Origin of the sequence: Staphylococcus sp. GDY8P85P (assembly GCF_017892405.1) — a bacterium.
GTDB lineage: Bacteria > Bacillota > Bacilli > Staphylococcales > Staphylococcaceae > Staphylococcus > Staphylococcus borealis.
The window spans coordinates 1-81,104 of the sequence record NZ_JAESLA010000023.1 but is presented as its reverse complement, the minus strand read 5'-3'; the positions used below and the strand labels follow the sequence as shown (position 1 = coordinate 81,104).

Sequence of the window (81,104 nt, the reverse complement as noted above, 5' to 3'; positions counted from 1 at the left end):
AACTTCGCGACTATTTGCCTCAACAACAAAAAAAGAGATTAAACAACCTAAGGTTGCTTAATCTCAATATTAGGACTCATCAGTCCGATTTGACGTAGAGCCAATCCAACTACTAAAGAAGGTAAGTGGGCAAATCAAAAATTAAAGAAATACAAAGCAGAAAAGAAATATCGCAAAGCAACAGGACAAGCGCCAGTTAAGAATGAAGATATACAACCTACAAATTTAGATGAGTTGGGTTAGGTGATAGTATGTTAATGACAAAAAAACAAGCTGAAAAGTGGCTTGATAATTCGGAAGGAAAGCAATACAACCCAGATTTAAGTTATGGTTTCCAATGCTACGATTATGTAAATGCCTTTTTTATGGCTGTTACAGGCGAAAGGTTGTATGGCTTGTATGCTAAAAATATCCCATTCGATAATGCAAACACGATTAAAAAGTACGGTAAATCAATCAAAAACTACGACAGTTTCTTGCCACAAAAGTTAGATATTGTTGTATTCCCTGGTAAATATGGGAGTGGTGCCGGACACGTTGCAGTCGTTACAAGAGCAACTCTTACACAGTTTGAATGTTTAGAACAGAATTGGGATGGTCAGGGTTGGACTAATGGCGTAATAAGTCCAGGTTGGGGCCCAGAGAAAGTTACAAGACGTTGGCATTACTATGACGACCCTATGTATTTTATCCGTTTAGATTTTCCAACTAAAATTAGTGCAGGTACTAAAGCGAAACAAATTATTAAAAATACGAAAACGTCAACAAAAACAAAACCTAAAAAAATTATGATTGTTGCCGGTCATGGTTATAGCGACCCAGGTGCAGTAGGTAATGGAACAAATGAACGCGATTTCATTCGTAAAAACATCACACCACAAGTTGCTAAATACTTACGTCAATCAGGGCATGAAGTTGCATTATATGGTGGCAGTAAACAATCACAAGATATGTATCAAGACACGGCTTATGGTGTACGTGTAGGTAATAAAAAAGATTACGGCATGTATTGGGTTAATAAACAAAAATATGATTTAATTGCAGAGTTCCATTTAGATGCGGCAGGTGCTAGTGCAAGTGGTGGCCATGTAATCATATCTAGTGCTTTTAATGCAGATAGTATTGATAAAAGTATACAAGATGTGATTAAAAACAACTTAGGTCAAATTAGAGGTATTACTAAACGTAATGATCTACTCAATGCAAATGTGTCGGCAGAGATTAACATGAATTACCGATTAACGGAATTAGGCTTTATCACTAACACATCGGATATGAATTGGATTAAAAAGAACCATGATTTATATGCAAAATTAATCGCAGGTGCTATTCATGGTAAGCCAATAGGCGGTGTCGTCGCTAGTAAGCAAAAAGCTACTCACAAAAAAGATGATGTTGTAGCAGTACCTAAAGGCTATAAACTAAATGATAAAGGCGTTCCATACAAAAAAGAAAAAGGGCACTATACTGTTTCTACTATTAAAGGTAACAACGTTAGAACCGCCCACAATACAAAAGCTAAAATCACAGGTGTATTAAAAAATGGCGAAAGCATTATTTATGACGGGGCATTTGCAGTTAATGGTTATCGTTGGATAACCTACTTAAACAAAGATTTAAAACGTCGCTATATTGCGACAGGCGAAATTGATAAAAAGGGAAATAGAACAAGTAGTTACGGAAAGTTTACTAAGGTATAACTTTAACGAAAGCAATAACCTTGTAAAAGTTTATACATGTTAGTACAATATACTCATAAACCATTTCACTATTAGTTCGTAAGGGATAAGCATAACGGTGCTTGTCCCTCTTTTTTATGTTATAATGAATGTGATTAAAGCAAAGTATTGAGATGACAATTAGCTACTGTCTTAGGTCTAAAGTTGGAACGGCTACTCAATTGTTTGTGATTAATTGTTAACCGTATCTTAATAGGTACGGTTATTTTTTTATGCGTAAAATCACACGGAAGATATTTATTTAAATAAAAAACGTTATCTGAAAACACAGGTATGGGTTCAGATAACGCATAGAAAATTAAATAATTATAGAAAAGGTGATTTTCTTGTTCAACATAAATATAAGGATGAACTCCAAAAGTGAGTATATCAAAATATTTACGTAAATGAAACCGAAAAAATAAGAAATACAATAAAAACACTTCTGGAACATCACTATTGGCAGCACTGATAGTTCCGGAAGTGTTAAAACAACTTAGGAAATGGCATCTCGGTTACCAAGACCGAAAACCAAATAACAAAGGATGATTTTTTCGGAGCCTTAGGGGGGTCTCCGTGTTCTTGAAGTATATAACAAATTATGGAGGTTTTCAATTATGACAGGACAAATGTATTTATCGATTATAAAAATAGCGCTATCTGAAAACTTTACAGAGAGATCAGATAGCGCCGAGAAGTAATGTCGCAGAAAGGAGTTATATATCCATCAATAATTTTATCGATGAACTAGATATAACCATAACAGATAATACCCAGAAAAGAAATAGCAAAGCTTAATCATTTTCAATCTACCCCAGAGATACTAAAAAGTAAAAAACGAAACGTCTCTAACCCTAGAGCGACAAGCGATTGAAGAGATAAACCGACAACAAAACCGACAACATTGAGCAATATTCAGTAAGTTGTCGACTTCGTTGTCGGCTTAGATTTAAAACTATTTTAAACTATATAAAGAAAACCCCGTAATAACGGGGTTTTTAGTCTCTATTTTATACTATTTAAAGGTAACAAACGGAAACGGAGGGATTCGAACCCTCGCGCCGCTCTCGCGACCTACACCCTTAGCAGGGGCGCCTCTTCAGCCAACTTGAGTACGTTTCCATATGGCTCCGCAGGTAGGATTCGAACCTACGACCGATCGGTTAACAGCCGATAGCTCTACCACTGAGCTACTGCGGATTAATATGTATTTATATAATGTATCTCTATGAGCACAAATATTATTATATCAATAAACTTAAAATTTGCAAGGGATTATATTCAAAAAATATACGGAACATTTACACTATATTAATATAAAAGTTCCGTATGATTTAAAATTAAACGTGAAACTAGTTATCTTGCAATAGTGAATAATGTGAAAGTGCTTCGAAAATATTTAAAGTTGTTTTTTCATAATCAATTGGCATTTCTGGATTATTTGATTTCATACGTGATTGTTTATCAACCATGTAATAATAGAATATGCAGTTAGAGTATTGGTGCCAAATGCTGTGATAGGATACATTCAGTGTTAACGTTTGGTGATTTGCGAAGATGATTTTACATTTTCGATTTTTGAGAGGTTTGATTTCATGAACATAATGCATATTGATCCACATGTTTTCTTCTAAACGGTCTGAATGGGTTGGGAAAAAGTACGTAGGGAATAGAGGGGTCAATAAGATAGGCGGTTTGCTAGTAATACCAGCAATACGTTGCGTTTCGGATTTTTTACTAATATAACTGTTTCCATAAAACTTACATGACCGCTCGACAATCTTTTGTGTTTTAAATGGACTCGTTACAATTGAGGAATCATACTTTAATATTTCTGATCCTTTAGTTTGCTCATAGGCATCAATAACTGGTTTGATGACCATGTCGCCTTTCCGAATAATATATACGGTATTTTGGGTTTGAGAAATTTTTGTCATCTCTTAACCTCCTTAAAATAAAGTTATTATTAAGCGCTAAAAATACAACGATTAATAATATAAATTTATTATATAAAATTTTTATATGTTGTCAAGATATTCATTACATATAAAATTACACATATTTTTTTGTGAAAAGTCAGAATATTCGATTGATTTAAAAAATAAAAACTTGTATACTATCCTTATACAAAAAAGAAAGGCAGTGATTGCAATGAATTACAACACGAATGTCAAACATACGACGTTAGAAGACTTTGTTACTACAGTTAATGATTTAGGCGTAGAGCTGGTCATTGAAGAGGCCCTTCGCCAAGGAAGAAAAAAACAACTATTAAAGTTGATTGATGAAGCACTTATTAATAAGAATGAAGAAGCATTTATCAATTATACGAATGAATATAAAAATCTGGAGGCATTTCTCAATGAGTAAATTAGGATCCTGTCACTCATCATTATAAAAGGTCTATTCACTACTTAATTATAGTTAGCGAATAGACCTTTTTTATTTCTATTTTTGTCCACCGTTTGATTTACCCTCAATTTTATTACGAATCCACTTTACTAAGTAGCCTGTTATCACAATTCGAATGACACGTTTAATGATATTCATATTAACTTGCTCCTTTTTTAAATTGTTTAGTTGAGTTTACCCGTTCTACACATAATTAAAGATATTATCTATAATTATTTATTAAAAAGTTATGGATGTCGCTTATTTGGTATATAAATATAGCCATATTGATCTGCTTTAGTTGTGAAGATGACAATAATCCCATGAATAATAGAAATGATAGTAGGAATTGTAGTCCAGAAGAAAACTAAATGAAAGACGCCTTGCCATACTTTATCTGCATAAAATTTATGAATACCGACACCGCCTAAAAATAAAGAACATAATACATATAATGTTTTATTAACTCTCATAATAATGATGCCTCCTTAAATTTATATTTTAAGCATTTCAAAAATTAAATCAAATAATACTCAGATATTAGATAATGTATTTATAATCAAAATTTCAATGCTTCAATTTATTGCAATTAATTTATTATTATTTGTAAATTTTATATAATATAGTTAATACACTAATCGAAAGGGGAATTAACTTATGATACGAAAAGCACGTCCGAGCGATAGTAAGTCAATTGCAGAATTATGTTACATTATTTGGAAAGATATGGAACTTGATATTGTCCAAGAAATTTCCAGAGAAAGAGTTATTCAAGCTATTGAAGAGAGTATCGTTAATATTAATTATAGAACGAATTATAATAATATCTGGGTATATGAGCAAGACGACGAAGTGGCAGGTTGCATCATTGCCTATGAGGGCTCTAAAGAATTAGAGTTAGAAGCAGCATGGAATGAATTACCATTAGAGGATGACATAAAAGCACTTGGAACGCCATTGCCATTGAAAGAATCGAAGGATGATGAATGGTATATTGAAGCTGTTGCTACTTTTTCAAAGTTTAGAGGACAGGGTATTGCAACGAAACTGTTTAATTATTTAATAGCAACGTATCCAGATACAAAGTGGAGTTTAAGTTGCGACTATGATAATCCGAGAGCTAAGAAATTGTATGAACGATTGGGCTTTAAATGGACTGAAGATGTGGAATTATATGGTCATCAATATTTACACATGGTTTATTCAGCATAAAGTAAAAAAATAGAACGGAGGAGACAGAAATTAGAAATCATTTCAAAGTCTCGACCTCCGTCCTATTTTGCTTGTATCAACATTTAAAATGTCACAAGTGATATATTATATACCACCTAATAAAGCACTGATATATATGCCTAATGCGTATAATACACCGAAGATTGTATTTGTTTTTCCAGTTGCAGCCATCGCAGGCATCATACTTGCAGGTGTGTCATTCTTCTTGAAGCGACGGATCGCTTTGACTGGCATAGGAAATGATAGCAGTACAAGTAAATAAAATAGTGAACCGCCATCTACAAATAGCGCAGTATAAATAACGAACACATATGCAACGATATACATAATTGCCATAAATGTAATTGAAGCGTTCTTACCTAATAGGATTGGTAATGTTTTACGACCACTCGCTTGGTCTTTAACTCTATCGCGAATATTATTAGCCATGTTAATTAAGCCAATTGTAATAACAATCGGAATACTAATCCAAACTACAAAGCCATTAACATTGCCAGTTTGAATAAAGAACGCTAATAAAATAATAATCATGCCCATAAACAATCCAGAAAATAGTTCACCGAATGGTGTCCAAGAAATAGGCATTGGGCCACCAGTATATAAATAACCAATTGCCATACAAACGATGCCTACTGGAATAATCCAAAATGAACTATTAGCTGCTAAAATGATACCGAGAAATGCAGCGATGATATAAAAAGCAATTGCTAGATTCATGACAAGTTTTGGACTCATACCGTTTCTTACGATAGCACCACCGATACCAACGGAAGTGTGATCGTCTAAACCTTTTTTAAAGTCATAATACTCGTTAAACATGTTCGTTGCAGCTTGAATAAGTAAACAAGCAATTAACATTGCAAGAAATAACATGAATTTAATGTGATCTTGACTACCTAATAAAAAAAGTTTAGCAGTTGCTGTACCAACTAATACAGGTACAACAGCAGCAGTTAAAGTATGAGGTCGCATCAAATGCCAATATTTTCTAACAGTAGAATATTGTTGATATTGATTTGCCATAATTTAATCTACCTCTTATAGTATATAGTTTTAACATATGTATTTTAAAGGAATCATAAATAAAGGTCAATTGGCGTGAAATATTTCTCTAGAAGATTAAGCAATTATGCCACTATAAATAGTTAAAAATGATACAATATTGTAATGAGAAAAAATAGATAATGAAAGAAGTGAAATGAATGGCTGCGAATATAAAGGAAGATGACATTATTGAGTCAATATATGAAAGTAACAAAAGCTGGGTATCTGTTGAAGTGAAAATTGATAGAGCACTTGCGCCTGACGAGTTGTTCAATTTGACAGAAGCACAAGCAGGGGATCGCTTTTATTTTCGCTTAAATGATAATGCGTCTTCGTTTTTCGGCTATCATGCTGTTCAAAGGTTCAAAAATAACTTTGATAACAAGCAATCGATCTTTCGTGAGTGGGAAAAATTTAAAAAAGATGTTGAATTAGTTCACCCAGATATAGAAAAGCATCATTTAAAAGTCATTGGAGGATTTCAATTCTCTAGCCATAAGTCTGATGATGAGTGGCGAGAATTTGGCATCAATCATTTTGTAGTGCCTCAAGTACTTATTTCGAATATTAATCAGACTACTTACCTGACTTATACAGTGGAAAGAGCCAATTTTGATATTGAAGCATTCAAAGAGGTAGTCGCTTTCTTTGAAGAGGCGCACATTGGACAAGATGATCAAGATGAAACATTAGGAAATATCTTACGAATGGAAGATATTTACGTTGATGAGTGGAAAGAACTGGTTAGAGATGCGATTGCTCAGCTTGATGAAACTAAAAAAATTGTGCTTGCAAGACGTCGTATGATCAAATTTGATAAGCCAATTAGTATACCTTACGTGCTTAATCGCGCACTACAAAATGAAAAAAATAGCTATTTATTTATTTTAGAGTCCAACCAATCTGTATTCTTTTCACAAACACCAGAACAACTTCTTAAGGTAGAAGATGGTGTTTTATCTACGAAAGCAGTAGCTGGTACGATTAAACGATCTAACGACACTGAAGAAGATGAAAAAAATATACAAGCATTTTTAAAGGATAAAAAGAATTTAGGTGAACATGATTTTGTAGTTAGAAGTATTCTAGATGATATCACACCTTACGTTGATCATATTGAATATAATCATACACCGAATATTTTAAAAAATGACCATTTATATCATTTATATACGCAAATACAAGGTCAGTTAAAAAACAATTCATTTATTGGGTTAATAGACGACATGCATCCTACACCAGCGTTAGGTGGCTATCCTAAAGATGAAGCACTCAAATTTATTGAAGAAAATGAGTTTGGAACGCGTGGTTTATATGGTGCACCGGTTGGCTATATTGACATGAATGATGATTGTGAGTTTATTGTAGCCATACGCTCAATGTTAATGAAACAAAATCAAACGACGTTATTTGCAGGTTGCGGAATTGTAAAAGATTCTGATCCAGATAGCGAATTAGCTGAAACAGCGGTTAAATTTTCACCAATGATGAATGCTTTAGGAGTAGTGGATAAGAATGAATCATAACGAAGCATTAACTAAACAAGTATATACCTTTGCATCTGAGTTATATGTCTATGGTGTACGAGAAGTAGTCATTAGTCCCGGCTCAAGATCTACACCACTAGCAATTGCGTTTGAGGCACATCCCAACATTAAGACTTGGGTACACCCAGACGAACGTAGTGCGGCATTTTTTGCTTTAGGTTTAATAAAAGGGAGCGAACGACCTGTAGCGATTTTATGTACTTCAGGTACTGCAGCAGCGAATTATACGCCAGCAATTGCCGAGAGCCAAATCAGTCGTATACCTTTAATCGTGTTAACAAGTGATCGTCCTCATGAATTAAGAAGTGTAGGCGCACCTCAAGCGATTAATCAAGTGAATATGTTTGCAAATTATGTTAATTTTCAGTTTGATATGCCTGTCGCTGATGGTACTGAATACATGTTAGATGCCATTTATTACCAAATGCAGATTGCAAGCCAATATTTATATGGTCCTCATAGAGGTCCAATTCACTTTAACTTACCATTTAGAGAGCCATTAACGCCTAATCTTGAAAGACAAGAATGGTTGACGTCTTATACTAAAAAGTTACCGCATTATCAAAAAAATATTAATGTTCAAGATATCAGTCATATTTTAAAAGAGAAAAAAGGATTGATTATTGTCGGTGACATGCAACATCAAGCCGTCGATCAAATTCTTACATATGCAACGGTGCACGATTTACCTATACTTGCTGACCCATTGAGTCAGTTACGTAAGTATAATCATCCTAATGTGATAACGACGTATGACTTATATTTTCGTGCAGGGCTTGATTTAGATGTTGATTTTGTTATTAGAGTTGGGAAACCAGTTATCTCTAAAAAGTTAAATCAATGGCTTAAACATACGAATGCCTATCAAATACTTGTTCAAAATAATGACAAGATAGATGTTTTTCCAACACCACCTAGTGTGTCTTATGAAATATCTGCAAATGATTTCTTCAGAAACCTTATTGAAGAATCAGCAGTTGAACGTAACGATTGGATAGAAATGTGGCGAACACTTGAATCTCAAGCGAGACATCATATCGATAAACATATGTCACATGCGACTGATGAAGCGGCATTTGTAAAAACAGTCATTGATAAACTGACTAAAGAAGATGCTATTTTTGTAAGTAATAGTATGCCAGTTCGTGACGTAGATAATTTACTTTACAATAGTGAAGTTGAAGTATACGCAAATCGTGGCGCAAATGGTATTGATGGTGTTGTGTCTACAGCTGTTGGCATGGCTGTACATAAGAAAATAACGTTATTGATAGGTGACTTAGCGTTTTATCATGATATGAACGGTCTTTTAATGGCAAAAATTAACAACATTCATTTAAATATTGTATTGCTAAACAATGATGGTGGCGGTATATTCTCATATCTTCCACAGAAGGCGTCTGCAGAAGCTTATTTTGAAAGATTGTTTGGCACGCCAACTGGATTGAATTTTGAATATACAGCGCTACTTTATGATTTTTCATTCAAACGCTTTAATTCGGTAGCAGATTTCACTCATGAAAAGCTGTCACACATGCATTCACATATTTATGAGTTGGTAACGAATAGAGATGACAATATGTCGCAACATCAAATTCTATATAAGAAATTGAGTGGTATTCTGAATGTTACATTATAACTTTTATCAGTCAAAACAAGAGACAAATCAATTATTAGTACTTCTACATGGCTTTATAAGTGATAGTCGTACGTTTGATGCGCACGTGGATCCATTGTTACAAGAGGTTAATGTGTTAACTGTTGATTTACCAGGCCATGGCCAAGATCATTCCTCAATGGATGTAACATGGGATTTTCCATTTCTTGCGAAGCAATTGGATGAAATATTAGATATGTATGAATCTTATAAAGTCACGTTATTAGGCTATTCAATGGGTGGTAGGGTAGCACTATACTATGCACTGTATGGTAAACACGCAATTAACAAATTGATTCTTGAAAGTAGTTCACCAGGAATTAGAGAAGAAAATAATCGTTATGAGCGACAACAAATAGATGCTGCTAGAGCGAAAGTGTTAGAAATAGCAGGATTAGAAGTCTTTGTAAATGATTGGGAAAAATTACCGCTATTCTATACACAACAACATTTGGATAAAGCGCAAAAGACAGCTATGCGTGACATGCGTATGGCTCAAGACCCTTATAAATTGGCAAAGGCATTACGTGATTACGGTACAGGGCATATGCCTAACCTATGGGATCAAATCAGTCGAATTCAAATACCGTGCTTTATATTAACAGGTGAATTAGACCAAAAATTTGTGAAGACTGGACAAGCTATGAACAAAGATATGCGCTATAGCCAAGTCCATACCTTTTCCAATGTAGGTCATACAATTCATGTGGAAGATAAAGCGGAATTTGATACAATGGTATTAGGTTTTTTAAAGGAGGAGCAAAATGACTAGACAGTGGGAAACACTTAGAGAATATGATGAAATAAAATATGAATTTTATGAAGGTATTGCGAAAGTAACAATTAATCGTCCAGAAGTGAGAAATGCTTTTACACCAAAAACGGTTGCTGAGATGATTGATGCTTTCAGTCGTGCACGTGATGATCAAAATATTTCTGTAATCATCTTAACTGGCGAAGGTGACAAAGCCTTTTGTTCAGGCGGTGACCAAAAGAAACGTGGGCATGGTGGCTATGTAGGTGAAGACCAAATTCCTCGTTTAAATGTATTAGATTTACAACGTTTAATCCGTGTCATTCCTAAACCAGTAATCGCAATGGTTAGAGGTTATGCCATCGGTGGTGGTAACGTATTAAATGTAGTATGTGACTTAACAATCGCTGCTGACAATGCTATTTTCGGACAAACAGGTCCTAAAGTAGGTTCATTTGATGCTGGTTATGGTTCTGGCTACTTAGCAAGAATCGTTGGCCATAAAAAAGCGCGTGAAATTTGGTACTTATGTCGCCAATACAATGCACAAGAAGCTTTAGACATGGGCTTAGTTAATACAGTTGTACCATTAGACCAAGTTGAAGATGAAACGGTTAAATGGTGTAAAGATATTATGAAACATTCTCCAACAGCTTTACGTTTCTTAAAAGCTGCTATGAATGCTGATACGGATGGCTTAGCTGGCTTACAACAAATGGCTGGAGATGCTACATTACTTTACTATACTACGGATGAAGCGAAAGAAGGTCGTGACGCGTTTAAAGAAAAACGTGATCCAGACTTCGATCAATTCCCTAAATTCCCATAAACCGGTTAATGATAATACAACTATAAATATAATTAAAGGACACTTGTATAGTGATAAACTGATAAACAGTTTAATCGCTATTAACAAGTGTCCTTTTAAATTAAGGTATCAATTATAATATTTTTTTAAAAATAATTCTAATCGACGCATACCTTCTTTCAAGACATCCATATCGTAAGCATAAGAAATGCGGATATAACCTTTACCCATATCGGTAAATGAAGACCCAGGCACCATTGCTACGTGGGCTTCTTCAAGCACTTTTACGCAAAAGTCAAAATCATTAGACGTAAACTGTCGAATACTTGGGAATATATAGAACGCACCTTCTGGTTGAGCATCAAGTTCAAAACCTAATTCTGTTAGTTTACTGACCAGATAGTCACGACGCTCGATATAGGCTTGGTTCATATATTGAGGTGCATCTAATCCTTCATTGAGTGCGGCAATGCAAGCAATTTGTGAAGGGACATTTGCACAAATGCAATTATAGGCATGCATAAATGTTAGCTTTTCAATTAAATATTCAGGCCCTAGTAAGAAGCCGATACGAATACCTGTAGCAGAATGAGATTTACTCAAACCACCAATAAGTAAAAGCTGATCGCGTATCTCTTCAAATTCTGCAAAGGAAACATGTTTACCTTTAAATGTATTTTCCGCATAAATTTCATCACTAATAATAAAAATTTCTTTATCTTTTAAATAATTTACAATGCTTTTAACTTCATTACGATCTAATATGACGCCCGTAGGATTCGTAGGGTAGTTCAACAAAATTGCTTTTGTCTTATCAGAGTAGTGTTGAGCAATTAATTCAGGCGTGATTTTAAATTCTGACTTTGTTGTATCTATATATACAGGGTGCCCACCTAAAGTCTCTACTAATGGAATATAACCAGCGTAAATAGGCCCTGGAATTAATATTTCGTCACCAGGTTCGATAATACTACGTAATGAAGTATCAAGTGCTTCACTTGCACCATTCGTAACAATAATTTCTTCTTCACTATAATAGAAACCGTATTTATTGTTGAAATAGTTACGAATTGCCTGACGTGTTTCAGGTAATCCTTTATTATGTGAGTAACTCGTTTTATCTTCTTGTATTGCAGTGATATAGGCCGCTTTCACCACCTCTGGCATAGGAAAGTCGGGTTGACCAATCGTTAAATTGACGCAATCATCAATATCCTTCATACGATTAGAGAACTGACGAATACTTGGTGCCCTTAAAAATTTAGCATTTGAATTTAAAGTTAATTTCATTTTTACACCTCAAAAAACCAAATTATAGTAACCGTACTTGTTACTATAAATTTTTAGAATAATCTTATAATAACATATTTTAGCTACCATAATTTGGTAAGTATTGGTTTATATGATTTTGTCATTATCCTTTAAATGAAGAAGGTTTCTTCAAATTGATTAAAGGATTAGTCCATTTACAAACAAAATTCGTTGATAGTAAATAAACAATCACGATTGAGATTATAAATAAATAGCCATAAGTAAGAACGGACGTATGAGACTTAAATGGATATATTTCATAACCTCTAACGATACCTATAACTAGTCCATGGAGTAAATAGATATACATCGTACGATTGCCAATATAAGTATAGAAACGTTTAGTCGTACTCATTAAATTAAGAAATGAGAACATAGTTACAAATATGATGAAGTAAAGTAATAAACGTTTTAAGGGACTATATACATCTTCGTTATTATTTTCGAGAGAAGTGTAAGGACTGCTACCTAAGAGCCAATCTGAATTGATTGGATGGATGTAATAAACGATGAAAAATATGATAAGTACCATAATTGAAAATACGTTTATTTTTTTATTACGCAATAGTTTTGTATGTGAACGTGTTGTTAAATAGCCAACATAGAATATTGGGAAAAATACAATTGTTCTAGAAATACTCATATAACCATCGATATCGTCAGAAAAACCAGCAAGTATTGAAATGATTAATGCGATAGGTAACACATAGTATGCTTTGTATCGACGTACAATAACAAGTATGACGTGAAAACTAAATAATGTAAGTAAAAACCATAAAGCAAATACTGGATTAAATGGATCCATTTGTATCGCGTCACTTTTACCAGTTAAAAAATAATAAATTGAGAAAAAGGCATAAAATATCGCATATGGTGCAAGTAACTTTTTAGCTACATTCTCTAAATAATGTGGTTTATCCAAATGTTTGGCAAAGTATCCAGAGATAAATAAAAATGATGGCATATGGAAACTATAAATCAGTAAATATAATGCAGATAACGATTTACTTTCAGAAGTATAGGGTTGAATCATATGACCGAACACGACTAAAAAGATGAGGATGGCTCGAGCGTTATCGAAAAAGTAATCTCTTTTTGTATCAATGGACATACGATTGGCTCCTTTTTTATTAATAACTGTATCTAATTTAGTATATTTCGATACTTCAATGCAACAATTTAGAAAAAATGTTGATTATTAAATAAGCCTTAGATATATACATTTTATTTGATTTTAAGATAATTATTTCAAATATGAATATTATTTTTTGAATAGGGAAGAGGAAGTTAATAAGCCAAAGGAGAGGATTACCATTAATATATTAAAAAATACGTTTAAATTGTTACATCCAATGGTAGGTGGGAGTATCATTGGTCGAGTCATAGCGAAAGAATCAAAAGAGGATTATAACCAATTTAGAAAGCCACCATTTTCACCGCCTACAAAAGCTTTTCCAATTGTTTGGCCAATCTTATATGTACTCATGGGCGTTTCTTATTTACTCACTACGAAAAATAATGAACAGACGACTAAGATTAAAGTGACTCACTATAGTCAGTTAGCTTTAAATTATTTATGGTCAATACTTTACTTTAAAAAGAAAGTTAGAGGCATTGCCTTGATTGAAAGTATGATGTTATTTATCTCTGTCGTCGTTAATACAATTTCAATGTTTAAAATACATCGCATTGCAGGTTTATTACAAATTCCGTATGTCATGTGGTCTGCATTTGCAAGCTATTTAAATGCAGGTAATTATTTCCTTAATAAAGATAACCCGAATTATAAAAAACAATAGAAATGTCAGGCTCAAGCAATGTTTCGTTAAATTTCACGTTTGCCTCAACGGTGAGTTAAACTGAATGAAATTAAAATTGAATTATTGAGATATGTATTGTGACAAAATATTGAAAGTACATGACATATAAAAAAATCATAGTATAATAGTATTATCAATTACAAAAGTGGAGTAGAACAACAATGTATAATCAACTAGAAAAACTTATTACACTAACAAATAATGACCTGAATTTGGTTAACAGACGATTTGGACAACGCACGGACATTACAAATGATCAACTAGAATTATTGCGTATATTATATAGCTTTGATCGTTTATCACAATATGATTTGACGATGAAGATTAGCAGAGAACAATCTATTGTTTCTAGATGGATTAAGAAGTTAGTCCAGAAAGGCTATATCACAAGTCAACAATCACATGAAGATTTACGTTGCAAAGACTTATGTCTAACAGAAGAAGCGCGTAATTTAATTCAACAAATCAATACTGCAAGATGTGAATTAATAGAAGCACGTTGCCAATGTCTAAGTAAAGAGGAAATACAAAGTCTAAATCAGTTATTAGACAAACTGAATAGCCGTCATATATATATTTAAGAAAATAAGCCATAACATTTTAATGAATCTTGTTAGAAGATCATTTTAACGTTATGGCTTAATTTTATGAGCATAGCAGAAGAATGATTGTTTACATTATTAAGGCTGAGACAAAATCAAATGTCCCAGCCTCTACTTTTCTAGTTTTTTAACCATTCTATCTTCCAGTTATTTGACTGAAGAATGTCATTATTTAGTATAACTTGTGATATCGAAGTATTTACCAACTGCTTTAATCTCACTGTATAGTTGTTTTAAATATTGAGCGTTAATATTAGCCCAGTTAATATCAGTTGCATATTGATGCGTAGCAGGGTGATCTGGATTCCAACGCATTTTGTATAATGTATTTTGTCCAGCTTTAATATAGTCTTTGCCTATAAATTTAGCGCCACCAATAATAGCTTTAGATACTGAGTTCCAACCAGCTTGTTTAGCATACTTAATGCCACTGTATAGTGGATTAGCATACTTAATGCCACTGTATAGTGGATTAGCATCGTATGCAGCTATACCAAATACGTTGTGATATTTTGTAGCACTCTTAGTAGTAACATAATTATTAACAATATTAGCACCTTTAGCTAATTGAGATTGACCATTACCTGTTTCAATTAACGCGTGTGCAACTAAGTAAATTTCATTAATACCTGAAGTGGCAGCTGCTTGACTGAATGCTTGTCCTTGATTCTCAAGTACACCTTTACCTTTAAGTAATTGGTTTAAACTTGCTACAGAAATGTTTTGTGGACGATCTAAACGTAAGAATTGATACTTAAGTGTTTCATCTTTAGCTAATCGTTCAGGATTCATCGCATTTTTAATTTCACTATAAGTAGCATTAGACCAACCATAACCGTTTCTTTGAACTTGTGGTGGTGCACCATAAGCATTTTGTTGAAGTGACACAGCTTGATTTAAAGTTCTATATGATTTTGAATATTTAACTAATTCTTTCTTCAAATCAGTATCTTTAATCCATACATACTTACCATTGCTTAATTTACCATAATACCAAGTTTTACCATTGATGACTTTACGGTTCGTTACTTGGAAAATTTGTTCATTAAATGCTTTTAATGAAGTTGCTTTTGCAGAGGTAGGATCATCATAATAAAAACCATTATAGTTATTAATAATGAATTCATATTGATACTTTTCACCATTATTTAATGATGTATTAGATGATGTTAAGTCATCTTTAGCAATCCAACCTGTTTTACCATTAACAGTACCATATAAGTATGATGTATTGCCTACAACAACAGATTTAGATACTTTAAATGATTGATTAGCTAAGTCTTTATTGTCTAAACGTTGTTGATTTGTACCCCATGCGATTGAGTAAAGACCATTATTTTTATTATTAATTTTGTATGTGCCTGATGTTTTTTGGACAGAACTTGAATTTTGAATATTTAAGTCCTTAACATTGAACCAACCTAAAGGTGTATTTTGTGTAGTGTTTTGAAGTAACACATACGTATTACCATTAACTGTTTTTTCTTTAGAAACGTTGAAAGTACGATTTGCATATTTAGACGCATTTTTACCAGTTTTATCATAAACAGTTGCGTGTGCACCACTGTTATTTGCATTAACTTGAGCCACTTTAGACACTGTTTGTGTTGAAGATGTAGATGGTTTAGTAGCTGTTGTATTCACTGCAAACTTAGCGTTTACTTTAGGTGCTTGTTGTACATCAGTTGATTTAATCCAACCCCAAATATTATTGATTACACCATGTAGGTATGTTTCATTTCCAACTTTAAGGTTATCAATTGATTTTAATTGTTTGCCACTAGATGGAACTGTAGCTTTAACTTGTTTAGCTGTTCCCCAAGGTGTGTCATAAATATTGGCATTACCTTTAATATTGTAATAAGTGGCAGTTGTCTTGGTAGGTGTTGAAGACTTAACGGTAATTTCTGAAGCCGGAATCCAACCTCGTGAAGTATTACCATTATAATCAGAAATTAAGTAATAATCTTTATTGTTTAACGTAGCTTTCTTAGTGATGTTATACGTCTTACCACCAAGCGTAGCATTTGCTTTTGCGTTCTTATCATAAACAGTTGTATATGATCCTTTATTCTTAGTAGAAACTTGGCCTAAAGTATTTTTAAGGTTAGACACTTTTAATGTGTTGTCTACTGATGGTGTTTTACTGCCTGATGTTGGTTTAGTTATATCAGTTAGGAATGCTTTGCTAACCCATCCATTTTTACCATTTAATGAACCAAATAAATAAGTGGATTGGCCTACTTGTTGTGATTTTGTTGCTTTAAATGGTGCAGTATTTGATTTAGAAACCGTTCCAGCTACTTGATTATAATTACCCCAAGGTACTGTATATAGTGTAGTACCAGATTTAATATTATATGATTGGTTAACTTTTACAGGTGATTTTACAGTGTTATAAATCGTTTCACCCTGTTTAACCCAACCGTATACTTTACCGCTATTATAGTCAGATACTAAATAGTATTTATCTTTGCCAAGTGTAGCGGATTTAGTAACAGATAGAGTGTTATGCACTTGATTTGTAGCTTTACCTTTAGCATCATAAACGGTTGTGTATAGACCACTATTATTTGTTTTAATTTGAGCTAGTCCAGTATTAGCATTAACGGTTAATTTAGGTGATGTAGTAGTTGAACTACTATTACTTGAGCCACCTTTATTTGTATTAGATGAACCGTTATTACTTGAAGTTGTACCCCAAGGTGCGACTTGACCCGTTTTAATTAAATATTTTTCATTAATTAAATCATATAATTCGTTATAAGAATAGTTATGATTTTGTAAATAAGCGTGTGGGTCTGAATGATCCGTGCCACCTAAGAAACGACTGATAGCATAGTGTGTCCATACAGTACCTTGACCGTCATTCTCAGCACTGTTAGGTTTTAAACCGTAATATTGTAATTGTGTTGCAGCATAATCTGCATAGTTATTCATTGACTTAGCAAATGAAACATAGTCATGTGTATGCACAATTTCAACATTGATGAAACGATTATTTGCTTGCGGACCTGCACCCCATGATAAGTAGTCAGTAGGGGCAGTTTCAATGATACGGTTGCCATCAACAAATGCATGAACAAATGCTGAATTGTAATTATTTTTCATATAATTAATTTCGCCATCAATTGTTGAATTATCATTAGCAGTATCATGAACTACAATACCTTCAGGTCGACCTACACCATTACGATAGCCATATTTAGGGAAGTATGATGAATAATTTTCTTCAATCTTAGGTGCTTGTAAGTTATTTGAGCGAATATAATTGTTAATTGATGAACTAACTTGTGGTTTATATTTTGGTAAAGATGATGTCGTTGCTCTAGCAGCATAACGTTTAACTGTTTTTACGGGTGTTGCTGAACCACCTTTGCCACCAACTGATCTAAATCCAGAATAACCTGATTGCGCGTTGTTTGATGCTGACGTTTGAGTAGCATTCGTTGAAGCTTTTATTGAAGCTTTTGGCGTTGTTGTATTTTCAGAATTAGCTACGTTCGACGATTTAGCTTGCGCTACATTTGATTGCTTAGCATTTGTCGCGTTATCACTATAAGTACTAATGTTCTTAGTAGTCGTTTGTTTATGCTCTTTTTGTTGCTTTGATTGAGCTGCTTGATTAGATTGAGTTGGAGTAACAGTTGATTGATTTGTATTATTTTTATTTGATGAAGTTAAACGTGCTGTTTGTTGTGAACTTTCATCAATTGTATTGTTTTGGTTTTTAACATCTTGTGTAGCTTCTTGGTTTGTATTCGCAGACGTACGCTCATTTGGTTGTTGTTCAGATACTTCTGAAGCATTTACAGAAGCTTGTGATGTTTGATTATTCGTATTCACATTATTTTGCGTTTGATTCGTATTCTCTTTTTGGTCTACTTTGTTTAATGTTGATGCTTGTTGTTCATTGTTTTGAACTTTAGCTGACGTACTATTTGAATCTGCTGTATTTGTATTAGTTGTATTTGTATTAGCTGTATTTTGTTTTTGTGCACCTTGTTGATTTTGTGATGACGTATCAACTTTATTTAAGTTATCTAATTTAGCATCGTATGTTTTACTTGCTGTAGCAACAGATGCTTTTACATTTTCAGGATTTTGATATGTTTGTACACCTGAAACATTTTGTGCTGAATTCGTTACTTCTTTTTTAGCCTGTTCAGCATTTTTTATATTTTGTTGATCATCAATCACATTATTTGTATTGGTAGAATTTTGATTCGTTTCAGCTGCATGTGCTTGTTGTGTTGTAAATGCAGCACCAAATAAAGTGATTGCAATCATGGAAGGAAATTTTAAATTAAACTTATTGGTCATATTGTTACTCCTCGTTATTAGTATAGTTACAATTCCATTATAGTATTTTAAAATTTGCTATGATTTGATTTAACTTATTTGTAAACTAACTTTAATACTTTCTTACTTATATTAAACAAATTATGAATTTACTAAGGGGTTAGCGGGGTAGAATTAATAATTAAAAGCGCATTTATCAAATAGGTTAACGAAATTAACAAATTACATATAATATATGTAATTTGAATGTACCCTGTTTATATATTCTTATACATTTTGATATGATCGATATTTTCTTCAATAAAAATGGTGCCTGTTGACATATAACCTAGTTTCTCGTAAAAACCTTGTGCCTGTACTTGTGCATTTAATACTAATTGCTGATATCCTTGAACTTTCGCAAAACGTTCGATGGCGTGCATTAAAGTTTTACCATACCCATCTTTTCTATAATCTTTTAGAATAGCAACTCTTTCTACTTTAGCAGCGTCATTATACGGTCTAAATCTTGCACATGCAAATGGCATATGATTTGTATCATACCCTATAACATGTGTTGAACTTTCTTCAAATGAATCTAATTCATTTTCCAAAGGAACACCTTGTTCTTTTACAAATACTTCTTGTCTTATGTAAAAACAATCTGATAACATGTCTTTATTTTTTACGATTTCAAACATTTCAAAGCCCCCCTATAGATATAATTATTAAAAATTAAAAAAATTCAAATTAAAAAAATTATAAAGTTATTCTATCTGATTTATAAACAGAAAAAAACTCCTTTTTACAAACAATAAGTAAAAAGGAGTAGGAATATCGTTTTTATAGTGCTTCTTGGCGAACAATGGCACTATATTGCCAAAATATTCTCATTTGAGCAATATTCCAGTTATTCATGCCCATTGTGTAGCCTGAAGGTTTAAATATAGTAACATCAGTCACTTCTAATGCTGCCGCAATGAGATATTGAAGAGGTACGCTAATACTTTGCATTGTCTCGGTAATACCATTCTCATTGTAGACCCAGGAGAATGGTAAATCTGATTCAAAAACATCCACTTTATTGAAAATTTCAGGTAAGGCAAGAATATAACATGCGCCATTTACAATAGGGTTAATTGAATTCTCACCGTAGTAAACTAAAAGAGCTTCATAATTTTCGCGATGTTCGTGGTTTACGTAAAAGAACTCACTTCTGAATAAAGCCATGTCTTTGCTATGAATAATTTGTTGCTCTAAAACATTGAACATGCCGTTAATGTTAGCAGCTTTTTCATATGTTTTACGTGACATAGTATGTGATCCTCCCAATTAATATAATTGATTCGTTTGATTTTGGTTGTTATTAAATGAATCGGATTGATTTGTCTGATTATCATTGTTGGTTTGACTGTAATTATCGTTTTGCGTAGTACCCTGACTATTTTGGTCATAACCACCGTATGAATTAGAATTATCTGTTTCTGTTGACTGTGTTTCAGTTGTATTATCGTTACTTGCTGAATTATCAGTACTATCATCAGTAGAAGATGTATCTTTTTGATTATTTTTCAATAACGACTGATCAAGAGGTGTAAGTGGTACTAGTGTGCCGTAATGGTTAATTACACGTTGATCTAAGAAATCATCCTTATCTGTTATTTTAGATAGTCCTAAATCAGAACGCAATATATTTGAATATTTCATAATATTACTTACGCTCGGATTGTAATAGTAAATATTTTGTAGGTAATCATCTTCACCTTTAAGTTGAGATGTTTTAAATTCAATATCATCAGATAAATACATAGATGCGAGTGATTTAATTTCAGAAGCGGTTAAATTGTGTTTGGCATTTTTCCCTACAATTTTTACTAAGTCATCTAATTTATCGTATGAATCTAAACTTTTAGCTTTTTGGAAAAGCAGTTTAATTAAATCCATTTGTCTTTCGCCACGTTTTAAGTCAGAGTCATGGTGTCTTGTTCTTGCAACAGCTAACGCTTCGTCACCGTTCAGTTTTTGGTATCCTTTTTTTATTTTAATTCTACCGCTGTCGTCTGTATTTGGTTCATTTAAGTCATAAGGAACGTCGTAATAGATCCCACCAAGTTCATCTACTGCTTCAACAAACGCATCCATATTCACACGTACATAGTAATCAACTGGAACATTTAGAGTAGCTTCAACAGAATCCATTGCAGCTACAGGACCACCATAAGCATGTGCATGCGTTATTTTATCGTAATAACCAACTTTAGGAATGTAGCTAATCGTATCACGTGGGATACTCAGTAAGCGAATTTGACGTTTGTCAGGACTAAAGGTAGAAAGAATCATTGAATCTGTTCTAGAGTGTTCCGTAGTTTGGCCATTTTTTCGGCGACCTTCATTATCATCGATACCTAAGAATAAGATTGATACGGCGTCTTTAGAAGGATTTACTTTACCTTCTCGAATGCTTGACTGACGTTTTGAATCAGTCTTATCATAAGAGTTTTGCATTGCACTTTCAGAAGTTTTGTACAAATTGATGATAAAAATTACAGGAACAACGATTAATACTAATGTGAGTAGCATCATAAAATATTTTAAAAATCGGTTCATAGCATTTGCTCCTATACATATTATCTTTTAAAAGTGATTTTATAATTCGAAAAATAAACACAACTATGTGGTTATTTAAGCAAAATCATAAAAATCAAAGATAAAGTTTTTAGTTTTCGTAATTTGTTTATAGTCAAAGGTGTTAAAATGAATTGAATTTATGTGTTCTATACTCTCATAGCCTTAAATTGTATTACTTTTTGGAGAAAATTACAACTTTAATTTTAATACAAGATTTACATAATTAAAATAAAATTTAAAAAAGAGATTTCGTTGCAATAAACTATACTTTATCATACTAAAGTATGATGAATTTAAAAATGATGCGTGTATGATTAAAGAAAGATGAATTCAATGATGTTGTGTTATATAATATAAAATGTTGAATGAATAAAAAAATAATATAGATAGAATAGTTTTTGATTTAGACACGCTTCTATTTTAGATGTAAGAGGGACCTCATGAAAAATAACAAATTAAAAATTATAGCTTTTATTTTAGTATTAATCGTATTAGTGCTTCTCGTCATTTTATTTGTCGTTAAAGTAACTAATTACAGTGTTAAAGATAGTGCATATAATAATGTGAACGATAATAAGACTTATATTGAGCATAGAGATAAACACCACAAAAAGGCGCCTAAGTTAAAAACGGTTCAAGCGGATGATCTTAGTATTAAACAAATTAATACATATTTAAAGAATGTTCATTTTAATGGATCGATTACAGTTTTAAAAGATGGGAAATTAATGCTTGATAAAGGCTACGGTTACCAAAATTTGAGTAGTAAGAAAAAGAACAACACAAATACGATGTATTTAATTGGCTCAGCACAAAAATTTACTACTGGCTTAATACTCAAGCATTTAGAATTATCAAACAAAATAAATATGAATGATTCTGTTACGAAATATCTACCTTGGTTCAAGACAAATAAAACCATTACTCTGAAAGATTTAATGTTACATAGAAGTGGTTTATATAAATTTAGTGCTAATCCAGATACTAAAAGTTTAGATGGAGCAGTACATGATATCCAAAGAAGAGGGATCAACAATAAGTATTATCATAAACATTTATATAATGATGCCAATTATTTAGTATTAGCACAGGTTATAGAATCAGTCACACATCAATCTTATGTAGAAAATTACTATAAATACTTAGCTGAACCTTATCACTTAGAACACAGTGCTTTCTTTAATGAGAAGCCTTTTAAAGAGAATATGGCTACGGGGTATAAAGTTAAAAATAATAAATTAAAAAAGATGAAACCTAATATTTTAGAGCAATACTATGGTGCTGGGAATTTATTTATGTCTACGCATGATATGGCTAGATTAGTTAATGACTTACAGCAAAATAATATTTTTAATCAAGCGGTGACAACCTCATTGCTTCAAGAAATTGGAAGTACTAAATACCCAGAGTCATATAGATATGGGTTCTATGCGACACCACAAGTCAATCGAATTAATGGTGTATTCTTTGGTCAAATATTTACTGTGTACTTTAATAAAGACTACATTATTGTATTGGCGACTAATAAAGTTGATAATGCTAAGCTATCCAATGAGTCGACGATTTCACATATTTACTATCAATTACTAGGTCAAAATATTTATGAAACGAAGTAACTAAAGTCGTGCATTTGAGGCAACATTAATCTATAGGGCTATATAATATTGATATTAGCTGGCTAGAGTGAGAGGACCTTTAAATTAAGCTTTCTCAACTTTAGTTATCCTTATTGGAGAAGGGTCTAATAATAGGAAGGACATAAAAATATTCCAAAAATAAATTGGGAGTGGAGAAACGAAATCGTATTGAAGTCGTTCTTCACTCCCTTAGTTTTTATTTAAGTGTGTTTTTGAATACGGAACGGTAGTTATCATTTAAACTTGATGTAACTATTGTACAGTTAGGATATGGAGAATCAAAATCAACAACTGTAGCACCTCTAGTCAGTGTACCTTGTAGTTCAATTTGTACATCGGCCAGATGTGTTTCATAACTTTCTGTGTCGAGTAGATAGAGTACAGTAAAGACGTCATATAATTTTAACCCTTGAGCAAAGTCCTTTTCTCTATAATGTTGAAAGAGTTGATAAAGCATTGCACTTGTTCGACTCATATGTTCGAATGACGCTAGATAGTCATGCGTTAATAAAGATTGTCGCGCTAAATCAAGGCCAATCATTGTGATAGGGAGGCCACTATTAAACACAATATGAGCTGCTTCAGGATCGCTATAAATATTAAATTCAGCAAGCGGTGTTACATTACCTCGTCCAGCGCTACCACCCATTAAGACAATTTCCTTAATAAAATCTTTAACTTCTGGAAATGTACTTATTAATAAAGCAATGTTCGTAAGTGGTCCTAGAGCAACGATTGTGATAGGGGTGTCTGTTTGTAAAAGGATATCTCTCATTGCAGTTATTGAATTAGTTGATGCTAATTGATTTATTGATATAGAAGGGAAGTCATAACCATCCATACCACTTTCTCCATGAACATGACTAGCATCAATAACCTTACTTATTAATGGTTTTGTAGCACCTCTATGAACAGGTACGTCACTGTTGAAGAAAGCTTTTAATTTTAGCGCATTTGCGGTCGTTTTTTCGATACCAACATTTCCGTTAACAGTAGATATCATTTTAACATCAAAAGATGGATGTAATAGGGCGACACTTAATGCAGCTGCATCATCAATACCTGGGTCTGTATCTATAATTAATGGTAAACGCATGATTGAATTCATCTCCTATATAATGATTGGTTTAATATAAAGATAACTTATCTAAGATAGTAAATGAAAGTATAAAGAAAGAACCTGTTTGAAACGCTAAGGCGTTTCATAACAGGTTCTTTTAGTGAGATAAATATTAAATTATAAGTGGTGAGAATGTCCACCTTGCATAACCCAATACGTACCAACAACAGTCACTAATGTGATGATAATCGCAAAGATAACTTTGAACGATTGTACTTGACCATCTTTACCTTCAGTTAAGTGCATGAACATTAATAATTGAACTGCAGCTTGAATAAATGCAAAGCCAAAGATGATTGTTGTTTTAGCATGGAATGTCATGTTTGTGTATAGAGTTACGAAAACTGCTAATAACGTCAAGACGATTGAGGCTATAAAGCCAACTGTATGTTTTACGATTGTATTCATCCGCTATACACCATCCCTATCATATATACGGCAGTAAAGATGAAGATCCAAACAACATCTAAGAAGTGCCAGTATAAACTTACGATAAATAATTTTGGAGCATTGTATTTATTAAGACCACGTGTAGCTACTTGGATTAATAAACAAATGATCCAACCAATACCTAATGATACGTGGGCACCATGTGTACCTAATAGGATGAAGAAACTAGACCAATATGATCCAATTTGTGGTGTTACACCTTCAGAAACATAGTGAGCGAATTCGTAAATTTCGAATCCAACGAACACTAAACCTAAAAGTACTGTAAGAATCATCCAAAACATCATTAAGTTTTGTTTTTCTTTACGCATGTAATAAATTGCAATACCACATGTGTAAGAACTGATTAATAAGGCAAATGTCATAATTAATACAAGCGGTAACTCGAATAATTCAGTTGTCATTTTGCCTGCGTAATCGCCACCATGTTGCAACGTTATTAACGTTGCAAATAAGGTACCGAATAACGAGAATTCGGCTGTAAGGAAAATCCAGAAGCCAAGTTTATTTAATTGACCTTCGTGCGTACGTGAATCAACAGTATTTGTATCATGACTCATGACCTACAGCCTCCCTTTCTTTAATACGAGCTTCTCTTAAGCGAGCTTCATTTTCAGCAACTTCAGAAGCAGGGATATGATAACCATGATCTTGAACGAAACTTTGGTAAACTAATGAACCAAGAATACCTACTAAACAAATTATAGCAGGGACGATCGTTTCAAAGATTAAGAAGAAACCACCTAATAACATGAATATACCCATAAACACACCAGTATGTGTATTGTTTGGCATATGAATGTCTTTATAGTTATGGTTATCTAAATAATGACGACCATGTTCTTTCATATCAACAAATGTATCATAGTCATTCCAATCTGGAGTGATAGCAAAGTTGTATTTAGGTGGAATTGCAGAAGCAGTTGACCACTCTAAAGTACGTCCAAGACCATCCCAGTTATCTCCAGTAGCTTCACGTGGAGCTTTGATATGACTGTATACGATGCTTGCTACTAAGAATAGGAAACCAACAGCCATTAATAATGCACCAATAGTTGAGATTACGTTTAATAACCACCAACCATCAGAAGGCATGTAAGTGTATAAACGACGAGGCATTCCGTCTAATCCAAGAATGAATTGTGGTAAGAAACATACGTTAAATCCAATCATGAATAACCAGAAACACCATGCATTTAATTTTTCGTTTAATTTGTAACCCATCATCTTAGGATACCAGAAGATTAAACCAGCTAGGCAGGCAAATACTACACCAGTAACCAATGTATAGTGGAAGTGAGCTACTAAGAAATAAGTATTATGATATTGATAGTCAGCTGATGCCATCGCTAACATTACACCAGTAACCCCACCTAATAAGAAGTTAGGGATGAAGGCTAATGAGAATAGCATAGGTGACTCGAACGTAATACGTCCTTTATACAATGTTAATAACCAGTTGAAGAGTTTAACTCCGGTAGGTACACCGATTAACATTGTTGAAATTGAGAAGAATGAGTTGATTAATGCACCATTACCCATTGTGAAGAAATGGTGAACCCAAACTAAGAAACTTAAGAATGCGATACCAGCAGTTGCCCACACCATGCTTTGGTGACCGAATAAACGTTTACGAGCAAATGTTGGAATAATTTCAGAGTAAATACCAAATGCAGGCAAGATAACGATATAAACCTCAGGGTGCCCCCATACCCAGAAGAAGTTTGCCCATAACATTGGCATACCGCCATCAGCAACTGTAAAGAATGCAGTTCCAAAAATGCGGTCAGCTGTCATTAATGCAAGTACAATTGTGAATACTGGGAACGCAAGAATTACGATTAAAGTCGTAATAAATGTAGTTACAGTAAACATTGGCATTTGCATGAATTTCATTGTTGGTGTTTTACATCTAAGTATTGTTACAAAGAAGTTAATACCAGTCATTAATGTACCAATACCTGAAATCTGTATAGCGATTAGGTAATAGTTAACACCTGGGTCTGGACTAAATTCACCAGCTAATGGTGCATAGTTTGTCCAACCAGCTGCTGGTGATCCACCAATAATGAATGAAAGGTTGAATAAAATCATACCAACAAAGAATAACCAGAAACTAATGTTATTCATAACTGGGAACGCCACATCACGAGCCCCAATTTGTAGTGGAACAACTACGTTCCATAAACCAAAAATGAATGGCATAGCCATAAAGATAATCATGATAACGCCGTGCGTACTGAAGATTTCGTTATAGTGATTTGATTCCAAGAAAGTATTATCTGGAATTGTTAATTGTGTACGTAAAAGTAACGCATCAATACCACCACGGACGAACATAAGTACAGCACAAATTAAATACATTAAACCGATTTTTTTATGGTCTACGGATGTGAACCATTCTTTGTAAAGATATTTCCATAACTTAAAGTAAGTAATTACTGCAATTAAACCAATAACTAGGAATGGCGCACCGATTTGTGCCATTGTAATCATCCAGTTACCTTTAACGAGTAATTGATCCCATGGAAAATTCATTAATGTCCACCTCCATGATCATTGTCTGCTTTGCTACCAAATTTAGACGCATTTTCGTCTTTCGCGCTTTTACTGATTTTTTCCATTTCCTTAGCGTTATGATCCTCTTCTTTCTTGAATTCATTATCATAAGGATCATTGTTACCAAGAATCATAGGTTTCATACCATGACGCTTATAGTTAGCGTTAGTGATTTGAACCTTACGAGCTGGTTTCTGTGGTTTATCAGTAACATCTTTGTACAAGTCTTCTTCAGCTACAAAGTTAGGATCTTTTTGAACATAATTATAACGTTTGTAAGCGTAGAAAATGTACTCTGGATCAGCTGCAGGGTCAACGAATGCCATATGCGTACCATTGAATGTCAATTCTTTATTAGGTGTACTTGGTAAGAGTTGTTTATCAAACTCATCTTGGCTAAGTGTTTTCTTGCTCTTAGCATCTTTAACCCAAGAATCGAATTCACTTTGGTCTACAGAGTGAACTTTAAACGTTTGGCGAGAGAAACCTTCACCATTGAAGTTAGAGTTACGTCCTCTGAAAGTACCTGTTTCATCGGCTTGTAAAGTCCAATTCATTGTCATGCCAGTCATGGCATATTTTTGACCACCTAATTGAGGAATCCAGAAACTTGTCATCGTATCCATAGCTTGCAATTTGAAGACTACAGGACGATTTTTAGGAATAGTTAATGTATTCACTGTTTCTACTTTTTGTTCTGGATAAGCAAAGAACCATTTGTATCCAGCACTTACTGCATATACAACCATTGGATCTTCCTTACTTTCTGGTGGTTTCTCATAATCGTATAAAGTTTTAACTGTTGGAATAGCTAAAGCAATAACGATAATGATAGGTACCACAAACCAAATTGTTTCAATTAAAGAATTGTGGTGCATCTTACCAGTTTCGCTGTTTTTATTGTAGCTATACTTGAAAATAAAAATAGCGAACATGGTAAGTACAACAGCAACAATAACAAGCATGAAGACGATTGAATAAATAATCAGGAACTTCTGACTACTTGCTACTGGCCCTTTTGCATTAAATACTTCTACATTCGAACAACCACTAAGTAAAATTAGCGTGCCGAACATTAGAAGCAAAGACTTAAATTTTGACACTTTTTTGACCTCCTAATACTACAAATGTAGGGCTTATCATTAATTTTAGTTTATTACGCGATATTTACAAGTACTTATCCAAAAAAAATTATAATTATATATAGGAAACAACTAGCAACAATAGGAATGACGGGGAATGTAAGATTTGTTAAAATTATGTGTCTATTCTGTGAAAAATGACAAAATTAAGTGAAATACGCATATAGTTGAGAAACGTTATCATTTTCAGTGTTTTCAAGGGTTTTAGACATAAAAAAAGATGAGACATTTCATCTCATCTCAAAATTGTCATCATTACTTAACTTCTATGTATCGCGTAGAAGTTTCTTTAGCTCCATCTGAATCAATGACGTTATATTTGACTTTATATTTACCTACTTTAGAAGTATCAACATGACCATCAACAGTAATTTTATGCGTTAAATCGCCATCTTCTTTATCATAGGCGCTAATTCCATTAAGTAGATTATAGTTTTGGCCTTTTTCAATTACAATATCATTCACGCCTCTAAGTTCAGGAGAGTGGTTTGTAGTAGCTTCTGCACTTAAGTTGGGGGTAACTAGAGTTGCGGAGACGCCTAGCGCTGAAAGTGACTGGATTAGTTTATTCATTAAGTTAACCTCCGTTAAAATAAAGTCATTGAGTAATTTAATTAAACTATACAATATATTCTGACAATAAACATCATACTATAGTCTTAATATATCGTATTATTTTACGAATTTAAATAATAAGAAGAAAAATATATATTAAGATTATGTAAAATGAACATTTTGTGAATTTGATTACATTTGATTTAAAAAATTTAAATTTTGGAATAGAATGAATTAAGAAATGGTTTGAAATATTTAACTAAATGGGAGTGACTTTTCATGTTAAATGAAAAAGAAAAAGGCATTATTAAAGAAACAGTACCAGTATTACAAGACAAAGGCACTGAGATTACATCATATTTTTACAATAGAATGTTCAACCAACATCCAGAATTGAAAAATATGTTTAACCAAACGAACCAACAGAAGGGGTTCCAATCAACTGCATTAGCACAAAGTGTTTTAGCAGCAGCAGTGAATATTGATAATTTAGGTAATATCATGCCGGTTGTTAAAGAAATTGCGTATAAACATTGTGCTTTACAAGTTCCACCTGCAGGTTACGATATTGTCGGAGAAAATTTAATCGAGGCAATTAAAGCTGTTGTAGGTCTTGAAGATGATCATCCTATTATTCAAACTTGGAAAAAAGCTTACCAAGAGATTGCTGATGTGTTTATTCAAGTAGAAAAAGATATTTATGCTAAAATGCTTTGGGATGGATTTAAACCTTTTGAAATCGAAAAAATCGAACAATTGTCTTCAAATATTAAAGCATTCACAGTTAAATCTACTGATTATGATTTAAGTCAATTCACACCGGGTGAATATATCACTGTTGACGTAAGCAGTGAAAAATTACCTTATCGCGCAAAACGTCATTACTCAATCGTATCAGGAGAAAAAGAACGTTTAACATTTGCTGTTAAACGTGATGTAACTACTAATCATGAAGGTGAAGTTTCAACTATCTTACATGATGAATTAAAAGAAGGGGACACAATTAACTTGTCTGCTCCAGTTGGTCCATTTGCAGTTGCAAATCCAGAAAAACCACAACTATTTATTGGTGCAGGTATCGGTGTTACACCTCTAGTTTCTATGTTTGATGAAGTAGTAGCTAAAGACAGTAAAGCTCAATTTGTTCAAGTTACTGGAGACATTAACGATACACCGTTCACTTCACATTTAGAAGCTATTAGCCAAAAATCAGACAAAGCAAATTATGAACTTTATGATAGAGAAAAAAATGGCTATTTAACTAAAGACTATCTTGAAAACTATTTAAGCAATGATACTGAAGTATATGTATGTGGCGGTGCTAAGTTCATTCAATCTGTAATTGAAGTATTAAAAGCATTAGATGTTGATCAAAGTCACATCCATTATGAAACATTCGTACCAAAATTAAGCGTTACAGTTTAATAAGAATAATGGATGTTAAGATATGCTACATTACTGGATTAATGCAAGACGTATAATCATTTTATAGTGTAGTTTCTAATATATAAGGCACCTCTTTAATTTAGTGTTGAAATGTTTACTAAATTATATGAGTGTGCCTTAATTTTTTAAAAGAATTTCAATGTAAAATTACATATCAATACAAAGTATTTTGGCGAGACGCTTGCGTTAATTATTATTGAACATAAGTGCAACTGCACTTGCATAAATAATTCTAAGATAGATTACGAAACAGAGTTGCGTAGACTCCTAGGCAAGCATCACAACAGAATGAGTAAATGTTCATCTAAGCATTTCTTTAGAGGTCTACAGGCTGAAGCTATCCCATAAGAAAGCAAGCCAACAATACTCCGTATTGTAAATAAAGAAACCAGTAAATGCGTTTGTTAAAACGCATTTACTGGCTATTTTTCTAGGAATGATGTCCTAGCCATTTCAATTTAATTATTCTAATAACATAAGACTTAAATCAAAGTGAAGCCTTCTTATTCAATGCCACGACGCATTTTTTCAGCTAATAATGTGTTGTTAAGCACCATAGTGATTGTTAATGGGCCAACACCACCTGGAACTGGTGTGATTGCTCCAGCAATTTCTTTAACTTCTTCAAACTCTACGTCACCTTTTAATTTACCATTTTCATCAGGCGTATTACCAACATCAACAATAACTGCGCCTTCTTTAACATCATCTTTAGTAACTAAGCCTGGTTGACCTACAGCACTAACAATGACATCAGCGTCTTTTAAATGACTATGCATGTCTTTAGTACGTGAATGTAAGATAGTTACAGTAGCGTTAGCTTGTAATAATAATTTAGATACTGGTTGACCAACAATATGGCTACGGCCAATTACAACCGCATTTTTACCTTCTAAATCAATATCAGCATGTTTAAGAATTTCCATAATACCTAATGGTGTACATGGAACAAAAGTTTGCTCATCAATATATAATTTACCGATGTTTGAAGGGTGGAAGCCATCAACGTCTTTTTCAGGATTAATCGCTTCTAAGATTTTTTGTTCACTTACTTGTTTAGGAAGTGGTACTTGAACTAGAATACCGCTAACTGAATCATCATTGTTTAAACGATCTAATTCTTTTAATACATCCTCTTCAGAAGTATCTTCCTCTAAATGAACAATTTCAGAAATCATGCCGATTTTTTCAGCAGCTTTCTTTTTAGAGTTTACATAGCTTTGACTTGCACCATCATTACCAACTAAGATAACTGATAATTTTGGTGTATAACCTTTTTCTTTTAATGCTTCGACTTGATTTTGTAAACCTTGTCTATAGTCCTTAGAAATTTGTTTCCCATCTAAAATTTTTGCAACCACAAAAAATTCCTCCTTGTTTGTTTTAATCATAACTATACCTTAACTTTAAAACTGTATTCTCGTCAATTAATAGCCAAAAGACGTAAATTAAAGATAAAAATTAAGTTAAAGTTCGATTTTTAATTGAAAAAGCATCGCATGATTGTTATGCTATATCTGTAATATACAACTAATCGTATCTAAATTTCAAACTTTTGAAAGGGTGTACAACGTGAAAGTAGCGGTAATTATGGGTAGTTCTTCAGATTGGAAGATTATGCAAGAAAGTTGTGCGATGTTAGACGAATTCGAAATACCGTACGATAAGAAAGTGGTTTCGGCACATCGTACGCCAAAATTAATGTATGAATTTGCCAGTCAAGCACAGAAAAATGGCTATGATGTCATTATTGCTGGAGCAGGTGGCGCAGCGCATTTACCGGGAATGGTTGCATCAATGACAACATTACCTGTGATAGGTGTACCAATAGAATCGAAAAGTTTAAAAGGACTGGATTCATTATTATCAATTGTTCAAATGCCTGGTGGTATTCCAGTAGCTACAACTGCAATTGGAACGTCAGGTGCTAAAAATGCTGGCATATTGGCTGCAAGAATATTAAGTATTGGCAACGAAACAGTTCGTCATCATTTAGAACAATATGAGCAAAGTCTAGTAGATAAAGTTGGTGAAATGCAAAATGAACTTCAATAAATTAAAGTTCGGTGACACGATTGGCATTATTGGTGGTGGTCAATTAGGTAAGATGATGGCTCAATCAGCACAGAAAATGGGTTTCAAAGTTATTTGTTTAGATCCTAACCCTGACAGCCCATGTAAACCTGTCGCTCACGAATTTATCACTGCTGCTTACGATGATGAAAAAGCGTTACATGAACTTGGCGAAAAATCTGATGTCATTACTTATGAGTTTGAAAATATTTCTGCTGAGCAACTTAATCGCTTAACGCAACAATTCAATATTCCTCAAGGCTTTCAAGCAATTCAATTATTGCAAGACCGATTGACTGAAAAACAAACATTAGAACAAGCTGGTTCTAAAATCGTTCCATTTTTATCTATAAAAAGTGAAGAAGATTTAAATGATGCTATTCATACCTTAGGCTATCCATTTATAGTCAAAACGCGATTTGGTGGATATGACGGCAAAGGACAAGTCTTAGTTAAAGATGAAACAGCGCTCCAAGAAGCTAGAGCACTTATTACGAATCAAGAGTGTGTAGCAGAACAATATCTTGATATTTCACTTGAAGTTTCGTTAACAGTTACAATCGGCAATCACAAACAAATTACGTACTTCCCACTACAAGAGAACGAACATCGTAATCAGATTTTGTTTAAAACCATTGTGCCTGCACGAACTGACAAGGAACAAGAAGCTAGAAATGAAGTGAATAAGATTATTGATCAAGTTCATTTCGTAGGTACATTCACAGTTGAATTCTTTATTGATAAATCAAATCATTTGTATGTAAATGAGATCGCACCACGTCCACACAATTCAGGACATTATTCTATTGAAGCCTGTGATTATTCACAATTTGATACGCATATTCTTGCTGTTACAGGTCAAAAGCTACCAGAACAAATTGAAATCTTAAAACCAGCAGTCATGATGAATTTGTTAGGACGAGACTTAGATTTATTAGAAGAACAGTTTTCAAGTCATCCTGAATGGCATGTGCACATTTATGGCAAATCAGAACGCAAGCCTGACCGTAAAATGGGACATATGACCATTTTGACGAATGATTTAAATGAAACTGAGAAAGACATGCTCAAACAGTTTGAAGGGAGAGAATAGTTAATGACGCTATTATATGAAGGGAAAGCGAAAAGAATTTTCTCAACAGACAAAGAAGGTCAATTGAGAGTTGAGTATAAAGATGAAGTTACGGCTGGTAATGGTGCAAAAAAAGACAAAATGGAAGGTAAAGGCCGATTAAATAATCAAATTACCGCTATAATATTCGACTATTTAGCCCAACATGGAATTAAAAGTCACTTTATTAAACAACTATCAGAAACGGAACAATTAGTCGAAGCAGTGACTATTATCCCATTAGAAGTGGTGGTTCGTAACATTGCAACAGGCTCAATTACCAAACGCTTAGGTTTTAATAAAGGGCATGAATTTGAAGCGCCTTTAGTTGAATTTTTCTATAAAAATGATGACTTGAACGATCCTTTAATTACAGATGATCATGTGAAACTGCTAAATATTGCGAATGATAGTGAAATTGAAATATTGAAAACAATGGCGAAAGATATCAATAAAGTATTAATGGAGCTTATGAATGAAATGGATTTAAGATTGGTGGATTTCAAAATCGAATTTGGTAAGACATCTGACGGTAAAATCTTACTAGCTGATGAAATTTCTCCTGATACATGTCGTATTTGGGATAAACATTCTGACACTAACTTTGACAAAGATGTCTATCGAAATGATACAGGTTCACTTATTGACACATATACAACATTTTTAAATAAATTGGAGGAACTAAAATAATGAAAACGATTGAACTTCACATTACATTACAACCACAAGTATTAGATACGCAAGGGCAAGCATTAAATCGAGCTGTACATGATTTAGGTTATAAACAAGTAAATGATATTCGAGTAGGTAAAGTTTTATACATGACAGTTGATGAAGCAACTGATGAAGCGGTTGATAATATCGTTACTACTTTAAGTGAGAAGTTATTCGCAAACACTGTTATTGAAGAATATAGTTATAAAATCGTTGATGAAAAGGAGAATGCATAAGATGAAATTTGCAGTTCTCGTATTCCCAGGATCTAATTGTGATAGAGACATGTACAATGCAGCGATTAAGACAGGTGCTGAAGCAGAATATGTTGACTATCGTGAGACATCATTGGAAGGTTACGATGGCGTATTAATTCCAGGTGGTTTTTCTTTTGGTGACTATTTACGCTCAGGCGCTATGGCAAGTGTAGCACCTATCATTAGTGAAGTGAAACGTCTAGCAAGTGAAGGTAAACCGGTTCTTGGTGTGTGTAATGGATTCCAAATTCTTACAGAAATTGGTTTATTACCAGGTGCATTGCTTCATAATGATTCTCATTTATTTATTAGCAGAAACGAAAGTCTAAAAATTGCCAATAATCAAACACCTTTCACAAATTTATATGGTGAGAATGAAATTGTCGTTTATCCGGTTGCACATGGTGAAGGTCATTATTACTGTACAGATGATATATATGATGAATTAATTGAGCATAATCAAATTATCTTAACTTATGAAGATAATCCAAATGGCTCTCATGAAAATATTGCAGGTATTGTTAATAAAGCAGGTAATGTTTGTGGTATGATGCCACACCCAGAACGTGCGCTTGAAACAATTCTTGGAACTGATAGTGGTGTGAAATTATTTGAAGCAATGGTAAATAGTTGGAGGGAACAAAATGTCTAAGTTTATCGAACCTAGTATTGAAGAAATTAAGCTTGAAAAATTGTATCAAGATATGGGCTTAAGTGACGCGGAATATAACAAAGTGTGTGAAATATTAGGGAGAGAACCTAACTTTACAGAAGTAGGCATCTTCTCAGTGATGTGGAGTGAACATTGCTCTTATAAACACTCTAAACCATTCTTAAAACAATTTCCGACAACAGGTGAACATGTCTTAATGGGACCTGGTGAAGGTGCAGGTGTAGTAGATATAGGAGATAACCAAGCAGTTGTGTTCAAAGTTGAATCACATAACCATCCATCTGCTATTGAACCCTATCAAGGTGCTGCAACAGGTGTAGGTGGCATCATTAGAGATATCGTATCAATTGGAGCTAGACCTATTAATTTATTAAATAGCTTGCGTTTCGGTGAATTGTCAGTGAAACAAAACCAACGTTTACTTAAAGGTGTTGTTCGTGGTATTGGCGGTTACGGTAATTGTATCGGTATTCCAACAACAGCTGGAGAAATTGAATTTGATGATCGCTATGATGGCAATCCGTTAGTCAATGCTATGTGTGTCGGTGTGATTGATCATGACATGATTCAAAAAGGAACTGCTAAAGGTGAAGGTAACTCGGTTATATATGTAGGACTCAAAACAGGTCGTGATGGTATTCATGGGGCCACTTTTGCGTCTGAAGAGTTGACTGAAGAAAGTGAAAGTAAACGTCCGTCTGTTCAAATTGGCGATCCATTTGTAGGTAAAAAACTTATGGAAGCAACATTAGAAGCGATTACTTTCGACGAATTAGTTGGTATTCAAGATATGGGTGCCGCTGGTTTAACATCTTCATCATCAGAAATGGCAGCTAAAGGTGGCAGCGGTCTAGAATTACATTTAGATAAAGTGCCTACACGTGAACCAGGTATTTCACCTTATGAAATGATGCTTTCTGAAACACAAGAACGAATGTTACTAGTCGTTGAAAAAGGGACTGAACAAAAATTCTTAGATTTATTTGAAAAATATGAATTAGATAGTGCAGTAATTGGTAAAGTAACGAACACTGACCGCTTCGTACTTAAATATGAAGATGAGCTATTTGCAGATATCCCTGTGCAATCTCTTGCAGATGAAGCACCGGTTTATGTGCTAGAGGGTGAAGAAAAAGAATACAACACATCAAAAAATGACTATAGTTCAATCGATGTTCAAGATGTCTTTGAAAAACTTTTAAAACACCCAACAATTGCTTCAAAACATTATTTATATGAACAATATGATCAACAAGTTGGTGCAAATACGATTATTAAACCAGGACTTCAGTCATCAGTTGTTCGTGTAGAAAGTACGAATAAAGCTATTGCATCTACGATAGACGGTGAAGCACGTTACGTATTTAACCAACCGTATGAGGGTGGAAAAATGGTCGTTGCAGAAGCGTATCGTAATTTAATTGCTGTCGGTGCTACACCACTAGCTATGACAGATTGCTTAAACTATGGTTCACCAGAAAAGAAAGAAATCTATCAACAATTGATTGATTCAACGAAGGGCATGTCAGAAGCGTGTGAAGTATTAAAAACACCCGTTGTTTCAGGTAACGTTTCTCTTTATAACGAAACACGTGGCACATCCATTTTCCCAACGCCTGTCGTAGGAATGGTTGGATTAATTGAAGATATTGATTATCTTAATGACTTCCACCCTGAAGCTGGCCATAAATTGTATTTAGTTGGTGAAACAAGAGATGACTTTGGCGGTAGTCAAATTGAAAAATTATTGTACGGTAAAGTGAATCATGAATTTGAAGCGATTGATTTAAGTGATGAAGTTGCTAAAGGAGAAGCGGTTAAAAATGCGATTCGAAATGGCGTGGCTTCACACGTACAAACAGTAGGTAAAGGTGGTTTATTAATCACTTTAGCACGCTTAAGTGCACACTACAGTTTAGGGTTAGAAGCTTCAGTTGATCTTACAGATGCGCAATTGTTTAGTGAAACGCAAGGTCGATATATCATTGCTGTTAAAGAAGGTCAGGCTTTAAATATTGACGATGCTATAGAAATTGGTCGATTAACAGATGTTGATGAATTTAAAGTAACGAATGCTCAAAGTTCGATAGTTGAAAAAGTCTCAGATATTAAAGAAAGTTGGGAAGGAGCAATTGCACAATGTTTAACTACAGTGGATTAAACGAGGAATGTGGTGTATTCGGCATTTGGAATCATTCAGAAGCCGCTCAATTGACTTATATGGGACTTCACAGTTTGCAACATCGTGGTCAAGAAGGTGCAGGTATCGTTGTATCAGATGGAGAAGTTTTAAAAGGTGAACGTGGTCTTGGATTGTTAACAGAAGCTATTAAAGGCGACCAAATGGATCAACTTAAAGATGGTCACAACGCTATTGGCCATGTTCGCTATGCGACTTCAGGTAATAAAGGTATTGAAAATATACAACCATTCTTGTATCACTTTTACGATATGAGTGTTGCGATTTGTCATAATGGTAATTTAATTAATGCACAGACATTGCGTCAATATTTGGAAAAACACGGTGCGATATTCCATTCATCATCCGACACTGAAGTGATTATGCATTTAATACGTAGAAGTAAGGCACCCACTTTTGAAGAAGCATTAAAAGAAAGTTTACGCCAAATTAAAGGTGGCTTCTCCTTTGCAATTCTAACTAAAGATGCATTATATGGCGCTGTTGACCCTAATGCGATTCGTCCGTTAGTCGTTGGCAAAATGCAAAACGGTACATACATCTTAGCTAGTGAAACATGTGCCATTGATGTATTAGGTGCAGAATATGTGCAAGACATTCATGCTGGAGAATACGTTGTGATTAACGATGAAGGTATTGAGGTTAAATCATATACAAGTCATACGAATACAGCTATATCAGCGATGGAATATATTTATTTTGCGCGACCTGATTCAACCATCGCGGGTAAAAATGTCCACGCAGTACGTAAAGCATCTGGAAAGAAATTAGCACAAGAAAGCCCTGCAGATGCAGATATGGTCATCGGTGTACCCAACTCCTCATTATCAGCGGCAAGTGGCTATGCTGAAGAAAGTCATTTACCTTATGAAATGGGCTTAGTAAAAAATCAATATGTTGCTCGCACATTTATTCAACCGACACAAGAGTTAAGGGAACAAGGTGTTCGAGTTAAATTATCAGCAGTTAAAGATATCGTAGAAGGAAAGCGCATTGTCTTAGTTGACGATTCAATTGTACGTGGCACGACGAGCAAGCGTATTGTCAGAATGTTAAAAGATTCTGGAGCTAAAGAAGTGCATGTCAGAATTGCTTCACCAGAATTTATGTTTCCTAGCTTTTACGGAATTGATGTTTCAACGACTGCCGAACTTATTTCAGCAAGCAAGTCACCTGAAGAAATTTGTGATTATATCGGTGCAGACTCGCTATCTTATTTAAGTGTAGACGGTTTAATCGAATCAATTGGGTTGAATTATGATGCGCCATATAGCGGATTATGTGTAGAGAGCTTTACAGGTGACTATCCAGCAGGACTGTTTGATTATGAAGAGAAATATTATAAGAACTTAAGTCAACGTCAACAAGATTATATCAATAATCATAAACACTACTTTGATAGAGAGGGTAATATTCATGTCTAAAGCATACGAACAATCAGGTGTTGATATTCATGCAGGTTATGAAGCAGTTGAGAGAATGTCCAGTCATGTGAAACGTACGATGCGTAAAGAAGTATTAGGTGGTTTAGGTGGATTTGGTGCTACTTTTGATTTATCTCAATTAAATATGAAAGCACCCGTCTTAGTCTCTGGCACAGATGGTGTAGGGACTAAATTAAAATTGGCTATTGATCATGACAAACATGACACCATCGGTATAGATGCGGTTGCAATGTGCGTGAATGATATTTTAACTACGGGTGCGGAACCACTATACTTTTTAGATTATATTGCAACAAATAAAGTTGTCCCAGAAGTGATTGAACAAATCGTAAAAGGCGTCAGTGATGGTTGTGAAGAAACAAATACCGCACTTATTGGTGGTGAAACGGCAGAAATGGGTGAGATGTACCACGAAGGTGAGTACGATCTTGCTGGGTTTGCTGTGGGTGCAGTTGAGAAAGACGCATACATTGATGGCTCAGCGATTGAAGCTGGACAAGCCATTATTGGTTTAGCTTCAAATGGGATTCATTCTAATGGTTATAGTTTGGTGCGTAAATTAATTAAAGAATCAGGGATTGATTTAAATGATGACTTTGATGGTCGTTCGTACTTAGAAACGTTTCTAGCACCAACGCAGCTCTATGTAAAACCTATTCTTGCTCTAAAAAAAGCTGTTCAAATTAAAGGAATGAATCATATCACTGGTGGTGGTTTTTATGAAAATATTCCACGTGGGTTACCAGAAGGTTTAGCAGCTAACATTGATACACAAGCATTTCCAACACCAAACGTATTTAATTGGCTACAACAACAAGCCAATATAGATACTAAAGAAATGTACAATGTCTTTAATATGGGGATTGGTTTTACTGTCATAATCGATAAAAAAGATGTTGCGCAAACACTTGATATTTTAAAACAAGAGGGTATATCTGCTTTCGAAATAGGTGAAATTATTGAAGACAAAGACACGCCTATTCATCTTGAGGGGGTAGAGTAGTGGCTAAAGTAGCAATATTTGCATCTGGTTCAGGTAGTAATTTCGAAAATATTGTATTATGCGCAGATAAAGGGGAACTCAATAATATAGAAATTACATCTTTATATACTGATCATCACGATGCATACTGCATCAAACGTGCTGAACAATTAAAAGTAGCTGTCAATATTAATGAACCTAAAGATTTCGAATCAAAAGCAGCTTATGAACAACATGTAATTAAGTTGTTACAACGCGAAGAAGTAGAATGGATTATCCTTGCTGGCTATATGCGATTAATTGGGCCTGACTTATTAGAAGCATATGAAGGTAAAATTTTAAATATCCATCCATCATTGTTACCGAAATATAAGGGGAAAGATGCTATAGGGCAAGCATTTAATAGCGGTGATAAGATTACTGGTTCAACGGTTCATTATGTAGATAGTGGCATGGATACGGGAGAAATTATTGATCAACGACAATGTGATATTAAATCGGACGATACTAAAGAAGAATTGGAAGAACGTGTTAAACAATTAGAATACGAACTTTATCCAAGTGTTATAGCTAAAGTTATTAAATAAGGAGTTAAGCTAATCATGAAAAAAGCAATTTTAAGTGTCTCAAACAAAAGTGGAATAGTGGAATTTGCTAAATCGTTAATCAAATTAGATTATGAACTTTATTCAACTGGAGGAACTAAAGGTGCTTTAGAAGATGCTTCTGTACCAGTGAAATCTGTTTCAGAGTTAACACAATTTCCCGAAATTATGGATGGCCGTGTTAAAACATTACACCCAGCGGTACATGGTGGTATTTTAGCGGATAGAGATAAACCTGAACATTTAGAACAATTATCAGAACAACATATTGATTTAATCGATATGGTAGTAGTGAATTTATATCCTTTTCAAAAAACGGTTGAAAATCCTGATGTGACTGAAGCAGAAGCAATTGAAAACATTGATATTGGCGGACCTACGATGCTACGTGCTGCAGCTAAAAACTTTAAGCATGTAACGACAATTGTACACCCATCTGATTATAATGAAGTCATCGAACGTATAAAAGAAGATCGACTAGATGAAGCGTACCGTAAAGCATTAATGATAAAAGTATTTACACATACAAATGAATATGATCATGCTATTGTAAGCTTCTTTAAAGGAGATAGCGAACAATTAAGATATGGAGAGAATCCTCAACAATCAGCACGCTTCGTTCGTACTTCGAATAGTAAACATACTATTGCAGGCGCTAAACAATTACATGGTAAAGCGTTAAGCTTTAATAATATTAAAGATGCGGATTCAGCACTTTCACTTGTGAAGAAGTTTAGTGAACCAGCTGCTGTTGCTGTTAAACATATGAACCCTTGTGGTGTAGGTATTGGCGACAATATTGAAATTGCGTTTAAACATGCTTATGATGCAGATAACCAATCTATTTTTGGTGGCATTATCGCATTAAATAGAACAGTGACTGCTGAATTAGCAGAAACATTGCATGCGATATTCTTAGAGGTGGTCATCGCGCCACGATTTACAGATGAAGCTTTAGATATTCTAACGCAGAAGAAAAATATCCGTTTGCTTGAAATTGATATGACGATTGATAATCGTGAAGAAGAATTTGTTTCTGTATCAGGTGGCTATTTAGTTCAAGACAAAGATAACTTTGAAGTTGCTAAAGAAGATATGAAAGTTGTAACTGACAAGGCACCTACCGACGATCAGTGGGATGCGATGCTATTAGGTTGGAAAGTAATCCCTTCTGTAAAAAGTAATGCTGTCATCTTGAGTAATACGAAACAAACGGTAGGGATTGGTGCAGGTCAAATGAATCGTGTTGGCTCTGCAAAAATTGCGTTAGAGCGTGCAATAGAAATCAATGACAATGTTGCCCTAGTTTCAGATGGTTTTTTCCCAATGGATGATACCGTTGAATTGGCTGCACAGCATGGTATTAAAGCTATTATTCAACCGGGTGGTTCAATTAAAGACCAAGATTCAATTGATATGGCGAATAAATATGGCATTGCTATGGTGACAACTGGTATGCGTCACTTCAAGCATTAATTTGTCATTTAAATAATGGAAGGGGTAATAATGATGAATGTTTTAGTTATCGGAGCGGGTGGCCGCGAACACGCTTTAGCTAATAAATTGCGTCAATCACCATTAATTGATCAATTACACGCAATTCCAGGTAATGACGCTATGGTTAATGTTGCAGAAGTGCATACTGACATTGCAGAAAGTGATCATGAAGCCATCTTAAACTTTGTTCAAGAAAAGAATATTGAATGGGTAATTGTAGGACCGGAACAACCATTAATTGATGGGTTACCAGATCAATTACGACAAGCTAATGTAAAGGTATTTGGTCCAAATAAGGACGCGGCTCAAATAGAAGGGTCTAAACTATTTGCTAAACAATTAATGGAAAAATATAATATTCCAACTGCGGATTATAAAGAAGTGAATTCTAAAGCAGAAGCACTCGACTATATAAAACATTGTGATTTACCTATCGTAGCTAAGAAAGATGGCTTAGCAGCTGGTAAAGGTGTTATTATCGCTAATACACGTGAAGCGGCGAAAGAAGCGGTTGAAACACTATATCCTAAAGAGCAGGGTAAAGTGGTATTTGAGCAATTTTTAGAGGGTGAAGAATTCTCTTTAATGACCTTCATTAATGGTGAATATGCAGTTCCGTTTGATTGTATTGCTCAAGACCATAAACGTGCCTTTGATTATGATGAAGGACCTAACACTGGTGGCATGGGTGCATATTGTCCAGTGCCTCATATTACTGACGATGTCTTAACACGTACAAATAAAGAAATTGCACAACCCATTGCGAAAGCGATGAAAGCAGAAGGTTATGATTACTTTGGATTACTTTATATTGGTGCGATTTTAACATCTGAAGGACCCAAAGTGATTGAATTTAATGCACGCTTTGGAGACCCAGAGGCACAAGTATTGTTAAGTCGATTAGAGAGTGATTTAATGGCTCAAATCGTTGCCTTAGATCGCAAAGAACCAATTCGATTCCAATGGCAAGATGACTATGTCGTGGGAGTTATGTTAGCCTCTAAGGGTTATCCAGGAAGTTACGCTAAAGGTGCTAAAGTAACTGGATTTGAATTGAATGATACTTATTTCGTAAGTGGTTTACGTAAAGAAGATGATGCTTATGTTACTTCAGGAGGCAGAGTGATATTAGCTCTTGGAAAAGGTGCAACAATTGAAGATGCACAGAAAGTAGCGTATAACAATGTAGAAAAAATTAAGAGTGATAACCTATTTTATCGTCATGATATTGGAAATAAGGCATTGAATAAGTAAATGTAAAAAATAGGGCGTATCCTGATGAACAGTGATACGCCCTATTTTTTTATGAGGTATAACCTGATACACGCGCGTCAGTAATCCCAGTGATAGGGAAGTATTGTGAAAGATAAAATGCGATGATTAATATGGCCACAACGCAAATTACAAATAAAATATCTTTATAAGAAAACGGTGCTTTATAATAATATGTTCTTGGACCATCTTTGAAGCCTTTAGATTCCATCGCAACAGACAGTTGATGCGCACGACGGATATTTTGACTTAAGATAGGTATTAATAAATGTTTTAGACGTTTTAGCCCTCTATAATTTGAAGCATCAATCATTTGATAACGCATTTTAAGCGAACGTCTCAATTGAATAAGTGATGTGAAAATGAGAGGGACCATTCTGATTGCAGCCATAAACGCATATGCAATTTTAGGTTTTACTTTTAAATGTTGCATTAGGCTATAAAAAATCATGACAATTTCGGATGTGAGGGCCAATAAAATACCAAACATCGACACTGTAATTGTACGTAATGATAAATGCAAGCCACGTACAATACTTTCAGTACTAATTTGAATAATGCCCCATTTAAATAACATATGTGTCCCATCGCCATAAAGGATCATAAATAATGACGATAATAGCGCAAATAGCACAGTGGCTAAAATAAAGGCTCCGGTAATTTTAAACTGCGTACCATTAAATGCCATTAAAAATAAAAACATAATAATGGTAATGTAAATCATATAATCAAAATTATGGACAAATATAATGAAAATGAATAGCGCTACACCAAGTAAAAGTTTCGTAATGATATTAACGTCATCTACAAAGGAATAGTGTTTCTTCCAACGTTCAAACATGTGATTCACCTTCCTCTTCAATGAGTTGGTTATCTTCGACGATTAAACGACGTGTTGGATAGCGATGAATGATTTCCGGATCGTGTGTAACCATAATGATGGTTTGACCACTTGAGACACTTTCCTGGAAAAGTTCAATCAATTGGAATGTATTGTGACTATCCAGTCCGAATGTTGGTTCATCTAGCAAGATGATATCGGCTTTTGAACTTAGTGCAGTAGCTACGCTAAGACGTCGTTTCTGACCCATAGATAATTCAAATGGATGTTGGTTTTTAACAGCTTCTAAATGCAATAATTTTAAAAGTTTCATCGTTTCATTTTCAGCGATTGAAGGTTCTTGATGATTATAATGAATATATATTTCTTCATAAACTGAATTTGTTATAAATTGTAATTCAGGGTTTTGATAAACGAGATACATATGCTTGGCTGCATCTTTAATTTTCTTCAATATTGTATTCTTATAAGCCATCGTACCTTCATATTTTATAAGTTGCATCATTGATTCTAACAGCGTTGTTTTACCTGTACCATTTTTCCCAGTTATCGTAATCCATTCTCCAGAATGAACATTTAATTCGGATGTCTGGAATAATTGTTTTTTACCACGAATAACTTGACCATTCTTAAAAGTAAATAATGTTTCAGCTGCATTAGATGGAAATGTAATCGGCTTTGGCGCATGATCCCAAGCATGAGGATGCCAAACGCCAAATTCAGTGAGTAAATGCTCACAGTTTTTTAATATGTAATCTGGTGTGCCATCTGCTATGATTTGTCCTTCATAATTCAATAAGATGACTCTATCGACATGCTCCCAAATATGTTCAACTTTGTGTTCGACAATAAGCACAGTTTGATCAGACCATAACTGAATAAGTCGTTGCCACAAATCAGCTGTAGCATCTACATCTAACATGGCAGTAGGCTCATCTAAGAAAAGCGTATTAGCTTCTTGTAAAATAGTTTCAACAATAGCGAGCTTTTGTTTCATACCGCCACTAAGATGATTGACGAATGTATTGTCCGTAACATTTAAATCAACCGATGCTAAAGCATTCTCTATAAGTGCGTCCATTTCATTGCGTGGTACTTGTTTATTTTCTAGAACGAAAGCAAGTTCTTCATACACTTTAGGCATACAAAACTGCGTATCTGGATCTTGAAAGATGACACCAGAATGTGGATCGATTTCAAGTTCATCATATTTCATAGGTAACTCAATTAGATTTGGCACAATGCCACTTAAAACATTAAGCAATGTGCTTTTACCAGATCCTGAAGGACCTAGTAAAAGCACTTTTTCTTTATCTTTAATTTCAATATTCAAATTATCGAAGATTTTACGTTCGCCATTCGGATATTTCAGACGTAAATTTTTCGCTTTTAACACTTTAATTTCCCCTTATAGGTTGTCGTAGTCTTTTTGAGAAGCAGGGCGGAATAATTTCGTCACACCTGTTTGATCTAATGCTTTAACAATGAGATAAGATAATAAGCCGGCAATGACAATACCGCTAATAGAACGGAATATAATGAATAAAAGAAGATTCCATCCTGCGACTTCAGCTAAATAACCGTAATAATAATCAACTGGAAATGAAATTAATGCAGTTGCTAATCCAGCTAATACAGCAACCATTAATGATCTAGATTTGTATTTAAAAATAGCAAAAATAATTTCACAAGCTAAACCTTGAAGAATTGCATATACAATTGTAGGAATATCAAATTTACCCATAACAATTGTTTCACCAGCACCTGCAGCAAACTCTGCAATAAGTGCAATACCAGGTTTAGGAATAATTAAATATGCGACGATAGCTGCCATAAACCATACGCCATATGTTAATTGTTCAATATGAACACCGGCAACTTGCGCCACGTTATACGCAAACCACCATAAGTTATAAATTATCGCAAATACTACTGCAATCAGAACAGTTACAAGGATTTCTGAAAGCTTTAAACCTTTTGACATGATATTTCCTCCTAAAAAAACGCACAACCATCCGTAGAAAGTTGTGCGTGAATTTAAATAAAAAGTTTTATATGTATTTACTACAATTATTTATATTAGCAACACTTTCCTACGCTAGTTTTAACTAGTTCAGGTTCAAAGGGTTCGAGGTAAAACCTCATCTCAGTATACACACCCCTAGTGCGTTTTATATTTAATTTATTTTAAATGTATGACTTTTATGAATTAATGTCAAGGCGATTTTAATTAAATTAAATAAAATGAAAGAAAAATCGATGGGAGTGGGACAGAATTCTTTTAAATTCGTCGTATCCCCAACCTGCTTAGCTTGTAAAATCACTTTCGTGATTTTTTGTGTTGGGGCCCAGACTCCCAGCTTGCTTTGTTTGTAGAATTTCTTGATGAAATTCTCTTTGCTGGGGCCCCGACCCCAACTTGCTTTGCTTGTAGAATTTCTTTATGAAATTCTCTTTGTTGGGGCCCCGCCCGCAAGGGTGACTAGAACTGATAAAAGCTTGAATTAAGCGCCTTCTCAGTTCAGTCAGCTACTGCGAATTTGCAAAAATAGCTTCATTATATTATTTATGTCCCGGACTCGAAACATTATGAGTTGATGGCCTTAAATACTTTTAAAAATGAAAAGAACTGAGAAACGCATGAAATAGAGCGCCATCTCAGTTCGGTTAGCTACGCAAATGAATGAGTGAAGCTGTAGCCTTTATAAATAATTGCTTTAGTAATTAATCTAAAGTGTCTTGAACATCTTTTTTAGTTTGTTCGATGTCATCAGTTTTTTCTTCTTTTTGTTCTTTTAATTTTTCTTCTACTTCTTTTGCTTTTTTAGCATCTTCGTTTGTCATAATGAACACTCCTTGTTAGATTAATGTTTACAATTTAAGTTTACCCATATAAAACTAGGATAAACTTATATAGGTCTCAAGATGTATTTTATTGTTTAATAAAGACAAGATTAACATCTTACTATATAATGAATTTTGAGGTGAACAGTATGTCTTTTCTTAAGAAACACACCGAGATTATTTTTAGTTATATTGTCGGTATCGTTTCACTCTTCACGGGTCTCATAATACTTATAAATTTACCTTTAATTAATCAATTAAAGGATAAAGATAAAGTTGAATTAAAAATTCATAATTTATGGGATTTCCTTAATGCATTCTTCAGTGAAATTATTAGAGTGATGAGTAGGTTCATAGGCAACTTTCCTATTATTAGTGCAGTCATAATTATTCTGTTTGGTATTCTTGTAATGCTTATTGGTTATGCATTATATAGAACTACGAAATATGATTACGACATCTCAATTTTCTTTTTAATTATTGGGATTTTATACTTCCTCATTTCAATTACTTTAATGACTCAAGTATATAGTTTTTGGGCAATTATTTTTATTATTCCTTTTATTATTCACACAGGCTACATTGTATATAAAGATGAACTTAATGTTGCTAATAGAAAAAATCATTACTTATGGATTATCTTTTCTTATGGAATAAGTTATTTAATTACTCAAATTTCTTTATACGGCAAAATTGATGCCAATGAAATTGCACCAATAGATATTTTAAGTGTAAATACATTTTTCTTAGTAATGTGGTTATTAGCGCAAGCTTCAATTTGGAATTTCTTATTCTTAAGAAGATCCTTACCATTGACTAAAGAAGAATTGGGAGAAGAAAAACCAGAATTATCAAGAACAAGTAAAGGAAATGTTTCGAATCAGTCTAAAGTTCATTTTAAACAGCTTCAAGATAAAACATCAGAATATGCACGTAAGACGAGAAGAAGTGTCGATTTAGAAAAAATCAGATCAAAACGTGATAAATTTAAGAATAAATTCAAAAATGTATTTAATATTGAAGAAGATGATATTCCTAATTGGATGAGACGTCCGAAATGGATTAAACCAGCGTATGTAGAAATATTCTGTGGTTTCATTTTATTCCTATTTACATTTATTGAATTTAATAACAGAAATGCTTTATTTGTATCAGGTGAATGGGAACTATCTCAAACACAATATGTTGTTGAATGGGTAACTTTATTATTATTAATGCTAGTTATTATCACTTATATTGCAACGACATTTACACATTTCTTAAGAGGTAAATATTATTATTTACAACTCTTTATGGTTAGTATTCTATTCTTTAAATTGTTAACTGAATTTGTAAACATTATGATTCATGGATTATTATTATCAATCTTTATAACTCCAACGTTAATCTTAATGTTGATAGCGGTTATTATCGCATTTACGTTACAATTGAGAGAAAGACCTTAATGCGTTTAATTTTGATAAGGTGGTAACGTGAAATCTATGGTGACGAAATAGACTTCACGTTCCGCCTTTTTTGTTTAATGTTGTTTTGTGTAATGATAATTTTATATTTGTTAAACTAGTGTTGAATGATAACGAGAGTATTGTATAAAATTCAAACTTAAAACAATCTAAATAGGAGCGTTTGAAAATGAAAATAGCCACATTAAATAGAGGTAAAGAAACAAAGTGTTTGAATCACTATCCGCTAGTAGATGAAGCGGATATTTATAACAATGATCATTTAAAAGAAGGCGACTTATTTTACATTATGAATGGTCAAGAACAGTACATTGCAACCGCATATGTTGGACGCCAACATAAGGGGTTAGGTTGGATATTAAGCTACGATCAAAATGAAACAATTAATACATCTTTTTTCGAAAAAAGATTTGAAATTGCATTACAAGAACGTGACTATTATTATCATATCGAAGGTACTAATGCGTTTAGATTATTCAATGCAGAAGGCGATGGCGTTGGTGGTTTAACGATTGACAACTACGATGGCCATTTATTGATTCAATGGTACTCAAAAGGAATATATAAATTCCGCTATAATGTCATTGAAGCGATTCAGAAAGTATTTCCATTTAAGTCGATTTTTGAAAAAATGCGTTTTAAAGATTCTGAATATACAGGTGGACATGTATTAGGAGAAACGCCTGAATTTCCAATAGTTATAGAGGAAAATTTCACATTTTATAATGTAGATTTAGATGATGGCTTGATGACAGGCATTTTCCTAGATCAAAAAGAAGTAAGAAAGAAATTACGAGACCACTTTGCAAAAGATAAGCATATACTTAATTTATTTAGTTATACTGGTGCATTTTCGGTTGTAGCTGCTAAAAATGCGACTACAACAACAAGTGTGGATTTAGCCAATCGTTCACGTAGTTTAACGGAAGAAAACTTTGGTTTAAATGGTATTGATCCTAAGAGCCAGTATATTTATGTAATGGATACATTTGATTTTTACAATTATGCTGCGCGACACGGCAAAGTATACGATACGATTGTGATTGATCCACCAAGTTTTGCTCGTAATAAGAAGAAGACATTTTCAGTACAAAAGAATTACGATGATTTAATTAATGGTGCATTAAATATACTTGCTCCAAATGGGTCTCTATTATTATGTACAAATTCAAGTGCTTTTTCATTGAAAGCCTTTAAAAATGTTATTAAAACTACACTTAATGAAGCAGATGTAGCATATGATATTGAGGAAGTTATGGGCTTGCCTAAGGATTTTAAAACGCACCCGCACTATAAGCCGTCAAAATACTTAAAAGCTGTATTTATTAATATCAAGCATTAAATCATTAAAAATGGGTATACATGTTTAATGAATGATTTAAGAAAGGTGTGTCTTTAAATGGGCATTATGAATAAATTTACAAGTGGCGTTACAAATAAAGTTGGAAACAAAGTTTTAAATATTGAAGAAATTAAAGAAAAAAGTAACTTACCGACTACTAAAGAAGAATTAGCTGAACGCAGAGCAAAAGCGGAAACAATTGTGAAGAAAAAATCATTATTATCATCAAGCATGAGTATTGTGCCAATTCCTGGACTAGACTTTGGCGTAGATATTAAATTAATGCGAGACATTATTGAAGATGTTAATAAAATTTATGGTCTAGATCACAAACAAGTGAATACGCTTGGGGATGATGTGAAAGAACGAATTTTAGCAGCAGCTGCAATTCAAGGTAGTTCATTTATTGGTAAAAAAGTATCAAGTGCTGTGTTAAAAGTGGTTATTAGAGACATGGCAAAACGAGCTGCAGCGAAACAAACGAAATGGTTCCCTGTTGTTGGACAAGCTGTTTCAGCATCAATCAGTTACTACTTCATGAATAAACTTGGGCGCGAACATATCGAAAAATGTGAAAAAGTGCTTCATGATATTATTTAAAATGAAAATGTTGTAGTATAATTGGAGTAAGCTTAATGATAAAGGCTAAATAGTTATCATACGAATTTGTCATAAATTATAATTTAAACCAAAGTTGTGACAGTGATTTTAATTTGTGTTGTTATGCATATGATAAGTAAAAATATTGAAGGTTAAAATCGACTTTTTACAATTTGAAACACTTGTTTATTTCTATAAAAACCAATTATAATAGTTTTTCAATCCTATTAGAATTGAATTTAGTAATATATTTTGGTAGTGTTATGGTATAAAATTATGTTAGATTATGACAAATTTGAATATTCTAACTTTGCGAAGGAGAAATAGATTATGGAACAAAAATCTTATGTAATTATCGATGAAACAGGTATTCATGCACGCCCTGCAACTATGTTAGTTCAAACTGCATCAAAATTTGATTCAGATATTCAATTAGAATATAACGGTAAAAAAGTTAACTTAAAATCAATCATGGGTGTTATGAGTTTAGGTGTAGGTAAAGATGCTGAAATCACTATCTACGCTGATGGAAGCGATGAAGCAGACGCAATTCAAGCAATCAGTGATGTCTTATCTAAAGAAGGTTTAACTGAATAATTATGTCAAAATTAATTAATGGTATTGCGGCATCAGATGGTGTCGCAATTGCTAAAGCTTATTTATTAGTAGAACCTGATTTATCATTCACTAATGAAAAAGTTACAGATACTGATGCTGAAATTCGAAAATTCAGAAATGCGTTAGAAGCTTCTAAAATTGAATTAACTAAAATCAGAAATAATGCTGAAAAGCAATTAGGTCCTGATAAAGCTGCAATTTTTGATGCGCATTTATTAGTACTTGATGATCCTGAGTTAATTCAACCAATCGAAGATAAAATTGCGAATGAAAAAGTAAGTGCTCCAGAAGCCCTTGATGAAGTTACTTCACAATTTATTACAATCTTCGAATCTATGGATAATGAATACATGAGAGAGCGTGCTGCAGATATTAGAGACGTGTCAAAACGTGTGTTAGCACATCTTTTAGGTGTTGAATTACCAAACCCAAGTATGATTGATGAAAGTGTTGTTATCGTTGGAAATGACTTAACACCTTCAGATACAGCACAATTAAATAAAGAATTTGTTCAAGGTTTCGTTACAAATATTGGTGGTCGTACAAGCCATTCAGCAATTATGAGTCGCTCATTAGAAATTGCTGCAGTTGTAGGTACGAAATCAATTACTAAAGAAGTGAAGCAAGGCGATATGGTTATCGTTGATGGTATCACTGGTGACGTTATTGTTGACCCAACAGAAGATGAGTTAATTGCTTATCAAAACAAACGTGAACGTTTCTTTGAAGATAAAAAAGAATTACAAAAATTACGTGATGCTGAAACAGTAACCATCGACGGAGAACATGCAGAATTAGCTGCAAATATCGGTACACCTGATGACTTATATGGTGTAATGGAAAATGGTGCTGAAGGAATCGGATTATACAGAACTGAATTCCTTTATATGGGTAGAGATCAAATGCCAACAGAAGATGAGCAATTTGAAGCCTATAAAAAAGTGCTTGAAACAATGAAAGATAAACGTGTTGTAGTTCGTACGTTAGATATTGGTGGCGATAAAGAACTACCATATTTAAACTTACCTAAAGAAATGAATCCATTCTTAGGTTACAGAGCAATCCGTTTATGCTTAGATCAACAAGATATTTTTAGAACGCAATTACGTGCATTATTACGTGCTTCAGTATATGGTAAATTAAACATTATGTTCCCAATGGTCGCTACAATCAATGAATTCCGTGATGCGAAAGCGATTCTTTTAGAAGAAAAAGAAAATCTTAAAAATGATGGTCATGATATCTCTGATGACATTGAATTAGGCATCATGGTTGAGATTCCATCTACAGCTGCATTAGCTGATATCTTTGCTAAAGAAGTTGATTTCTTCAGTATTGGTACGAATGATTTAATTCAATATACTATGGCAGCTGACCGTATGTCAGAACGCGTTTCTTACTTATATCAACCATACAACCCAGCTATTTTACGCTTAGTTAAGCAAGTTATTGAAGCTTCTCATAAAGAAGGTAAATGGACTGGTATGTGTGGTGAAATGGCTGGAGATGAAACAGCGATTCCATTATTACTAGGTTTAGGATTAGATGAGTTCTCAATGAGTGCGACATCTATTTTAAAAGCTAGAAGACAAATCAATGGTTTAAGTAAAAATGAAATGTCTGAATTAGCTAACCGTGCAATTAATTGTGCTACTCAAGAAGAAGTAAAAGATTTAGTTAATCATATTTCTAAATAATGTTATATAGATTAAACACCTTAACTGACGTTAAGGTGTTTTTTTACAATAAAAACCGAACAACTAAATCATTTCATTTAGTGCTAGGCTTGTATCGTTAATATGATTATGTTATGAACCAATATGACATGCAGCATTAATCTTATCTAAATCCACTTGATACATTGGTTCGCCATCTAAGAGAATAAATGGTGTAGCGAATGCATCATAATCCATCATTTCAGCGCGATATTGTTGATTCGCAATGTTCTTTTCAATATAACCGACCTTGTGTTCAGTAAGATAATTTTTTACAAATGTACAAGGGGGACAATCATTTTGAGTAAAAATAACGATGTTTGGCAATCGAGCTCACTCCTATCGAGTTATTATCATGAAAATTACTATATATAATTTTCGAAAGAAATGCAAACTGTGAAAATTATGTGAATTTCATCAAAAAAATCTTCCTTAAATTTAAGCAAAAGGATTTAGTTAGAAAATAGAACATTATATAATTTATATTAATTGCTTTTTAAAAATAGATATAGAAAAGGTGATGAAATTATGGATTCCGTTGAAATTAGTCGTTTCCTAACTGGTATGACGTTAGCAGTACATATCATCTTTGCGACGATAGGTGTTGGTATGCCACTTATGTTCGCAATTGCAGAATTTTTAGGAATCAAAAACAAGGATCCTAAATATATAGCATTAGCCAAGCGTTGGTCGAAAGGTTATACCATTACTGTTGCTGTCGGTGTTGTAACAGGTACAATTATCGGTTTACAATTATCATTAATTTGGCCAACATTTATGAAAATGGGTGGGCATGTCATTGCTTTACCACTATTTATGGAGACATTTGCTTTCTTCTTTGAAGCGATATTCTTAAGTATTTATTTATATACATGGGATCGTTTCAAAAATAAATGGACACACTTCATTATTAGCATCCCAGTTATTATCGGAGGTTCATTCTCTGCGTTCTTTATTACATCAGTGAACTCATTCATGAATACACCAGCAGGATTTGAAATGAAGGACGGCAAAATGGTTAATGTACAACCACTTGAAGCAATGTTCAATCCTTCATTCCTAGTAAGAGCGTTCCATGTAGTAGCTACTGCAGGTATGACAATGGCGTTTGTTCTAGCATCTATTGCAGCATTTAAACTATTGAAAAATAAATATAATAAAGATGCAGAATATCATAAAAAAGCTTTAAAAATGACTATGATTGTTGGATTCTTATCAACATTATTGTCAATGTTAGCGGGAGACTTATCAGCTAAATTCTTACACCAAGCGCAACCTGAGAAATTAGCGGCTTACGAGTGGCACTTTGATACGCAATCGAAAGCGGATTTAGTATTCTTCGGTGTATTAAACGAGAAGACTCAAGAAGTTGAAGGTGCTATCAAAATACCAGGCATGCTGAGTTTCTTAGCGGATAATAATGTAAACACTAAAGTAGAAGGACTCAATGATTTTCCGAAAGATGAATTACCTCCATTAATTGTCCATTACTTCTTTGATTTAATGGTAACTATGGGTGTATTATGCTTTGTTATTTCAGGTGCTTTTATTTTAACTTTAATCATTAAGAAACTACGTAAATTCGTTACGCATAAAGGTATGTTATACGCGATTCTTCTTACTGGGCCAGCTTCTATGTTAGCTATCGAATTTGGATGGTTTTTAACTGAGGTTGGGCGTCAACCATGGATAGTTAGAGGATATATGCGTGTGAGTGAAGCTGCTACGCAAGCAGGAGGAATAACATTAGTTACTATACTATTTGGATTACTCTACTTAGTATTACTCTTTACATCAGCATATGTACTCATTCGTATGTTCAAAGATAAACCTGCCCAAGATGATGTAGATAAAGTCATCGAAAAAGGAGGTCATGCTTAATGGATTACACTACAATAGGTATTACCGTACTTTGGACGTTCTTATTTTTATATATCATTGTTGCTTCAATTGACTTTGGTGCGGGTTTCTTTACTTTACACACTAAATTAACTGGAGAAGAGAAAAAGATTAACCACTTAGTTGAACGATACTTAAATCCAGTATGGGAAGTTACAAATGTATTCTTCGTGTTCTTCTTTGTTGGATTTGTAGGATTTTTCCCTGATTCAGCATTATATTTTGGTACTGTGTTGCTAGTACCTGGTTCTATTGCGCTTATTCTGATTTCTATTCGAGGAAGTTTCTACGCATTTGAACATTATGGTCAAGACACTAAATTGCCATGGATAGTTATGTATGGTTTAACAGGTTTGTTAATTCCAGCATCATTAGCAACGGTATTAACAATATCTGAAGGTGGCTATATCAATGAACGTGGTTCACATTTTGATTTAGATTGGTTCCAATTACTACTTAGTCCATTTGCTTGGTCAGTCGTCTTTTTAGCAATCATTAGTGTATTGTATATATCTTCAGGATTTTTAACATACTATGCATCGAAAGCTAAAGATGAAGTGGCATATAAATATATGAGACAATGGTTTATTTTCTGGGGACCTCCTATGATTATTATTTCACTATTTGTTTTCTTATCGTTGAGAATTCAAAATGCAGATCATTTCAATAATGCAGTACAACATTACTGGTGGATGTTTGCACTAAGCTTCATTTGTTTCATTGTAGCGGGTATTTTGAACTTCATTAAGAAATATCATGGTCTAGCATTTATAATGGTGATACTCCAAATGGCATTTGCATTTTATGGATATGGCATAAGTAAATTACCTTATTTATTATATCCATTTATTAAGGTAAGTGATTCAGGTGTTAATGATTCAATGGGATTAGCACTTGTGATTGTATTTATTTTAGGTTTACTTTTATTAGTTCCATCGTTAATATTATTATTGAGATTATTTGTATTCGATAAAGAATATGTAGAAGGTAAAAAATAACTATAATAATAGAAGGGGGCTGAGATAATGAACATCAATGTATATTAACTTTATGAAGTATAATTTTCATGATGTCATTCATCTCAGCCTTTGCCTTATTTTTAAGAGATAGGGGTAGCCGTTCAATGGAGAAAGAATATGTTGTTATTGGGTTAGGTCGTTTTGGTGGAAGTATAGTAAGAGAGTTAAATGCGTTAGATATGGATGTTATGGCAATTGATAGAGACGAGGCGCGTGTTAATGAATATAGTGACATTGCAACGCACGCAGTCGTAGCAGATACGACAGATGAAGCTGTGATGAAAAGTTTAGGTATTCGTAACTTTGATCATGTTATCGTAGCAATTGGTGAAAATATACAATCTAGTACATTAACGACGCTTATACTTAAAGAATTAGGTGTTAAAAAAGTTACAGCAAAAGCTCAAAATGATTATCATGCTAAAATATTAAATAAAATTGGTGCAGATACAGTTGTCCATCCTGAGAGAGATATGGGACGTCGAATTGCGCATAATGTAGCAAGCGCTAGTGTTTTAGACTATCTTGAATTAGCAGATGAACACTCACTAGTTGAATTAAAAGCAAGTGAAAAAATGACAGGACAATCAATTATTGATTTAGATATTCGTGCGCAATTTGGGATCAATATTATTGCGATTAAACGTGGTAAAGAAATTGTTGTATCCCCAGACCCTTCGATGAACATCGAATTTGGAGATATATTGATTATGATAGGTCATGATAATGATTTAAATCGTTTTGAAAAGAAAATTGTAAGATAAAGTTTGCATCACAATTATTAAAGGACTTCGAATCATAGACATGAGATCGATTGACGATTTGGTAACTTTAATACTTGTGATGTTTTTATAATAACTAGAGGGAACGTAAGTAAAAAATATCTAGTTTTAATAATGGGATATGGAGTGATGATACAAGTAAATGAGATATGTATTAATAGCATTAGGTATATTTTTTACTGTAATAGCTTTTATAGGTGCAGTGTTACCATTATTACCGACAACACCTTTTTTAATTTTAGCGGTTATATGCTTTACGAATAGTTCCAAAAAGTTCAAAGTATGGCTTGAAAGGACTCAAATTTATAAAGATTACGTTGAGAATCTTAAAAAGTATAAAGGTTATACGATGAAAGAAAAAATAAGAATACTTATAAGTTTATATATAGTAGTTGGTTTTTCTATTTTTATGATTTCAAACTTATATATTCGAATTGGATTAGTCATTATGGTAATCATTCAAACGATTGTGTTATTTACATTTGTTAAGACATTACCAGCGAATTTTAATCAAGACAAAGGATCATCATAGTCATCGTAATCAGGAAGAGGTTGGGACATCATTCCTAGCAAAAATGCCAGTAAATGAGTTTTTTATAAATTCATTTACTGGCTTCTTTATTTACAATACTTCGTATTTTTGGCTCGCTTGCCCAACGTGCTTTGCTTGTAGATTTTCATGTTGAAAATCCCTTTGCTAGGGCCCCGCACACAGCGTTATTCGTCATTCATCTTTAGAATGTCTTACATAAGTGCGTTAGCACTTATGTTCATTAATAATCAACACAAGCGTCTTGCCACAATACTTTATATTTATATGTAATTTTATATTGAAATACTAAAAAATATAATATGACTCAAGTAACTCTACCAAAGGATAATAATAGTTATTCTAAAATAGACCATGATGTCACATTGATGAAAATGAAAGAAGATTGTATGAAAAATGGACAACTGTATGAACTTCAATTCAAAAACAAATAAAAAATGAATGAAGAATTATAATTGTGAATGTTTTAAAGCCCAAATTAATTGAATACTTTTAGAATCTAAAACGAAAACCACCTACAGTCAAAGGAAAATTGATGTGGCGCTTACTTTTAGATTTATGAAGGCGATTTTGAGTTTCACTCGAATGTCTGTACAAGAGATAAATAAATCCAAAAGAGAACAAGGAATTGTGCTAATGCACATAATATAAAGAAAGTAACAACTCAATGAGCTAAAAATAATCAAAAAAATTATAAAAAAAGACAATTTCTATATTATTTCAATAGAAATTGTCTTAATTTACTTATCCTGGAACTTTATGTCCCGGACGCTATTACGTCATACGGAAACCATTTATTAATCTTCGTTCACTTTCATAATTACAGGTAAAATCATTGGACGACGTGCTGTTTTATCATATAAATAAGGTTGTAGTGTCTCAATGATTGACGATTTAATTTGATGCCATTGAATATTTGGATTAGCATTTAGTTTTGAAATAACATCAGTTTTAATTTTACGTTGCGCATCGTAAATTAATTGTCCAGATTCTCGCATATATACGAAACCACGAGAAATGATGTCTGGACCAGAAAGCAATTTATTAGTACTGAAATCGATACTAACGACGACTATGACTAAGCCTTCTTCAGATAATAATTTACGATCGCGGATAACGACATTACCAATATCACCAATACCACTACCATCAACTAACACATTTCCAGAAGGTATACGACCCGCTTTACGTGCTGAGTCATGTGTTAATGCAAGCACGTCACCGATATCAAAGATAAAGACATTTTCTTCTTTAACACCACAGTCAACACCAGTCTGACCATGTGCTTTAAGCATGCGATATTCACCGTGAATAGGTAAGAAGTATTTCGGTTGAATTAAGCGAAGCATTAATTGCTGATCGCCTTGTGAACCGTGACCTGATGTATGGATATTAGATATTTTGCTATGAATTACATCAGCACCAGCTTTATATAAAGCATTAATAGTGCGGTTGATACTCTTAGTATTACCTGGAATAGGTGAAGAACTGAAGACTACAGTATCATCTGGAATAATTTTAATTTGTTTATGCGTTCCATTTGCGATACGAGATAAAGCAGCCATCGGTTCACCTTGAGAGCCTGTACATAGAATAAGTAATTCATGTTTAGGAATATTGTTAATTTTATTTGGCTCCACAAAAGTTTCTGGCGGTGCTTTAATGTAACCAAGCTCCATACCAATTTTGATATTATTTTCCATAGAACGACCAAATGTTACAATTTTACGATTGTATTTAATTGCAGCTTCAACCGCTTGTTGTACACGGTAAATATTAGATGCAAAGGTAGCAAATATAATACGTCCCTTACAATTACGGAAAATCTTATCAACGTTCTGTCCGACTTCTCGCTCACTTAGTGTGAAATCAGGAACTAAGGCATTAGTTGAGTCAGATAGAAGACATAGTACACCTTCTTTACCTAATTCTGCCATTTTAGCAATATTCGCTGGTTCACCTACAGGCGTGAAATCAAATTTAAAGTCACCAGTGTGAACAATTTTGCCTTCAGGTGTGTCGATAATTACACCGTAAGCTTCAGGAATACTATGTGTTGTTAGATAAAATGATATTTCAAAGTGTTTCGATTTAATAACACTATCTTCTGTAATCTCATTTAATGACGCATTACGTAACAAGTTGTGTTCATCTAGCTTATTACGTATTAGTCCTAAAGCTAATGGACCGCCATAAATAGGTACATTAATTTGCTTTAATAGGTAGGGCACACCACCTATATGGTCTTCATGTCCGTGCGTTATGAATAGACCGACAATTTTATCTTGATTTTGTTCGAGGTAAGTGTAATCAGGAATGACGTAGTCAATTCCTAGTAAATTATCATCAGGGAATTTAATTCCAGCATCTATGATGACGATTTCGTTTTTATATTCGATGGCGTAAGTGTTTTTACCGACTTCACCTAAGCCACCTAAAGCATATACACCTACTTCGTTAGAATGTAATTGCTTCATTATTGAGCATTCTCCACGTTGAAATGATCAGAATGTTCTTTTTCATATTCTAAATGTGCGCCCTCTAATTTAGTAATGAATTCGATATTATAATTGCGGTCTTTTAAATAACGTCTTACTTGTTCCTCTGTTTCACCTTCAACATAAATTGTATTTGTGTTTTCACGAACGATTACTTCGTCTTTGTTATGTTGGAAAAATACTTTAAATACTGTCATATTGGATAGTTCCTCCTAAATTTAAACATCTTAATTGATTTTATTAATCTGAAACCTCAACCAACTTGATACGTCCAGTCATATTGCGTAGGTTAATAGTAGTACTTTATCAATTTACAATTATTTGCAGATATTGATTTGTCTACGTGTTGATATTAGCGTCATGTTATAAATATCGACCTAATAGTTATGAGATTAAGCACAATATGATATGTTTCTGACTTTCAAGCGTGTATTAAGGCAAATATAAATGTCGTTCATTATTTGAAAATTAGCATTACACTATGATTTCAGTTACTGTTTATTTTACATTATGTATATAAATAAATAAAGCAGTTTATATCTGTTAAACACTTCAATTACTAGATATAAAGTCTAAATATTATTAAATAAGTAAGAATTAAATTATTGTTCACGCCGTCGATAAATAAAAAACTCAAACTACTTCCATATTTGAAAATAGCTTGAGTAAAATAAATTTGATTAAAGTTAAACCTCAACTGAGTCTGGTAATGGTGTTAATGGATTGTCTTGATCAATATAATCATAGAACATAATACCGTTTAAATGATCGATTTCATGTTGGAAAATAATTGCAGGATAACCTTTTAATCTCAATTTAACTTCATTACCGTCAATGTCTAATGCTTTAATAGTTACTCTATAATGTCTATGAACTAATCCGGGAATATTTTCATCCACACTCAAACAACCTTCACCAGTAGGTAGATAGGCGTGTTGAACACTGTGGCTCATGATTTTAGGATTAACCAGCATATAGTCATATGATTTACCGTTTCCATCATCAGGTAAGTAAACAGCAATCATTCTTTTAGAAACATTGATTTGAGGAGCAGCTAGACCAACGCCTGAACGTAAACCATATTTTTTAGCAATGTCATCATCTTGACTGTTAATTAAAAATTGACGCATTTCTTTTAATGTATTTCTATCTTCATCAGATAACGGTAAATTTACGTCTTCCGCTTTAGCACGTAACGTAGGATGACCATCTCTGATAATATCTTTCATAGTTAACATGTCATACACCTTCCTTATAATAAAATATAACAGAAAAACGAATCATAAGTACATTATCTTATTTCATTTGATTTATAAAGCATAATTCTATATGATAACAGTCGAATGACTACGAGGAGGTTTACACTCAATGAAACTACGTAAAACAGTTGCAGTAGTAGCAGCGTCGACAGTTTTATTAGCAGGCTGTACAACAGATAAAAAAGAAGTGAAAGCATACAATGAAAATGTTCAAAAAGCGTTTGATAAAGAACAACCGATTAATAGTATTAGCAAGAAATTAAATTCTCTTGAAGAAAAGAAACAAGATTTATATAAAAAAGCGAATAGTGATAACGAGGAAACACGTAAGAAAGCTGCTGATGATATTCTTGATAATATTAAACAAAGAGAAGATACATTTGATAAAGAAATAGCAGCATTAGATGATTCTAAGAAACAATTTAATAAAGGCGAGTCACACATCAAAGAAATTAAAAGTGATGACAAGAAAAAAGAACTTAAACAATTAGATGATGCAGTTAAAAACAAATATAAAGTCCATGACAAATATGCGGATGCCTATAAGAATGTTTTAGATAAAGAAAAAGATTTATTCGAACTTATCAAACAGGATGGTATAACGCAATCTCAAGTAGATGAAAAGAATGATGCATTAAATAAAGCACAGAAGAATTTCCAAGACAAATTTAAAGAATATTCAAAAGCTATGAACACAGTAAATAAAGAAAAACAAGATGTTGATAATCTGTAGTACTTTTCGTATTGATACAGATTGAATATCGATAATGATACAGTTGGAAAAACTGTATCTTTTTTAGTAATACAGAACTTTATTAAAATATTTAACAGTACAAATAAATTGTGGTACACTATGAGAGGATAAAATGAATTTCTATTATATGGGAAAGGTATGGTGAATTGAATGGCTCCTAAGTTACAAGCCCAATTCGATGCAGTAAAAGTATTAAATGATACTCAGTCGAAATTTGAAATGGTTCAAATTTTGGATGTTGATGGTAATGTCGTAAATGAAGACTTAGTACCTGATTTAACTGATGAACAACTAGTAGAATTAATGGAAAGAATGGTGTGGACACGTATTCTTGACCAACGTTCTATTTCATTAAATAGACAAGGTCGTTTAGGTTTCTATGCGCCAACAGCTGGACAAGAAGCTTCACAATTAGCTTCACAATACGCTTTAGAAAAAGAAGACTTCATCTTACCAGGTTACCGTGACGTGCCACAAATCATTTGGCATGGTTTACCATTAACTGAAGCTTTCTTATTCTCAAGAGGACACTTTAAAGGAAATCAATTCCCTGAAGGTGTTAATGCATTCAGTCCACAAATCATTATCGGTGCACAATACATTCAAACTGCTGGTGTAGCATTCGGTATTAAAAAACGTGGTAAAAAAGCAGTAGCGATCACTTACACTGGTGACGGTGGTTCATCACAAGGTGACTTCTATGAAGGTATCAACTTTGCTTCAGCTTACAAAGCACCAGCAATTTTTGTTATCCAAAATAACAACTACGCTATTTCTACTCCACGTAGTAAACAAACAGCAGCAACTTCATTAGCTCAAAAAGCTATTGCAGTAGGTATCCCTGGTATCCAAGTTGATGGTATGGATGCATTAGCTGTATACCAAGCTACTAAAGAAGCTCGTGATCGTGCTATTAATGGTGAAGGTCCAACATTAATTGAAACTATGACTTATCGTTATGGTCCTCATACAATGGCTGGAGATGACCCAACTCGTTACAGAACTTCAGATGAAGATGAAGATTGGAAGAAAAAAGACCCATTAGTTCGTTTCAGAAAATTCTTAGAAAACAAAGGATTATGGAACGAAGATAAAGAAAATGAAGTTATTGAACGTGCTAAAGACGACATCAAGAAAGCTATCAAAGAGGCTGACAATACTCCAAAACAAACAGTTATTGACTTAATGGATATCATGTACGAAGATATGCCTCAAAACTTAGCTGAACAATATGAAATTTACAAAGAGAAGGAGTCGAAATAAGCCATGGCACAAATGACAATGGTTCAAGCGATTAACAATGCGCTTAAAACTGAATTGCAAAATGACGAAAACGTAGTAGTTTTCGGTGAAGACGTTGGTGTTAACGGTGGTGTATTCCGTGTAACTGAAGGTTTACAAAAAGAATTCGGTGAAGATCGTGTATTCGATACGCCATTAGCTGAATCTGGTATCGGTGGTTTAGCTCTTGGTTTAACTGTAGAAGGTTTCCGTCCAGTAATGGAAATCCAATTCCTTGGTTTCGTATTTGAAGTATTTGACGAAGTTGCTGGTCAAATTGCTCGTACACGTTTCCGTTCAGGTGGTTCTAAAGTAGCACCTGTTACAATCCGTGCACCATTCGGTGGTGGTGTTCATACACCTGAATTACACGCTGATAACTTAGAAGGTATTTTAGCTCAATCACCAGGTATTAAAGTAGTTATTCCTTCAGGCCCATATGATGCTAAAGGTTTATTACTATCATCAATCAGATCAAATGATCCAGTTGTATATTTAGAGCACATGAAATTATACCGTTCATTCCGTGAAGAAGTTCCAGAAGAAGAATATACAATTGACATCGGTAAAGCTAATGTGAGAAAAGAAGGTAACGACATCACATTAATCGCTTACGGTGCAATGGTTCAAGAATCTGAAAAAGCTGCTGAAGAATTAGAAAAAGAAGGTTACTCAGTAGAAGTTATTGACTTACGTACTGTACAACCTATCGACATCGATACTTTAGTTGCTTCAGTTAAAAAAACTGGTCGTGCTGTAGTAGTTCAAGAAGCACAACGTCAAGCTGGTGTTGGTGCTACAGTAGCTGCTGAATTAGCTGAACGTGCTATCCTTTCATTAGAAGCACCAATCGCTCGTGTAGCTGCTGCTGATACAGTATATCCATTTACTCAAGCTGAAAATGTTTGGTTACCAAACAAAAACGACATCGTTGAACAAGCTAAAGCTACATTAGAATTCTAATACTTTTAGCTTAACAATTAGCTAGCAATCAGACTTATAGGAAGTAAGTAAGTAAGTGTAAACTAGAGACGTAGGGCAAAGTAATTTGATGTAGGTGTTCAAATTATTCTGTCCTTGCTCTATGTTATAAATTTATTAAATGATGAATAAGAAATCTAGGAGGACAAGAACGTGGCATTTGAATTTAGATTACCCGACATTGGTGAAGGTATCCACGAAGGTGAAATTGTAAAATGGTTTGTTAAAGTCGGAGATACAATTGAAGAAGATGATGTATTAGCAGAGGTTCAAAATGACAAATCTGTAGTTGAAATCCCATCTCCTGTTAGCGGTACTGTTGAAGAAGTTGTAGTTGACGAAGGTACTGTAGCAGTAGTAGGTGATGTTATTGTTAAAATCGACGCACCTGATGCAGAAGATATGCAATTTAAAGGTGGTCATGATGACGATGCTTCAACAGAAGAAGCACCAGCTCAAGAAGAAGCTAAAACAGAAGAAGCACCAGCAGCATCAGCTTCACAAGATGAAGAAGTAGATGAAAATAGACAAATCAAAGCTATGCCATCTGTTCGTAAATATGCTCGTGAAAAAGGCGTTAACATCAAAGCAGTAGTTGGTTCAGGTAAAAATGGTCGTATTACTAAAGAAGATATCGACAACCACTTAAATGGTGGCGGTGCGCAAGCAGTAACAGCTTCAAACGAAAGTGCAGCTGCTTCAACATCAGAAGATACTTCTGCAGTTCAAACACAATCTGTACCTGAAGGTGACTTCCCTGAAACTACAGAAAAAATCCCAGCAATGCGTAGAGCAATTGCGAAAGCAATGGTTAACTCTAAACACACTGCTCCTCACGTAACATTAATGGATGAAATTGATGTTCAAGATTTATGGGATCACCGTAAAAAATTCAAAGAAGTTGCAGCTGAACAAGGTATTAAATTAACTTTCTTACCATATGTTGTTAAAGCATTAGTTTCTGCACTTAAAAAATACCCAGCACTTAACACTTCATTCAACGAAGAAGCTGGCGAAATCGTACACAAACACTATTGGAACATTGGTATTGCTGCTGACACTGAAAGAGGTTTATTAGTACCTGTAGTTAAAAATGCAGACCGTAAATCAATCTTCCAAATTTCAGATGAAATCAACGAATTAGCTGTTAAAGCGCGTGATGGTAAATTAACATCTGACGAAATGAAAGGTGCTACATGCACAATCAGTAATATCGGTTCAGCTGGTGGACAATGGTTCACTCCAGTTATCAACCACCCAGAAGTAGCTATCTTAGGTATTGGCCGTATTGCTCAAAAACCTATCGTTAAAGACGGTGAAATCGTAGCAGCTCCAGTATTAGCTTTATCATTAAGCTTTGACCACAGACAAATTGATGGTGCAACTGGACAAAACGCTATGAATCACATTAAACGCTTATTAAATAATCCAGAATTATTATTAATGGAGGGGTAAAACATGGTAGTTGGAGATTTCCCAATTGAAACAGATACTATTGTAATCGGAGCAGGTCCTGGTGGATACGTTGCAGCAATTCGTGCAGCACAATTAGGACAAAAAGTTACTATCGTTGAGAAAGGTAACTTAGGTGGTGTATGCTTAAACGTTGGTTGTATTCCTTCTAAAGCATTATTACACGCTTCACACCGCTTTGTAGAAGCACAACACTCTGAAAACTTAGGTGTTATCGCTGAAAGCGTATCACTTAAATTTGACAAAGTTCAAGAATTCAAAAAATCAGTTGTTAACAAATTAACTGGTGGTGTTGAAGGCTTATTAAAAGGTAATAAAGTTGAAATCGTTAAAGGTGAAGCATATTTCGTTGATAATAATAGCTTACGTGTTATGGACGAAAAAAGTGCTCAAACTTATAACTTCAAACACGCTATTATCGCAACAGGTTCAAGACCAATCGAAATTCCTAACTTTGAATTCGGTAAACGTGTTATCGATTCAACAGGTGCTTTAAATTTACAAGAAGTTCCAGGTAAATTAGTCGTTGTCGGCGGTGGTTACATTGGTTCAGAACTTGGTACTGCATTTGCTAACTTCGGTTCAGACGTTACTATTTTAGAAGGCGCTAAAGAAATTCTTGGCGGATTCGAAAAACAAATGGTTCAACCAGTTAAAAAAGGCATGAAAGCTAAAGGCGTTGAAATCATTACTGAAGCAATGGCTAAAAATGCTGAAGAAACTGAAAATGGCGTTAAAGTTACTTATGAAGCTAAAGGTGAAGAAAAAACTATCGAAGCTGATTATGTATTAGTAACTGTTGGTCGTCGTCCAAACACAGACGAATTAGGTTTAGAAGAATTAGGCCTTAAATTCGCTGATCGTGGATTATTAGAAGTAGACAAACAAAGCCGTACTTCTATCGACAATATTTATGCAATTGGTGATATCGTTCCTGGTTTACCACTTGCTCATAAAGCAAGTTATGAAGCTAAAGTAGCTGCTGAAGCTATTTCTGGCCAAGCATCAGAAGTAGACTACATCGGTATGCCAGCTGTATGTTTCACTGAGCCAGAATTAGCTCAAGTTGGTTACACTGAAGCACAAGCTAAAGAAGAAGGTTTAGACTATAAAGCTTCTAAATTCCCTTATGCTGGTAATGGCCGTGCATTATCATTAGATGATACTACTGGTTTCGTTAAACTTATCACATTAAAAGAAGACGGTACTGTTATCGGTGCACAAATTGCTGGTAACGGCGCTTCAGACATTATCTCTGAATTAGGTTTAGCTATTGAAGCTGGTATGAATGCTGAAGATATCGCATTAACTGTACACGCTCACCCAACATTAGGTGAAATGTCTATGGAAGCTGCTGAAAAAGCAATTGGATTACCAATCCACACTATGTAATAATTAATGTTTAGTCGAATAGACTAATTTCATAAATTGAATAACTGTATTATAGTTATTTAACAGTCAACAGGGGTGCAACTCAAGTTCATATTTGAACTTGGTTTCACCCCTTTTTTAATATTATCTAGCTGTAATGGGTATAAGATTAATAACGGCTAAAATAATAAAAAGGAGGGTTTAGATGGAGTATCAATATCCGCTAGATTTAGATTGGACTAACGAAGAAATGGTCGATGTGATTGCCTTTTTCAATAAAATTGAAAGCTATTATGAAAAATCGATCAATGGTCAAGACTTAATGCAGCATTATAAACGTTTTAAAGAAATCGTTCCTGGTAAAGCAGAGGAAAAGCAATTATTTAAAGAATTTGAAGAAAAGAGTAGTTATAACAGCTACAAAGTCATACAAGAAGTGAAAAATAATCCTGATCAAACGTCGTTTAGCGCTAATTAACTTAGCGATGTTCTATGTGAACTATCAAAACTTATAAAGTCTATTAGATTAATTTATATTTAATTTCAAAAAACTATTGAAGTCAAAGCTATATTTTGATACTTTTATTAAGCATTAAACAAAATGTTTAATATTAGTAAACAAGGTATAGCTTTTTTTAAGGTGATTAACAATGCAAATTGGCAATAAATTACGTAATTTAAGACGTATAAAGAATTTAACACAAGAAGAGTTAGCAGAACGTACAGATTTGTCCAAAGGATACATCTCTCAAATTGAAAGTCAGCATGCTTCTCCTAGCATGGAAACCTTTTTAAATATTCTAGAGGTGTTAGGTACATCTCCAAGTGATTTTTTTAAAGAAAAATCAAAAGAAAAAGTGCTTTACACGAGAGATGAGCGCACAGTTTATGATGAATATGATAGAGGATATGTTCTTAATTGGTTGGTAATGAAATCAAATGAATTTGAAATGGAACCGCTCATATTATCATTGAAACCAGGTGCATCCTATAAACATTTTGATCCATCTGAATCAGACACATTTATATATTGTTTAAAAGGATGTGTAACGCTGACTTTAGGAAAGTCACGATACCAGGCTAATGAAGAGGATGTTTTATACTTTAGGGCTGATGAAATTCATCAATTACATAATGAAACATCAGAAGAAATAGAAATTTTGATAGTTGCGACAGCATCATATTTATAAGGGAGGAGAATAGTAATGGAGCCATTGTTATCATTTAAAGGTGTGACAAAAGGTTTTGACGATGTAACAATATTGAACAAAATGGATTTAGAGATAGAATCAGGTCATTTCTACACATTACTAGGTCCTTCAGGTTGTGGGAAAACAACGATATTGAAGCTTATAGCTGGATTTGAACAACCAGATGATGGAGATATTATCTATTTAAATAAATCAATAGGTGATTTGCCTGCGAATAAGAGAAAGGTAAATACCGTTTTCCAAGATTATGCTTTATTTCCACATTTAAATGTTTACGATAATATAGCTTTTGGATTAAAGTTAAAAAAATATTCTAAAAAAGATATCGATAAAAAAGTAAAAGATGCATTAAGACTTGTGAAGTTATCAGGATATGAACAACGTAACATCAATGAAATGAGTGGCGGTCAGAAACAGCGTGTGGCAATTGCAAGAGCCATTGTCAACGAACCTGAAATATTATTGTTGGATGAATCATTATCCGCTTTAGATTTAAAATTAAGAACAGAGATGCAATATGAATTACGTGAACTACAAAAACGCCTAGGAATAACATTCATATTTGTAACGCACGATCAAGAAGAGGCGTTGGCTTTAAGTGATTATATCTTTGTTATGAAAGATGGTAAAATCCAACAATTTGGTACACCAACAGATATTTATGATGAGCCGGTCAACCGTTTTGTTGCTGATTTTATAGGTGAATCTAATATCGTTGAAGGCAAAATGGTAGAGGATTTTGTAGTGAATATCTATGGTCAAGATTTTGAATGTGTAGACGCGGGGATACCCTCTGGGAAGAAAGTAGAAGTTGTCATCAGACCTGAGGATATTTCATTAATAGCATCGGACAAAGGGTTATTCAAAGCCACTGTAGACTCAATGTTATTCAGAGGCGTACATTATGAAATTTGCTGTATTGATCGAAAAGGGTATGAGTGGGTAATACAAACAACTAAAAAAGCTGAAGTCGGCAGCGAAGTTGGACTTTATTTTGACCCGGAAGCAATTCATATCATGGTTCCTGGTGAAACAGAAGAAGAGTTTGATAAACGTATTGAAAGTTACGAGGCGTTAGACAATGCGTAATATTAATAAAGTGCTCATCATTCCATATTTATTATGGATGTTATTATTCATTATCATACCAGTTATTTTACTCGTATATTTCTCATTTACCGATCTAAATGGTCATTTTAGTTTTACCAATTATGAACAAATATTATCATTGAAATATTTAAAGATGATGTGGGATTCAATTTTTTATGCAGCGCTTATTACAATAATTACTTTGTTAATTAGTTATCCGGCTGCTTACTTTATTCGTGCATCAAAAAATCAAAATATGTGGTTGCTCATTTTAATTATTCCTACGTGGATAAATCTTTTACTAAAAACATATGCGTTTATTGGCATATTAAGTCATGAAGGTTTGATTAACAAATTTCTTAATTTTATTCATTTACCGGCAGCTAATCTTTTATTTACGCCAGGCGCATTTTTATTAGTAGCAAGTTATATTTATATACCATTTATGATTCTACCGATATTTAATAGTATGAAAGCAATTCCTAATAATTTGTTACAAGCTTCAAGTGATTTGGGAGCTAGTCCTTTTACAACTTTTAGAAAAGTAATCGTACCTTTGACTAAAGAAGGTGTCATGACAGGCATTCAAGTAACCTTTATCCCAGCATTATCATTATTCATGATTACACGATTGATTGCGGGTAATAAAGTAATTAATATTGGTACATCAATTGAAGAACAATTTCTAGTGATTCAAAATTATGGTATGGGTTCTACAATTGCTATTTTCTTAATTGTATTTATGGCGTTTATTTTAATTATTACTAAATCAAAATCAACGGACGAAAGAAGGTGAATTAAATGAAGTGGTATGGAAAATTATATATTGGCATCCTATTAGTGATATTATATGTTCCGATATTTTTCCTTATGTTTTATTCATTTAATTCAGCGGGAAATATGATTCATTTTGAACATTTCACTCTAGAGCATTATCAAAGTCTGTTTCAAAATGACCGTTTAATGTCTGTTATTTTTAATACAATAGCAGTTGCACTATTAGCGGCAGCGATTTCTACTATTATAGGAACATTTGGTGCTATTTCGTTATATTACTTAAGAAATAAAAAATTCAAAGTAACTTTGTTAACACTTAATAATGTACTAATGGTTTCCTCAGATGTAGTGATAGGTGCTTCATTTTTAATTATGTTTACAGCAGTTGGACATATAACTGGGTTAGGTTTAGGCTTTGGAACGGTGCTTGCATCTCATATTGCATTCTGTATTCCAATTGTTGTTATCGTAGTGTTACCACAACTTTATGAAATGAATAACAATATATTGAATGCTGCACGCGATTTAGGCGCATCAGAATCACAAATACTTGGACGTGTATTGATTCCAAACTTAATGCCTTCCATTATTGGTGGTTTTTTTATGGCTTTAACGTATTCATTAGATGATTTTACAGTAAGTTTCTTCGTGACGGGTAACGGATTTAGTGTACTGTCTGTCGAAGTCTATGCTATGGCACGTAAAGGAATTAGTATGGAAATTAATGCCATTTCAACGATTTTATTCGCTGCTATTGTATTAGGAATTGTTGGTTATTATGCAATACAACGTTCAGTGAAAAAACGACATTTAGCTAAGCGAGGTGTACAACAGTGAAGCAATTTTTACAACTTATATTGGGTGCCATTGTTGTCGGTTTAATTTGCTTAGGTATTAGTCACTGGTTTAAATCGCAGGATAATACGAGTACTGGTGAAAAGATTTATGTATATAATTGGGGCGAATATATTGACCCAGATTTAATTAAACAATTTGAGAAAGAAACGGGCATTCAAGTTGTATATGAAACGTTTGATTCGAATGAAGCGATGGAAGCTAAAATTCGAAATGGTGGAACGCATTATGATGTGGCTTTTCCAAGTGAATATACGGTTCAAAAATTGAAACGTGAAAATTTACTAGAACCACTTGACCATAGTAAGGTTCCCAATATTAAAAATTTAGATCCTAATTATATGAATATGTCATACGATAGAAATAATAAATATTCACTACCTTATTTCTTTGGAACAGTGGGTATTTTATATAATAAGCAAGCCTATCCAAATGAAGACTTTAGTAGCTGGCGTACTTTATACCAACCCAAATATAAAAATGATGTTCTATTAGTGGATGGTGCACGTGAAATTATGGGATTAGCTTTAAATAAATTAGGCTATAGTTTAAATGATACTAATCCCAATCATTTAAAAGAAGCGGAGAAGGATTTACACCATCTGGCACCTCAAGTTCGTGGTGTTGTTGGAGACGAGGTTACAATGATGCTTGAACAAAATGAAGGGAATATCGCAGTCGTTTGGAGTGGTGTTGCAGCTCCACTAGTGCAAAATAGTGACAAATATAATTATGTGATTCCGAAAGAGGGATCTAATCTATGGTTTGATAACATGGTTATTCCTAAGACAGCGCAAAACAAAGAAGGTGCTTATAAATTTATGAATTTCCTTCTTGACGCTAAAAATAACAAACAGAATACAGAGTGGGTAGGATACGCTACACCAAATAAAGCTGCACGTCAGTTATTACCTAAAGAAGTAAGAGATGATCATCGTTTCTATCCAACGCAAAAAGAGCAAGCGCGATTAGAAGTTTATAAAGATTTAGGACCTAAAACATTAGGAGAATATAACGAAAGTTTCTTAAACTTTAAAATGTCTTTAAAATAGACTATAAATAGTAGTTATTTTATAATGAATTAGATATAATTATTTGATAAGTTATATAAGGAGTTGTAATACATGTCAGGAGAACGTTACACGCAAATCAAACGGCCTGTGAGTCGTCTGACTGAAAAACTTTTAGGTTGGTTTAGTTGGATTTTCTTACTTATATTGACGGTTATTACAATGTTTATTGCACTCGTGTCATTTAGTAATGATACATCAATTCAAAATCTTGAAAACTCAATGAATAATAATGAACTAATTCAGCAGATTTTAACAAATAATAGTTTAAATACCACACAATTTGTGATTTGGTTACAAAATGGTGTATGGGCAATTATTGTTTATTTCATAGTATGTTTGCTTATTTCATTTTTAGCGTTAATATCTATGAATATGAGAATACTTTCTGGATTCTTATTCTTAATTGCCTCAATTATTACATTGCCATTGGTATTATTATTCGTAACATTAATTATTCCTATTTTCTTCTTTATCATTGCAATCATGATGTTTGCACGGAAGAGTAAGGTTGAAACAGTACCTATGTACGGTCCATCACAAGGCTATGAACCGCATTACTATCCTAGAGATGAATATAATGATTATGATGATCGTTATTATGGATCAAATAGAAATATTAATGACGACTATGGTTACGATAATCATAACCAGTATGACGATTATGAACAAGACGATGTGGAACCACCACATAAAACTAAAAAATCAGACCGTCGTACACGTCGTAAAAAACCATATTACAATGATGATATCGATAATAATTATCGAGATAACAACTTTGATGACACAACACTTCGTAATGATGCTGAGCAAGATTTAGCAACTGACACTGAGGAAGATAAATATAATCAATATCCAAAACGTGCACTCACTGATGAGTACCACACAGATGCTAATGAGAATGAAGCAACTGGCGTACTTTCAAGACAGGCTAAATACAATCAGAAATCGAATAAACAATCTCAGTACGATAACAACATTGATCAAGATTCAAATGATTTTGCTGAAAATGTGGTTGATTCAGAGCCGAAAATTGATAAAAAAGAAGAAAAAGCGCAACGTAAAAGAGAAAAGGCTGAACTTAAAGCCAAGAAAAAAGAAAAACGTAAAGCTTATAATCAACGTATGAAAGAGCGTCGCAAAAATCAACCAAGTGCAGTTAGTCAACGACGTATGAATTATGAAGAACGTAAACAAATATTGAATAAAGATGATATTGAATCAGATAAAGAATCAAATAACAACGAAGATAATAAAGATTAATATCTCCTTAAAACGGTTAAGTCATTTATGGCTTAACCGTTTTATATATATCTATATGTATAAATTATTAAGTTAGTCGCAAATAAATTATAATTTTAGTATGATTTAATTAAATACTTCAATATTGGAGGTGTAGTGTGTGAATCGAAAGGTAGAATTAATTCTTGGCTGGATTGCTTGTGGTTTAAGTATGATGTATTTGATTATGTCATTAATATCATATTTTACGGTAAGACAAAATAGTAATACGGAACAATACCAGCAAATGTTAAAACAATTTGGTAATCAGGATGTGAAGGTTACGCCTGAAATGATAAACTTTGCAATGACTTTTTCTATGGGAACACTTATTTTCTCAACACTTTTAGGCATTATTGGAATGTCTATCATTAAAGGACGACCTATATTAGCTGGTTCGCTACTTATTGTTGCAGCGTTAGTAGGTATATTCAATATGAGTTTAATTGCAGGCGTGCTATGGATTGTTGTAGCAATAATGCTATTTGTTAAAAAAGATCCAAATCAACCTAACAAAAAGCCAAAATCAGTCAAGCCATCAATGGATGATTGGCAATCTGAAAGGGCTTATAATGATCGTAAGAAAGATGATCCCTATATTTATTAAAATGTAGAGTGAAAATAGATGTGCAAAGGAAATAATACCTAGCTAAATAGAGGCTGGGACAAAAATAATATAATGAAGCTATTTAGCAAATTCGCAGTAGCTGACTGAACTGAGAAGGCGCTTAATTCAAGCTTTTCTCAGTCCTAGTCACCCTTGCGGAGGTGGGCGGGGGCCCAACACAAAAAATCACGAAAGTGATTTTACAAGCAAAGCAAGCTGGGGTTCGGGGCCCCAGCAAAGAGAATTTCATCAAGAAATTCTACAAGCAAAGCAAGCTGGGGTTACGACGAATTCCAAAGAATTCTGTTCCACTCCCTTCTTCATTTTGCCGTTTAATTTTATAATTCTTTAAATGTTTCTATAATCAGATAAATATTTAGGAAGCTTAGTATAATGATTAAACTCCAAGCACATATATTTACCCATTTTTTATTTTGAAATGGTCCCATTAATGTTTTATTACTAGTGGCTAATTGTAACGGTATTAATGAGAAGGGTAATGCAATACTTAAGAAGACTTGAGAAAATACGAGCAATTGCTCCATTTTAGATTCGTTACCCCGAAAAATAATAAGACATACTAAAACAGGGATGACGGCTAAACTTCTTGTGATTAGTCGTCTCATCCAATTTGGAATGGATAATTTTAAGAAACCTTCCATCACTATTTGACCTGCAAGTGTACCTGTAATAGTTGAATTTTGACCAGAAGCTAACAATGCTACTGCGAATAAAGTGCTCATAATACTCCCCATCACAACACCTAAGACAGGTTGCGTTCTTAATGCGTGATATAAATCATAAAAGCCACCTAAATTATTCGAATTGACACCATAAAATAGGGCAGCGCCAAGAACGAGTAATAAACAGTTCACAATAAATGCGATACTTAATTGTATATTAGAATCAATCGTTGCATATTTAATCGCTTGGGCTTTATCAGTAAGGCTGTGACGATTATACTTTCGGGATTGCACGATTGATGAATGCAAATATAAATTATGAGGCATAATCGTAGCGCCAATAATACCTAATGCAATATACAGAATATTATGATCAGTAATAATTTGATGATGAGGAATAAAGCCATTAAGTATTTCAATTGTATTCGGTGATGAGATGAAGACTTCAAATACAAAAATCATAAGTACAGTAAAAATTAATGTACCGACGATTGCTTCAATCTTACGAAAGCCAAACTTCATTATAAAAAGTAACAAAAATACATCCAAAACTGTAATCAATGCGCCGATGATTAAAGGTATATCGAAAAGTAAATCTAAAGCGATAGCACTTCCAATTACTTCGGCAATATCAGTCGCAATGATTGCAAGCTCAGCGATAATCCAAAATATAATTGCAGTCGGTTTATTTAAATAATGACGTGTCATTTGTGCCAAATCTTTATCAGTTGCGATACCTAAGCGAACAGTCATACTTTGCAATAACATTGCTGACAAACTTGAAATCAAAATGATAAATAATAAGGTATAACCAAATTGTGCGCCACCTTGCATTGATGTAATCCAATTTCCTGGATCCATATAGCCTACTGCTACAAGTAAGCCTGGACCAAGAAATGCTAAAAACTTTTGACTCGTACGTTGTGTACCATTAAATTCGATTGTGCTATTAATTTCATCTAAACTACGTTGTTCATTGTTGTCTTTTATACCCATGATAAAACTCCTTCAAACTATATGTTTTATAATAATCCAACTTTATTTTTAGGTCAACCTAATAAATTCAAAGTAAAAAATTAAGGGAGTGGGTTAGAACGCTTATCACATTCGTCTTCCCACTCCAAAGTTATTTGGATTATTAAATTGCTTCATATAATGTTTTTTTAGTTTCTGCCAGTACGGATGATGAATGTTGAGAAAAGAATCATGTAAGTACCTTTCCAATTCAGTCAGCTACTGCGTCTGTACTACCTAGTTCACTTATTTCATAAGCTTATATCATAATGACAACTATTAAAATAGCGTTAAACTTTGAGGTTATTCGTAGAATTTTAAAAATTCATCAAATGTTTCTTTAACGAAAGCTAAAAATGCCTTATCCGATTTTAATTCAGCATCATTAGGGGAGAGTGTACGTGCAACAAAAAATTCTCCCTTTTTAACATGTTTCACACGATCAATCGCTTGGTGTAATTCAGCATCACTTAAATCTTTAATGTAAGATTTTTCAGGTTTCATATGATCTAAACTTACTTGATAATCTTCAGGTAAATGTTTAAGCGTATCAAAGTGTTTATCAAATACTTTCACACGTTCAGCTTTATCTTTACCTTCATGCATAACGCCAAACATTAAAAATAAATGGTCTTTAAATAAACCAATTTGGAAATGAGGTAGCATCTTATATCCACGTTTATTAGGAGCAAAAGCAACCCACGTATCTACAGGTGGGTTTACACTTCTACGTGCATGTTTTGCAACATGAGCATAAAAGGTTTCTCCAGTTTGAGAGGTGAAATATTCACTAAAATAATCCCCTAATTGATGAAGTTGTGGACGTACGTACTCATTTAATGCTTCCATTCGAGCATCTAAGCCTTCAACTTCAAACGCTTTGAAATCTTTAGGTTTAAATGTATATTGTGTCATTAGCGTTGCTCCTTTTCAGAAAATAATTTACCGTTATTGTAGCACAGATTGACTGAATCTATCCAAATGCTGAATTGAGATTATTTGCGTTTAAACTCATTATAATAAGGTATACAAAGATGTGTAGATTATATTGACTAAAATTCTGTATAATAGGAAACAACAGGAGATGATGATATGTCACTATACGAATTTGCTCAAGGTTTGATATTAGAAGCGGGTAATAAAGTAAGATTTATGATGAAAGAAGAACTGAGTATTGAAACGAAGTCAAACCCGAATGATCTAGTTACGAATGTGGATAAAGCAACTGAGAATTATATTTATGATGCCATACTAAGAAATTATCCTGATCATCGTGTAATTGGTGAAGAAGGACATGGTCATAATATGGAAGACGTCAAAGGTGTAGTATGGGTTGTCGATCCAATTGACGGAACGCTCAATTTTGTTCACCAGCAAGAAGGCTTTGCGATATCAATAGGTATTTATCGTGATGGTAAGCCATATGCTGGATTAGTTTATGACGTGATGAAAGATGTCCTCTATCATGCGAAAGTGGGCGAGGGTGCATTTGAGAATAAGCATGAATTAAAACCATTAAATGATACGCATTTAAAGCAAAGCTTAATAGGTATTAATCCCAATTGGATTACCAAACCTAAAATGGGACCAATTTTTTCAGAAATTGTAAATCAAGCAAGAAGTTGTAGAGCATTTGGAAGTGCAGCTTTAGAAATTATAAGTGTTGCTAAGGGACAATTGGCTGCATATATTACGCCAAGGTTGCAACCTTGGGATTTTGCAGGTGGCTTAATTGTTTTAAATGAAGTTGGTGGCGTTGGAAGTAATTTATTAGGTGAACCACTGACAATAGAAAGTGCTAATTCTGTTCTAGTTGGAAATAAGACGACGCATAATGAAATTTTGGTTGATTATTTAAATCCGAATAACGCCGTTTTAACAGAATTGCATCAACGTTTCAAAAAATAAAAAATGTCTCGGTCAGTCAACTTTGAAAGATGTGCATCTTCCAAATAGTACTACCGAGACATTTTTATTATATTAAAGCCAGTCATTTTCACGGTACTTCTTTTTAAGCGTGAAACCAGCGCCAAAAGTTGCAATGAAAAGTATAAATGTTAAAATCATCATTGGAATACTACCAGCACCAACGCTGAAACTAAAAAGCACTAAAAATATTACTGCTATAATGGATAGCAACCAAAATATACCTTTAGACTTAGGTTTTTCCATCCCATACCCCACCTTTTTGTTATCTTTTACTAATAATATGATATAATAAAAAAGTTGTAATTAAAAGTGGGAGTTTACTCGAGAAAGGAATAATAAAATGACTAATAGAAGAGAAGATGTACGTAATATTGCAATCATTGCGCACGTTGACCATGGTAAAACTACATTAGTAGATGAATTACTTAAACAATCTGGTATTTTCAGAGAGAACGAACATGTTGACGAAAGAGCAATGGACTCTAATGATTTAGAAAGAGAACGTGGTATTACAATTCTTGCTAAAAATACTGCGATTGACTATAAAGGTACAAGAATAAACATCTTAGATACACCTGGACATGCTGACTTTGGTGGCGAAGTAGAACGTATTATGAAAATGGTAGACGGTGTTGTACTTGTTGTCGATGCTTATGAAGGTACAATGCCTCAAACACGTTTCGTGCTTAAAAAAGCACTAGAACAAGACTTAAAACCTGTTGTGGTTGTAAATAAAATTGATAAACCATCAGCAAGACCTGAAGGCGTAGTGGATGAAGTATTAGATTTATTCATCGAGTTAGAAGCAAATGATGAACAATTAGATTTCCCAGTAGTATATGCATCTGCTGTAAATGGTACTGCTAGTCTTGATTCAGAAAAACAAGATGAAAACATGCAGTCTTTATATGAAACAATTATTGATTATGTACCTGCACCAATCGACAATCATGATGAACCGTTACAATTCCAAGTCGCATTATTGGATTATAATGACTACGTAGGACGTATTGGTATCGGACGTGTATTCAGAGGTAAAATGCGCGTAGGTGACAACGTATCGCTTATTAAATTAGATGGTACTGTTAAGAATTTCCGTGTAACTAAAATCTTTGGTTACTTTGGCTTGAAACGTGAAGAAATCGAAGAAGCACAAGCGGGTGATTTAATTGCGGTTTCAGGAATGGAAGATATTAACGTCGGAGAAACAGTGACACCAACTGATCATCAAGAAGCATTACCTGTGTTACGTATTGATGAACCAACACTTGAAATGACATTCAAAGTAAATAATTCACCATTTGCTGGCCGTGAAGGTGACTATGTTACTGCACGTCAAATCCAAGAACGTTTAGATCAACAACTTGAAACAGACGTTTCATTAAAAGTAACACCAACTGACTCTCCAGACACATGGGTCGTTGCAGGACGTGGTGAATTACATTTATCTATCTTAATCGAGAATATGAGACGTGAAGGATTTGAACTTCAAGTATCTAAACCACAAGTTATTTTACGTGAAATTGATGGTGTTCTAAGTGAACCATTTGAACGCGTTCAATGTGAAGTACCTTCTGAAAATGCAGGATCAGTCATTGAATCTCTAGGTGCACGTAAAGGTGAAATGTTAGATATGTCAACAACTGATAATGGATTAACACGACTTATCTTTATGGTACCAGCACGTGGTATGATTGGTTATACAACTGAATTTATGTCTATGACACGTGGATATGGTATTATTAACCATACTTTCGAAGAATTTAGACCTCGTGTTAAAGCACAAATTGGTGGTCGTCGTAATGGTGCATTAATTTCTATGGACCAAGGTCAAGCAACAGCATATGCGATCATCAACTTAGAAGATCGTGGTGTAAACTTCATGGAACCAGGTACGGAAGTGTATGAAGGTATGATTGTTGGTGAACATAACCGTGAAAATGATTTAACAGTAAACATTACTAAAGCAAAACATCAAACAAACGTACGTTCAGCTACTAAAGACCAAACACAAACAATGAATCGTCCAAGAATACTTACACTTGAAGAAGCGTTAGAATATATTAATGATGATGAATTAGTTGAAGTAACGCCTCAAAGTATTCGTCTAAGAAAGAAAATTTTAAATAAATCATTACGTGAAAAAGAAGCTAAACGTGTGAAACAAATGATGCAAGAAGAATAAGCATCGTTGAAATCTAAATTATAATTTAGAATATTTTATGCAAAAACCAGTAAATGTGTGCTAAGCATCATTTACTGGTTTTTTAGTTTGTGTATTTTAAATGTAATTAAGTGGAATAATGTGATATGAAATAAGCCAGTAAACGAAGGTAAACACTACCGTTTGCTGGCTAATTATGTGAAATATAAAAGTTTTAATCAATTATAAATAATTACAATCCATCATTTGGATTAAAATTTACTGTGTGGTGTGTATTCAGACGTTGCTTTGGTCTATCTAGGCGACTTTTACAATCATCACACATAAATGTTCTGATTGGATTATTGCGAAGTCGTTTGGCTTCAACCGTATGTTCATCAATTAAAACCTTTGTATCACAAATTATACATTGTACTTCACGCAAATTAGATCACCTCTATATGCGTAACATATTTAAATTCATACGTATAATCTTTCTCATCTGGGTTATAAACAAAGCTATCTACAGCGTTATCATCATACATTCGTTTACCGTCTTTCGCAAATTGGAAGAACAGATAAGGTAACAAGTCAATTGGAACTTCAATAGCATCATTTTCATTAAATAATTTAATTGCAGTCGCATTATCTTGCGGTTCTGCATTTTTGAAGAAAGGTGTCATATTGATAGCGAAAGAATCTTCCAATACAGAACGTTTACGATATTTTATCTCTGAATTTAAAGTTGGAGGATTCGTTTGTCCTTCAAGAATGGCTCTGTTCCATTCACGATTATCTTCAAATTTAATAGGTTTTGTTCCTTCAAACACACCGCTTTCAATATCTTCGATCTTTACTTTTCTATCATCGAATATCCAAGTTGTACTATCTAAAGTGATAGGGAACTTGACTAAGCCTTTGATTTGAATCATTTTTTGCCCACTCCCTAATTTCGTTCTAGTCATTATTTTATCACAATTAAATTCATGTATTCACTGAATAAACTTGCTTTTTAAAAAGTAGTAAGATAAACTTTTGATATGAAGATATTTAATGATAGGGGGAGTATGTGATGCCGAAGCAAACGAAAATGAGTAACGTGGCTTATGAGCAATTAAATCAAGATGCTGATAGAATCTTACATTTAATTAAAGTTCAAATGGATAATTTAACTTTACCTTCGTGCCCGTTATATGAAGAAGTTCTCGACACACAAATGTTTGGTTTACAAAAAGAAGTTGACTTTGCGGTTAAACTTGGTTTAGTCAATAAAGAAGACGGCAAAAATTTAATGCTACGTTTAGAAAAAGAATTATCTAAACTTCATGAAGCATTTACTAATGTAAAATAACTATCGATTAAATATATAAGTGAATTTTAATGATTTGCTTTTTCATTTATAAATTGAGTTAATTGTAATTTTTATTACATATAAATTATCTCACTATAGTGAGTCTGGGACATAAATAATATGAAGATGCTATTTTGCAAATTCGCAGTAGTTGACTGAACTAAAATGCGCTTAAATCAAGCTTTTTTCAGTTCTAGTCATCCTTGCGGGGGTGGGACGACGAATTTAAAAAGAATTCTGTCCCACTCCCATTTCCTACGATTAGTCAAGTA

The 81,104-nt window shown here is 33.6% G+C and carries 77 protein-coding genes, 2 tRNA genes, 3 pseudogenes and 1 riboswitch; of the genes and pseudogenes, 50 read left to right on the top strand and 32 right to left on the bottom strand.

Annotated features, from left to right (window positions below; genetic code table 11):
- Positions 1–102: 102 nt before the first annotated feature.
- The 3 genes and pseudogenes from KA828_RS13335 to KA828_RS06140 form a co-directional block, all read left to right on the top strand.
- Positions 103–243: pseudogene (locus tag KA828_RS13335) on the top strand (phage holin); the annotation flags it as partial.
- Positions 244–251: 8 nt separating this feature from the next.
- Entirely contained in the window at positions 252–1,700 is a 1,449-nt protein-coding gene (locus KA828_RS06145) for an N-acetylmuramoyl-L-alanine amidase (RefSeq protein ID WP_210125746.1), read from the top strand.
- A gap of 439 nt (positions 1,701–2,139) precedes the next feature.
- Positions 2,140–2,267: pseudogene (locus KA828_RS06140) on the top strand (hypothetical protein).
- A 484-nt stretch (positions 2,268–2,751) separates the two neighbouring features.
- On the opposite strand, the gene KA828_RS06135 reads toward KA828_RS06140, so the two are convergent.
- From KA828_RS06135 to KA828_RS06125, 3 genes are all read right to left on the bottom strand, one after another.
- Positions 2,752–2,840 (bottom strand) — tRNA-Ser (locus KA828_RS06135).
- Positions 2,841–2,843: 3 nt separating this feature from the next.
- A tRNA-Asn gene (locus tag KA828_RS06130) sits at positions 2,844–2,918 on the bottom strand.
- A 152-nt stretch (positions 2,919–3,070) separates the two neighbouring features.
- Positions 3,071–3,655 carry a competence protein ComK gene (locus KA828_RS06125; protein ID WP_053029105.1) on the bottom strand — a complete coding sequence of 195 codons (585 nt, stop codon included), beginning with the start codon at positions 3,653–3,655 and terminating at the stop codon, positions 3,071–3,073.
- A gap of 214 nt (positions 3,656–3,869) precedes the next feature.
- Between KA828_RS06125 and KA828_RS06120 the strand changes: the two genes are divergently transcribed.
- Positions 3,870–4,088 carry an IDEAL domain-containing protein gene (locus tag KA828_RS06120; RefSeq protein WP_075109046.1) on the top strand — a complete coding sequence of 73 codons (219 nt, stop codon included), beginning with the start codon at positions 3,870–3,872 and terminating at the stop codon, positions 4,086–4,088.
- A gap of 78 nt (positions 4,089–4,166) precedes the next feature.
- On the opposite strand, the gene KA828_RS13135 is transcribed toward KA828_RS06120, so the two are convergent.
- Together KA828_RS13135 and KA828_RS06115 are read right to left on the bottom strand one after the other, a co-directional pair.
- Positions 4,167–4,268 (bottom strand): SAR1012 family small protein, encoded by a 102-nt coding sequence (locus tag KA828_RS13135; RefSeq protein ID WP_231119772.1) that lies wholly within the window; start codon positions 4,266–4,268, stop codon positions 4,167–4,169.
- A gap of 89 nt (positions 4,269–4,357) precedes the next feature.
- The gene (locus KA828_RS06115; protein WP_210125744.1) at positions 4,358–4,582 is read right to left on the bottom strand and encodes an NINE protein; all 225 of its coding nucleotides are present in this window, start codon (positions 4,580–4,582) and stop codon (positions 4,358–4,360) included.
- A 184-nt stretch (positions 4,583–4,766) separates the two neighbouring features.
- On the opposite strand from KA828_RS06115, the gene KA828_RS06110 reads away from it, so the two are divergent.
- Positions 4,767–5,321 (top strand): GNAT family N-acetyltransferase, encoded by a 555-nt coding sequence (locus KA828_RS06110; protein WP_075109045.1) that lies wholly within the window; start codon positions 4,767–4,769, stop codon positions 5,319–5,321.
- 105 nt (positions 5,322–5,426) lie between these two features.
- Here the strand turns inward: KA828_RS06110 and KA828_RS06105 are convergent, their stop codons facing one another.
- The gene (locus KA828_RS06105) at positions 5,427–6,365 is read right to left on the bottom strand and encodes a 1,4-dihydroxy-2-naphthoate polyprenyltransferase (RefSeq protein WP_193839546.1); all 939 of its coding nucleotides are present in this window, start codon (positions 6,363–6,365) and stop codon (positions 5,427–5,429) included.
- Positions 6,366–6,544: 179 nt separating this feature from the next.
- On the opposite strand from KA828_RS06105, the gene KA828_RS06100 reads away from it, so the two are divergent.
- The 4 genes from KA828_RS06100 to menB are packed head-to-tail and all read left to right on the top strand — an operon-like array spanning position 6,545 to position 11,173.
- Entirely contained in the window at positions 6,545–7,912 is a 1,368-nt protein-coding gene (locus KA828_RS06100; protein WP_075109043.1) for an isochorismate synthase, read from the top strand.
- Positions 7,902–9,572 carry a 2-succinyl-5-enolpyruvyl-6-hydroxy-3-cyclohexene-1-carboxylic-acid synthase gene (gene menD / locus KA828_RS06095; RefSeq protein WP_210125742.1) on the top strand — a complete coding sequence of 557 codons (1,671 nt, stop codon included), beginning with the start codon at positions 7,902–7,904 and terminating at the stop codon, positions 9,570–9,572. Before KA828_RS06100 ends, menD begins: the two co-directional genes overlap by 11 nt.
- Positions 9,559–10,362, top strand: coding sequence for a 2-succinyl-6-hydroxy-2,4-cyclohexadiene-1-carboxylate synthase (gene menH / locus KA828_RS06090; protein ID WP_210125740.1), 804 nt, complete (start codon positions 9,559–9,561; stop codon positions 10,360–10,362). The genes menD and menH overlap by 14 nt, the downstream gene beginning before the upstream one ends.
- On the top strand, positions 10,355–11,173 hold the full coding sequence (menB, locus tag KA828_RS06085; RefSeq protein ID WP_053029113.1) for a 1,4-dihydroxy-2-naphthoyl-CoA synthase: 819 nt from the start codon (positions 10,355–10,357) through the stop codon (positions 11,171–11,173). Before menH ends, menB begins: the two co-directional genes overlap by 8 nt.
- Positions 11,174–11,281: 108 nt before the next feature.
- Here menB and KA828_RS06080 read toward each other — a convergent pair whose 3' ends face one another.
- Positions 11,282–12,442 (bottom strand): aminotransferase class I/II-fold pyridoxal phosphate-dependent enzyme, encoded by a 1,161-nt coding sequence (locus KA828_RS06080; RefSeq protein ID WP_193839541.1) that lies wholly within the window; start codon positions 12,440–12,442, stop codon positions 11,282–11,284.
- 124 nt (positions 12,443–12,566) lie between these two features.
- Positions 12,567–13,574: an acyltransferase family protein gene (locus KA828_RS06075; protein ID WP_075109038.1), complete on the bottom strand. Its 1,008-nt coding sequence runs from the start codon at positions 13,572–13,574 to the stop codon at positions 12,567–12,569.
- Positions 13,575–13,815: 241 nt separating this feature from the next.
- On the opposite strand from KA828_RS06075, the gene KA828_RS06070 reads away from it, so the two are divergent.
- Positions 13,816–14,262 (top strand): TspO/MBR family protein, encoded by a 447-nt coding sequence (locus tag KA828_RS06070; protein WP_228480607.1) that lies wholly within the window; start codon positions 13,816–13,818, stop codon positions 14,260–14,262.
- A 182-nt stretch (positions 14,263–14,444) separates the two neighbouring features.
- Positions 14,445–14,864 (top strand): MarR family transcriptional regulator, encoded by a 420-nt coding sequence (locus tag KA828_RS06065; protein ID WP_053029116.1) that lies wholly within the window; start codon positions 14,445–14,447, stop codon positions 14,862–14,864.
- 189 nt (positions 14,865–15,053) lie between these two features.
- Here the strand turns inward: KA828_RS06065 and KA828_RS06060 are convergent, their stop codons facing one another.
- The 4 genes from KA828_RS06060 to KA828_RS06045 form a co-directional block, all read right to left on the bottom strand.
- Complete coding sequence (locus tag KA828_RS06060; protein ID WP_210125737.1) at positions 15,054–19,208, bottom strand: GW dipeptide domain-containing protein; 4,155 nt, start codon at positions 19,206–19,208, stop codon at positions 15,054–15,056.
- A 236-nt stretch (positions 19,209–19,444) separates the two neighbouring features.
- Positions 19,445–19,867, bottom strand: a complete 423-nt coding sequence (locus KA828_RS06055) for a GNAT family N-acetyltransferase (RefSeq protein ID WP_210125735.1) — start codon at positions 19,865–19,867, stop codon at positions 19,445–19,447.
- A 142-nt stretch (positions 19,868–20,009) separates the two neighbouring features.
- Positions 20,010–20,480 carry a DUF2538 family protein gene (locus KA828_RS06050; RefSeq protein WP_075109035.1) on the bottom strand — a complete coding sequence of 157 codons (471 nt, stop codon included), beginning with the start codon at positions 20,478–20,480 and terminating at the stop codon, positions 20,010–20,012.
- A gap of 18 nt (positions 20,481–20,498) precedes the next feature.
- The gene (locus KA828_RS06045; protein ID WP_210125733.1) at positions 20,499–21,773 is read right to left on the bottom strand and encodes an LCP family protein; all 1,275 of its coding nucleotides are present in this window, start codon (positions 21,771–21,773) and stop codon (positions 20,499–20,501) included.
- A gap of 461 nt (positions 21,774–22,234) precedes the next feature.
- Here KA828_RS06045 and KA828_RS06040 point away from each other — a divergent pair, with 461 nt between their 5' ends.
- On the top strand, positions 22,235–23,410 hold the full coding sequence (locus KA828_RS06040; protein ID WP_210125731.1) for a serine hydrolase domain-containing protein: 1,176 nt from the start codon (positions 22,235–22,237) through the stop codon (positions 23,408–23,410).
- Between the two features lie 217 nt (positions 23,411–23,627).
- On the opposite strand, the gene rihC is transcribed toward KA828_RS06040, so the two are convergent.
- The 6 genes from rihC to KA828_RS06010 all read right to left on the bottom strand — a co-directional run bounded on the left by rihC (position 23,628) and on the right by KA828_RS06010 (position 29,275).
- Positions 23,628–24,527, bottom strand: coding sequence for a ribonucleoside hydrolase RihC (gene rihC / locus KA828_RS06035; protein WP_210125729.1), 900 nt, complete (start codon positions 24,525–24,527; stop codon positions 23,628–23,630).
- Positions 24,528–24,668: 141 nt separating this feature from the next.
- Positions 24,669–24,959, bottom strand: coding sequence for a cytochrome aa3 quinol oxidase subunit IV (qoxD, locus tag KA828_RS06030; protein ID WP_053029123.1), 291 nt, complete (start codon positions 24,957–24,959; stop codon positions 24,669–24,671).
- The gene (gene qoxC, locus KA828_RS06025) at positions 24,956–25,561 is read right to left on the bottom strand and encodes a cytochrome aa3 quinol oxidase subunit III (RefSeq protein ID WP_210125728.1); all 606 of its coding nucleotides are present in this window, start codon (positions 25,559–25,561) and stop codon (positions 24,956–24,958) included. Before qoxC ends, qoxD begins: the two co-directional genes overlap by 4 nt.
- Positions 25,551–27,539, bottom strand: coding sequence for a cytochrome aa3 quinol oxidase subunit I (gene qoxB / locus KA828_RS06020; RefSeq protein WP_210125727.1), 1,989 nt, complete (start codon positions 27,537–27,539; stop codon positions 25,551–25,553). The genes qoxC and qoxB overlap by 11 nt, the downstream gene beginning before the upstream one ends.
- The gene (gene qoxA, locus KA828_RS06015; protein WP_075109030.1) at positions 27,539–28,663 is read right to left on the bottom strand and encodes a cytochrome aa3 quinol oxidase subunit II; all 1,125 of its coding nucleotides are present in this window, start codon (positions 28,661–28,663) and stop codon (positions 27,539–27,541) included. The genes qoxB and qoxA overlap by 1 nt, the downstream gene beginning before the upstream one ends.
- Before the next feature lie 294 nt (positions 28,664–28,957).
- Entirely contained in the window at positions 28,958–29,275 is a 318-nt protein-coding gene (locus KA828_RS06010; protein ID WP_053029126.1) for a DUF5011 domain-containing protein, read from the bottom strand.
- Between the two features lie 261 nt (positions 29,276–29,536).
- On the opposite strand from KA828_RS06010, the gene KA828_RS06005 reads away from it, so the two are divergent.
- Positions 29,537–30,682: a globin domain-containing protein gene (locus tag KA828_RS06005; RefSeq protein ID WP_210125725.1), complete on the top strand. Its 1,146-nt coding sequence runs from the start codon at positions 29,537–29,539 to the stop codon at positions 30,680–30,682.
- Positions 30,683–31,206: 524 nt separating this feature from the next.
- On the opposite strand, the gene folD is transcribed toward KA828_RS06005, so the two are convergent.
- The gene (gene folD / locus KA828_RS06000; protein ID WP_053029128.1) at positions 31,207–32,064 is read right to left on the bottom strand and encodes a bifunctional methylenetetrahydrofolate dehydrogenase/methenyltetrahydrofolate cyclohydrolase FolD; all 858 of its coding nucleotides are present in this window, start codon (positions 32,062–32,064) and stop codon (positions 31,207–31,209) included.
- A 211-nt stretch (positions 32,065–32,275) separates the two neighbouring features.
- Here folD and purE point away from each other — a divergent pair, with 211 nt between their 5' ends.
- Genes purE through purD form a run of 11 tightly spaced genes read left to right on the top strand, consistent with a single transcriptional unit; the run spans position 32,276 to position 43,514 of the window.
- Positions 32,276–32,758 (top strand): 5-(carboxyamino)imidazole ribonucleotide mutase, encoded by a 483-nt coding sequence (purE, locus tag KA828_RS05995; protein ID WP_075108527.1) that lies wholly within the window; start codon positions 32,276–32,278, stop codon positions 32,756–32,758.
- Positions 32,745–33,869 carry a 5-(carboxyamino)imidazole ribonucleotide synthase gene (purK, locus tag KA828_RS05990; RefSeq protein ID WP_210125723.1) on the top strand — a complete coding sequence of 375 codons (1,125 nt, stop codon included), beginning with the start codon at positions 32,745–32,747 and terminating at the stop codon, positions 33,867–33,869. Before purE ends, purK begins: the two co-directional genes overlap by 14 nt.
- 3 nt (positions 33,870–33,872) lie before the next feature.
- Positions 33,873–34,577 carry a phosphoribosylaminoimidazolesuccinocarboxamide synthase gene (gene purC, locus KA828_RS05985; protein ID WP_075108525.1) on the top strand — a complete coding sequence of 235 codons (705 nt, stop codon included), beginning with the start codon at positions 33,873–33,875 and terminating at the stop codon, positions 34,575–34,577.
- Complete coding sequence (gene purS, locus KA828_RS05980) at positions 34,577–34,837, top strand: phosphoribosylformylglycinamidine synthase subunit PurS (RefSeq protein ID WP_033079949.1); 261 nt, start codon at positions 34,577–34,579, stop codon at positions 34,835–34,837. The genes purC and purS overlap by 1 nt, the downstream gene beginning before the upstream one ends.
- Position 34,838: 1 nt before the next feature.
- On the top strand, positions 34,839–35,510 hold the full coding sequence (gene purQ / locus KA828_RS05975) for a phosphoribosylformylglycinamidine synthase subunit PurQ (RefSeq protein WP_053029132.1): 672 nt from the start codon (positions 34,839–34,841) through the stop codon (positions 35,508–35,510).
- Entirely contained in the window at positions 35,503–37,692 is a 2,190-nt protein-coding gene (purL, locus tag KA828_RS05970; protein WP_210125721.1) for a phosphoribosylformylglycinamidine synthase subunit PurL, read from the top strand. The genes purQ and purL overlap by 8 nt, the downstream gene beginning before the upstream one ends.
- Entirely contained in the window at positions 37,671–39,155 is a 1,485-nt protein-coding gene (gene purF / locus KA828_RS05965; RefSeq protein ID WP_210125719.1) for an amidophosphoribosyltransferase, read from the top strand. Before purL ends, purF begins: the two co-directional genes overlap by 22 nt.
- On the top strand, positions 39,148–40,179 hold the full coding sequence (gene purM, locus KA828_RS05960; protein ID WP_210125717.1) for a phosphoribosylformylglycinamidine cyclo-ligase: 1,032 nt from the start codon (positions 39,148–39,150) through the stop codon (positions 40,177–40,179). Before purF ends, purM begins: the two co-directional genes overlap by 8 nt.
- Positions 40,179–40,745 (top strand): phosphoribosylglycinamide formyltransferase, encoded by a 567-nt coding sequence (purN, locus tag KA828_RS05955; RefSeq protein WP_193839531.1) that lies wholly within the window; start codon positions 40,179–40,181, stop codon positions 40,743–40,745. The genes purM and purN overlap by 1 nt, the downstream gene beginning before the upstream one ends.
- A 15-nt stretch (positions 40,746–40,760) precedes the next feature.
- Positions 40,761–42,239 carry a bifunctional phosphoribosylaminoimidazolecarboxamide formyltransferase/IMP cyclohydrolase gene (purH, locus tag KA828_RS05950; RefSeq protein WP_070855171.1) on the top strand — a complete coding sequence of 493 codons (1,479 nt, stop codon included), beginning with the start codon at positions 40,761–40,763 and terminating at the stop codon, positions 42,237–42,239.
- A gap of 33 nt (positions 42,240–42,272) precedes the next feature.
- The gene (purD, locus tag KA828_RS05945; RefSeq protein WP_075108517.1) at positions 42,273–43,514 is read left to right on the top strand and encodes a phosphoribosylamine--glycine ligase; all 1,242 of its coding nucleotides are present in this window, start codon (positions 42,273–42,275) and stop codon (positions 43,512–43,514) included.
- Between the two features lie 49 nt (positions 43,515–43,563).
- Here purD and KA828_RS05940 read toward each other — a convergent pair whose 3' ends face one another.
- From KA828_RS05940 to graF, 4 genes are all read right to left on the bottom strand, one after another.
- Positions 43,564–44,373, bottom strand: coding sequence for an energy-coupling factor transporter transmembrane component T family protein (locus KA828_RS05940; RefSeq protein ID WP_011276155.1), 810 nt, complete (start codon positions 44,371–44,373; stop codon positions 43,564–43,566).
- Positions 44,366–45,769, bottom strand: coding sequence for an ABC transporter ATP-binding protein (locus tag KA828_RS05935; RefSeq protein ID WP_075108516.1), 1,404 nt, complete (start codon positions 45,767–45,769; stop codon positions 44,366–44,368). The genes KA828_RS05940 and KA828_RS05935 overlap by 8 nt, the downstream gene beginning before the upstream one ends.
- Before the next feature lie 12 nt (positions 45,770–45,781).
- Positions 45,782–46,357 (bottom strand): ECF transporter S component, encoded by a 576-nt coding sequence (locus tag KA828_RS05930; RefSeq protein WP_053017839.1) that lies wholly within the window; start codon positions 46,355–46,357, stop codon positions 45,782–45,784.
- An 89-nt stretch (positions 46,358–46,446) separates the two neighbouring features.
- Positions 46,447–46,546, bottom strand: a riboswitch (TPP riboswitch).
- A 551-nt stretch (positions 46,547–47,097) separates the two neighbouring features.
- Complete coding sequence (graF, locus tag KA828_RS05925; protein WP_011276152.1) at positions 47,098–47,217, bottom strand: glycopeptide resistance-associated protein GraF; 120 nt, start codon at positions 47,215–47,217, stop codon at positions 47,098–47,100.
- A 149-nt stretch (positions 47,218–47,366) separates the two neighbouring features.
- Between graF and auxA the strand changes: the two genes are divergently transcribed.
- The 5 genes from auxA (at position 47,367) to ptsP (ending at position 52,937) form a co-directional block, all read left to right on the top strand.
- Positions 47,367–48,662 (top strand): lipoteichoic acid stability factor AuxA, encoded by a 1,296-nt coding sequence (auxA, locus tag KA828_RS05920; RefSeq protein WP_210125715.1) that lies wholly within the window; start codon positions 47,367–47,369, stop codon positions 48,660–48,662.
- A gap of 187 nt (positions 48,663–48,849) precedes the next feature.
- Positions 48,850–50,022 carry a class I SAM-dependent rRNA methyltransferase gene (locus tag KA828_RS05915; RefSeq protein WP_210125713.1) on the top strand — a complete coding sequence of 391 codons (1,173 nt, stop codon included), beginning with the start codon at positions 48,850–48,852 and terminating at the stop codon, positions 50,020–50,022.
- A 57-nt stretch (positions 50,023–50,079) separates the two neighbouring features.
- A complete protein-coding gene (locus KA828_RS05910; protein WP_053022619.1) occupies positions 50,080–50,622 on the top strand; it encodes a hypothetical protein in 543 nt (180 codons plus the stop codon).
- A 330-nt stretch (positions 50,623–50,952) separates the two neighbouring features.
- Complete coding sequence (locus KA828_RS05905) at positions 50,953–51,219, top strand: phosphocarrier protein HPr (protein ID WP_011276148.1); 267 nt, start codon at positions 50,953–50,955, stop codon at positions 51,217–51,219.
- 2 nt (positions 51,220–51,221) lie between these two features.
- Entirely contained in the window at positions 51,222–52,937 is a 1,716-nt protein-coding gene (ptsP, locus tag KA828_RS05900; RefSeq protein WP_053029141.1) for a phosphoenolpyruvate--protein phosphotransferase, read from the top strand.
- Positions 52,938–53,048: 111 nt separating this feature from the next.
- On the opposite strand, the gene KA828_RS05895 is transcribed toward ptsP, so the two are convergent.
- Positions 53,049–53,282: a glutaredoxin family protein gene (locus KA828_RS05895; RefSeq protein WP_053029142.1), complete on the bottom strand. Its 234-nt coding sequence runs from the start codon at positions 53,280–53,282 to the stop codon at positions 53,049–53,051.
- A 201-nt stretch (positions 53,283–53,483) separates the two neighbouring features.
- Here KA828_RS05895 and KA828_RS05890 point away from each other — a divergent pair, with 201 nt between their 5' ends.
- From KA828_RS05890 to KA828_RS05870, 5 genes and pseudogenes are all read left to right on the top strand, one after another.
- The gene (locus KA828_RS05890; RefSeq protein WP_053029143.1) at positions 53,484–54,836 is read left to right on the top strand and encodes a cytochrome ubiquinol oxidase subunit I; all 1,353 of its coding nucleotides are present in this window, start codon (positions 53,484–53,486) and stop codon (positions 54,834–54,836) included.
- On the top strand, positions 54,836–55,852 hold the full coding sequence (locus KA828_RS05885) for a cytochrome d ubiquinol oxidase subunit II (protein WP_053017747.1): 1,017 nt from the start codon (positions 54,836–54,838) through the stop codon (positions 55,850–55,852). Before KA828_RS05890 ends, KA828_RS05885 begins: the two co-directional genes overlap by 1 nt.
- A 125-nt stretch (positions 55,853–55,977) precedes the next feature.
- Entirely contained in the window at positions 55,978–56,637 is a 660-nt protein-coding gene (locus KA828_RS05880) for a potassium channel family protein (RefSeq protein WP_011276142.1), read from the top strand.
- Positions 56,638–56,797: 160 nt separating this feature from the next.
- On the top strand, positions 56,798–57,187 hold the full coding sequence (locus tag KA828_RS05875) for a YbaN family protein (protein WP_210125711.1): 390 nt from the start codon (positions 56,798–56,800) through the stop codon (positions 57,185–57,187).
- A gap of 423 nt (positions 57,188–57,610) precedes the next feature.
- A pseudogene (locus KA828_RS05870) lies at positions 57,611–58,006 on the top strand (IS5/IS1182 family transposase); the annotation flags it as partial.
- On the opposite strand, the gene rnjA reads toward KA828_RS05870, so the two are convergent.
- From rnjA to def, 3 genes are all read right to left on the bottom strand, one after another.
- Positions 58,003–59,682 (bottom strand): ribonuclease J1, encoded by a 1,680-nt coding sequence (gene rnjA, locus KA828_RS05865; protein ID WP_075108513.1) that lies wholly within the window; start codon positions 59,680–59,682, stop codon positions 58,003–58,005. The pseudogene KA828_RS05870 and the gene rnjA overlap by 4 nt on opposite strands.
- Positions 59,682–59,900: a DNA-dependent RNA polymerase subunit epsilon gene (locus KA828_RS05860; protein WP_053022625.1), complete on the bottom strand. Its 219-nt coding sequence runs from the start codon at positions 59,898–59,900 to the stop codon at positions 59,682–59,684. Before KA828_RS05860 ends, rnjA begins: the two co-directional genes overlap by 1 nt.
- 489 nt (positions 59,901–60,389) lie before the next feature.
- Positions 60,390–60,941 (bottom strand): peptide deformylase, encoded by a 552-nt coding sequence (gene def / locus KA828_RS05855; protein ID WP_075108512.1) that lies wholly within the window; start codon positions 60,939–60,941, stop codon positions 60,390–60,392.
- Between the two features lie 130 nt (positions 60,942–61,071).
- Here def and KA828_RS05850 point away from each other — a divergent pair, with 130 nt between their 5' ends.
- From KA828_RS05850 to KA828_RS05790, 13 genes are all read left to right on the top strand, one after another.
- On the top strand, positions 61,072–61,695 hold the full coding sequence (locus tag KA828_RS05850) for a YkyA family protein (RefSeq protein ID WP_075108511.1): 624 nt from the start codon (positions 61,072–61,074) through the stop codon (positions 61,693–61,695).
- A 171-nt stretch (positions 61,696–61,866) separates the two neighbouring features.
- Positions 61,867–62,979, top strand: coding sequence for a pyruvate dehydrogenase (acetyl-transferring) E1 component subunit alpha (gene pdhA, locus KA828_RS05845; protein ID WP_053022628.1), 1,113 nt, complete (start codon positions 61,867–61,869; stop codon positions 62,977–62,979).
- Between the two features lie 3 nt (positions 62,980–62,982).
- Positions 62,983–63,960, top strand: coding sequence for an alpha-ketoacid dehydrogenase subunit beta (locus KA828_RS05840; RefSeq protein ID WP_210125709.1), 978 nt, complete (start codon positions 62,983–62,985; stop codon positions 63,958–63,960).
- 171 nt (positions 63,961–64,131) lie between these two features.
- Positions 64,132–65,433 (top strand): dihydrolipoamide acetyltransferase family protein, encoded by a 1,302-nt coding sequence (locus tag KA828_RS05835; RefSeq protein WP_210125707.1) that lies wholly within the window; start codon positions 64,132–64,134, stop codon positions 65,431–65,433.
- Between the two features lie 3 nt (positions 65,434–65,436).
- Entirely contained in the window at positions 65,437–66,843 is a 1,407-nt protein-coding gene (lpdA, locus tag KA828_RS05830) for a dihydrolipoyl dehydrogenase (protein ID WP_016930736.1), read from the top strand.
- Between the two features lie 184 nt (positions 66,844–67,027).
- Positions 67,028–67,300 (top strand): UPF0223 family protein, encoded by a 273-nt coding sequence (locus tag KA828_RS05825; RefSeq protein WP_210125705.1) that lies wholly within the window; start codon positions 67,028–67,030, stop codon positions 67,298–67,300.
- A 172-nt stretch (positions 67,301–67,472) separates the two neighbouring features.
- Positions 67,473–68,012, top strand: a complete 540-nt coding sequence (locus tag KA828_RS05820; protein ID WP_016930734.1) for a helix-turn-helix domain-containing protein — start codon at positions 67,473–67,475, stop codon at positions 68,010–68,012.
- Positions 68,013–68,027: 15 nt separating this feature from the next.
- Positions 68,028–69,122 (top strand): ABC transporter ATP-binding protein, encoded by a 1,095-nt coding sequence (locus KA828_RS05815; protein WP_193839525.1) that lies wholly within the window; start codon positions 68,028–68,030, stop codon positions 69,120–69,122.
- Positions 69,115–69,918 carry an ABC transporter permease gene (locus KA828_RS05810; RefSeq protein ID WP_016930732.1) on the top strand — a complete coding sequence of 268 codons (804 nt, stop codon included), beginning with the start codon at positions 69,115–69,117 and terminating at the stop codon, positions 69,916–69,918. Before KA828_RS05815 ends, KA828_RS05810 begins: the two co-directional genes overlap by 8 nt.
- 5 nt (positions 69,919–69,923) lie before the next feature.
- Entirely contained in the window at positions 69,924–70,736 is an 813-nt protein-coding gene (locus KA828_RS05805; protein ID WP_016930731.1) for an ABC transporter permease, read from the top strand.
- Complete coding sequence (locus KA828_RS05800) at positions 70,733–71,806, top strand: ABC transporter substrate-binding protein (RefSeq protein WP_193839524.1); 1,074 nt, start codon at positions 70,733–70,735, stop codon at positions 71,804–71,806. Before KA828_RS05805 ends, KA828_RS05800 begins: the two co-directional genes overlap by 4 nt.
- A gap of 72 nt (positions 71,807–71,878) precedes the next feature.
- A complete protein-coding gene (gene auxB, locus KA828_RS05795; RefSeq protein ID WP_210125703.1) occupies positions 71,879–73,087 on the top strand; it encodes a lipoteichoic acid stability factor AuxB in 1,209 nt (402 codons plus the stop codon).
- Positions 73,088–73,226: 139 nt separating this feature from the next.
- A complete protein-coding gene (locus KA828_RS05790; protein ID WP_075108507.1) occupies positions 73,227–73,712 on the top strand; it encodes a DUF4064 domain-containing protein in 486 nt (161 codons plus the stop codon).
- Positions 73,713–74,050: 338 nt separating this feature from the next.
- Here KA828_RS05790 and KA828_RS05785 read toward each other — a convergent pair whose 3' ends face one another.
- A complete protein-coding gene (locus tag KA828_RS05785; protein ID WP_016930727.1) occupies positions 74,051–75,391 on the bottom strand; it encodes an Nramp family divalent metal transporter in 1,341 nt (446 codons plus the stop codon).
- A 321-nt stretch (positions 75,392–75,712) separates the two neighbouring features.
- On the bottom strand, positions 75,713–76,324 hold the full coding sequence (locus KA828_RS05780) for a YktB family protein (RefSeq protein WP_075108506.1): 612 nt from the start codon (positions 76,322–76,324) through the stop codon (positions 75,713–75,715).
- 177 nt (positions 76,325–76,501) lie between these two features.
- On the opposite strand from KA828_RS05780, the gene KA828_RS05775 reads away from it, so the two are divergent.
- Entirely contained in the window at positions 76,502–77,317 is an 816-nt protein-coding gene (locus tag KA828_RS05775) for an inositol monophosphatase family protein (RefSeq protein WP_193839521.1), read from the top strand.
- A gap of 72 nt (positions 77,318–77,389) precedes the next feature.
- Here the strand turns inward: KA828_RS05775 and KA828_RS05770 are convergent, their stop codons facing one another.
- Positions 77,390–77,581 carry a DUF5325 family protein gene (locus KA828_RS05770; protein ID WP_053029152.1) on the bottom strand — a complete coding sequence of 64 codons (192 nt, stop codon included), beginning with the start codon at positions 77,579–77,581 and terminating at the stop codon, positions 77,390–77,392.
- A 97-nt stretch (positions 77,582–77,678) separates the two neighbouring features.
- On the opposite strand from KA828_RS05770, the gene typA reads away from it, so the two are divergent.
- Positions 77,679–79,523, top strand: a complete 1,845-nt coding sequence (gene typA, locus KA828_RS05765) for a translational GTPase TypA (protein ID WP_016930724.1) — start codon at positions 77,679–77,681, stop codon at positions 79,521–79,523.
- 211 nt (positions 79,524–79,734) lie between these two features.
- Here typA and KA828_RS05760 read toward each other — a convergent pair whose 3' ends face one another.
- A complete protein-coding gene (locus KA828_RS05760) occupies positions 79,735–79,926 on the bottom strand; it encodes a YlaI family protein (RefSeq protein ID WP_016930723.1) in 192 nt (63 codons plus the stop codon).
- Between the two features lies 1 nt (position 79,927).
- A complete protein-coding gene (locus KA828_RS05755; RefSeq protein WP_016930722.1) occupies positions 79,928–80,413 on the bottom strand; it encodes a hypothetical protein in 486 nt (161 codons plus the stop codon).
- 140 nt (positions 80,414–80,553) lie between these two features.
- On the opposite strand from KA828_RS05755, the gene KA828_RS05750 reads away from it, so the two are divergent.
- Positions 80,554–80,832, top strand: coding sequence for an Fpa/YlaN family protein (locus KA828_RS05750; protein WP_016930721.1), 279 nt, complete (start codon positions 80,554–80,556; stop codon positions 80,830–80,832).
- Positions 80,833–81,104 lie beyond the last annotated feature (272 nt).

Excerpts from the sequence above, each read along its gene's own strand:
- KA828_RS06070 (WP_228480607.1), top strand. The coding sequence starts at position 13,816 with ATGGTAGGTGGGAGTATCATTGGTCGAGTCATAGCGAAAGAATCAAAA.
- purM (WP_210125717.1), top strand. The coding sequence starts at position 39,148 with ATGTCTAAAGCATACGAACAATCAGGTGTTGATATTCATGCAGGTTAT.
- menH (WP_210125740.1), top strand. The coding sequence starts at position 9,559 with ATGTTACATTATAACTTTTATCAGTCAAAACAAGAGACAAATCAATTA.
- KA828_RS05755 (WP_016930722.1), bottom strand. The coding sequence starts at position 80,413 with ATGATTCAAATCAAAGGCTTAGTCAAGTTCCCTATCACTTTAGATAGT.
- KA828_RS06060 (WP_210125737.1), bottom strand. The coding sequence starts at position 19,208 with ATGACCAATAAGTTTAATTTAAAATTTCCTTCCATGATTGCAATCACT.
- KA828_RS05750 (WP_016930721.1), top strand. The coding sequence starts at position 80,554 with ATGCCGAAGCAAACGAAAATGAGTAACGTGGCTTATGAGCAATTAAAT.
- rnjA (WP_075108513.1), bottom strand. The coding sequence starts at position 59,682 with ATGAAGCAATTACATTCTAACGAAGTAGGTGTATATGCTTTAGGTGGC.
- pdhA (WP_053022628.1), top strand. The coding sequence starts at position 61,867 with ATGGCTCCTAAGTTACAAGCCCAATTCGATGCAGTAAAAGTATTAAAT.
- KA828_RS05880 (WP_011276142.1), top strand. The coding sequence starts at position 55,978 with ATGGAGAAAGAATATGTTGTTATTGGGTTAGGTCGTTTTGGTGGAAGT.
- KA828_RS06080 (WP_193839541.1), bottom strand. The coding sequence starts at position 12,442 with ATGAAATTAACTTTAAATTCAAATGCTAAATTTTTAAGGGCACCAAGT.
- KA828_RS05780 (WP_075108506.1), bottom strand. The coding sequence starts at position 76,324 with ATGACACAATATACATTTAAACCTAAAGATTTCAAAGCGTTTGAAGTT.
- KA828_RS06120 (WP_075109046.1), top strand. The coding sequence starts at position 3,870 with ATGAATTACAACACGAATGTCAAACATACGACGTTAGAAGACTTTGTT.
- KA828_RS13135 (WP_231119772.1), bottom strand. The coding sequence starts at position 4,268 with ATGAATATCATTAAACGTGTCATTCGAATTGTGATAACAGGCTACTTA.
- auxB (WP_210125703.1), top strand. The coding sequence starts at position 71,879 with ATGTCAGGAGAACGTTACACGCAAATCAAACGGCCTGTGAGTCGTCTG.
- KA828_RS05860 (WP_053022625.1), bottom strand. The coding sequence starts at position 59,900 with ATGACAGTATTTAAAGTATTTTTCCAACATAACAAAGACGAAGTAATC.
- KA828_RS05775 (WP_193839521.1), top strand. The coding sequence starts at position 76,502 with ATGTCACTATACGAATTTGCTCAAGGTTTGATATTAGAAGCGGGTAAT.
- purS (WP_033079949.1), top strand. The coding sequence starts at position 34,577 with ATGAAAACGATTGAACTTCACATTACATTACAACCACAAGTATTAGAT.
- KA828_RS06065 (WP_053029116.1), top strand. The coding sequence starts at position 14,445 with ATGTATAATCAACTAGAAAAACTTATTACACTAACAAATAATGACCTG.
- KA828_RS05910 (WP_053022619.1), top strand. The coding sequence starts at position 50,080 with ATGGGCATTATGAATAAATTTACAAGTGGCGTTACAAATAAAGTTGGA.
- KA828_RS05930 (WP_053017839.1), bottom strand. The coding sequence starts at position 46,357 with ATGTCAAAAGGTTTAAAGCTTTCAGAAATCCTTGTAACTGTTCTGATT.
- graF (WP_011276152.1), bottom strand. The coding sequence starts at position 47,217 with ATGACAAACGAAGATGCTAAAAAAGCAAAAGAAGTAGAAGAAAAATTA.
- KA828_RS05820 (WP_016930734.1), top strand. The coding sequence starts at position 67,473 with ATGCAAATTGGCAATAAATTACGTAATTTAAGACGTATAAAGAATTTA.
- KA828_RS05815 (WP_193839525.1), top strand. The coding sequence starts at position 68,028 with ATGGAGCCATTGTTATCATTTAAAGGTGTGACAAAAGGTTTTGACGAT.
- KA828_RS05785 (WP_016930727.1), bottom strand. The coding sequence starts at position 75,391 with ATGGGTATAAAAGACAACAATGAACAACGTAGTTTAGATGAAATTAAT.
- def (WP_075108512.1), bottom strand. The coding sequence starts at position 60,941 with ATGTTAACTATGAAAGATATTATCAGAGATGGTCATCCTACGTTACGT.
- KA828_RS06055 (WP_210125735.1), bottom strand. The coding sequence starts at position 19,867 with ATGTTTGAAATCGTAAAAAATAAAGACATGTTATCAGATTGTTTTTAC.
- KA828_RS06100 (WP_075109043.1), top strand. The coding sequence starts at position 6,545 with ATGGCTGCGAATATAAAGGAAGATGACATTATTGAGTCAATATATGAA.
- KA828_RS06050 (WP_075109035.1), bottom strand. The coding sequence starts at position 20,480 with ATGTCACGTAAAACATATGAAAAAGCTGCTAACATTAACGGCATGTTC.
- purF (WP_210125719.1), top strand. The coding sequence starts at position 37,671 with ATGTTTAACTACAGTGGATTAAACGAGGAATGTGGTGTATTCGGCATT.
- KA828_RS05810 (WP_016930732.1), top strand. The coding sequence starts at position 69,115 with ATGCGTAATATTAATAAAGTGCTCATCATTCCATATTTATTATGGATG.
- ptsP (WP_053029141.1), top strand. The coding sequence starts at position 51,222 with ATGTCAAAATTAATTAATGGTATTGCGGCATCAGATGGTGTCGCAATT.
- auxA (WP_210125715.1), top strand. The coding sequence starts at position 47,367 with ATGTCTTTTCTTAAGAAACACACCGAGATTATTTTTAGTTATATTGTC.
- qoxD (WP_053029123.1), bottom strand. The coding sequence starts at position 24,959 with ATGAATACAATCGTAAAACATACAGTTGGCTTTATAGCCTCAATCGTC.
- qoxC (WP_210125728.1), bottom strand. The coding sequence starts at position 25,561 with ATGAGTCATGATACAAATACTGTTGATTCACGTACGCACGAAGGTCAA.
- KA828_RS05770 (WP_053029152.1), bottom strand. The coding sequence starts at position 77,581 with ATGGAAAAACCTAAGTCTAAAGGTATATTTTGGTTGCTATCCATTATA.
- KA828_RS06125 (WP_053029105.1), bottom strand. The coding sequence starts at position 3,655 with ATGACAAAAATTTCTCAAACCCAAAATACCGTATATATTATTCGGAAA.
- qoxB (WP_210125727.1), bottom strand. The coding sequence starts at position 27,539 with ATGAATTTTCCATGGGATCAATTACTCGTTAAAGGTAACTGGATGATT.
- typA (WP_016930724.1), top strand. The coding sequence starts at position 77,679 with ATGACTAATAGAAGAGAAGATGTACGTAATATTGCAATCATTGCGCAC.
- purL (WP_210125721.1), top strand. The coding sequence starts at position 35,503 with ATGTCTAAGTTTATCGAACCTAGTATTGAAGAAATTAAGCTTGAAAAA.
- KA828_RS05875 (WP_210125711.1), top strand. The coding sequence starts at position 56,798 with ATGAGATATGTATTAATAGCATTAGGTATATTTTTTACTGTAATAGCT.
- KA828_RS05915 (WP_210125713.1), top strand. The coding sequence starts at position 48,850 with ATGAAAATAGCCACATTAAATAGAGGTAAAGAAACAAAGTGTTTGAAT.
- menB (WP_053029113.1), top strand. The coding sequence starts at position 10,355 with ATGACTAGACAGTGGGAAACACTTAGAGAATATGATGAAATAAAATAT.
- KA828_RS06075 (WP_075109038.1), bottom strand. The coding sequence starts at position 13,574 with ATGTCCATTGATACAAAAAGAGATTACTTTTTCGATAACGCTCGAGCC.
- KA828_RS06145 (WP_210125746.1), top strand. The coding sequence starts at position 252 with ATGTTAATGACAAAAAAACAAGCTGAAAAGTGGCTTGATAATTCGGAA.
- purK (WP_210125723.1), top strand. The coding sequence starts at position 32,745 with ATGAACTTCAATAAATTAAAGTTCGGTGACACGATTGGCATTATTGGT.
- KA828_RS05850 (WP_075108511.1), top strand. The coding sequence starts at position 61,072 with ATGAAACTACGTAAAACAGTTGCAGTAGTAGCAGCGTCGACAGTTTTA.
- purQ (WP_053029132.1), top strand. The coding sequence starts at position 34,839 with ATGAAATTTGCAGTTCTCGTATTCCCAGGATCTAATTGTGATAGAGAC.
- KA828_RS06115 (WP_210125744.1), bottom strand. The coding sequence starts at position 4,582 with ATGAGAGTTAATAAAACATTATATGTATTATGTTCTTTATTTTTAGGC.
- lpdA (WP_016930736.1), top strand. The coding sequence starts at position 65,437 with ATGGTAGTTGGAGATTTCCCAATTGAAACAGATACTATTGTAATCGGA.
- purC (WP_075108525.1), top strand. The coding sequence starts at position 33,873 with ATGACGCTATTATATGAAGGGAAAGCGAAAAGAATTTTCTCAACAGAC.
- KA828_RS05890 (WP_053029143.1), top strand. The coding sequence starts at position 53,484 with ATGGATTCCGTTGAAATTAGTCGTTTCCTAACTGGTATGACGTTAGCA.
- purD (WP_075108517.1), top strand. The coding sequence starts at position 42,273 with ATGAATGTTTTAGTTATCGGAGCGGGTGGCCGCGAACACGCTTTAGCT.
- KA828_RS06110 (WP_075109045.1), top strand. The coding sequence starts at position 4,767 with ATGATACGAAAAGCACGTCCGAGCGATAGTAAGTCAATTGCAGAATTA.
- KA828_RS05825 (WP_210125705.1), top strand. The coding sequence starts at position 67,028 with ATGGAGTATCAATATCCGCTAGATTTAGATTGGACTAACGAAGAAATG.
- purH (WP_070855171.1), top strand. The coding sequence starts at position 40,761 with ATGAAAAAAGCAATTTTAAGTGTCTCAAACAAAAGTGGAATAGTGGAA.
- KA828_RS06010 (WP_053029126.1), bottom strand. The coding sequence starts at position 29,275 with ATGAATAAACTAATCCAGTCACTTTCAGCGCTAGGCGTCTCCGCAACT.
- KA828_RS05805 (WP_016930731.1), top strand. The coding sequence starts at position 69,924 with ATGAAGTGGTATGGAAAATTATATATTGGCATCCTATTAGTGATATTA.
- KA828_RS06045 (WP_210125733.1), bottom strand. The coding sequence starts at position 21,773 with ATGAACCGATTTTTAAAATATTTTATGATGCTACTCACATTAGTATTA.
- KA828_RS05885 (WP_053017747.1), top strand. The coding sequence starts at position 54,836 with ATGGATTACACTACAATAGGTATTACCGTACTTTGGACGTTCTTATTT.
- KA828_RS05905 (WP_011276148.1), top strand. The coding sequence starts at position 50,953 with ATGGAACAAAAATCTTATGTAATTATCGATGAAACAGGTATTCATGCA.
- KA828_RS05940 (WP_011276155.1), bottom strand. The coding sequence starts at position 44,373 with ATGTTTGAACGTTGGAAGAAACACTATTCCTTTGTAGATGACGTTAAT.
- KA828_RS06040 (WP_210125731.1), top strand. The coding sequence starts at position 22,235 with ATGAAAAATAACAAATTAAAAATTATAGCTTTTATTTTAGTATTAATC.
- KA828_RS06005 (WP_210125725.1), top strand. The coding sequence starts at position 29,537 with ATGTTAAATGAAAAAGAAAAAGGCATTATTAAAGAAACAGTACCAGTA.
- rihC (WP_210125729.1), bottom strand. The coding sequence starts at position 24,527 with ATGCGTTTACCATTAATTATAGATACAGACCCAGGTATTGATGATGCA.
- menD (WP_210125742.1), top strand. The coding sequence starts at position 7,902 with ATGAATCATAACGAAGCATTAACTAAACAAGTATATACCTTTGCATCT.
- KA828_RS05840 (WP_210125709.1), top strand. The coding sequence starts at position 62,983 with ATGGCACAAATGACAATGGTTCAAGCGATTAACAATGCGCTTAAAACT.
- KA828_RS06105 (WP_193839546.1), bottom strand. The coding sequence starts at position 6,365 with ATGGCAAATCAATATCAACAATATTCTACTGTTAGAAAATATTGGCAT.